Here is a 115,343-nt window from a genome sequence, read left to right as displayed (position 1 = left end):
GACGATAGTAGCAACTCAGTCTCCAACCCCGGCCATGGCCCCTCCCCATTGCGCAAAGCCACGTCAATGCCGTCTGGACCAAGCGTCACCACCTCAGGGGTAGGGTCAATCATCAGGTCGATTTCAGGGTGTGCGTGACGAAACCCAGCAAGACGCGGCATCAACCAACTTGCCGCAAAGGTCGGCGTAACGGACACATGCAAAGGTCTGGCATCGCGGGCACCGGTCAGTTCAGCAACCGCATCAGCCACCCCGCCAAAACCAGTTTTTAGCGCCCGCGCCAACACTTCCCCCTCTGGAGTTATGCGCAGGGCTCGCCCGCTGCGATCCAAAAGTGGCACGCCCATATGCCCCTCAAGCGCGCGCAATTGCTGGCTGATCGCGGCATGGCTCACCCCCAAAGCATCTCCTGCAGCTATGACGCTTCCGTTTTCCGCAAATGCTGCAAAGCTGCGCAATGCAGACAGTGGCGGCAGTTCCTTCCAATCCATATGTTACCCCAGCTTACACATTGAATTTATCAATGACTCGCAAATTTTTCAAAGTTGATCAAGTATAAGTGCAAGAATAGGAGAGAAACCATGATGAACATATACGCAAAAACTTTCATGACTGCCACGCGTACAGATTTGATGCAGCTGCAAGAAGTCCCATCAGTAGCCGACCAAAAACGTCGCCGCTGGTTCCCACGCCGCAAGACGCGTTACGTGGATCTAAAAAAGCTGTGACGATAACATCTGGGGCTGGTTCGTGGCCTGCAGCCTTGGTCACACCGCTAAAACGCCTCCAGCAGAAGCCCTAGCGCAGAGGGCTTCTGTAATCTCACGTGGCAGCTTGAAGCAGCGTCCGTGTATAGTCAGATTGAGGGTTTTCATAAAGGGTGTCGGCAGGACCATATTCCACGACATCACCGCGCTTCATGACCATAACTTTGTGAGACATCGCGCGGATGACCTTCAAATCGTGGCTGATAAACAAATAGGCCAGCCCATACTTAACTTGTAAATTCCGCAACAGATCCACGATCTGGACTTGCACTGTCATATCAAGCGCAGACGTCGGTTCGTCCAACACCAACAGGCGCGGACGCAGGACCATCGCACGCGCAATGGCGATACGTTGGCGTTGCCCACCCGAGAATTCATGCGGATAACGGTCCATAGTCTCAGGATCGAGGCCCACTTCGACCATCACTTCTTGGACCAATTCCCGTACATCGCGGCCTTCATCCACTTTGTGGATGGCGAGGCCCTCGGATATGATCTGCATGCAGGTCATCCGTGGACTTAAGCTTCCGAAAGGATCCTGAAACACGATTTGCATGTCTTTGCGCAGACGCCGCAGCTCGCGCGTGGATTGCGCGTGGATATCACGGCCAAGCACCACCACGCGCCCCTCTGACGCGATCAAGCGCATGATCGCCAGCGCCAGTGTCGTCTTGCCCGACCCACTTTCACCAACGATGCCGACGGTTTCGCCAGCATGCACGGTCAGGCTCGCATCATTGACAGCTTTTACGTGGCCAACGGTACGGCGCAAAAGCCCCGCTTGGATCGGGAACCAGACTTTCAGATTCTCCGTTTCCGCAATCAGTTCCGCGCCCTCAGGCACGGGATCAGGGCGGCCAGACGGCTCCGCACTTAGGAGTTTAATCGTATAAGGGTGCTGCGGGTTGGCAAAGAGTTCAGCTGCGGTTCCCTGCTCCACGATCTCGCCGTTTTGCATAACGCAAACCCGGTCGGCGATGCGGCGCACGATGCCCAAGTCATGGGTGATGAACAAAAGGCCCATGCCTTCGCTGTCCTTGAGGTCTTTCAGCAGATCAAGGATTTGCGCTTGAATGGTCACGTCCAGCGCGGTCGTGGGCTCATCTGCGATCAAAATGCCCGGCTTGTTGGCCAAGGCCATGGCGATCATGACACGCTGGCGTTGCCCTCCCGACAGCTGGTGCGGGTACGCACCCAAACGGCTTTCGGCGTCGTTGATCCCGACCTTTTCCAACAGTTCCAGAATACGCGTGCGCGCCGCGTCCCCTGTTAGCCCTTGATGAAGCGCTAGCGATTCCGCCAGCTGTTTGTCGATTGTGTGCAGCGGGTTCAGCGAGGTCATCGGCTCTTGGAAAATGAAGCTGATGTCATTGCCGCGCACTTTGCGCAGCAGCTCAGGTGAGGCACCGATCATTTCCTGGCCGTCAAAGGTGACCGATCCTGAAACCTCGGCACTATCGCCCAACAACGACACAGTGCTCAACGCCGAAACCGATTTACCCGATCCACTTTCGCCCACAATCGCGACTGTCTCCCCACGTTCAACCGCAAAGCTGACGCCCTTCACCGCATGGCTAAGCGCGCCATCTTGGCGGAAGGACACGTACAGATCCTTGACTTCAAGCAAGCTCACGAAAAGGTCTTTCTGGGGTCAAAGGCATCGCGAACCCCCTCAAAGATGAACACCAAAAGCGACAGCATAATCGCGAATGTAAAGAACGCGGTGAAGGCCAACCACGGGGCTTCAAGGTTTTGTTTTGCCTGCAAGGTCAGCTCGCCCAACGAGGGTGCAGAAGACGGCAGGCCAAAGCCAAGATAATCAAGCACGGCCAGCGACGAAATTGTGCCGGTGATGATGAACGGCAGCATCGTCAGGGTCGCGACCATCGCATTGGGCAGCATGTGGCGGAACATAATCGTCACGTTGCCCACCCCCAGCGCTCGCGCGGCGCGCACGTATTCAAGGTTGCGAGCACGCAGGAATTCAGCGCGCACCACACCCACCAGCGCCGTCCATGAGAACAACACCAGCAGAAACACCAACAGCCAGAAACTTCGCCCTAAAATGGCGAACATAATGATAATCACATAGAGCGACGGCGTAGACGACCATATCTCGATGATCCGTTGGAAAATCAGATCGACCCAGCCGCCGAAAAACCCTTGAACCGCTCCCGCCACAATGCCGATGACCGTCGCGGCCCCAGTCACCAGAATGGTAAACACAATCGACAACCGAAAACCGTGGATCACCCGCGCCATCACGTCGCGTTTGGGATAGTCCGTTCCTAGAAGGTTGTGACCACGCTGGTCAGGCGGCAGCAGACCAAAGCGGCTTTCGCCTTGGTCGTCAGTATAAAATCCAATGACGTCAGGCGGCAGAGGCGAAGCACCCGCACGGTCGACGGCAGTGTTGAAAGAATAGGGGATCGGCGGCCAGATCGCCCACCCTTTTTCGATTGCCTCGCCGTCGACCTCGCCGTCTTTGGCATCTTCCAGATAGGCATCTGGATCATCAAAACATTGCTCAAGCCCACCGGTAGCGATCAGGCATTTGACCTCAGGATCGCGGTAGACGGCTTCGGTTTGAAAATCTCCGCCAAAGGCCGTTTCAGGGTAAAAGCTGAAAATCGGCATGTAGTATTCGCCACGGTAGTTCACGAGGATCGGTTTGTCGTTGGCCAGAAACTCTGCAAGCAGCGACAAAACAAACAGCACCAAGAAAATCCAGAGCGACCAATAGGCCCGGCGATTGCGGGTGAAGTTACGCCAGCGGCGGCTGTTGAGGGGTGACAGAGCCATTAGCCTTCCCTCTTTTCAAAATCGATGCGCGGATCGACCAGCACGTACATCAGGTCCGAAATAATCCCGACCACCAGACCAATGAGGCCAAAAATGAACAGCGTGCCAAACACGATTGGATAATCACGCGCAACGGCTGCCTCGAATCCCAAACGGCCCAACCCATCAAGCGAAAAGATCGTCTCAATAATTAGGGACGCACCAAAGAACACGCCGATGAACACGGCCGGAAATCCCGCGATCACGATCAGCATCGCGTTGCGAAAAACATGGCCATATAGAACCTGCTTTTCTGACAGGCCCTTGGCGCGGGCGGTGATCACATAGTGCTTCTTGATCTCGTCAAGAAAACTGTTCTTGGTCAGCAGCGTCAGCGTTGCAAAAGCCGAAATGGTTGAGGCCAGCACCGGCAACGTGATGTGCCAGAAATAATCCGTGATCTTGCCAAAGACACTAAGGCTTTCCCAATTGTCACTGGTCAGACCGCGAAGCGGGAATACCTGCCAATAGGACCCCCCCGCAAAGAGGACAAGCAACAGGATCGCAAACAAGAAACCGGGGATCGCATAGGCCGCAATGATCGCCCCAGACGTCCAAGTGTCAAACCGCGTTCCGTCACGCACCGCCTTGGCAATGCCCAGCGGTATCGACACGATATAAGCGATCAGCGTCGACCAAAGCCCCAACGTAATCGACACGGGCAGCTTTTCTTTGATCAGATCAATCACACTGACTGAGCGAAAGAAACTCTCGCCGAAATCGAACTGCATGTAGTTCCAAAGCATGGTGAAAAACCGCTGCACAACCGGTTTATCCAGCCCATATTCCTCTCTGAGCTCTTCGATGAATTCCGGCGGGAGACCTCGAGCACCGACATAGTTATCCGTCGATGTCGTCACCTCGTTACCCGCGTCCGTGCCTGATCCGGTGAACCCACCAAAAACGTCACCGCCACCTTGAATACGGGCAATCGCCTGCTCAACAGGGCCGCCCGGTACAAATTGCACCAGCGCGAAGTTGACCAGCATGATACCGAACAAGGTCGGAATGATCAGCAAAAGCCTTCTGAGGATATACGAACCCATTTGAGGCGCTTACCGCAACGCACCGGCAGCGATTAGCTTGGCGGCCTTCTCTTCGTTGAACCACCACCAATCAAGGTAGCCAAGACCGTAGGCAGGCTGCTCCTCAGGGTGCTCGTATTGATCATAGTAAGCCGTCCAATAGACATCGTTGTACCAGACGGGGATCATAATGAACTCATAGCGCAGCGCCCGGTCCAGCGCGGTCATCGCTGTGGTTTCCTCTTCAACGGTCTGTGCCTGCAAGGAAGCTTGAACAATCGCATCAACCATCGGACTGGCCAATCCAGCAGGGTTAAAGAGAGAATAGCTTGCCGCCTCAGAGCCGTAAAACTGCATCAGCCCAGTACCGGTTCCTAAGAAGGCAGCATATTGGTCATACACCAGATCGTAGTCACGGTCCCGTTCGCGCTCCGTATACTGAGAGCTGTCGACTTTCTCCAAGACTGCTTCAATGCCCATGGCATCAAGGTTGGAAATGAAGTTCTCGACCACCGCAGACAACGTCGCCGACGTTGAGCTGTTCAATAGGAACGTCAAGCGCAGCGGCTCATCATCCGCATTGCGACGTTTACCGTCTGTCCCCACAGCCCAACCTGCGTCATCCAACAACTTCATCGCCTTGCGCGCATTGCGTCGATCCAGAAGACGCGCAGCACCCGAGGTATGTGGCAATCGAACCTCTTGGGTCAAAACCTCAGGCACGACCACATCCCCAAGACTTTCCAAGAACGCTAGCTCGGCGCCTGTTGGCAAGCCAGTCGCCATGACCGGTGTACCTTCGCTGAAAGAGGTGCGCTGTTTAAACAGACCATATTGCAGCGACTCGTTGGTCCATTCAAAGTTGAATGCCAAAGAGACAGCTTCGCGCACGCGCTTGTCCTTCATAACCTCGCGACCAAGGTTAAAGACGATGCCAGACGGCGTGGGCGGCGATCCGTCCGCGATCTCGTCTTTCACCACATAGCCATCCTGCACCTTTGGAAATTCATAGGCCGTCGCCCAGTTTTTCGAATTTCCTTCATTCCGGAACGTGTATTCCCCGGCCTTAAAGGCTTCAAATGCAGCGTTCTCATCGCCAAAATATTCGATGCGTATGCGGTCAAAATTATTGCGGCCTTGATTAACGGCCAGGTCATTTCCCCAATAGTCAGGGTTGCGTTGATAGACGATCCGGCGGTTCACTTTGACGTCCTCAACCATGTAAGGACCGGATCCGGGCGACGTCTCAAGACGGCTCTCATCAAGGCGCGCGCCGGTTTCCTCGTACCACTTCTTGGACCATGCAGGCACATTTCCGACCTGACTGATCAGACTGCGGCGCGAAATACCTGGCGTGAAGTGAAATTTAATCGTGTAGTCGTCGATCACCTCGACCTTGGGGATCCGTTGACGCACCGCGTCTGCATAAGATTTCAAACCCTGATCCAGCAACAAGTTGTGCGAGAATTCGATATCATGGGCGGTCACCGGATCGCCGGTTGAAAACCGTGCCCCGGGGCGCATGTGGAAAATCACCCAATCCTGCGTATCAGGATATTCGATGCTCTTGCACAGCAGACAGTAATATTCACCATATGCATCCGCCGGCGCGCTCTCGGAATTCACACCCTCCACGAATAGGCTCTCGTACATAACCGTGCTCAGCCCGCCACCACGACCTTTACGGCTGTAGGGGTTCATTGAATCGAACGTGCCCAGCGCCGAGATGGCAATCTCGCCGCCCTTGGGTGCCTCGGGGTTCACGTAGTCGAAATGTGCAAAATCAGCAGGGTATTTAAGGTCGCCATAAAATGAATAGCCATGGCTTTCGATGATCGGCCCCTCTTGCGCGCGTGCCATCCCGGCCACGAGAACACCCAAAGTCAAAAAAACGAATGCGGACCATCCCAAAAGGGGGTTCAATTGCCGGGTGGCGATACGGGCTTGGGACTTGGGCATATAGGGCTCCTCGTTCAGATCACGGCAAGTAGGTCGACTGCTTAACTTAGGCTAATGGCCCCGTATACCAAGTTACAAGTTGCAACTGTGTGATCTGGCTGAAATCTGGGATCAGACAAGAAAAAGGCCGCTGAAAAGCGGCCCAACTCAATCATTCTAGCGCAATTTAATTAGCAATGCTTTGAAGATAAGCGATCACATTAGCACGGTCTTCGACCTTCTTGAGGCCTTTAAAGCCCATTGATGTGCCCGGCGCGAAGCCTTTGGGGTTGGTCAGGAAGCTATTCAGGTTCTCTGGAGACCATACATCGGCGACCTTTTCGAGTGCGCCAGAGTATTTGAAACCTTCGGCGGCATCAACGTTGCGGCCAACCACGGCATAAAGATACGGGCCAGTTGCATTGGCACCTTGCTCAACTTTGTGGCACGAGGAGCATTTCTTAAATACTTTTGCACCAGAAGCTGCATCAGCCGAAGCCAACACTTCTTCGAAAGGCACTGCGTCTTCAACTTCAGCGCCGCCCGCGTCGGCAACTTCAATTACGTAAGAAGCTTCGCCGTGAAGGCCAGAGTGGTAGATCTCTTCAGCAGCGAATTTTCCCATCAATAATATCAGCCATGCCCCAAACAGGCCTGCAGCAACTTTTGTAAGGGTCATTGTGTCCATGGTTCAGGTCCATCATCTTGATCTTGGGGATACATCTTTGCACGCGTATCTATTGCTTTCCCTCCGGCGGGGCAAGGTGTAGTTACCGCGACCATTCGACCACCCCCACGCGCGCCCACCGATCGGCCAGCATCCAAGGCCAGCACCAAAGGAAGATCCCAATGACCACCAAATCTTCGCGACGCATCGCATTTCAAGGCGCTTTAGGGGCCTATAGCCACGAAGCCTGCCTGCAGGCACGTCCGGACGCCACGCCAATTCCGTGCGAGACGTTTGAAGATGTTTTACGTGCGGTTCGCGAAGACCGTGCTGATTTAGCGATGTTGCCGGTCGAAAACACTATTTACGGCCGGGTTGCAGACATTCACCGCCTGTTACCCGAAAGCGGAATGCATATTATCGCCGAAGCTTTTGTGCGGGTGCGCATTTGCCTGATGGCTCGCCCCGGTGTGACGCTGGATGACGTAAAACATGTGCGTGCGCATTTGGTGCTGCTACCGCAGGCGCGCCGATTCCTTGAACAAAATGGTATCACCTCAGAACCTGCGGCCGACAGTGCCGGTGCCGCGGCCGAGCTTGCCAAAGACGGGCCCCGCCACGAAGGTGTGCTTGCCAGCAGCGTTGCCGCCGAGATCCACGGGCTCGAAGTTCTCGCCGAGGGGATCGAGGACTTAGACCACAACACCACCCGCTTTTTGCTAATGGCCCCAGACATCGATCTATCTCGTCGGTCAGAACGGATGCTGACAACCTTCGTATTCGAAGTCCGCAACATTCCTGCCGCGCTGTACAAAGCAATGGGCGGCTTCGCCACGAATGGCGTTAACATGACCAAGCTTGAGAGTTATATGGTTGGCGGATCTTTCACGGCGACACAGTTTTATGCTGACATCGAAGGTCACCCGGAGGACGCACACGTCAAACGCGCCCTCGATGAGTTGGGATACTTCACAAATATGCTTGAGGTCTTAGGCGTCTATCCTGCCCATCCGGACAGACCAAGCGGCAGTTAAGCCGTCTTCTGATACCGCTCTTCCATGGTTTTTACAAACTCCGCTACACGGAGTTTGTATTTCTTGGTCAGCGATTTCTTGGCCAGCTTCAGTGATTGCACCAGCAATCTTGCCGATAGGTTTAACGGCTTGAGATCTAGCGCGACAAGGATACGCGTGCGGTTACGTGACAGGGCCATCAGTTCCATCGACATGGTACCCAACAACCCTTGCGAGCGGCTTTCCAACACCATCTCAGTTGGACGATCAAAGGTAACCATTTCTAACTGTAGCTCTCTTCGCTTACCGCGCAGATCAAACTTTGCATCCCAAGTCATACCAACGGAAGGCTTTGAGAGATTGTCTACCCGCCCGACTTCGGCGCCACGTCGCATGGCAGACCGTTCAAAAGTTTCGAAATCGCACAGCATCTCGAAAACCACATCAATCGGGGCTTCAATATCCTCTTTGGTCGAAAATTTCATCGCGTTTGGGACCTGTAGCTAGCAACACTGGACTGGCCTTATCCTCGCGTTAATCCAAGGTATCCGCAAGCCAGTTTTCTAGTAAAAAGTGTGCGATCGAACCCTTCCGGGCGGGCATAATCTTTGGATGCGACCCAGCAAATGCTGTCATCAACTCTTCGCGGTTGACCCAAAGCGCGTCTTCAATTTCCACTGGGTCGATGGTGATGTCGCGCGTGGTGGCAACGCCTCGGCACCCGAACATCAAAGACGCCGGGAATGGCCAAGGCTGGCTGGATAAATAATCAACCGGACCGACATGCACACCAGATTCCTCAAACACTTCGCGGCGCACTGCAGCCTCGAGGGTTTCGCCCGGCTCGACAAAGCCGGCTAGCAATGAATACATCCCGTCGGGCCAACCGGGTGATCGCCCCAAAAGAACCGAATTGCCGTGCGTAATCAGCATGATGACCACTGGATCAGTGCGCGGAAAATGCGAGGCTGCACAAGACATACAGCTGCGCTGCCACCCCGCCTCCGCAATCTCGGTTGGTTCACCACACCGCGCGCAAAACCCATGCGCTTCGTGCCAAACAAGAATTGCCTTGCCTGTGGCCGCCAGCTCTGCGTCGCGCGGGTTGAGCCAGTTCATCACTTGGCGCAACTCAGCAAAGACTGTGGTTTGTTCAAAAGCCGGGTGATGCTGTTTCGAATTATCCAAGAACGCGCCCAAGGAGCTTTCATCAAGATCGTCCGGGACCCAATCGCGTATATCATAGGCAAAAACTGCGGCGCCGTCTTCGCGTCCAAGCAAGATCGGTGCTTCCGTCACGTCACGCAGCGCACTGTGGTCGAGCGGGACCCGTACCAGCGCCGCTGGACGTTCAGTTGCAATCAAGGGCTTACCGCGCCAAAACAACACGGCCCGCGAGGCTGGGTCGGCCATGGCGGCGGCCAGTCCTTCGGCATCACCGCGCAGTTCCCCTGCCCGGTCGAGGGCCGATCCACCAAATGTCACCTGCTCTGCGCGTTTCATGTAGGGCCCCTTGCTTGCTCAGACTTGTCTATTCCTGTTGCAAAGCAAATTCGCAACCCCTCTGCCCCCTTGCAAAGCACTGCAGCATCTGGTCGTATCAAATCAATCTAAAGTTGATTGAGTAACCCCATATACGGGAAAGTAATGTGCCGCTTTCTATGCTGACTGACGTTTTGACCACCCCCCACATCAGTTTACGTCTGTTGGCGACGACAGACATTCACGCTCACCTGCTGCCCCACGACTATGTCAAAGACTGCCCAGCGCCTGGCATCGGGCTGGCGGGCATTGCTACCTTGATCGACATCGCGCGGGCAGAGGCTGCCCGGGAAGGCATATCTACGCTCCTGCTCGACAACGGCGATTTGTTGCAAGGTACGCCATTGGCCGACTATCTGGCACAGGTCCCGGTCAATGCCGATCACCCGATCGTGGCCAGCCTCAATCACCTTGATTACGACGCGGTAGGTTTGGGCAACCACGACTTTGATCACGGCGTCAAATATCTTAACCAAGTCGCTGATGCGCTAAAGATGCCGGTGGTCTGCACCAACCTTTCCGGCGACGACGTCTGTGCAATCCTTCCGTCGACCGTGATACCTTGCAAACTACCATCTGGTGAGGTTTTGCAGGTTGGTATTTTGTCAGTCGTGCCACCACTCACGGCCGTTTGGAACCGGCAAAATCTTGGCCCTAAGAATCGTATCGCGTCAGTACAAAAAACACTTGAAACGGCAATCCCAAAACTGCGCCAGCAAGGTGCGGATATCATTGTCGTATTGGCTCATATGGGCGTGGGTCAGCCAGACGACCTTGAAGCAAGCGCCGTTGGGTTGGCGCAAATCCCCGGCGTTGATGCGCTGATAACCGGCCACACCCATCGCCGACTGCCCGGCCCCGAATACATCGGGCGCACCGGAGTGGATGCACAAACGGGATTGTTGGAGAGTGTCCCTGCTATCATGGCTGGGCATTCTGGTTCTGATCTCGCGGTGATGGATCTGGAACTTGCACCTACACCCGCTGGGGGCTGGACTGTTCTCAGCCATACCAGCGCATTGCGCCCCAACCTACAGCAAACCCCTCAGGATTCCACCATTGGCCAGATCGTACGACCTGCACATAACCGGGTGCGGCGGCAACTGGCCCAAAAAGTCGGAACTCTCGAGCGTGCCATGCACAGTTGTTTCGCATTGGTGACGCCTGCGCCGACCTCAGGCCTGATCGCCGCAGCAAAGATGCGCCTGATGCAGCGCGAATTGGCGGGGACAGAGTATTCGGATTTGCCCTTGTTGTGCTCTGCAGCCGCCCATGCGTCCGGCGGGCGTGGGGGGCCCGAACACTTTTTGCATCTACCTGCCGGCCCCGTGTTGCGCAGGCATATTGCCGGGCTCAGCCCTTTCGCAAACCAATTAGTTGCCGTTCGTGCCAACGGTGCCAAACTGCGAGCGTGGCTGGAACACAGCGCCCGCATTTTCGCCCAATTGTCGCCAAATGCGCCGAACCAAGCCCTGATAGATGCGGCCGTTCCCGGCTTTCATTTTGATACAATTTTTGGCTTGGAATACCTCATTGACCCTACCGCCCGCCTTGGCCACCGCATCCGCGACCTAAGCCATAATGGACGGCCCCTCCGCGACGATCAGCACTTTGCACTGGTCACCAACCAATTTCGCGCTGCAGGCGGTGGATCATATGCGCCCACACCCGATCACGATGTCCTTGCCCGCAGCACAATACCCCTCCCCGAAGCACTCATCGCGCGGCTCATGGACCGCGACATCAAAATTCTACCCGAACAGCCGCCGTGGCAATTTGCGCCACTTGGGGGTGCTCAGGCCGTATTTTACACAAGCCACTTGGCGACTGAACATCTCGATGACATCGCCCATCTTTCACCCCAGGTCATCGGCCATACCGACACTGGATTCGTTGAGCTGCGCGTTACGCTATGACTTGCGCGCCGAACGTGCCTTGCCTATATGGGAATCGAGAGGTTGGTGCGGGCGAGCACCTCGCCAACCCGGTCAGATCCGGAAGGAAGCAGCCGTAACGGGCCCCGCTTGGGTCGTTATCAGCCTCTCACCTTTACATCTTTTTACATTTCGAATAGCGAGCCGGCATCCAGGCTGCGCTACAAGAGCGTGCGATTTCAAACGCCTACCGGATCCTAAAGGGTATCTCTGCGCCAATGGTTTGCACAGATACGCAGGCCATATCGCCTGCCGCCAGAGACAAAAAACCACCCTACACGTCTCAAAAAACAACGCAACGAAGCCCGCGCGAGCCAAAAGAGCTGTGGCATGCAGTGTATTCAAGTGCCCACAAGCTCCATCATCGCAGCGCCAACTTCCCTTTATTTCTGCTCAGCCGCCTCGCTCTAAAGTTGGGCAGCTGCAAAGGTATCGCACTGACCGACCTGACCCGTTTCATACCCACGTGCGAACCAGCGTGAGCGCTGCTCAGAAGTGCCATGGGTAAAGGTATGCGGTTGCGGCACTTGGCCTGCCTGACTTTGCAGGTAGTCATCACCAATTTTACGTGCCGCATTCAGCGCCTCTTGCAGATCGCCTTTTTCCATCAAACCTTGAACGTTGCTCGCCCAAACGCCTGACAAACAATCTGCCATCAGTTCCAGTTTCACGGTAAGGACATTCGCCTCTACCTTGCCAGCAGTACGCCGCGCTGCATCGACTTTGGGCAGGATGCCCAGCTGATTCTGCACATGGTGTGCCACCTCATGAGCAATCACATAAGCAGCCGCAAAGTCGCCCGCTGCGCCCATTTGCTGGCTCAACATGGTGAAGAAACTGGTGTCGAGATACGCTTGGCCGTCCGCAGGGCAATAAAACGGCCCCGTCGCGCCATTTGCGCCTCCACAGGGGCTTTGTGTCACGCCAGAAAAAACCACCAAACGGGGCGGCTCATACGTTCTTCCCAATTGATCGCGGAACACTTTTGTCCAGACATCTTCGGTGGTGGCGAGCACCTGCGCGCTAAATTGCGTGGCGCGATCATCAGCATCAGATACCGCAGCACCTTGGGTCTGCTGTTGGGGCACACCGCCGCTTTGCACCAAAGATGAGACATCGATCCCCGTAAAATACCCGATCGCTAGAACGATCAGCAACCCGATGACACCCATACCACCCGCGCGGCCACCCCGGCGGCCACCGCTACGCACTTCTACATTTTTACTTCGACGAATTCCGCGCAACCGCATTTCAGACACCCCTTATCGGTCAACCTCACCCTGTAATCATAACACAGCCATGCCCGGGTAGTTCAATATCTATCACAACGAAATAGCCACGGTCATGCCAATGCGTCGTTTGTAGTGGCGACGGCCTGCGAGCTAAACGCCGCGGTCCCCGTGACGCCCATCGTTCGTTCTGAAAAATACCTGCATACCCATCTCCCAATCTGTAAAGAATTTGATTAGGGTGCACTTGGCAGTGCGGGTGGATAAAAGCGGACCGTATTTTCGCCCCGAAACAGACAGTCCCGCATCATTTGGTCGTCTTGGCCGATACAGCTGCGATAAACGGAACGAATTGGTGATTTTCCAGTGACAGATACCCCCGCCTACCGCGTGCTCGCCCGCAAGTATCGCCCAGAAACCTTTGCTGATCTGGTCGGCCAAGAGGCGATGGTGCGCACGCTGAAAAACGCGTTTGAAGCCGACCGTATCGCGCAGGCCTTCATCATGACCGGCATTCGCGGCACTGGTAAAACCACCACCGCGCGCATCATCGCTAAGGGCATGAATTGCATCGGTGCCGATGGCACCAGCGGGCCGACAACAGACCCCTGCGGCGTATGCGAACACTGTACAGCGATCATGGAAGGCCGCCATGTCGATGTGATGGAGATGGACGCCGCATCTAATACCGGCGTCGCTAACATCCGCGAAATTATTGATTCCGTTCACTACCGTGCGGCGTCAGCCCGCTACAAAGTATACATCATCGATGAAGTGCACATGCTCTCGACCGGCGCGTTCAATGCGCTGCTGAAAACGCTCGAAGAGCCGCCGGAGCATGTAAAATTCATCTTTGCGACCACAGAAATCCGTAAGGTTCCTGTGACTGTTCTCTCACGGTGCCAGCGTTTTGATCTGCGCCGCATTGAGCCTGAAGTAATGATTGCCCTCTTGCAAAAAATTGCGACCGCTGAGGCGGCTGAGATCGCTGAGGATGCGCTAGCCCTTATCACGCGCGCGGCAGAAGGATCCGCACGCGATGCGACTTCGCTTTTGGATCAAGCGATCAGTCATGGTGCCGGGGAAACCTCGGCCACCCAGGTCCGTGCCATGTTGGGGCTCGCTGATCGCGCCCGCGTGTTGGACCTGCTGGACATGATTCTACGCGGGGATGCGGCTGGCGCGTTGACTGAACTGAGCGCGCAATATTCTGAGGGTGCCGACCCGATGGCCGTCATGCGCGATCTGGCCGAAATCACCCATTGGGTTTCCGTGGTCAAGATCACGCCCGATGCCGCCGAAGATCCGACCATATCGCCCGAAGAACGCGACCGGGGCCGCATGATGGCAGATGCCTTGCCAATTCGTGTACTGACCCGCCTTTGGCAGATGTTGCTCAAGGCGCTCGACGAAGTCGCGAGTGCCCCCAATGCCATGATGGCCGCTGAAATGGCAATAATCCGACTGACCCACGTGGCAGATTTGCCGTCACCCGAAGAACTCGTGCGTCGCCTTGAAGGCACGCAACCGCTACCTGCTGTGACGCCCTCTGCCCCGTCAGGCGGGCAAACGACTGCGACCCCAACAGCGTATCGCGGATCCACTGACGCAAGATCGCCGTCTGGTGGTGCTCAGGCTGCTGTTGCCACGGACCCAAATGCTGCCCTCGCCCGATTTCCGACGTTCGAACATGTGATTGACCTGATCCGCGCCAACCGCGACGTCAAACTGTTAGTCGAGGTCGAAACCTCACTCCAGCTCGCTGCGTACCAACCCGGGCGTATCGAATTCGTCCCAACGGATGCAGCGCCACGCGATCTTGCTCAACGTCTTGGTGCCAAGCTACAACTTTGGACAGGTAACCGTTGGGCCGTCACGTTGGTGAACGACGGCGGCGCTCCCACAATTGCATCGATCCGTGATGCCGCCGATCTGGAGCGGAAGGCCAAGGCCGAAGATCATCCTCTGATGCAGGCTGTTCTGGCGCAGTTTCCAAAGGCAAAAATCACCGCCATCCGCACGCCCGAAGATATCGCGGCCACGGCCATCCAAGATGCCTTGCCCGAAGTCGAAGACGAATGGGACCCTTTCGAGGACAACTGATGCTAAGGCTCCTCGCCCAAAGCTGCTTCGCCCCCCGCACTTGTTCATCGCGCCCCGCGCTGCAATATGTATACCAACATTCATTCTGGCCCTGCGCCCACGCAGCAAGGCACAAACCAAAGGATAGACGACAATGTTCAAAGGACTAGGCAACCTAGGCGATATGGCCGGCATGATGAAAAAAGCCCAGGAAATGCAGGGCAAAATGACTGAGATGCAAGAAGAGATGCACAACATCATGGTCACCGGTGAAGCAGGTGCAGGCCTCGTCAAAGCCACCTGCACGGCCAAGGGCGAGCTTAAGACCCTCGATATTGATCCTTCGATCTTTAATGGCGATGACAAAGAAGTTGTCGAAGACCTGATCCTTGCCGCCATCAAAGACGCCCAAGGAAAAGCATCTGACCGCGCCCAAGAAGAAATGTCAAAACTGACCGATGGGCTAGGCCTTCCTGAAGGCATGAAACTGCCCTTCTAACCCCGGCTTCAGCGCTCCACCAACACCCCGCCGGGGGCTTCAAATCCCAGCAAAAGGCATTTTCGTTTGAGCAGTACCCGCGACATCGACGCCCTGATCGAGCAGATGGCCAAGCTTCCCGGCCTCGGGCCTCGTTCTGCGCGCCGTGCAGTGCTTCACCTCATCCGCAAACGTGCTCTTTTGCTGACGCCCCTTGCCGACATGATGCAAACTGTGGCCGCCACCGCGCGCGAGTGCCTCAACTGCGGCAACGTTGGGACGGCGGATATCTGCGATATTTGTGACAGCAACAAACGCGCCAACGGTGAGCTTTGTGTGGTTGAAGATGTCGCCGATCTTTGGGCAATGGAACGCGCGGGCGTCTTTAAAGGGCGATATCATGTCCTTGGTGGGACCCTCTCGGCGCTTGACGCTGTTGGGCCACAGGAGCTGCGCATCCCCCGCCTGATCGACCGTATTTCCGCCGAAGATGTGAAAGAAGTCATCCTCGCCCTTAATGCGACAATCGACGGCCAAACCACCGCCCACTATATTGCCGACCAACTTGAAGGGCAGGTCCAGTTGACCTCGCTGGCGCAAGGCGTCCCCATCGGCGGGGAGCTAGACTATCTCGATGATGGCACAATCGCTGCGGCGATGCGCGCCCGCAAACCGATATAGCGGAACACCTACTCAAATTAGCCTACGGCTGCCTTTGCAGGGTGACACATGCAAAAGGGGACGCCCGCGTTGGACATCCCCCTAAACTTAACAACCAAAGCCCAAAATCGTCCCGGCGAATAAGCCGCGACGTGGGTTTCTAGCCCTTCTTATTTTCTTCATCAGCTTTGGACTCGTCGTCTTTGGCCTCTTCGTCATCCTCAGCAACAGGCGTCTTGAAAAAGCTCTCCGCATCCGAGAAATCGCCTTGTGGCTCATCATCGTCATCAGCTGGATTGCCTGACAACGTGAAGGTCTCAAGTCCTTCGATCGCTGTGGGCATTTTTGGCTCATCGTCCATGCCAAGACTCTGCTCGGTGCTTACAAGCTTGCGGCGCTCGTCATCATTCATGACCTCGCCCGCAGCAGCCTTCTTGGCTGCAGCTTTTTGAACTGCGGCATCCAATTCGGACTGTTTGCACAGGCCCAAGGCGACAGGGTCAATCGGCTGAATGTTGGAAATGTTCCAATGCGTCCGCTCACGAATCGCCTGAATTGTAGGCTTGGTTGTGCCAACAAGCTTGCTCACCTGACCATCGGTCAGCTCGGGGTGGAACTTTACAAGCCACAAGATAGACGCCGGGCGATCCTGACGTTTGGACAGGGGCGTATAGCGCGGACCACGGCGTTTTTCTTCGCCTTGAGCAGCTGCGTTATACTTCAGCTGGATTTTGTGGGTCGGGCTGGCCTGCGCCGCATCGATCTCTTCTTGCGTAAGCTGGTTGTTTGCAATGGGATCAAATCCCTTCACGCCTGCAGCCACATCGCCGTCCGCAATGCCCTGCACTTCCAACTCATGCATGCCGACGAAATCCGCGATCTGCTTGAAATTGATGGTTGTGTTGTCCACCAGCCAGACTGCAGTGGCTTTTGCCATGATCGGTAGTGCCATTTTCTTCTCCTTTAAACGCACCTTTCCCGTCGCCTGAAAGGGCTGTCCCGGGGGCCGGAACGGTTTCCATTGTGGGGGAACTTGTGGATTGTATACTGGCCTCAAAGACAGAAGGAAAGTCCCTATGCGTTGGTTCATGCTCTGGCTGCTTACAGCCCTGCCCGCCCACTCTAAGGGCGAGGTTGCCGGGGAATTCGACTACTACGTGCTCTCCCTCAGCTGGTCGGCGAACTGGTGTGCGCTGGAGGGTGACGCGCGCAATTCGCCGCAATGCGACGAAAGCAAAAATCACGGCTGGATCATGCACGGGTTGTGGCCGCAATTTCACCGTGGATACCCCTCCTATTGCCGTACATCAAACCAACCTCCCTCGCGCGGCATGACGAACGATATGGCCGATATCATGGGCACCTCTGGATTGGCGTGGCATCAGTGGAAAAAGCACGGCAGTTGCACTGGATTGTCCGCTACAAAATACTTTGAACTGTCGCGTGAAGCCTACGAAAAGGCACAACGCCCCGAGGTTTTTCGCAAACTTCCAAATGCGGTCAAACTACCGGCATCCGTGGTCGAAGAAGCGTTCCTGAAAGCAAATCCAACCATGGAACCTGACGGCATCACAGTCACCTGCAATCAAGGCTACATCCAAGAGGTTCGCATCTGTTTCTCGCAAGATTTATCACCCGTCCCATGCGGTCAAGACGCCGTGCGGGACTGCCGCCTTAAGGACGCTCTGTTCGAACCGATGCGGTAGCCAAAGTACTCTCCGGAAAGCGCGAAAGCGTGCCTGCCGGATCAACCACCAACCTTGAGCACGATCTTCCCAATATGTCCGCTGGTCTCCATTCGCGCATGGGCCTCGCTCACATTCTCGAGGTCATAGGAGCTATCCATCACCGGGGCCACGCGACCAGCTTCCAAAAGCGGCCAGACATTTTCACGAAGCGCCTCAGCGATCCGCGCCTTGGCGAGATTGGACTGAGGCCGCAGCGTCGATCCCGTGATCGTCAGCCGACGCGTCATCACCTGCACAAAGTTAAGCTCGACCTTTGGCCCTTGCAAAAATGCGATCTGAACCAACCGTCCGTCTGTCGCCAATGCCTTGAGGTTGCGCGGAATATACTCGCCCCCCACCATATCAAGGATCAGATCAGCACCGCCTTCGGATGTCATCACTTCAACAAAATCATCCTCGCGGTAATTGATCGCAACCTCTGCGCCCAGCTTTAGACACGCGCTACATTTCGCGTCCGACCCTGCGGTCGTGAACACCCTTGCTCCGAATGCGTGGGCCAACTGAATTGCCGTCGTTCCGATCCCGGATGATCCGCCATGAACCAAAAACCGTTCCCCGGCCTGCAGGCCACCGCGCATGAAAACGTTGGACCAGACGGTGAAAAACGTCTCAGGCAGACACGCCGCTTCCTTAAGCCCCATGCCCTTTGGAACGGGCAGGCAATGGGCCGCAGGGGTTGCGACGTATTCTGCATAACCGCCACCGGGCAACAGCGCACAAACTTGGTCACCCATAGCGATCCCAGCAACTCCTGATCCAAGGGCCACGACCTCGCCAGAGGCCTCAAGACCAGGCAAATCGCTCGCAGTCGGTGGCGGCGCATAGGCACCAGCACGCTGCAGCGCATCGGGCCGGTTGACCCCAGCCCAAGCCACCTTGATCACAACCTCACCCGGTCCCGGCTGCGGCACCTCACGTGTGCACAGCTGCAATACCTCCGGGCCGCCCGGCTTGGTAATCTCGATCGCGCGCATTGTCTCTGCCATGGGATAAAAGCTCCTGTGATCCGTTATCCCGCCACTTTAGCCAAGCTGCCGAGGAGGCGCGACCGTATTTTGCACCGATGGTCATGCGCCGCGTGGTTTGATATGTCGCGAACAAAGAACGAGGGCCGCGCGCATGCAGACATCAACGTTTCATTGGCATCCAGTCGCGCGCGCCTATGTCGGGCCGCAGCAAGTGGCGCGTCGGACCCGACCGAGCAATATTAGCGGTCTCCAGATCATCTCCCCCGACCCAGCAGAACTAGCTCTCAGCCACCTCAGCGAGATCTTGGGAACGGGCAACGCTTTCTGTATCGGAACCGCCCCAGCGACAATGCCCCCCAAGAACAGCTTCGTAACGAGCACTGGTGGAAGCACCGGCAGCCCAAAGCTTATTCAACGCAGTCATGCCTCTTGGATCGCGAGTTTTGAAACCAACGCTGCGCTTTTTGGCTACACCGCCAGCGACCAGATCGCCGTACTTGGCCCGATTAGTCATTCATTGTCCCTCTACGGCATCCTTGAGGCACTTCATCTGGGAATGGACGCACATGTCCTCGCGGAATTGCGCCCCAGCAAACAATCAAAGGCCCTAAACAGCGCAAAAATCAGCATTCTTTACGCAACACCCACACAGCTGCGCCTGCTTTGCAAAGGTAACAATATACCGCAACTTCGGTTGATCCTCTGCGGTGGCGGTGCGCTTGATGCCGCAACACGACGTCAAATTGAAGCCGCCTGCCCCAACGCAGATCTACGAGTGTTCTATGGCTCAGCGGAGACCAGTTTTGTGAGCATAGCAGATGCATCAACCCCAAACGGATCTGTCGGGCGCGCCTATCCACAGGTGGAGGTACAAGTACGCGATGCCAATTCCGATGGCACCGGTACAATCTGGGTTAAGGGGCCCTATTTGTTCGACGGATATGCCAGTGACCAAAGCCCACATACGCAATCGGACGCCGAATGGTTGACCGTTGGAGAGCACGGTTGGATCGACGAAAAGGGCAACCTTTATATCGTTGGCCGTGCAGGCCGGATGGTGACAATCGCGGATCAGAACGTGTTTCTTGATGACCTTGAAGCCATGTTGGCTGCGCAACCTGACATGCCACAAGTGGCTGTTGTGGCCCTTCCAAACCGCACCAGAGGGAGTAGCTTGATCGCTGTTCTTGAAGGTCAGGACAATCAACCGGTTGCCGAGCATGTCCGCCAAATTTGCCGCGACAACTATGGTGCTCTGGCCACACCGCGCACTGTGATCTTTGCCGATCCCTTTCCCCGCCTGCCCTCGGGCAAGCCCGATCTAGTCGCCCTAACCGCTCTTGCTGGAGGCACAACATGAGTGTTCAAATTATCTCAGCGTGCCGTTCTGCGGTGGTCCCCCGAGGCGGTGCATTTGCCGCACTTTCGCTGCATGATCTCGGGGCCCCCGTGCTGCAGGCCGCGATGGCGCAGGCTGGGCTTGTCGCGGCGCAGGTGGACGAGGTCATCGTGTCAAACGCCCTGGGTGGTGGTGGCAATCCTGCCCGGCTTGTTGCATTGGCGGCGGGCCTGCCACAGCGGATTGCCGGGCTCAGCATTGACCGCCAATGCGCAGGTGGATTGGACAGCCTGCTTCTTGCGCGCCAGATGATTCTGAGTGGTGCGGCCGATGTAGTCATTGCCGGTGGGGTTGAAAGCTACTCCCGCAGGCCACTTCGCTTGGTGACTTTTGCCGATGGACGCCAGCCAGAAGCCTATGATCACCCCCCCTTCTCCCCTTGGCCAGATCGCGATCCAGACATGGCGCAGGCCGCCGATCAATTGGCCCAATCCGAGGGCACTACCCGCGAAATGCAGGACAGCTGGGCCATCGATAGTCACCAAAAAGCCCGCAACGCGGCATTCGGGAACGGTGAGATAATCCCGCTGGGTGATGTCCAAACCGACAGCTTCACTCGCAACCTAACGCCAGCGCTTTGTGCCCGTGCGGCAGCTATTTCAGGAAGTGTCACGGCCGCCAACACGTCCGTCGCCGCTGATGCCGCTGCGTTTTGCGTTGTCGTATCAGACCGCATGGCGACCCAACTTGGCCGCAGCGGACCTACAATCTTGGGCGGAGCCACTTGTGGAAGCGCGCCCGAGAGCCCCGGCATCGCGCCTATCGCGGCGATAAAGGCCGCGCTGAAACAGACCAACCTAGCCCCCAACGATATCGACATCGCGGAGGTGATGGAGGCCTACGCCGTTCAGGCCATCGCTTGTGTCCAAGGCGCAGGGCTTAAGCCCGACCGTGTGAACCTAGGCGGTGGATCATTGGCGCGAGGTCATCCGATTGGAGTTTCTGGGACGATCAATGGGGTTCGGTTGTATCACGAACTGGAACGGCGCGGCTGTGGCACGGGCATGGCCACCATTGCCGCAGCAGGCGGTATCGCCACGGCGCTCGTGTTACGCGCGTGACAGCACGCTGCGTGGCCGCGCCCGGTACAGGGCCCCTGTAATCAGACCAGCCAACACGGCCTTGATCATATCGCCGGGAATAAATGCAATCACCAGCATTGTGGCCTCGGTCATCGTTTTACCAAGCACTAAGGACAAGCCCGTGACCCCAAACGCATAGAGCACGACAACGCCACCAACCAAGGCCCCAGTCCACGCGGCGAAAGACGTGGAAGTTCCCCGCAGCCGTTCAGTGATTAGACCTGTTACAAAGGCCGCAAACGGGAAGCCCACCACAAATCCGACCGTTGGCGATTGAAAGACACCAAAGCCCCCACGTCCACCGGACAGCAGCGGCAACCCAAGAGCGACAAGCCCGACAAATAAAAGCGCCGCAAGCCCACCGCGCCATGACCCCAACACGGTGCCGCAGAGCATGATTCCAAGGCTTTGCGCCGTGATAGGCACGCCAAACCCCAACATCAGCGCGGGCACCAAGCCCAAAGCAGCGACAAGGGCGGTAAAGAGTGCGATCAGCGTGAGGTCTCGTTCCATGGGTCTTCCTTTAGTCAATATTTAGAGCCCACCACGGGCCCTTAACGCATCCGAAACATGTTCAGCGTCGTCCAAGGCAAGCACGAGAAATGGCAAGATCACCCGCCACCCCGGTTTACGCCGTGACCGCGCACGCCATGCCTGCACAAGCGCCTGAGCCTTTTGCGACAGGACTGGCGTAAAGCGGATGACCATTGCCACCGCAAGTTCAATCGGTCGACTGTTGAGCCCGAGGGGCCGAAGCGGGGTCAACATTTTGTGTAAGACGCCCATCATGTCGCTCAACTTTGTGGTCATGGTCACCAAATTGGCGAGGCCAACAGCTGCGATCATTCGGCACGCGATCACCGCCCCTGTTTGTGGATCGCCAATCGCCAAATGCCATAACCCGATCAACACCACAAACGGCCACAGCGGCCATAACCGGCGCATACCGCTACGCAAAAACACCGCGCCACCAGCGGCATAAAGGACAGCCACCCCCAAAAGCGCCACGCCTTGCGCCACGACACCCTGCAGCGCGAACAGGCCTACCGTGGCAAGGCAAAGCCCCAGCAGTTTTGGCCCGGCAGGCCAGCGATGGGCCCAGGTTTCAACCGGGGAGGTCAGCGAGATCATCGATCCCTCCAATCTGGCGCATCCGGTTGGTATATTTTGTGGCAACTTCTGCTGCCGACCCGTCTTGTTGAATGCGGCCGCCTTCGATCCAGATCGCGCGGTCGTAATTTTCGACTGTTGCGGGATCATGGGTGATCTGCAAAAGCGATGCATCCACGTCATCCAGCACCCGGCTTAAATGCATGGCGGTCGGAATATCGAGCCCGGCAAACGGCTCATCTAGAATGATTAATCGCGGCCCCATCGCCAACACGGCCATCAGGCACACCAATTGGCGTTGCCCCTGCGACATCTCGTGGATTGCCACCTCGCGCCAATGCGCTTTCTCAAAACGAGCGAGGATGGCATCGACACCTGCCGCAGCCTCCCCTTTGGTTTGGCCCATCTGCGTTAGGCCAAAGGCCAACTCTTCGGCAACCGTGGGAAAAATAATCTGGTGATCCGGGTTTTGAAACAAAATGCCGACAAGCCCCAAGGCCGCCCTCCTGTCGCGTGCCACATCCACCCCTGCAATGCGCACCTGACCGCGTGTTGGTGGCATCAACCCAGCGATCACCCGCGCCAACGTCGTCTTGCCAGAGCCATTGCGCCCCAGCACGGCGACCCGCCGTGCATCACACTCAAAATTGATCCCGCTTAACAAATCACGCCCGTCGATCTGCAACAGCACATCATTCAGGTCGATCAATGAGGGAGAGGAAACAGGCGGCACCAGGTCATGGCCTTTTGTCTAAAGCATTCGCCAGCGGAGGTATCAGCCCGGCCCGTGCAGGGAAAGATCAAAGGCACCTTAAGCCACGACGGCAATCGCCCCCAATCATAGCCCTAAGAACAGACAGGCCCGCAAATCCGCTAGCACCTAGTCTTGGCGGGGCCGTGTCCAGCTGCCAGGTAAATCCATCCTTGGGATACGCGATGGGGCCTTGATATGGCTCATCACCCAGTTCGGCCCCGTCATCAAACGGCTCAGCAGCGGGGAGCCGTTGACCTGCGCCTTGAGTTTTTCGATCTGCATGACGTTTTCGATGCGCCGATCCAAAAATTCCCAAGTAGCCGTGTGATCGTCGCTGGTATCGCCCAACCAATACAGCACAGTGGCCGAATAAACCGCGCTGAGCGTCGCGCGTTTGGTGTACCAATTCACATCCTCGGACGTATCCCCCAGCGCATCCCAGATCGCATCTGTCGTTCCCCAAACCGCCTTGGCCCCATCTGCGGCGTACTGCGGCAACGCAAAAAGTGTCGTGCCACGGCGCACCGCTTCTTTGTCACTGACCACCTCCAGCCGGAACCGCACCGCAGCAGCGATCTTGTCGCGAAATTTCAAACCGCTCAGGTCTGCTGACGTCAACCGCTCAAGCATGAGCGCATCGCCGCGTGCGTGATAGTGCATGGCCAGATCAACCGCGCCACGCGGACACAGGCTCTTTGCGACGGTTGCATCAATCCCCGTCTCTTGAACCGCCAATTCGAACGTCATTGGCGACCATCCATCGAATGGCACATTCAACAGTGCTGCATCCAGCAAACGATCTTTGGGCGGCAGGGCGGCTTCAGACATGGCAAGACTCCATTATTTGAACGAACAGTAGACAATTTAGCACGCCGTTGCTATATGCCCACTTCCTGCAAATCCTTGCAAATTCAAACTAGAAAGGTGGTGAAAACCACATGCAGGTTAGTGTTCGCGACAACAACGTCGACCAAGCGCTGCGCGCTCTGAAGAAAAAACTTCAGCGCGAAGGTGTGTTTCGTGAAATGAAGCTCAAGCAACATTTCGAGAAGCCCTCCGAGAAAAAGGCCCGGCAGAAAGCTGAAGCAATCCGCCGTGCCCGTAAGCTGGCACGTAAGAAATTGGAACGCGAAGGGTGATCTAAGTCATCCCGAACGTCACTTTTCGAATTGGAAAACCCCCGTAGCTCGATGGCTGCGGGGGTTTTTCGTTTGGGCATGTGGGTTTTCGGCGGTTGTCTTTCGGTCGTCCGCAGCTCAGGCAATTGCGCGCTGCCATTCGACAAAAGCGGTGACTGTTTGCCCTTGAAAACTAGCGCCAGCAGCACTCAATCGCAGCCTTTGATCTAGGAACTCTACTTGGCGCACTTGCTCCGTTCCAATCCAATTTGGACATGATGCTTGTGTCACCTGATGCCTCACCTGATCGCCGTAATATTCATATGGCCCAGCGTAAGTTATCTGCGTCTTAAAGGCGGCGGAGTCCTCTTCAATCGTGCCTCCAAAGGGATCGTGCACACTAAATAGCGCTCGATTTTGAGACATCATATGCACAAAAACAAAACCGTCTTGGGTGTAGCTGATGTAGCCGGTCGCGTTTGACCCTAAAGGGTAGATACGCTCGCCAGCCTCCGTTTCATTGTACCATTCAAGTAGTGACCATGTTCCAATCAGGGGTGTTTTTTTCTGCATCAAATATCCATATTCATTGGCGCTTATACTTCCTCATCGACTATAATATTAGTCTTTGATGGGGTATCGGTTGGCTTCTTCAAATACGTCGATCACCCGCGTACCAGCCTTGATCGACGCTCCGTGTTCGACCCCTGCCGGAATTGAATAGCTATCACCGGGTCTGTAAATCTTAGTTTCCCCACCGATGGTAAACTCGATTTCCCCTTCGATAATCGTACCCCACTGAGCGCCGTGTGCATGCGGGGGAAGTTCCATCGCCTTGTGAAACGTAAAGAATGCGACCAATCCGGCATCTGATTTTACAACTGCGGTTGTCACTACATCTTCTGGAAATGGCACATCGATACTAGGAAAAGACTCTATGAAATTAGGATAAGGCATTGCGGTGTCCTTTAATGAGGTTGCCCGAGACAGGTGGTGAGACCGTCATCCTGCCAGCGCACCGAATTGTTTGCAATCGGGTTGGCGGTCTGCGTTCAAAGCCGAAACTACCGCCAAATCTCACACAGGCAACGCCGTTGTCTTGCAGACCGTCCTCAATGCAAAGCTTGATTGCATCTGCCCGACACCGGGCAGGCGTGCCAAATATTGCCGGTGGATGCGGGCGAAATCTTCGGTATCTTCGGCCACGACCTTAAGCAAGTAATCCGCGGTCCCGGCCATCAGGTGGCACTCCAACACGTCGGGAATGCGCCCGACTGCGCGCTCAAAGGCGTCCAACACTTCGTCCGCCTGACCCTGCAACGTGATTTCGACAAAAACGGTCGTCGCCACACCCAATTTGCGCGCGTCCAACAAAGCTACATAATCGCGGATATACCCGTCCTGCTCCAGTCGCTGCACCCTGCGGTGGCAAGCTGATGGGGAAAGGTTCACCTTCTCTGACAACTCTGAATTTGACATCCGGCCCTTGCGTTGGAGTGCTTTCAAGATGCTGCGATCAATTGCGTCTAATGCCATATGCGCCAAATCCTTGCGTCAAATCCAATATTATCCGCAGACTATTCGAAACATCCCCCCCTTGGCGAGGCAAAATAGACGCCACCTTGCGCGCGTTCAGGCGCACAGTCCGCCTCAGGAAAAACATCCTCTCGCACATAGGACAAACACGATGAAAATAGGTTGCCCCAAAGAAATCAAGCCGCAGGAATTCCGCGTCGGTGTCACACCCAATGCGGCAAACGAAGCAGTTGCGCATGGCCACGAGGTCGTCATTGAAGCCGGCGCAGGCATCGGTGCCGGTTTTCCCGACGAAGATTACATTGCCGTCGGAGCCGTCATCTTAGAAACCGCGCAAGAAATCTTTGCGCAGGCCGATATGATCGTAAAGGTCAAAGAGCCACAGCCCGGCGAACGCAAGATGCTGCGCGAAGGCCAGCTGTTGTTCACCTACCTGCACTTGGCCCCCGACCCCGAGCAAACCAAAGACCTGATCGCATCCGGTGCAACCTGCATCGCCTATGAGACCGTGACCGACCGCAACGGCGGCCTGCCGCTCCTTGCGCCTATGTCCGAAGTTGCGGGCCGACTTGCTCCTCAGGTTGGCGCTTGGACACTGCAAAAGGCCAATGGCGGGCGTGGTGTGTTGATGGGCGGCGTGCCCGGCGTGGGCCCGGCCCGTGTTGTGGTGATCGGCGGCGGCGTCGTCGGGACGCACGCGGCACGCATCGCTGCCGGTATGGGCGCAGATGTGACCGTGCTGGACCGTTCTTTGCCGCGCATGCGCTATCTTGATGATATCTATGGCGGCACGTTCAAGACGTCTTATGCCAGCGCCGGCAACACGATCGAACTGGCGCGCGCCGCGGATATGATCATTGGGGCCGTTTTGATCCCAGGTGCCGCAGCGCCCAAACTGATCAGCCGTGCGCAGCTGTCAGAGCTCAAGCCAGGTGCCGCCATTGTAGACGTTGCTATCGATCAAGGTGGCTGTTTCGAGACATCGCGCGCCACCACGCACCACGATCCAATCTATGACGTCGACGGGATCATGCATTACTGCGTGGCCAACATGCCCGGCGCTGTTGCGCGGACCTCAACCATCGCGCTGGGGAACGCCACCATGCCCTTCATGTTAGCGCTGGCTGACAAAGGTTGGAAAAAGGCCTGCGAAGACGATGAGCACCTGCTCGCAGGGTTGAACGTGCACGCGGGCCAATTGACTTATTACGCCGTCGGCAAGGCACTTGGGATCGACGTGATCTCGCCGCAACTTGCGCTCAAGAGCTGAAACTAGAAATGCCCGCCAATGTGGCGGGCATTTCGTTACCACTGTGAGGTGGCTTACTTTTTCTTAAGTGCCGCCAGAATATCGGCCAACAATTCTTCTTGTGTTGGGCCGGCTGGAGCTTCTGGTGCTGCTTCAGGTTCTGCCTTTTTGGCGTTGTTAAGTGTTCTCACCAACATAAAGACGACAAATGCGATGATCAAAAAGTTGATGATCGCCATGATGAAGTTCCCGTATGTAAAGGTCGCTTCGCCGACGGAAGCAGACAAGCCACCGAAATCAACACCGCCCATAAATAGGCCGATCAGCGGAGTAACAATATCCGCAACAAGCGAGCCCACGATCGCTGTAAACGCCGCGCCGATGATGATACCAACGGCCATGTCCATGACATTGCCCTTAGCGATGAAGTCTTTGAATTCGTTAATCATTGTTCTGTCCCTTGAATTTTACCCACGGTTCTCCGGGCCCCTGCCCTGCGCCGCCGCACATCTGCTAGCATAATTGCGCACAGGATTCAGCCTGTTATTAGGGGGAAAAGCGCCTAACTTAACCCCTAACAACCTCAAGGAGACCTAAATGTCAGAGCTTTCAGCTTTTGCCATCGCGCAAAAATGGCCTGCACAAAATCCGAATGTCATTCAGCTCTATTCGTTCCCGACTCCCAATGGGGTCAAGGCTTCCATCGCGCTTGAAGAGATGGGTTTGGAGTATGAACCGCATCTGGTGACGCTGAACGATGCCGATGTGAAAAGCCCGGAGTTTCTGTCGCTCAACCCCAACAACAAGATCCCCGCGATTATTGACCCCAACGGGCCAGATGGCACACCAATTGGTCTGTTTGAGAGCGGCGCGATCCTGATCTATCTGGCCGAGAAGTCTGGCAAACTAATTGGTGACACAGCAACTGAGCGCGCCCAGACGATACAATGGTTGATGTTTCAGATGGGCGGATTGGGTCCGATGCTGGGGCAACTTGGGTTCTTCTCTAAATTTGCGGGTTCTGAGTGGGAGGACAAACGTCCCCAAGAACGCTACATCAACGAGGCAAAACGCTTGCTCAACGTGCTCAACCTTGAGCTGGCAGGCAAGGATTGGATTACCGGTCCCAACTATTCCATCGCCGATATCGCCATTGCGCCGTGGCTGAGGGCATTGGATTACTATGGCACTAAAGACGTGGTGGGCTGGGATGATCACACCAACTTGGTTGACTACCTTGCACGCTTTGAAGACCGGCCAGCGGTCCAAAAAGGCCTAGTCACACCTGCGCGCGATTGATTGCTTGGGCGGGAGCAATCCCGCCCAATGCTTATTTGGGCAACGTGCCTTCCAGCACATAGCGCAGTATCTCGACCACCTGCGCAGGCTCTTGTGCAACCGCCAAAGCCGCCGCATCAACTTCCTTAAGCGGGTGGGCGTGATCCGGCCCATGCAACACAATCAACGACGTTCCCAAAGCAGCGGCGTAGCCCGCATCAAACGCTGCATTCCACTGTTTGTACTGATCCCCGAACCGCACAACGACAACGTCAGCTTGCTCAATCCCGCGACGCGTGCGGATTGCGTTTAGTTGCGCACCTTTACGGTCATGCCAGAATTTATCGTCTTCGGCTCCAAGGATCGCCACACCGCAATCATCACTCGCAGCGTGATCGGTGACTGGACCACTAAACGTCACGTCCAGCCCCTCGGCACCAGCGATGATCTGTTCGCGCCAGTCGGTGTGAATTTCCCCCGAAAGATAAACGTTCAATGTCATGGTGTTTCTCCTATCAATCGGCGGCATTAACCGCGCAAAACGCCACCAGTGGCCTTGGTTACTTTTTCAACGACCTTCGCACCAACGGCTTCGATTTCCGCATCCTTCAGCGTTGCATCTTTGGGCTGTAGCCGCACTGTGATGGCAAGTGATTTTTTGCCTTCGCCGAGAGAGCCGCCGATGAATTCATCGAACACCCGCACATCTGCGATCAGCGCCTTATCGGCCCCCATCGCAGCGTTCACGATGCTCAATGCCTCAACTTCCGCATCCACAACAAAGGCAAAGTCACGCTCGACCGCCTGCAGATCACTGATTTTCAAGGCAGGGCGTGTCGACCCAGCTTTACGCGGCAAAGGCACTTCGGCAGGCCACAGGGTAAAGCCCACGGCGGGCCCCTTCACATCCATCGCAGCCAGCACCTTGGGATGAATTTCACCGTAGATGCCAAGTACCTTTTTCGGTCCCAGACAGATCATCCCATGCCGACCCGGATGCCACCATTTTGACGCGCCGCGCATGATCTGCACCCGCGTAGGCGCGCCGATGGCGGCCAGAACCGCTTCGGCGTCCGCCTTGGCGTCATAGACATCAACGCTGCGCGCAGCGCCGTGCACATCACGTGGGCTGGTACGCCCAATCAGCAGTCCGCTGACCAGCATATGTTGTTGTCCCGGCTCTCCACCATGAAACGCGGGGCCAACCTCAAACAGCGCCATATCGGCAAAACCACGCGCCTGATTGCGCGCTGCTGCTTGCAACAAACCGGGCAGCAATGCGGGGCGCATATGGCTCATATCCGCACTTATCGGGTTTTCGAGACGTGTCTCTTCGGTGCCGCCGCCAAACAAGGCTGCAACTGATTGCTCAATAAAGCTGTAGGTCACGCATTCATTATAGCCCAATGCGGCACAGGTCCGCCGTGCAGACACTTCGCGCCGTTGCGCAGCTGACAGAATTGGACGCGGCACACCAGCAGACAACCGAGGCAATGGACGCCCTTCAAGTTTGGTCAACGAGGCAATCCGCGCGACCTCTTCAACGAGATCAGCCTCGCCTTGCACATCGGGGCGCCAGCTGGGCACATGGGCCATGTTGCCCTCAAGCACAAACCCAAGTGAGGTCAGCGTTTGCCGCTGATCAGCTTCAGGGATGGTCATACCGACAAGCGACTGCACCCGCGCAGCATCCAGTTTATAGGCGCGCGATGTGTCAGGGATCTTGCCCGCGACAACAACCTCGGAGGCCTCACCACCTGCGTGGCCCAGAATCATCTGGGTGGCGTGTTCAATCCCGTATGGGGTCCATTCCGGGTCCACGCCGCGTTCAAACCGATACCGCGCATCCGAATTGATCTTAAGCGCGCGCCCCGCATAGGCGATCTGAACCCGGTCCCAATATGCGCTCTCAATGAACACATTTGTCGTCTGCTCCGTCACACCCGTGTCGGCACCACCCATAATGCCTGCAATGCTTTCGGGGCCATTGTCGTCTGAGATCACCATCTGACCGGCCTGCAACGCATAGGTTTTGTCATCCAGCGCCATGATGCTTTCGCCGCCCTTGGCACGGTGCACCCGCAGATTGCCTGCAACTTTATCTGCATCAAACACATGCAGTGGGCGGTTGCGATCATAGGTAAAGAAATTCGTCACATCCACGAGAAAGGAAATCGGCCGCAAACCAATCGCACGCAGGCGGTCCTGCAACCAAACAGGTGATGCGCCATTCGTGACGCCGCGGATCACGCGGCCAAAGAAAACCGGACAGCCGTCCAGCGTATCTTCATCAATGTTGACCGTGATCGGGCAGGCAAACGCCCCCTCAACGGCAGCGACCTCACCCAGTTTCAACTTGCCCAAGCCGCGCGCTGCCAGATCGCGGGCAATGCCACGGACCCCCAATGCATCGGGACGGTTGGGCGTGATCGCAATCTCGATCACCGGGTCGACTTTGGCTGGGTCGTTTTTCTCCAGCCAGCTGACAAAACTCTCTCCGACCTCGCCCGAGGCCAACTCAATGATACCGTCATGCTCTTCGGACAGTTCCAGCTCGCGCTCAGAGGCCATCATGCCAAAGCTCTCGACGCCGCGGATTTTACCAACACCGATGGTCGTATCAATTCCCGGCACATAAACGCCCGGCTTGGCCACAACAACTGTGATCCCTTGCCGTGCATTGGGCGCGCCGCAAATGATCTGTTGCAGCCCTTCGTCGGTCTCAACCTGACAAACCTGTAAGCGGTCCGCATCAGGATGCTTTTCCGCCGATTTCACATACCCAAGCGTAAAGTCACGCAACCGCGCACCGCGGTCTTCAACCCCTTCAACTTCAAGGCCAAGATCAGTCAACGCATAGGTGATCTCATCCACCGAAGCGGTGGTATCGAGATGTTCCTTGAGCCAGGACAGGGTGAATTTCATGCGGTCAATCCTCGTGCGAATGCTTGGCGCTTTCGGTATCCGCAATCGAGGATGGATTCAATGCACTCAAGGGCTTTGGGTACTCAAGAGCGTTCGGCAATCAGGGATATTGCGGTGCGCGCCCCATCAACTGGTCCAACTGCCAACCAATCCAGCCATGCGGGATAAAATGCCCGCCGGAGTGAATATCAAGCGTAACACTATGGCCATCCGCGCAGTTATCCCACTGTGTGCGCTGAAACGTCAGGAACTCCCGCGCATTCCAATCGGGCAGTTTCGCTCCTGTGCCGCAGTCAAACTGACGCCGCCAAAGGGCAACCGGATTGGTCGTATCGCCTCCCGGTCCCATCGGAAATCCCATCACCGTATCGTCCAGCCCGTGCACATGGCGAATTGTGCGCGGCCCCTCCGCGCATTCCTCGGATTGTTGCAGCGTGCCAGAAATCGCGAGCAGCGCGGCCACCTCGTCGCCATTGTCGCACGCATAGCGCCACGCCATTGCCGCCCCATAAGAATAGCCTGAGATATAGATGCGGCTGCGATCAATCGGATAGCGCTTGGCCGCATCTTCGATCACAGCGGCGGCAAAATCGACATCCTGGCTGCCTGCTTGCCAAAAATCCCAAGTCCGCCCGTTTCCATTCGGGGCCAGCAAAAGCACGCCTCTGCGCCGCGTATGACCTGCGATCCGTCCATGGTTCACAATCAAATTACCTTGCCGCCCCCAGCCATGGAAATGCAGCATGACTGGCATCGGGGTGGCCTCGTCCCACTCATCAGGCGCACGGACATGATAAGAGCGATCGCCAAGCTCGCAGGCCGTCGCGCCCTCACAAGCGGCTTTCCACGGGCCCATTGCAGGGAGGATGAGAAGGGCGAAGAGAGAGAGAAAGTATTTCATAAAGCGACGTTAGCCAAGCACGCGGGAGTGTCACGTCACGAATGCGTAGGGTGGTGAAGCAGATGCGTAACGCAAGACGAAACCAAGGCTCAGCCGCAGAGCCTGGCGTGCCTTATCGCTAGCGTTTTTTGCCCAGTTTAATGAGTTTCTTAACCTGAATGGCGCGCGAACCATCCGTCTTAATGTTCAAATACGCTTGGTCTCTAGTATCTTTCCAGGTCTTGAAACTCACAAATGTTGCAAAAACCCATGGGGCCAGAACCACCAGAAACAGGGCCTGAAAACTGCGCCTCAAAAGTTCAGACACAATCACATTGTCAAAATAAATATCTACGAGAGCGAACACAAAAACGGAACAGAACATCGAAAAGCTGAGACCAAAAAACCATAAAATCGGATTTTTCTCGGTCTTTCGCAGCCACCAATTAAAATAGGCAGTCAGATAAATAACGATGAAATACAACTAACTAGTCAAACCCCGCGCCCATCCAGATCTTCGACCAGTTCGAAATGCTCAAACACCAACATCATCTCAGAATCAAATCCGCCATTCCGCTCGAAATAGCTTTGGTGGTTGGTTTTCCACTCCGCAATAGTGTCGTCTTCGCTTTCGACCATCGCCATGGCCCAAGTGACGTCACAAAACCGGACTTGCTCCACCTTAACGGTGCGGATCACAAGGGCCGGCGTGCCATCCCAATTGGCGGCAATGTCACAGCGTCCCACGACGGGCATTGCTTCAGGTGCATCGTCAAAATCCGATAACGCGCAGCAGGTTGCAGATTTCTTGCCAGCGCGAACCGAGGCAATCATGATCTGACTAACCTCTGCACTGTCGCCAAACATAAAGGTGCCTGCACCTGGATAAGTGTCTTGCAGGTCCTCAAAATCATCTCGATTTGAGGTCACCTGCTCAGACCACCATGCAGGTTCGGTTGATCCAAGCTCGCAAACCCATAATGTCGCAGCCAGCGCAAATCGCTGTCAAAGAACGCCCGCAAATCAGGGATACCGTATTTCAGCATCGCAATTCGGTCGATGCCCATGCCGAACGCAAAACCCTGCCAGACATCCGGATCGATCCCGCCCGCCTGCAGCACTTTGGGATGCACCATGCCGGAGCCCAAAACCTCAAGCCAGCCATCGCCTTCGCCGATCCGCAATTGGCCATCGACCCACGAGCACTGAATATCCACCTCAGCAGAGGGCTCCGTGAACGGGAAATGCGACGCGCGGAACCGCGTCTTGATGCCGTCGATCTCAAAGAACGCGGCAAAGAACTCCTCAAGCACCCATTTGAGGTTCGCCATTGAGGTATCTTTGTCGATCGCCAAGCCTTCGACCTGATGAAACATCGGTGTGTGGGTCTGGTCGTAATCCGCGCGGTACACACCACCGGGGCAAATGATGCGCAAGGGCGCGCCTTCGGCCTCCATCGTGCGGATCTGTACGGGGCTGGTATGCGTGCGCAGCACATGCGGCGGGCGGTCGTCGCCTTCAGCACGCGCCATATAGAACGTGTCCATTTCCGCACGCGCAGGGTGGTGGCCGGGAATATTCAGCGCATCAAAGTTATACCAATCAGTATCGATGCGCGGACCTTCAGCAACGGAAAAGCCCATTTCAGCAAAAATCGCCGTGAGCTCTTCGGTCACCTGAGACACCGGATGGATCGTACCGGCGGGTCGTGAACGCGAGGGCAGCGTTACGTCCAACCATTCTCCGCGCAAACGCTCATCCAACGCCGCATCGCCAAGTGCGGCCTTCTTTGCTGCCAACGCACTGTTGATCTCATCCTTGAGTGCGTTGAGCGCGGGGCCAGCGACCTGCCGCTCTTCCGGGGTCATCTTACCCAGTTCCCGCATCTTGAGCGCGACTTCGCCCTTTTTGCCTACTGCCGTGATCCGGATATCTTCAAGCCCAGCCTCATCGGCTGCATTCGCAATCTGGCTCAGGTACTTTTGCTTGAGATCATCCATGATGTTGGGTCCTTTGGGTGCTGGCGAACCTGCTACCAGAACCGCGCGCAAACGCAACCCAAAGGGGCCTGCACACGATGTACCCCGCCGCCCCCAAAATGCAAAAAGCCCCGCCGTTTCAGGCAGGGCTTTTCAACATTATCTATAAACTGGCTTAGGCGGCCAGCGACGCCTGTGCTTGCTTTACGATCGCAGTAAATGCTTCTGGCTCGTTAACGGCCAGATCGGCCAGAACCTTACGGTCTACTTCGATGCCGGCCAAGTTCAGGCCGTTGATGAAGCGGCTGTATGTCAGCGCTTCGTCATGCATGCGAACAGCAGCGTTGATCCGCTGGATCCACAAAGCGCGGAAGTTGCGCTTGCGATTCTTGCGGTCACGTGTTGCGTATTGGTTGGCCTTATCGACGGCCTGGCGCGCGACCTTAAAAGTACTCTTGCGGCGGCCATAATAACCTTTGGCTGCCTTGACGACCTTACGGTGACGGGCGTGGGTGACTGTACCACCTTTTGTACGGGACATATCGGCTCTCCTTTATCAGCGGTCGTAGGGCATAAAGCCCTTGATGATCTTTGCGTCGGCGGCACACAATGCTGTTGTACCCCGTGCGTTGCGCAGAAACTTGTTGCTCCGCTTGATCATGCCGTGCTGTTTACCAGCCTGACTGCCGATGACCTTACCGGTCGCCGAGATCTTAAAGCGCTTCTTAGCACTCGACTTCGTCTTCATCTTGGGCATTTCCGTCTCCCAATCATGAGTTCGGTAGATGCGCTACTCGGCATGCCACGTGGGCCGGAAGCGCGGAACGAAATTGGCGTATAGGCGGGGTACATCTATTTGGCAAGAGCTGTTTGCGCACCGTTTTCGGACCGTAGCGACCTAGGCTCACAGCCTTCAAGCCACCATCAAAATGGAAACGCACTGTTTCCAAAAAATATACAAAACAGTTTGTTTACAATAAGTTACCTACTTTTTAGTTGTTAACACAATAAGGCATCTTTATGACCAACGCCTTAAGAAAGGCACATTTGCCCTTCCTATCGGCCAACTTTGGCCACAATACATTGGAGACAAAGATGAGCATTTTTAAAATGGCAGCTGTTGCTGCAATTGTTTCGACAGCCGGCGGAGCTGCGTCAGCTGCAACTTTCCAGATCTATACAGATCGCACAGCCTATGAAGCGGCCTTGTTAGGCCCCATTGCAATTTATGACTTCACCGGAGGTGCGCCTGCATCCGGCGTAACGATCACAGGCAGCGACGTGTCCTATACCCCCGGCGGCCGCCTACGGGATATCATCAACCAAGGTGCGGCGGCGGACACCTTGTTTGCGTTCGACGCTCCGGTCCTTGCGTTCGGCGGTGATTGGAATCTGGAAGGGCCGGGCGGTCCAGGTACAGGTATCGAGATCCAAACGATGAATGGTGCCACCTATACTGTTTCAAGTGAAGTTCCCAACACCCTTCGAAACGATTTCTGGGGCTTTATTTCAGACATGGAGTTCTCATCCCTGTCTTTCGTCGAGGGTTCTCAAGCAATCGGTGTCGAGACATACACGCTCGACAACCTGACCACTGGCGGCGTTGCACCTGTGCCACTGCCTGCGGGTCTGCCACTTTTGCTGGCGGGTCTTGGCGGCTTGGCAACTCTGCGTCGCAAGCGCAAAGCAGCCTGAGCTAACATAAACTCGAACGAAGCCGCCGGGATGCATGTTCCGGCGGCTTTTTCATGTCTGATGACAGGAACGGAGATGCCGCGAAAGCACGTTCTGCTGCTGCCGCTTAAGGTAAATACTTCCCGATTACGCCGACAACAACACCCGGCAAGTCCGAAAGCTGATACCCGCCCGGATGATTCTGTATGCCATAAAGGATCAATCCACCCCCAATCAGGATCATAATCGCTGAAGCGCGGGGTGCACGACCATCGGTCACTGCCGATAGAATCGACGGCACAGACAATGCACCGATGACGACACCAAGAACAAGCGACAGATCGGGGTCCATAGTGATCTCCTGCAATTATGCTTGGATCACGCTACTCCGGATCAGATGAGAAAATCAAACGCTCGTCGCACGGTGCCACCCGCAGGATGTTTGTGCTGCCTGGCACGTTAAAAGGCACACCTGCGGTCACAACGATCAGATCGTCAGGGCCAGCAAAACCTTGCGAGCGCGCGGCTTGCGCAGCGCCGACCACAGCCATCTTAAAGCGGTCCATGCTCCCGGTGATCACGCAATTGCACCCCCAGCTCAGTGCAAGCCGCCGTGCGGTTCCTACCAACGGCGTCAGTGCGATAATCGGCGTGCGGGGCCGTTCGCGGGCTGTGAGCAGCGCAGTTGTGCCACTTTGCGTATAGCAACAGATCGCTTTAATATCGGTCGTTTCCGCAATTTCACGGGCCGCGGCAACGATACCGTCCGCAACAGTCATCCGGTCTGCTTTGCGGCTGGATTCGATGATTTGCGTATATGTCGGGTCCTGCTCAACTTCGGTAGCAACCTTGTCCATCGTTGTGACCGCTTCGATCGGGAAATCGCCCGCCGCCGATTCCGCCGACAACATGACCGCATCTGCACCTTCATAGATTGCCGTCGCAACGTCGGATACTTCGGCACGGGTCGGCATCGGGCTCTCGATCATCGATTCCAGCATCTGTGTGGCCACGATCACCGGCTTGGCCGCCGCGCGGCACTTCCGCACCAGACGTTTTTGAATAGGCGGCACGTTTTGTACCGGCAATTCGACCCCCAGATCACCGCGAGCGACCATAATCCCGTCGCTGACCGCCAAAATATCATCAAACCGTACCACAGCAGACGGCTTTTCGATCTTGCTTAGGATCGCCGCGCGGTCGCCCGCAAGCGCGCGCGCCTCCAAGACATCCTCAGGGCGCTGAACAAAGCTCAGCGCCAGCCAATCAACGCCCAGTTCACAAACGAACTCAAGATCGGCACGGTCCTTGTCGCTAAGGGCGGCAAGCGGCAGCACAACGTCGGGGACATTCACACCCTTACGGTTGGAGATAACGCCCCCAATCACGACTTCGCAATTTGCGAAATCAGGACCGCAATCGCGCACTTTCAGCCGAATTTTACCATCATTGACCAACAGGCTCGACCCCGGCTCAAGGGCAGCAAAAATCTCAGGGTGCGGCAAACAAACGCGGCTCGCATCCCCCTCCGCCTCATTCAGATCCAAGCGAAACGGCGCGCCAACATCCAACTGCTCGCTGTCGCCGGCAAAGACACCTACGCGCAGCTTTGGTCCCTGCAAATCAGCCAGAATACCGATTGTAGAGCCCATGTCCGCTTCTAGCTGGCGAATGATCCGGTGCTTTTCACGTATTTCTTCGTGGCTCCCGTGGCTCATATTCAGCCGAAAGACATCTGCGCCCGCTTTATGCAGCGCGCCGATCATTTCCATGTCGTCCGAGGCAGGCCCCAGCGTTGCTACGATCTTTACATTCCGCAGGCGTCTCATTGATGGTGTTCCTTTTATTCGCTGGTCTTGGATGCGCGCAGGCAAACTGCTTTTCAGGGTTATAACAACCCAAAACCCAAAATGTTAGCGGTATCATTAATTCACATCCGGGGATAACTGGCCTATTTCTACATGTCAAAGGTTTCAGGCAAATGACATACAATCCCTATCAGATCGACGGTGCCGACCGTCCCGAGCGCTGGCTGGTCACCTGTGATCATGCCACCAACACCTTTCCGGATGCCGTAGGGGGAGGTGATCTGGGCTTGCCTGCCAGAGATATGGGCCGCCATATCGCGTGGGACATCGGTGCAGCTGACGTGACCCGCACATTGGCCCAGCGGCTTGACAGTCCTGCACTCCTTAGCAATTTCTCGCGGCTGGTGATTGACCCCAACCGACGCAACCTTGCTTATTGAGCTGCGCAACGACTTGATCGCTGATCCTGCGAGACAACAAGAATGGTCCGACCACCTCGCCCCCATCCTTGAAACCGCGCTTACTCAGACCCAGCTATAACCCAAAGGAGCCGCCAAAAAATGTCCAGCCCTACTCAAACCGAAATAGAACTTCAGGCCGCCGCGTTCCGGCGTCTGCAAAAACACCTCATGCAAGACCGAACCGATGTGCATAACATCGATATGATGAACCTCGCGGGTTTTTGCCGCAATTGCTTGAGCCGCTGGTATCAAGAAGCGAGCGCCGAACGCGGCATCGAGATGACCAAAGATGAAGCGCGCGAGCTTTATTACGGCATGACAATGGATGCATGGAAAGCTGATTATCAGACTCCAGCGGACGATACGCAAAAAGAGGCGTTCGACACTGCATTCAAGGAAAACGTGACTAAGGGGTAAATTCAACAGGTGGGCATGCGGCCCACCTCCCATCAGAACGCGTAGAGTATCATCCAAACTGCCGTCAACGCGGGTCGCTCAACGCCTTCGATCTCAACCACCGCGTCGAATGTCGTCATCAGCTTGTCGCCCCCCGCCCGCATCTCGGCTTTGCGCAGCACATACCGCCCCCGAATGCGTGCACCGTTATGCACTGGTGTGACAAAGCGAACCTTGTCGAACCCGTAATTGATGCTGGCGCTTTGCCCTTCAATATCAGGAAGGGTGCCTTCCGCCAAACCTGACATCATCGACAGCGTCAGCAATCCATGCGCCACTGTCCCTCCAAAGACGGTATGCGCCGCACGTTCCGGATCGATATGAATGAATTGCCGATCTTCGGTCACCTCGGCAAACGCATCAATCCGCGCCTGTTCAACGGCGAACCATTCCGAGCACCCAAGCTCGGTCCCGACCGCCTCAAGCAAATGCGCACGCGTGATAACCAGCACCGCCCTCAGACCGCCGCTTTGCGCATCTCTTCGAGGTAAATCTCGCGCAATCGCGGGGCCACGCGGCCTGGAACACCGCCGCCCAGCGTCACGCCATCGATCTCAACGACTGGCATAACAAAGGCGCTGGCCGACGTGGTAAACGCCTCATCCGCCTCTTTCGCCTCATCGATGGTAAAGTTGCGCTCTTCTACGTCCATTTGCGCTTCGCGGGCAAAACGCAGAACCGCCGCACGGGTAATACCATGCAAAATGTCGGTACTCAGCGCGCGCGTGATGATCTTGTTGCCCTTCACGATATAGGCGTTGTTAGAGGTGCCTTCGGTGACGAACCCATCCTCAACCAACCATGCATCATCACAGCCCGCTTTTTTGGCCATCATTTTGCCCATCGACGGATACAGCAACTGTACCGTTTTGATGTCGCGCCGACCCCAGCGAATATCCTCAATGCTGATGATCTTTGCGCCCTTCTTGGCCGCAGGGTTATCCGCCAATCCCGGCTTGTTTTGTGTAAACAGCACAATCGTCGACGGCGTCTCTGGATCAGGAAAAGCGAAATCCCGGTCGCCATCAGACCCGCGCGTGACCTGCAAATAAATCAAACCTTCCTCAATTTCATTCACCCGCACCAATTCGCGGTGCACTTCCAACAAATCAGCCTTGGAAATTGGGTTCGCCATGTCGAGCTCATTAAGCGACCGGCTTAGGCGTTTGGCGTGACCTTCGAAGTCAATTAGTTTGCCGTCCAACACCGACGTCACTTCATAAACGCCGTCTGCCATCAAGAAACCCCGATCAAAAATCGAGACTTTGGCTTCTGTTTCAGCGAGGTATTCCCCGTTCACATACACTGTCCGCATCATCTATCCCCAAAGTTCTGCGCGGGGTGGGTGCACGCCGGCGCTGTCAAATGTCAAAGGCACGTTTCGGTCTTCGGCCAACAGCAATGGCCCGTCAAGGTCCACCACAGCCGCCCCTTGTGCCACCAAAGTCGCAGGAGCCATCGCAAGACTTGAGCCAACCATGCAGCCCACCATCACGCCATAACCCTCAGCCAGCGCCGCGTCTCTAAGTGCCAGCGCCTCTGTGAGGCCTCCCGTTTTGTCGAGCTTGATGTTTACAACATCATATTTGCCCTTCAATCCCGCAAGGCTCTCTCGATCATGACAACTCTCATCGGCACAAACAGGAACAGGCCGTGCCATCCCGCGCAATGCTTCATCCTCGCCAGCCGGCAGCGGTTGCTCAACCAAAGCCACGCCAAGTCGAACCAAATGGGGCGCTAAATCGGCGTAAACATCTGCTGACCATCCCTCGTTGGCATCCACGATGATCTTTGCATCAGGTGCCCCAGCCCGCACCGCCTCAAGTCGCGGCATGTCGTCAGGCGTGCCCAGTTTGATCTTCAGCAGTGGACGAAACGCGTGTTTAGCAGCCTGCGCGCGCATGGCGTCAGGCGTATCCAAAGACAGAGTGTAAGCGGTCACTTCTGGTCGCGGCTCCACAAGCCCTGCAAGCTCCCAAACCCGTTTACCAGTCTGCTTGGCCTCAAGGTCCCACAGCGCACAATCCACGGCGTTGCGCGCAGCACCTGCGGGCAACAAACCGTAAAGGTCAGCGCGCGTTATTGATCCAGATAGCGCGTCGATTTGCGCCGTCACACTATCAAGCGTCTCGCCATACCGGGCATATGGCACACATTCGCCAAAGCCGGTTGCTCCCTTGTCAGTCACACGCACCGTCAGCACCTGCGCCTCGGTCCGCGAACCACGGCTGATGGTAAACACCCGCGCCAGTTTGAATACATCCCGGCTTACGTCAAAGCGCATCACGACCCCTACATTTATCCATTCAACACCCTGCAAAGCACCCAAGCCCTGCAGGTTCGCCATTCTTCAGAGGTTTTCCAGAGCTTCCGCCAACCGCGCAGCCCCGTGGCGGAACGGGTCGACCGACGGCAAGCCCGTCCGCGCCTCAACCTCCGACAGATAGGCCGTCGCTTCTTCATCAGACATATGCTGCGTATTCACAGCTACACCTACGACCTTGCAGTCAGCATTTGCCACCTGCGCCAGCGTCAATGCCATGTCACGTACCGCCTCGATGCTGGGCGGCGTATACTCTGGCAAGCCGCGCATATGTTTGCGTGTAGGCTCATGGCAAATGATCAATGCGTCAGGCTGGCCACCGTGGATAAGCGCCAGCGTCACACCAGAATAGCTTACGTGAAACAGGCTCCCCTGCCCCTCAATAATATCCCAGTGATCAGGCTCATTGTCGGGTGTCAGATACTCGACCGCGCCTGCCATGAAATCTGCGATCACCGCATCCAGCGGCACGCCAGACCCTGTGATCAAAATGCCTGTCTGGCCCGTTGCACGAAACGTGCTATTCATGCCGCGCTCACGCATCGCTGTGTCCAACGCCAAAGCCGTATACATTTTTCCAACCGAACAATCGGTACCCACGGCCAGCACACGCTTGCCTGTCCGTTTCTTGCCGTTCGCGATAGGATACTGAACATTCGGCACCCGAACATCATGCAATGTTGTTCCAGCCACCTGTGACGCCGCGACAAGGTCGCCCTCGCCAGCAAGCAGATTGTGCAACCCAGATGCCAGGTCGAAACCCATGCTCAGGGCTTCGATCAGAACGTCTTTCCAGGCCTGCGAGATCAAGCCGCCCCGATTGGCAACACCAATGACCAGCGTTTTGGCCCCAGCTTCTTTTGCCTCAGCCAAAGTCATATCTTTCAAGCCCACATCCGCAGCACAGCCCGGCATGCGAAACTGTCCAACGGCATTCTCAGGGCGCCAGTCTTTGATGCCCTGCGCGACCTTTGCGGACAATTGGTCGGGCGCATCGCCCAAGAACAAGAGATATGGTGTTTCGATCATGGCAGCGATTCCCCTTAAAGACGCATTTTGCAAAGCATGCCGGATATAGATCGCAATTCAATCGCATAACAGACGGCTATCGCAAAAATTGCACAAGATTTTCGCGTGAATTTCCCGTTTGGCGCAAGATCCTCCAGACACTCGGTTTGAAATGCTGCGCTTGCAAATTGCACTTGCAGCGTGGCGCGCAATTTAATACCCCAGAAGCACGCCCACTCGCAACTTTATTACCTCGAGGATTACGATCATGAGCTTTCGTCTTCAGCCCACCGCCCCGGCCCGCCCGAACCGCTGTCAGTTGTTTGGCCCCGGTTCTCGTCCGGCATTGTTCGAGAAAATGGCAGCAAGTGCGGCGGACGTAATCAACCTTGATCTAGAAGACAGCGTCGCGCCAAGCGACAAAGACAGTGCGCGCGCAAACATCATCGCGGCAATCTCGGACGTGGATTGGGGCAGTAAACTGCTGTCGGTGCGGATCAACGGGCTTGATACACCGTATTGGTACCGCGATGTCGTCGACCTGATGGAACAGGCCGGTGATCGCCTTGATCAAATCATGATCCCAAAAGTTGGCTGTGCTGCCGATGTCTATGCAGTCGACGCACTGGTCACAGCGATCGAGACCGCAAAGGGCCGCACTAAAAAGATCAGTTTTGAGGTCATTATCGAAAGTGCAGCGGGCATTGCCCATGTCGAAGAAATCGCCGCGTCCAGCCCGCGCTTGCAAGCGATGAGCCTGGGTGCCGCGGATTTTGCTGCCTCCATGGGGATGCAAACAACAGGCATCGGCGGCACGCAGGAAAATTACTATATGATCCATGAAGGGGCCAAACATTGGTCTGACCCTTGGCATTGGGCACAGGCTGCGATTGTTGCTGCATGCCGGACGCACGGGGTGTTGCCCGTTGATGGACCCTTTGGGGATTTCTCGGATGATGACGGGTTTCGCGCACAGGCCATGCGGTCTGCGACGTTGGGCATGGTTGGCAAATGGGCCATCCACCCCAAGCAAATCGCCATCGCCAACGATGTGTTTACCCCTTCAGAACAAGCCGTGACAGAAGCCCGCGAAATCCTTGCCGCGATGCAAGAAGCAAAGGCCAACGGGGAAGGTGCCACTGTCTACAAAGGTCGATTGGTTGATATCGCCAGCATCAAACAGGCCGAAGTCATCGTACGCCAATCCGAACTATTCTCTGAGTAAGCGCCTGAGGGGCGCTCATTTTCGAGACGCCCCTCAGCAATTGCCAAACCGCCGCCTCCGTGAGAAACGAGGCAGTCGGATCAGGCTTATGCACAACACCCTGACGACTTGATCTAAGGGAGTTACAGCAGATGAATACCGAAGTGCTGCCCGCCCTCGCCCTATTTGTTTTTGTAAGCTCTGCCACTCCGGGGCCCAACAACCTTATGTTGATGGCATCGGGCGCGAATTTCGGGTTCCTGCGAACCCTGCCGCACATGTTGGGCATCAGCCTTGGCTTTATGGTGATGTTGATCTTGCTTGGCAGCGGTGTCGTTCAGGTTTTTGACGGCTTTCCGGTGATCTACACCGTGCTCAAAGTGGCCAGTGTCATCTACATGCTTTGGCTTGCTTGGAAGATCGCGCATGCCGCTCCCGTTGAAAAACGCGACGCGGCCGGCAAACCGCTCACATTCTTGCAATCTGCCACTTTTCAGTGGGTCAATCCAAAAACTTGGGCGATGGCCATAACCGCAATCACGGTTTACATCGGTGACGCAGGACTGTTCTTTTTGGGTATCGCCGCCTGCATTTTCGGGATTGTGAACATCCCCTCGATGCTGCTTTGGACCACGCTCGGCCAGCAAATGGCGCGCATCTTGAAAAACCCCAAGCGTTTGAAGGTGTTCAACTGGACAATGGCTGCGCTGCTTGTTGCTTCGCTTTATCCGGTCCTGCAAATGGGGTAGCGGCAAAGAGCCGTGTTTTGGCAGGCCAAGACACATCAACAAAATCGCAAAATGCTTTGTCCAACAGGCCCCTTCGGGCGATCAGAGCAAATCCACATGGCCAGCGCGTTGCAAACCAACCAATTGCCCGCCATATATCCTATGACACAAGGGGTTGAGCACAACATGACGCAATACATGGATTTCGAAAAGCCGCTGGCCGAACTCGAGGGAAAGGCCGAAGAGCTACGTGCCCTTGCCCGTGCTGAGGGCGGCATGGACACTAGCGATGAAGCTAAAGCGCTTGATAAAAAAGCGGCGGCTATGCTGGACGATCTTTATAAATCGCTGACCCCATGGCGTAAATGTCAGATCGCCCGCCATCCCGAACGGCCGCATTGCAAAGACTACATCGAAGCGCTCTTTAGTGATTATGTGCCCCTCGCCGGGGACCGGAACTTTGCCGACGATCACTCTGTCATGGGTGGTCTTGCGCGTCTGAATGACCGTCCTGTCGTGGTGATTGGCCATGAAAAGGGCCACGATACCAAATCCCGGATTGAGCGTAATTTCGGCATGGCCCGCCCCGAAGGTTACCGCAAGGCTGTACGTTTGATGGACCTTGCAGGCCGTTTTGGGCTGCCGGTTATCACACTTGTCGATACCCCCGGTGCCTACCCCGGCAAAGGTGCCGAAGAGCGGGGCCAATCTGAGGCGATCGCGCGCGCCACAGAAAAGTGCCTGCAGATTGGCGTGCCTCTTGTCAGTGTTATTATCGGCGAAGGTGGATCAGGCGGGGCAGTCGCATTTGCCACGGCAAACCGGGTCGCGATGCTAGAACATTCGGTTTATTCGGTGATCAGCCCTGAAGGCTGCGCGTCGATCCTGTGGAAAGACGCCGAAAAGATGCGCGAAGCGGCTGAAGCCCTACGTCTGACCGCGCAAGATCTCAAACAATTGGGTGTAAACGACCGGATCATCCCCGAACCAAGGGGCGGCGCGCACCGTGACCCAGCCGCTGCCATAAAATCTGTGGGTGAAACGATCGAAGAAATGTTGCACTCATTGGATGGCAAATCCCCCAAGGCGCTCGTCAAAGATCGCCGCGAGAAATACCTCGATATGGGTGATCGGGGATTAGCAGCCTGAGCACCCACTTATACCCCATCCTATCGGCCACGGCGGGCGCGCTTTACATCATGCGCCGCCCAACAGCTGGTGCCGTCCGTCAGGATTTGACGGCCGTGCAAGAGCAGGGGGTCGATACAGTCCTCTCCCTGTTGGAGCCCTCTGAGGCGGTTCTAGTGGGCCTTGTGCATCAAGCTGGCATCTGTGCTGAACTGGGCATGACATTTCTGACCCATCCCGTACCTGACATGCAGCTCCCTCTGTTTGAGCCGTTTGAAGCGCTGCTGAGCAACTTAAGCGCTCGGCTTGATGAAGGTGCTCATATTGCGGTGCATTGCCACGCCAGTATTGGCCGCTCGGGAATTCTTGCGTGTTGTCTATTGGGCCGCCAACAGGGCATCTCGGCCCGCGACGCCATTGCACGGGTCAGCATCGCGCGAGGCGTTCCCGTGCCAGACACCGACGAGCAAGTGGACTTCATCCGCCGGATTCTAGAGCAACCTAGCTCAGCTTGATCCGAAACCGCGGTCCGGGCGGCGGCAAAGCATCAAAACCTGCATTCAAATAGACCCTTGGTGCCACATCATTTTCAGGATGCGTTCCGACGGTCAAATAACGACACTGCTGCGCTGCCGCCTCTGCAATCGACGCCTCAATCAAAAGTCTGCCAATGCCCTTGGCACGCTGCGCTCGCGCCACGAACAGATGATGGATATCCATCCCGCGCACTCCAAATTGAACCTGTGCCAAGCGGCAAAGAGCTGCATAGCCGACGATTCCATCCGCCTCGGCCACGATCACGGTCACCCATGGGGCTGGTCCAAGGCAATCGCGGCGCAAGCTCTCAAGCGTGGCCATCGGGGTATCCCCGTGATGCGCAGCAAGTGCCTGCACCAGTTTCAAGACATCCGGCAAATCCTCTGCGACGCTGCGGCGGGTGATCACTTGGGGGGTCATATCATGCTCCGTTTCAATCCGTTCGGGCATAAAAAAACCGCCCTCAATGCGGTTGGTTTTCATTAGAATCGATAAACCTTCCGCGCGTTACCGGCGGAACGGATAGCGTGCTGCAAGGGCCTTAAGCGGTATCATCGTTGAACTTTCGCCAAATCCGATGCTTCGTCAACCCGCCAGCATCCGCAAACCCTGTGTGACATCAGACCGCACGGCCAGACGCAGACCCGGTTCATCACCTGCGCGCAGGGCAGCGATAATCAACCGGTGAAACTGCGGCGGCTCCTTTTGGCGTAGGCGACCGTATAGCGCCCGCATCGTCGGACCCATCTGGAGCCAGACCGTCTCGGCCATGGCAAGCATCGCAGGGGCCTGGGCACGCAGATACAGCGTCCGGTGAAATTCGAGGTTCGTTCGGATGTAGCTGACAGCATCTCGGTGCGCGACGGCCTCGGAGACCTTGGCATTAATAGCCTGTAACCGCTCGATCAGGGCCATGTGAGCGCGCGGCATCGCACGGCTCGCTAATTCAACTTCGATCAACGCCCTGAGTGCAGCAAGCTCCTCAATACGCTCATTGCTTAGCGCCGGGGTCGAAATACGCCCTGAAACAGACATAGAAAGTGCGCCCTCAGCTACCAATCGCCGCACAGATTCGCGTGCGGGGGTCATCGATACCTCGTATTCGCGGCCTATTCCGCGCAACGTAAGGGCATGTCCCGGCGGCAGATCGCCATGCATGATGCGCGTGCGCAAATGGCGGTAGACCCGATCATGGGCCAAAGGTTTTGCATCGATTGCGCGTTGGGTCAGGTTCATGTGCCGTTTGTGATCACAAACTTACGCCTCGTCAAGCGTCAGAACCGGTAGCGGTGCAATGTGCTGCCATGTGTCCGCAGCCAGCGACGGGGTGGCGCGTAATCCCCGTAGATCTTTGTCACAAGGTCCCAGAAAGCCTGCGAGTGATTCATCTCTGCCAGATGCGCGACCTCATGGGCGGCGACATAATCAAGAACTTCGGGCGGCGTCATGATCAACCGCCACGAAAACATCAGCCCGCCGTCCGCTGTGCAAGACCCCCAGCGCGACCGCGTATCGCGCAGGCTCAGCCGATTGTAGGACCGCCCCAATATGGCAGCATAATCATCGCACGCTCCTGCCAAACGATCACGCGCCACTTCGCGCAAATGCGCCTGTAGCCGCGTTGGCACCCGTGACGCTGGCCCCGGCACAAACACGCCCTCTTCGCTGATCACCACACGCCGGCCTGGTGCCTCCTGCACCTTCAACATGCGCCCACCCAACGGCAATTCAGCACCCAGCCCGATAACAACATCTTCACCACGCGCATCCAGATGCTTGCGAATCCATGCCTCTTTGCTGCGCGCGAAGTCCAATGCTTCACGCTCAGCAAGCCGTTTTGGCAACGTTAATGTCACCCGCCCATCAAGCTGTGAAATGCGCAAAGAGATGCGCCGCGCCTGCGCAGAACGGCGCAGGATCAGGGGGATCGGGGGATCTCCTTGCAGGATATGCTCGCTCATCTTCGGGCTCATGTGCTTGGGGCTTGGGCATTAGTCTTTGACAGCGTTGTCTTCATATGGCACTTGCCCTGAATCATCTAGAACCAACATCCAATTTACGAAAGGGATTCTATGCCCAATGAAGAATGGGGAACCAAGCGCCTGTGCCCCACCACGGGCAAGCGTTTCTATGACCTGAACAAGAGCCCAATCATCAGCCCCTACTCGGGCGAAGTGGTTGAGGTCGACACCAGCAAGTCACGCATGATCGCCGCAGATGCCGAAGACGCCGTAACGGCCAAGGCAAAAGCGACAAAAGCGGACGAAGAAGAAACAGCTGTAGTCGACGAAGAAGATGTCGAAGTAGATCTGGACGATGATCTGCTGGACGATGACGAAGACGATGATGACACCATCCCGCTCGAAGAGATCGCGGATGTTGCAGCACCTGACGACGATACCTGAACGAGTTTCGGCGGGCCCGGGATTTTCTGCTTGATCCCGCCGAACCATACGCCTATTCAGCGGCCCATTGGGTTTCGATCCAATCCCGCAGGGTCCGTGACCCACAATGGGGCCTTAGCTCAGCTGGGAGAGCGCCTGCATGGCATGCAGGAGGTCAGCGGTTCGATCCCGCTAGGCTCCACCACCACCCTACCACCTGATAATAGAGTGACCTTAAACCCCGATCGGCGCTTTCGGGCGGCCTATCACCACGCCTTTGGGTTTTTGGCGCTTAAATAACGCTTAGGGTCTGGACCCATAAAAATCTAAATTACTGAATGCCCGGTGGCCTCAACTGATCGACGCAACACTTTAATCTTTAGGAAGAGATGGAGTGTTTTGAATGAAGTATCGTCGCAGGATCTATTATTCAGCCGAACAGCGTGCCGATATCTGGGATCGATGGCAGCGTGGCGAGTCGATGAGGTCGATTGGGCGCGTTTTTGATCGCCACTCATCGTCGGTATTTTCCGTGATTTCACCAACGGGCGGAATACGTCCACCTGATCGCAGACGCGGTCGTTCTGCATTGAGCCTTGCTGAGCGTGAAGAGATATCTCGTGGGCTCAGCACCAAGCAATCTCTCCGGGCAATTGCGCGTCAGTTGCGACGTGCGCCTTCAACGATCAGCCGCGAGGTACGACGCAATGGGGGCAAGTTGGGCTATCGCGCAACGGCATCAGACCAAGCTGCATGGGATCGGGCTTTGCGCCCCAAGATGTGCAAGTTGGCTTGTCACCCGATGTTGGCCCACGCAGTATCCGCAAAGTTACGGCGCAAGTGGTCGCCAGAACAAGTTGCTGGTTGGCTCAAACGCGCATCCCCTGGAGAGGCGCACAAACAGGTGTCACACGAAACGATTTACAGAAGCCTTTATATACAGGCCCGCGGTGTCCTGAAGAAGGAACTTCTGGAGCACTTGCGGGCTAAACGCACTGTCCGGCGCTCACAGCATGCCAGCCAGAAGCGAAAGGGAAATGGCCAGATCAAGGACGCTGTATCTATCAGCGAAAGGCCTGCGTCCGTCGAAGATCGTGCTGTTCGGAGCCACTGGGAGGGCGACTTAATCGGTGGATCAAAGAACAGTTATATCGCGACACTCGTGGAACGGCATTCTCGGTACGTGATGCGGGTCAAAGTCGCGAACAAAGACACACAGAGTGTCATCACGGCGCTGATCAAATCGGCTCAGAAACTGCCGCGCGAGCTCTACAAGTCGCTGACGTGGGATCGTGGCAAAGAGCTGGCAGATCATCCGCGATTCACGTTGGCAACCGACGTTGATGTCTACTTCTGCGACCCACAATCACCGTGGCAGCGCGGGTCAAACGAGAACACCAACCGGCTTTTGAGGCAGCACTTGCCTCGCGGAACGGACCTATCCGTTCATTCCCAAGCAAAACTCAGTGCAATTGCAAGGCAACTCAACGAACGACCTCGCAAGACCAAACGCCAGCAGAGATGTCCGCAGAGTGCGTTGCATCGACCGGTTGAGATCGCCGCGGATTGCGGACATTGGCGCAGGTGCAGCTAACAGCAGGATTGTTCCGCATAGCAGTAGTTGGCACCTACTGCTGCGAATGGCCGCTTGAGTCAGTTCCTAGGCCCTGCACCTAAGCAGCATCATAGCTCAACCTCCGCACCTGACCAAAACTAAGGCGCGCGTTGAACCGCTTAATCTTAGCTGTCGGTGTGTATCCACGCTGCGGCCATGTATCTCGCGCCTAACAATGTCACTCTGAGGCTGTGGAAGTCGGCCAACGGGAACGCTATCCCGGGCAAATCCACACACTTTGCGCCCTACTCAAGTGCCTCGGAGACGGCATCTGCGTGTTTTTTGCAGGGCTTGCTTTACGCTATGAGTGGCGTTTTTTTGGTCACGCCAAAAATTGTCCCATCAAATCTTGCGCTTATTGGAATCTGCGTTGCTGGCCTCACGACTGTTTTTCCCTAAGAGAAGTACTTCATTAAGAGTTAAGCAGCCGTGAGATTGCACTTCGCCAGATCGCCGAGCGCGTCCAATCCTGACGGCCACTGTACAGAAGTGTCTAGACAAAATTCACAAACCACGCTTTGCTGTCTTTAGGTATTCCATAAGGGGCAGTCATGAAATCGCATTACCGTGTTGTCGTCATCGGCGGAGGCGTCGTCGGGACCTCCATTCTGTACCACCTTGCCAAGCTTGGCTGGACGGATGTGTGCCTCATTGAACGCTCAATCCTCACTGCTGGATCCAGTTGGCATGCCGCTGGTGGCATCCACGCGCTGAATGCGGACCCCAATATTGCGCAGCTACAGGCCTATACCATCGACCTGCTGTCCAAGATCGAAGAGGAATCAGGTCAAAACATCGGGCTGCACATGACCGGCGGGTTGACCATGGCGGGCACGCCCGACCGCTGGGAATGGCTGCAATCAGCCTACCGCACGTTCCAATCTATCGGCATTGATGATTGCCGCCTCGTCAGCGTCGAGGAAGCTGTAGAGCTCAACCCCATCATGTCTGGTGAAGGCCTGTTGGGCGGCATGTGGGCCGACCGCGAAGGTTACGTCGATACCACGGGTGTCGTGCATGCCTACGCTGGGGCCGCCAAGAAGCGCGGGGCCACGGTGGTCGAGCACAACCGCGTGCTGGAATTGAACCAAACGCTAGAGGGCTGGGAAGTCGTGACCGAAAAGGGCACCATCACCTGCGAGCATGTCGTCAACGCCGCTGGTCTTTGGGCAAAGCAGGTCGGCCGCATGGCAGGCGTTGAATTGCCCGTCTCGCCGCTCAACCACCATTACCTGATTTCTGATACGATCCCCGCGCTGGAAGCGCTCGATTTCGAGGTCCCAATGACCGTCGATCTCGAAGGGTTTACTTACCTGCGCCAAGATCAGAAAAGTGTTCTGCTGGGGATTTACGAAGTCGATCACCAGCACTGGATGATGGACGGCGCACCTTGGGAGTACGGGTTCGAACTGCAACAAGAAGACCCAGATCGGATCGAGAAAGAGCTTATCATGGGCTTCGAACGGTATCCTGCGCTGCAAGATGTCGGCGTGAAAACATGGGTGAACGGGGCCTTCACCTTTTCTCCCGATGGCAATCCACTGGTCGGGCCGGTGCCGGGCAAGCGCGGCTATTGGTCCGCCTGCGCTGTCATGGCAGGCTTCCTTCAGGGGGGTGGCGTTGGCAAATCGCTCGCTGAATGGATGATCCACGGCGAACCCGAAGCAGATGTCTATGGGATGGACGTCGCGCGCTACGGCATCTGGGCTGAGAACAAACAATATATCAAAGAAACCACCGGACAATTCTATTCACGTCGTTTCGTGATGACCTACCCCAATGAACAACTCCCCGCGGGCCGCGCTCTGAAAACAGCACCCGCCTATGCGGACATGACCGCTGCCGGCTGCCAATGGGGCCAAAGCTGGGATCTCGAAGTTCCGCTCTATTTCGCTGAACCCGGCTTTGCAGAAACTCCGTCCCTCAAACGCTCAAACGCCCATGACATCGTCGCCGCCGAATGCCACGCAGTCCGCGAAAACGTTGGGCTTCTCGACATCACTGGCTTTTCTCGCTTCGAGGTTTCGGGCGACGGCGCAGAGGAATGGTTGAACACGATCTTCGCCACAAAGCTCCCCAAACCGGGCCGCGCCCGCCTTGCCGTCATGTTAGGCGAGGATGGACGCCTCAAGGGGGACCTCACCCTGTTCAACTGGGGCGACGGCACATGGTGGATCATGGGCAGTTACTATTTGCGGGCCTGGCACATGCGCTGGTTCAATGGCCACATGGGCGCAGATGTCACACTGCGCGATCTGGGCGAAGAAATGGCAGGCTTCTCCCTGTCAGGTCCAAATTCCCGCGAGGTCGTCGCGCGGCTTTCGGAAAACGCCGCCGCCCTACCGTTCATGGGCTGCGGCAGCTTCGACGTCGGCCTTTTGCGCTGCAAGGTCGGCCGCATGTCCGTCACTGGAGAGTTGGGATTTGAAATTCACTGCCGCATGGGAGACCACGCGACCTTGCGCCACGCGCTCCTCAAAGCCGGGGCAGGCAGCGAAATTAGAGAGGTCGGCTTTAACGCGCTCCTCAGCCTAAGACTGGAAAAGAGCTTTGGCATCTGGTCCGCTGAGTTCACCCAAGGCTACACGCCCGGAATGACCGCGATGGACCGCTGGATCGACTGGGACAAAGGCGACTTCACAGGCCGCGTCGCGGCGATTAATGAACGGGATGGCAATGGCCCTGCCCAGCGCCAAGTCACCCTTGAGATCGACGCCGACGGGGCTGACGCCAGCGGTTACGAGCCAATATGGCAAGGCGACAAACGGGTCGGCTTTGTCACGTCCGGTGGCTATGGCCACACGACTGGCAAGTCCCTCGCTATGGCGTTGATCGACGCAGATCAGGCGCACATCGGCACCGAATTAACCGTCCATATCGTTGGGGTCGAGCGCGCGACTAAGGTTATTGCGCCCTCACCCTATGACCCGGACGGCAAAGCGATGCGGTCGTGAGGCGCGGACGCGGCAGCGCTCCCACGCAAACCCGGCAAACCGACTATTCGAACCTGCGCAATCCCTTCCCGCCGATGAAGGCCTTTAGCGATGATCACATCGCCACCATGCATAACGCGGCCCTCGATGTCCTAGAAACCCACGGCATCAAGGTGCTGCTGCCCCAAGCTCGCGAAATATTTGCCAAGGCCGGAGCGCGGGTGGGCGGTGAAATGGTTTATATCGGGCGCGACGTTATTACGGCCACCCTTGCCATGGCCCCACGCCAAATCACCGCCAAGGGGGCGATCCCAAAGCGAGATCTGAACGTGGAACTGGGCAGCCTCATGTTCCAGCCCGGCGCAGGCTGCCCACATGCCACAGACCGCATCCGTGGTCGCCGCCCCGGCACGCTGGCTGATTTCGATGACCTTGTGCGTCTGACCCAGCATTTCGATGTGCTGCACATGACCCCGCCGCTGGTTGAGCCACAAGACATCCCCATCCACCTGCGCCATTATGCCATGCTCGAGACCCAGATGCGCTGCTCTGATAAAATCCCTTTTGCATACTCACGTGGCACAGCACAGGCGATGGACAATTTTGAGCTGCTGCGCGATTTTCGCGGGCTGACCGATGATGCCTTCGCTCTAGACCCCCATTGCTACACGATCATCAACACCAACTCGCCGCGGACCCTCGATATTCCGATGGCCCAAGGGTTGATCGATTTTGCGCGCCACGGCCAACTGAGCATCGTCACTCCCTTCACCCTCATGGGTGCCATGGCACCGATCACTGTCGCCGGAGCCGTTACCCTCAGTCACACAGAAGCGCTCGCCGCCATTGCGTTAACTCAGCTGACCCGCCCCGGCGCGCCAGTGTGCTACGGCACGTTTACCTCCAACGTGGATATGAAGTCCGGCGCGCCCGTCTTTGGTACGCCAGAGCATTTTCGCGCGTCCCTAGCCGCCGGGCAGCTTGCACGCTTCATCGAGTTGCCGTGGCGCAGTGCGTCGGGATCAGCAGCCAATCTTAGCGATGTGCAGGCCGCCAACGAGACGCAGTTCGGCACGTGGGGCTGCCTCATGGCCGGGGCCACCGTTGTGATCCACGCCGCAGGATGGCTCGAAGGGGGGCTCAGCATTTCATACGAAAAGCTGGTGACAGATGTCGAAGTGCTGCAAATGGTCGCTGAACTTTGTATGGCGGGCCAAGACGCCGGTGCTGATCTTGGCCTTGATGCCATCGGTGAGGTGCAACCCGGCGGACATTTCTTTGGTACGCCGCACACGATGGCGCGCTACAAAACCGAATTCTACGACCCCTTGGTGGCCGATTACAGCAACTTCGGTACATGGCGCGAAAAGGGGGAACAAGACGCGACGACACGCGCCACTGGAATCTGGCAAGATATCCTTGCCACTCCCCCTGACATCACATTGAACGAAGACCGCTTGTCCGCGCTCCAAACCGACATCGCACAGCGCAGCGCCACCGGTGGCGCGGCCCCGGTCAGCTGATGGACACCACAACCAGCAATGTGAAAGCCACCCGCGATGACTGGCTCAATGCAGCGCTTGATACGTTGATCGCAGGCGGCATTGAGCAGGTCAAAATCCTGACGCTGGCTGAACGGTTGAACGTCTCGCGTTCTAGTTTCTACTGGTATTTCAAATCGCGCGATGCCTTGCTGGACGCGCTTTTGGATCATTGGCTAAGCACCAACACAAAGGCCATCGTTGATCATGCCGCTTTACCTGCCGCCACGATCACCAAAGCAGTTTGTAACGTCTTTGTGGGTTTTTTGGACCCCGCGCTTTTTAACAACCGCCTCGATTTTGCGATCCGCGATTGGTCACGCCGCGCACCCGCCGTGCGCGAGGTTCTGCACCGCTCAGACGCTCAGCGCATCGCGGCCCTGACGGAGATGTTTCAACGCTTTTCCTACCCGGCAGCAGACGCAATCACGCGCGCGCGAGTCCTCTATTACATGCAGATCGGCTATTTCGACGCCGAACTCGATGAGCCGATCCATGAGCGCATGCCCTTCACGCCTCACTACCTGCTGGCTTTCACAGGGGTCCGCGCTCCGGAGACCGAAGTCACAGCGCTCGACGCCAAGCTCGCACGGATCTATCGTTTGAACGATCCGGCTTAGGGTAATTCGCCCACCAAGATTGCGCGTAGATCATTCACATTTGTCCCTGTAGGCCCCGGCACAAACAGGCTGTCTGCCGCGTCAAATGCACCCCATGCATCATTGCGCCGCAACGCATCATCCGGCGCGACACCGGCTGCGCGCATCGCGGCTGCTGTTTGACCATCGGCAAAGGCACCTGCGTTATCTTCCGACCCATCGATCCCATCAGTATCTGCCGCCAGCGCCGTAATGCCCGCCACTCCGTCGATTTCATTGGCAAAGGACAACAGGAATTCGCTGTTACGACCACCGCGGCCACCGGCACCGTTCAGCGTGACGGTTGTCTCGCCCCCCGACAGGATCACCACGGGTGGCGTAAAGGGATGCCCTTGGGTGGCAACCTCGCGCGCGATGGCTGCGTGCATCTGCCCGATCACCCGCGCCTCGCCCTCAATGGCATCCGACAAGATCACCGCGCCGATACCCTGTGCCTGCGCCGCGCGCGCTGCCGCTTCTAGCGACAATCGAGCCGAGGCGATCACATGCACTTCGTTGCCCGTAAAAACAGCGTCAGTGGGGGATGGCGCAGTGCCTGTATCACCCGCAAGATGCGCCATGATCTGTGTTGGCAGTACGATCCCACGCGCTTCAATCATCGCGCGCGCATCCGATAGGGACACATGATCCGGTACCGTGGGCCCTGACGCGACTTGCGCCGGATCATCACCGGGCACGTCCGACACAACGAGGCTGACCACCCGTGCCGGATGCGCTGCTGCCGCCAACCGTCCGCCCTTGATGGCGCTACAATGTTTGCGGATCGCGTTCATCACCCCAATTGGTGCGCCTGACGCGAGCAGCGCCTGGTTCAACGCCTGCTCATCCTCCAATGTCAGCCCCTCCAGCGGAGCCGGCAGCAAAGCCGAACCACCACCGCAGATCAGCGCCACCACCAGATCGTCCGGACCCAGTTCCGCCACAGCCCCAAACAAAGCTGCCGTTGCTTTTGCGCCGGCGGCATCCGGTACTGGGTGCGACGCCTCCATGACGCGGATATGCTTGCACGGCGCGCCGTAGCCGTACCTCGTCACAACCACCCCTGTCAGGGGCCCGTCCCACAGCCGTTCAAACGCAGCGGCCAGTTGCGCAGCACCCTTACCGGCACCAACCACCACAACACGGCCTTTGGGACGGTCGGGCAAATGTGCGCGCAATGCCGCTTCGGCATCTGCGGCTGTGACGGCTGCATCAAATAGCCCATGTAGAAATGCCTGCTTTGCCGGATCCATCGTGCTTCCTCAGAGATGTTTGGCAGACTTTAGCGGCATTCGATGTCAGTGGAAATCCCGCGACTTGGGGATCACGCGCACGTCACGCGGATGTTTGCGTGGGCTGACCTGCCCCGGAACGGGAGGCTTTGGGTGATCTCTGTCCCCACCCGACGGCACAGGACTGTCGCCCAAACAATCCAACCGGTCTGTTCGGTTCTCCAGCCGGTCCGCAACCACGTGAATGACCTGCCCATCCGTCTGCACCCGCCCATGCACGACCAGCAGCCGCGCAGACATAATGATGGCACGAAAATGATCAAAGAGCTTTGGCCAGATTACCAGATTGGCCACGCCGACCTCATCCTCCAGCGTGATGAAACACACGCCCTTGGCGCTACCCGGCTTCTGGCGCACCAACACCAATCCGGCCAGTGACACCCGCTGGCCATGTCCCATGTGGATCAGGTTTTCTGTCGCCGAAAACCCTTGTTTGGCAAGACTTGTGCGAAAGAATTGCAGTGGATGCGCCTTTAAGGACAGGCGCAGCGTCTGGTAATCAGCCACCACATGTTCGGCTTGCGCCATGGCCGGGAGCGCCACCACAGGCTCCGCCCCTTCGCCCGCGGCCTCAACGTGGTCAAAAATCGGCAAGGCAGGTGCGTCACGCAAGCCCTGCATCTGCCACAACGCTTGACGCCGGTCGATGCCCACCGACCGAAACGCATCCGCTGCGGCCAACTTGCCCGTGATCCCCCGATCCAGTCTAGCCCGCGCCTTGAGATCCGCGACGTCCACAAACGGTTCTTCGCGCGCGGCCATGATCCGACGCCCCGCATCCTCGCGCATCCCGTCCACCTGCCGCAGGCCCAGCCGCAGCGCAAACCCCTTCGCACAGGGCTCTAGCGTACAGTTCCAATCGGAGTAATTCACATCCACTCCGCGCACTTCCACCCCGTGATCGCGCGCATCTCGCACGATTTGGGCAGGTGCATAAAACCCCATCGGTTGGGAATTCAGCAGCGCACAGGCGAACGCCGCCGGGTAATGGCACTTCATCCAACTCGACACATAAACCAGCTTGGCAAAGCTCGCCGCGTGGCTTTCGGGAAATCCATAATCCCCGAACCCCTTAATCTGGTTGAAACATCGCTCAGCAAATTCGGGATCGTACCCTCGCTCTGTCATCCTTCCGACCATCTTGTTTTGCAATGTCTCAATCGTGCCTCGCGATCGGAACGTGGCCATCGCCTTGCGCAACTCATTGGCTTCTTTCGGCGAAAATCTGGCCGCATCAATTGCAATCTTCATCGCCTGTTCCTGAAAGATCGGCACTCCCAACGTTCGCCCCAATATCTTGAGCAATTCGTCCTGCGGATGATCCGGCCCAGGCGCTGGATAACTCACCCCTTCGATGCCCTGCCGCCTACGTAGATAGGGATGCACCATGTCGCCCTGAATAGGTCCGGGCCGCACAATCGCCACCTCAATCACCAGATCATAAAACCGCCGGGGCCGCAGCTTGGGCAGCATCGCCATCTGCGCCCGACTCTCGACCTGAAAGACACCCAGACTGTCGCCTGCGCACAACATATCATACGTCTCTGGATCATCAGACGGCACACTGGCCAGATCGTGATCCACGACATAATGCGCGCGCAGAAGATCAAAGCATTTAGCGATGCACGTCAGCATTCCCAGCGCCAAGATATCCACCTTAAAGATACCCAAGGCGTCGATGTCATCTTTGTCCCATTCGATGAAACTGCGCTCAGGCATGGCACCATTCCCGATGGGAACCATCTCCGTCAGGGGGCGCTCGGTCAGGATAAATCCGCCCACATGCTGGCTCAGATGCCGCGGCATCCCTGTCATTTGTCGCGCCAGCGCGATCACCCGGCGCAGGTAGGGATCCGACAGATCCATGCCCGCCTCCTTGACGCGCGCATCTTGGACATCCGCCTCAAAGCTGCCCCAGACCGTGCTGGCCAGTTTGCTGGTCACGTCCTCAGACAGCCCCATCGCGCGACCAACCTCGCGAATGGCCGACCGTGGGCGGTAATGGATCACCGTTGCACAGAGCCCGGCCCGATCCCGTCCGTATTTTTCATACATATACTGGATCACCTCCTCACGCCGCTCGTGTTCAAAATCAACATCGATGTCAGGCGGCTCATCGCGTTCTTCGCTCAGAAACCGCTCGAACAGAACATCATGCTCCTCGGGGTCCACTGCCGTGACCCCCAGACAGAAACACACCGCCGAATTGGCCGCTGATCCGCGCCCCTGACACAGGATCGGCGGGCTAGCATCCTCGCGAGCAAACCGCACAATATCGTTGATGGTCAGGAAATACCGCGCGATCTTTTTGCTCCGGATCAGCGCGAACTCCTTCTCGATAATTGCCCTGATCCGTTCCGAAACACCATCCGGGTAGCGACCCTGCGCGCCCTCCCAGGTCAACCGCTCCAGTTCTTCCTGCGCGCTACGCCCCTCAGGTACGATCTCATGCGGGTATTCATACTTCAGATCGTCCAGCGAAAATTGACAGGCGTCTGCCACCTTGCGCGTAGCTGCAATCGCATGAGGCCAGCGCGTGAACAGCCGGCACATCTCACTGGGCGGCTTAAGATAGCGCTCTGCATTCGCCTCCAGCGCAAATCCCGCACGATCAACCGTCGTCCCAATCCGAATACAGGTCATCACATCCTGAAGCGGGCGTTTTTGGGGTGCATGATAAAGCACATCATTCGTCGCCAATATTCTCAAGCCTTGCGCGCGCGCGATCCGGTCCAGACGGTTGATCCGCGCAACATCATCACCGCGATACAGGTACGCCGCGCCCACATGACCCAGCCCCGGCAGCGCGCGTACCAAGCGAGGCAACCCAGCCTCAAACACATCCAGCGCCTCGGGCGGCATAACGATCAACTGCACGGCACGGCCCAGCGTACCCAACATGTCCAGTGTCAGATGCGTCTCGCCCTTTTGCTGCCACCCGCCTTCTACATCAGCCATCTTGCCCTTGCTCAACAGCACCGACAGCGCGGCATAACCCGCACGGTCGCGTGGATAAGCCAACAACTCGGTTCCACACAAAAGCACCAACCGCGTGCCAATCAGCGGACGCAGTTTGGCCTTCTTGGCCTCCACATGCACCCGCACCACACCCGCCAGCGTGTTGTGATCCGCCACCCCCATTGCGTCATAACCTTGCAAGTTTGCCGTCGCTGTCAGGTCCACAGCATCCGACGCCGCACGTAGAAACGAAAAGCAACTCGCCACGCCCAACTCGACATAAGGCGCAGGATCGTTCCAGTGAAACGGATCATCCACCTCTAGCGTGCGCCGCTTATATCCGTCCTGCTGAGGCATGGCCCTGTCCCCCCGCGACATAGGCGGCGGGATGGCGGACAGGGCGTCGTCTCAGGCGCGCGCCGTTTTCCATCACGCAAAAAACCCATGCAAGAACCAGCGCGGATCACTGCCCCTATGATCCCCCAATACGCCCTCACGGTACATCCAGAACCGCCGTCCATCCTGCACCTCGACCTTGTAATAATCCCGTAACCGCGTGCCCGGGCGATCACGCCACCACTCAGGCGCGATTCGCTCAGGCCCCTCATGGCGCGCAGTCAGAAACGCCACCCGCCGCCAGCGAAACCGCGCGGGCGGACCTTCGGGTACCGCATAAAGCACCGCAATCTCCTCTGCCGGCTCCATCAATCGCAACGGACGATCCCGCGACAACACTGGTGGCGCGGCACCCGCTCCCGTCAGCGCCGGCACCTGCCGAGCCACCCGTTCGGGTAGGTGGCTCTCAACCCAGACATCCCACGTGATCTTTTCCGGCCCCAGCTTGGCCGTCAGCCGGTCGAGCAATGCTGCCACATCTCGCTGCGCATCACGCGCCCCATCCAGACGGTCTTGATGCAAGGACAGCGGTTCGGCCCGCAACGCCTCCAATGTGATCAGATCAAAACCAAAGCCGGGATCGACCCCCTCCAACTTGCCCGCTACCAACCGCACGAAATGCGCTGGCTCCCGGCTTGCCTGCGCGGTCGCTACATCCCGGCTGCGCCATTCGCCGTCCACGCGGTAAATCGTCAGCCGCAGCCGCCGCGCGCCCTGTTCTGTGCTCGCAAGTTGGGCGCATAAATCTTCTGCCAGCGCGTCCAGATGTGGCACGGGGTCCATCACCGGTTCCGCCAGCTTACTACGCGCGATCCAAACCTGTGCATCGGGTGGCGCGCTTAAGGGATCCGCCATGCGCCCAAGCGCACGATCCAGCAAAATCAACGGGTTGTCCGCCTCCTCCCTGCCCGCAAAACGCCGCATCAGCGCGACCCGTGGCACAGCGTCCAGCGCCCCAATAGTCTTGAGCCCCAATCGGTCCAAAAGTCGCACCATATCCGCAGACAGTCGCAACGCCGCAACAGGCAAAGGGCCCAGCATCACTGCCACAGTATCAACGTCACAAATCGCCCCCTGCGCACCATAGCGCGCTAACATCTGCGCCGCCCCACGCGTGGGGGCCATCGCAAGTCGCGCCACCAACCCCTGCATGGCAAACCGCGTGGCCATATCGCGCAACAGCGCGTCTTCACCGCCAAAAAGATGCGCCACACCGCTGACATCCAGCACGATCCCATCACCGTCAGACACCGTCCAAGGCGACCAACGTCGCGCCCACATCGCCAATCGCTTGAGCAACGCAGTATCCCCCTCAGGGTCCGCCTGCTCCACATGTAAATCAGGATGAATCGCCTGCGCGTCCACCACCCGGTCACCAACCGCAACACCACGCGCGCGCGCCGCAGCACTGGTGGCATGGATCACCGGGCCGTGCGTCCCTTCACGCGACAGCACCGTCGCCACGTCATCATCCGGCAACGTCCGCTGCTGCGCCGTGATCCGTCGCCACCGGTCCATCGCCAAATCGGGAAAGAAAACGGAGGCGATCCGCCCTGTCTCGGGCCCGCGGGTCATGCGCCGCTATCCATGTACCGGGACTGCGGCTGCGCGCCCGAAAAAGCTCCGCCTCCCATAAGGGTGCGCCGGGGGCTTGTGCGTCGAATCTGTTGTCCACGGACCGAACCGATCCCACCCGCCAGCGTTCGCGCGCCGCACTCAACGTGCCCGGATCGCCTGACCGGATCAACCAAACCGGCACGCCTGCCGCCTCTGACCGAAGCGCCAACCGTTTGGTCGCGGTGAAATCCAGCACGGGCGGCGCGCCATGTATTTCGCCCACGACAGCGGCCAGCCCGGCACAGGCCGCACCTTCTTCCATCGCCCACAATACATCGCGCGGATGGCTCACCTCGACTCGCAACACGCGACCAACAAAGCCCATGGCCGGCAACCCCGCCCCATAAAGTCGTCCATTTTCGCGGCGCGACATCCGATCTTGCACCCACAAAACCGGCGCGGTGCTGTACGGCAAACACGCCAACACAAACCCCGTCGCCGCCCCATCGAAAGGTTGCGCCAGTACAGCATCGCGCAACACCGCAGGCCCCGCACCGGGGTCTGGAGGCGCGTCCGGCACCTCCAGCAGCGGGTGCTTGGCAGACAGGGAAATCACCTGCCCCAAAGAAGAATCGTTGTGCATGCATTCCTCCATAAGTTCATGTTTTGTTCTATTTGAAAAGAGAGCTCATGACGAGCCTTTTTCAGCCTCCCACGCCCAGATAACCTAAAAACCCCCACATGCAGCGTGCAAATGCCCGGTGTACAAACCGCGCGCGACCGACTAGGGCGACATATCCCGCCTCCCCCCATAGGACGACACTCCCGTGATCCAAACTATCGCAGATGCACTCGCCGCCCAAGGCTATGACGCCCTGACCCCCGTACAAACCGCCGTCACTGACGACGCTTTGATCAATGCTGACCTTCTGGTCTCGGCCCAAACCGGGTCTGGCAAGACGGTCGCTTTTGGCATTGCCATCGCGCCCACGCTCCTCGGGGACGCAGTCAAATTTGGCCGCGCGGCCGCGCCGCTGGCACTGGTAATCGCGCCGACGCGCGAACTTGCAATGCAGGTCAGCCGCGAGCTGACATGGCTTTATGGCAAAGCCGGAGCCATCGTGACCACCTGTGTTGGTGGCATGGACCAACGCACGGAACGCCGCGCGCTAGACCGTGGTGCCCATGTGGTTGTCGCCACACCCGGACGTCTGTGCGATCACATCAAACGTGGCAACATTGACCTTGGCTCTTTGCGCGCCGTTGTCATGGACGAAGCTGACGAAATGCTCGACCTTGGATTTCGCGAAGAACTTGAGTTCATCCTCAGCGAATCCCCATCGGAACGACGCACACTCATGTTCTCGGCAACCGTACCGGCCGCCATCGCCAAGCTGGCCAAAAGCTACCAGCGCGACGCACAGCGCATTAACGTGGCGTCAGATACCAAACAACACGCCGACATCGAATACCGCGCGCTTAATACCCAACAGCGCGACATCGAAAACGCGATTCTGAACATCTTGCGGTTCTACGAGGCGAAAAACGCTATCGTTTTCTGCAACACCCGCGCTGCTGTCGCACGTCTGACCACACGCCTGACGAACCGCAATTTCTCGGTTGTGGCACTGTCGGGTGAGCTGTCGCAGTCGGAACGCACCAACGCGCTACAATCTCTGCGCGACGGGCGCGCCCGCGTCTGTGTAGCGACCGATGTCGCCGCACGCGGTATCGACCTGCCCAATCTTGAGCTGGTGATCCACGCAGATTTGCCCTCCAATTCGGACACGCTGCTGCACCGTTCTGGCCGCACAGGTCGCGCGGGCCGCAAAGGTGTCTCGGCCCTGATCGTGCCGCCAAAACTGCGCAGCAAGGCCAACCGTCTTATCGGTGGGGCCAAGCTCAAAGTCGAATGGGCAGATCCTCCCTCGGCCGCGCAGGTTAATGCCGCAGATGAAGCACGCCTGCTGTCTGATGACGCATGGACAACGCCGGCACCCGAAGACGCCGCCGAATTCGTCACAACACTGGCTGAAAAATTCAGCACCCAACAGCTCGCAACTGCGTTCGTGAACCTCTACCGTGCGCGCGCCTCTGCCCCTGAAGAACTGGCAGAACCCGGTGCCGCAGGCGAAGAAAAACCACGTCCTGCATTCGGAGCCTCCGTCTGGTTCACCGTCAGCACAGGCCGCAACGATGGTGCAGAACCACGGACCTTGCTGCCCATGGTCTGCCGCGTCGGTGATATGACCCGCGATGATATCGGTGCGATTCGCGTCCAACCGCGCCACTCCTATATCGAAGTGCTTGAGACATCCGCACAACGCTTCATCAACGCGCTTGGCCCAAACATGGAAGCCGAAGATGGCGTGAAGATCACCAAAATGGACGGCGTACCCGACTTTGGTCCTAAATCGCGCGGCCCCCGTCCCGATCGCCCTGATCGTGGTCCCAAGCCAGATCGTGGCCCCAAGCGGGATAAACCGGCCTATAATCCGGACGCCCCAACCACGCCGCGCAAACCCTACGCAGCCGCCGAAGAGGCCCCGCAGGCGCACTCCAAACCGCGCTATGAACCGGCCAAAGCCCCAAAAGGCGCACGTCCACCAAAGTCCCACAAGACGGACCGCAGCCCGATGAAACCCGGTGCAGCGCCCAAGCCCAAATCAGAGGGCAAGCCTAAGTGGAAAGACAGCACACCGCGCCCGGATGCACGCCCGGAGAATGCCGAAGGCAAACCCCGCGCCAAGGCAAAGCGCGTTTGGGATAAAAATGCGGCCCCCGCTCCACGCGAGGAAAAGCCAGCAGAGAACACATACAAGCGTGCTTCTGATCCGTCCAAACGCTTCACGCCGCCGAACAAGATCGGCAAGCAGGGTGCCAAACCTAACGCGCGCCCAAAACCAGCGGGCAAACCCAGCGGGCCACCCCGTGGTGGTGAAGCGACGCCAAAGCGCGGAAAATCAAGCTTCCGCCCTAAGTAACCCCGAACAACAAAAAAACGCCGCGCATCTCAGCGCGGCGTTTTTCGTTTTGCCGTAACCAATTGCTGTGGCCCAGCCCGCAGGCTGGGCGAATGGCTCGGTTACCCTTTGCCCTTCCAAGGCACCAAGATCCGCTCGGCCCAGCGCATCAACATGTCGATGCCAAAGCCGATGATGCCGATCAAGATAATGCCCAACAGTACGATATCGGTGTTCTGGAACTTCGACGCGACCATGATCATCATGCCTGCGCCCTTCTCAGCTGCGACAAGTTCAGCCGCAACAACAGTGCCCCAACACACGCCCATCGCCACACGCGCGCCGGTAAATATCTCCGGTAGCGAGTTGGGGATGATGACGTATCGCATGATCTGCCACTTGCTGGCACCCAAACTATAAGCCGCATGCACCTTGGAAATATTGACCCCAGACACACCAGAGCGTGCCGCGATCGCCATAATCCACAAGGCCGCAAGGAACAGCAGGATGATCTTGCCTCCCTCACCAATCCCGGCCCAGATGATCACCAATGGAATCAACGCCAAGGGTGGTACAGGGCGCATGAATTCCACAATTGGATCAAACCATCCACGGAACCAATTGCTCAAACCCATCGCATATCCCAACGGAATACCCACGATAGCCCCACAGATGAAACCGGCGATAACGCGGTACAAAGACCAACCCAGGTGTCCCAAAAGCGATGTGCCTCGGAACCCTTCGGTAGCGACTTTGATCGTGCGTTCAAACACCGCCTCGGGAGACGGCAAGTACAATGGTTCCATCTGCCAGCCGCGCGTCGGCTCGAAGTTGGGCGTGCCTTTGTCCGAAATTGTGACCGTCCCGCCCGTGACTGCAACCTCGTCTCCAGGAACAACCGACTGACCGTCGATGGCGGCAATCTGAGCGCCATCTTTCTTACTGATCTCATCGTTCTTGTCGAACTGCACCAGCACGTTGCGCCACTGAGCAACCATGACGGAATCGTTCTTGGCAATGCCGTCACCCGGATCGACCACTGGTGTCTCTGGACTTTCGCCGCGCGGATGCACCAAAATATCGACGGTGGCGGTGTCAGTCTGATCGCCCGCTTTGAGCGTGTACTCAAACGACGCATCACCCTTGAACGGGCCCGGCGCATGCAGGAACGACGGGATCAACGATGATCCGGTAAACATCGCCCACAACAAAAATATCGTCAGAACCGAAATAACACCCGCCGCCCGGTTGGGCCGCACAGCGCTTTCATCACCAAACGTAACTGTCTTCAGCGAGGTATAGTCCCCACTGGCCTTGCCCTGCGCAATCTTTGTTACAACGAAAAACGCAGCCGCAAAGATCGCTATATACATTAGCAGAATAATCATGCCCCTGCCTCCGTGCGACCCATAATTTCTTCTTCCATATCCCAGATCATACTCAGGATCTCCTCGCGTTTGACCGCGAAATCAGGGTGCTTTTTCACTTCGCGCAGATCCGCAGCAACGCCCATCTCAGCAAAGGGCAGACGGTATTCTTTGTGAATGCGCCCCGGCCTTGGGGCCATCACGATCAGACGTTCGCCTAACAGCAGCGCCTCTTCAACAGAGTGGGTGATCAAAATGATCGTCTTGCCCGTCTCTTTCCAGAGCTTCAGAACCAGCGACTGCATTTTTTCACGCGTCAGCGCGTCCAACGCACCGAGAGGTTCGTCCATCAAAATTACATCCGGGTCATTTGCCAAACAGCGGGCCAAAGCCACACGCTGCTGCATCCCACCAGACAGCTCATAAACCGCCTTTTCTTTGAAATCCTGCAAACCAACCACATCCAGCAGATGGTCTACGATCTCTTTCTTCTCCGCGCCGGGCATCCCTTTCATTGAGGGACCAAAGCCGACGTTTTCGCGCACGGACATCCACTCGAACAGCGCGCCTTGCTGGAACACCATGCCTCGGTCGGCACTTGGACCGTGGATCATATCACCGTTCAGCGTCATGGTGCCGCCCGTGGGAGCCAGAAATCCTGCCACGATATTAAGTAATGTCGTCTTGCCGCAGCCCGATGGCCCCAGCACACTCAGCAGTTCGCCCGCCTTAAGGTCGATGTTTACACCTTCCAACGCTTGTACCGATCCGCCATTTGGCAGCTCGAACCGCATCGAAAGATCATCGATTAGCAATCCTGTCATGTCCCCACCTTCCCCGTCATTTACCGTTTTTTTCGGCGCAGGCAGTTAATATCCTGCCGTCTTATTAAGACAAAGGCCCGGCCTCCTGTATACAGGAAACCGGGCCTCCGAGATGCGTTTACATGCCGTTGGCTGATTCAAGCGGGCCTGTGTTTACAGTGCCTGCATAGCTGTCGAGCGCGCCATCGATGCTGCCGGCTTGCACGAACACCTGAGCAACGCCGCCCATGAATTCTTGGCTACCGCCACCGAGCCACTTGTCGCCCAGCTGATCTTCTAAGGATGGGAATACAAAGCCGTCCAGCGTCTCTTTGGTGGCTGCTTCGTCCATGCCGGCATCCTTGGCGATGACTGGCAGCATCTCTGCTGTGTTCTCACCGGAATTCCACATCGCGTTGGCATCTGCCGTCACTTTGAGGAATTTCGCCAGATCGTCGCTGTTCTCGGAGACATAGGAAGCAGGGGCGGATGTCACATCAAACACCAGAATGCCAAGCTCTTCTTTCTCGGCACCAGTCAGCAGCACGTTGCCGCTTTCTTTCATGCGGCGCAGCGCGCCACCCCAACCACAGGCCATATCAACGGCACCTTGGCTCAGCGCAGCTGCACCTTCGGCAGGGGCCATATCAACAACAGACATGGATCCAACATCTACGCCAAAGTGGCCCATCTGCTTGAGGAAACCGTAGTGAGCAGCGGTCCCAAGTGGCACAGCAACTTTTTTGCCTGCCAACTCGCCCGCGGAGCTCTTGTCGATCTCCAAGCTAGAGTTCACGACGCAGTTGTCATTTTCGGAGTAGGATACAGCAACATCAACGATCTGCAGATCCTGACCACCGGATGTTGCAACAACGAACGGTGGCACACCTTGGCTGACGGCAATTTGCACATCACCCGATGCCATCGCGGCAGACATTGCAGTTCCCGAATCAAAGCTGACCCAGTTGATTTTTTTGCCCATTGCTTCTTCATAAGCGCCGTTCACTTTGGCAAACTGAAATGGCATTGGCCATTCGAGGAAATAAGCAACGGTGATTTCTTCATGCCCATCGGCCAAAACCGCCTGCGCGCCGCTCAGCAGCGTAAGGCCAGCAACAGCGCCCATAAGTTTGGATGTAAGTGTCATATCGTAACTCCCTTGTGGTGACCGCCTTAGGGCGGACTTGATTAGGTTGATCTCGGACGCTGCGCGTCTCTTTTGGATCCGGGGTGCATAAGGCCATAAGACCATACGCTACGCAATGAGTGCCACTTTCCCTTCACAGATCAAGGATTTCTTGCGCATCTCCCTGAACCCTTTGGGTCCCTCAATCTACTGGCCACCCCATTCAGATACCTTTCCAACTTATAAACAGCGCCTTACGTCGAAAACGTCCCGGCTTGCCTGCCATTTCAACATGCTCTGGCCCTATATCTACCCTTGATCTGGCCCTACTGAATAGCTTAAAAAAGGAGCGTTGTGGACTCCAATGCGGGCGCAATCTGCGCGCCCTACCCCAACAAACATTCAATTTCGAAAGGGCTCGATCATGGACGGCACATTCAATGAGAACGACATCTCCCGTGTGGTCGAAACCGACCGCGCACATATCTGGCACCACCTGAGCCAACACAAACAATACGAAACCACAGATCCTCGCATCATTGTCGAAGGCAAAGGCATGCGCGTCTGGGACCAAAAAGGTAAAGAGCACCTTGATGCGGTCTCCGGTGGTGTCTGGACCGTCAACGTAGGCTACGGCCGTGAAAGCATCGCCAACGCTGTGCGCGACCAACTGATCAAGCTCAACTATTTCGCAGGCTCCGCAGGCTCGATCCCCGGCTCCCGATTCGCCGAGATGTTGATCGACAAAATGCCAGGCATGTCCCGCGTTTACTATTGCAACTCCGGCTCAGAGGCGAACGAGAAGGGCTTTAAGATGGTCCGCCAGATCGCCCACAAGCGCTACGGTGGCAAAAAGCACAAGGTTCTCTACCGAGATCGCGACTATCACGGCACCACGATTACGGCTCTGTCTGCGGGCGGCCAAGACGAGCGCAACGCGCAATACGGCCCCTTCACCGAAGGCTTCATCCGCGTTCCGCACTGCCTAGAATACCGCAACCACGAACAAGACGGCGCGCCACATGACAACTACGGCGTTTGGGCCGCGGATCAGATCGAAAAAGTCATCCTTGCCGAGGGTCCCGATACTGTGGGTGCCATCTGCCTTGAGCCTGTGACCGCTGGCGGCGGCGTTATTCTGCCACCCGATGGGTATTGGGAGCGCGTGCAAGAAATCTGCCGCAAATACGATATCTTGATCCACATCGATGAAGTTGTTTGTGGCGTTGGTCGCACCGGCACTTGGTTTGGCTATCAGCACTACGGCATCAAACCTGATATGGTGACGATGGCCAAAGGTGTTGCATCTGGCTACGCCGCCATCGCCTGCCTTGTGACCACCGAAGAGGTGTTCAACATGTTCAAGGACGATGCCGCTGACCCGATGAGCTACTTCCGTGACATCTCGACTTTTGGCGGCTGCACAGCAGGCCCAACAGCCGGCGTCGAAAACATGAAGATCATCGAACGCGAAGGCCTTTTGGACAACACAGTCGCGATGGGCGACTACATGCTTGAGGCTCTCGAAGAGCTATCGGACAAGCACCCCGCCATCGGTCAAGTCCGCGGTAAAGGTCTGTTCCTAGGCGCCGAACTGGTCGAAGACCGCGCCACAAAAGAACCCGTGCCAGAGAAACTGGTCCAAGCCGTTGTCGGCGATTGCATGGCTCAGGGCGTGATCATCGGCGCGACCAACCGCTCGGTGCCGGGCAAGAACAACACGCTGTGCTTCTCCCCTGCGCTGATCGCGAAAAAGGACGATATCGATCAGATCGTCGCAGCGTTGGACGGAGCCATGGGCCGGGTGTTTCCCAAGGCATAAGGCGCCAAGCAGAACGCTTTAGTCGAAAAGAAACATAGTTTGATCTAAAAAAACCGCGTCCCTGAGGGCGCGGTTTTTTCATAGTCTGTGGTGCAATGTCGCTCTTCAAAACAACCGACAATGCACGCTTTCCGCACGACCTTGGCAGCCGTTCACATCAGACCGCCATAACAAAACACGGGCAGCAAATGTTCGGCCTGAAGATCAGGGAATGGTAGGCGAGATCAGATACATTGCTTCCAGCGCGGCACCCGGCTCTGCCCCCGGCAGTTCCTTTTTAAAGACCTTTGCCATAGACCCATTTGCGAACAGAGTAGAAAGCCCACGATCAACCGCCAGCCTGAAATCTGCATCGCCCCGTGCCAAGGCAAGTCCGTGCTTTTCGATCGTCAGAATGCCTTCATTAATCTTGAACTTGGCTTGGTTTTCGCTTTTTTGCAGCATGTACATAAGAATGGACTGATCGGCAAAGTACCCTTGAATTTCGGCCTTTTCGAGTGCTGCCATCCCATCGGAATGGTTGGCGAATGATACAATCTTGGCGTCAATATTATCTGATTCCAACGTATTGGTAAGCGCTTCAAGCGTTGTTGTGCCGCTGCGAACGCCAACGCTCTGGCCAGACATGTCGGCCAAGTCGTCAGGCGCATCATTGAGCATCGCCACTGCTGTGCCATCCACATAGGTCGGATTTGAAAAGTCCACAATTTCCCGCCGAGCCAGCGTGATCGTAGATGCACCGCACAGCAGATCAATCTCGCCATTTGCGACTTTTTCAAACCTGTTTTTGGTATCAACCGGTGTGAATACGACTTCGATATCGGTCATGCCCAATTGCTCGCCGATCAGCGGCGCAAGAGCATAACAAACGACAGGCGAGTACCCCCGAGGCTTCCCGTCCATCTCATAGGACAATGGTGCCGCGTCCGTGCGGTAACCAAGCCTGATCTCGCCGGTTTCTTTGATCCGCTCAAGGGTTTGTGCATGAAGTGCTGCCGGCAAAATGAGCATTGCCGCTAGAAAGGTGGAGGTCAGTAACCGCATTTTAAGGCATTCCGTTCTGTTGTTCAGTGGGGCTATTGGCCGAACCTAACAGATATCAGGCGGAGCGCATCACTTTTGCAGGCTTCACCCTGCAACACTAACGGATTGCACTGGTTAGCATTAGGAATTTCAACTGGTTCTTCCCTCAACAAAGCGGCGCAAACCCTAGCAAACCAGACGCCGTCATGTGGCCGGCGCTAAACCGTGGCGCAGCCTCGCAGATAGAGCATGTCCAGACCTGCAGTGACGGCTCTCGATCGCTCTCTTCCCATTCTGCGCAAAACACTGTAAGGCCCGACCATCTGAAAGCCGGCGCCCGGACTCCAGCGCCCAAGTGGTAAGATTTCAAGGAAGATATCGGAGTCAGGGGGAATATGCCCCCTACGCAAAGGGCCCAAACCCGGGCCAATCTGAGGAACTTAGATGTTTAACGTAACGACAAAATCAATCCAGTGGGGCGAAGAAACGCTGACACTGGAAACTGGCAAAGTGGCCCGGCAAGCTGACGGATCGGTCATCGCGACGCTGGGTGAAACCTCCGTCATGGCCAACGTGACTTATGCGCGGACCCAAAAGCCCGGACAGGACTTTTTCCCGCTGACCGTTCACTATAACGAAAAATACTATGCTGCCGGTAAAATCCCTGGCGGCTTTTTCAAGCGCGAGGCGCGCCCGTCGGAAAAAGAGACGCTAACAAGCCGTCTGATTGACCGTCCAATTCGCCCGCTGTTTGTCCCTGGCTTCAAGAACGAAGTTCTGGTCATGTGTACCGTACTTTCCCACGATCTGGTCAATGACCCCGACATGGTTGCGATGATCGCAGCTTCCGCGGCGCTGACAATTTCCGGGGCACCATTCATGGGCCCAATCGCGGCATGCCGCGTGGGCTTTGAGGGTGGCGATTACATCCTAAACCCTGAAATCGACGACATGCAGAACCTGCGCCTGAACCCTGATCAGCGCCTTGATCTAGTTGTTGCTGGCACAAAAGACGCCGTGATGATGGTCGAATCCGAAGCTTACGAACTGACCGAAGAAGAAATGCTCGGTGCGGTGAAATTTGCTCACGAACAAATCCAGCCTGTCATCGACCTGATCATTGATCTGGCCGAAGATGCAGCGAAAGAGCCGTTCGACTTCCAACCAGTAGATTATTCAGCTTTGTACAAAGCCGTTCAAAAAGCTGGCGAAAAAGAGATGCGCAAAGCTTTCGCAATTGCCGACAAGCAAGAGCGTACGACTGCTGTTTCTGCGGCCCGTGACACCATCAAGGGCAAGCTGAAAGAAGACCAGCTGGAGGATGCTAACCTTGGCTCCGCCATGAAAAAGCTCGAAGCGTCCATCCTGCGCGGTGACGTGGTCAAAACTGGCAAGCGTATCGACGGTCGTAAGACCGACGAGATCCGCGATATCGTGTCCCAAACGGGCATCTTGCCCCGGACCCACGGTTCCGCGCTGTTCACCCGTGGTGAAACGCAGGGTCTGGTCGTGACCACGCTGGGTACCGGCGATGATGAGCAATTCATCGACGCGCTGCACGGTAACTTCAAGTCGAACTTCCTGCTGCACTATAACTTCCCACCCTATTCGGTTGGTGAAGTTGGTCGTGTGGGCCCTCCCGGTCGTCGTGAAATCGGCCACGGCAAACTAGCATGGCGCGCACTTCAGGCCGTCCTGCCAGCAAGCACCGATTTCCCATACACCATTCGCGTTGTGTCCGAGATCACTGAATCAAACGGCTCCTCTTCGATGGCGTCCGTTTGTGGTGGCTCCTTGTCGATGATGGATGCGGGCGTTCCGTTGAAATCTGCCGTAGCCGGTGTGGCCATGGGTCTGATCCTAGAAGAAGACGGATCTTACGCGATCTTGTCCGACATTCTGGGCGACGAAGACCACCTTGGCGATATGGACTTCAAAGTGGCGGGGACCGAAAACGGGATCACATCACTGCAGATGGACATCAAGATCGCGGGCATCACACCTGAGATTATGGAAAAAGCCTTGGCACAAGCCAAAGAAGGCCGCATCCATATTCTGGGCGAGATGAACAAAGCGTTGTCTGGTGCTGGTGAGTTCTCCGAGCACGCGCCTCGCATCGAGACGATGCAGGTACCAACGGATAAAATCCGTGAAGTCATCGGTTCTGGCGGCAAAGTCATCCGCGAGATCGTCGAAGTCTCAGGTGCCAAAGTCGACATCAACGACGAAGGCATCATCAAGATCGCAAGCCCGAACGGCGAAGCCATCAAGAAGGCCTATGACATGATCTGGTCGATCGTGGCAGAGCCTGAAGAAGGCGCGATCTATACCGGTACCGTCGTGAAAATCGTCGATTTCGGTGCTTTCGTGAACTTCTTTGGCAAGCGCGATGGCCTGGTACACGTGTCTCAGATCGAGAATCGTCGCCTGAACCATCCTTCAGACGTTCTGAAGGAAGGCCAGGAAGTGAAGGTCAAGCTTTTGGGCTTTGATGAACGTGGCAAGGTTCGCCTGTCGATGAAAATCGTTGATCAAGAGACTGGCGAAGAGATCAAGAAAGAGGAAGGCGCGGAGGAATAAGCCCTCCCGTCTGACCAAAGCAGAGCCCCGGTGGAAACGCCGGGGCTTTTTTCGTTTATGCCCGACGTAACGTCACCCTCTAACAGGCCCGTTAGCGTCTGGGTGTTAACCAAGTCCTAGGGTAGCTTTTTCGCTATTGGAACATCTCTGGGAGGGGAAATATGAAACACTATATTGGAGCAGCGCTCTTTGCTGCGTCGATCGCAGGCGCGAGTGTCGCCGGCACAATAACCGATACTTACACAAGCTATTACGCCTTCGGCGACAGTCTGACCGACGATGGCAAGTTTGGGCTTCTTTCCAACCCAAGCGTTGGTGGCAGCTTCAGCAACGATCTGGTCTATGCCGAACGGATCGCGGCACAGTTCGATGGTGCCGGACTGGATACCGGAAACTTAGCGCTTGGTGGTGCCACGGCAGGCAATGTAAACTTGAACCCAGCCGGACCGCTTTCCACATTCGCAGGTCAAGTCGGTGTGTTTGCCAATTCACTATTGAACAACGTTGGCCTGCCGACTGGTGTATTGCCCGTGCCAACGGCATCGGCAACGCCGCCTACACCCGGGACCAATCCACTTGTGTCCGTTCTTTTTGGCGCAAATGACATCTTTCAGGGGTTCAACCCGATTGATGCAGCAAATTCTGTCGGGGACGGCATTCGCGCAATTGCGGCCCTTGGCGCAGAGTTTGATGATTTCTTGGTGCTGACCCTTCCCGACTTGGGCCTGACACCAGCCTATGCGGGTGCAAATTCTGCCGGTGGAACGTTTGTCTCAAACCTCTTCAACACACAGCTTATGGCCAATATCCTTGATCTTCGCGACGATGGACTCAACATTGATATCTTCGACACGGGTGCCGCGTTCCAAGACCTGCTGGATGATGTAGCCAATGGTGGGCAGACCTATGGCATTCTGGATGCGACAAACCCGTGTACTGCCAGGCTTGAGATTGCTTTGCAGCCCAACTTTGTCCAGCCGCCAAGCTGTCTCGATTTTGGAATTGATCCCAACACGTTGCTATTTGCAGACGGGGTGCACCCCAACGGCGTCGTTCACAGCGTCATCGCAGACCGCATTCAAGAACAGTTGGCACCTGTCCCACTCCCTGCGTCCCTGCCGCTGATGGTGATGGGCCTTTTTGGCGTGCGTTTTATTACGCGCCGTCGCCGTCACGCTGCCTAAATCTGATAAACTAAGATCTGGGGCTGCGCAGTAAATGGCGCGGCCTTTTTCGTGGGACAAGACCGCTCCTCTACTATCAGAGTTTGATGCAAGCTCATGGGATCAAGTAAGTGGGCCAGCCTGAACGCCGTATCATTACTTAGGGTCGTTAATTTGCCAGACCGCGTAACTGTGTACAGCTCATTTCGACCGATCTGGAGCTTTTTGGCCAATACGCGTATATCTCTGTAAACCCAACACGACTTGCTCAAGCAACTGGACGGGCAACAGCTTTTAACCTTCAACGCGCGGGCATACCCCTAATGCACTCTTTGATCATCCACATGCCAAGCGCGACGGCCCGCGCCGAAAACGCTGCTAAGCTGTTGCAGGGTTTGCCGAACGCGTCTTTGGTTGAAGCGGTCAATGGCCGCGACCCCGCACAGATCGCTGCAGTAGCAACGGCCCCCGGCACGCTTTACCGCCCGCACTACCCCTTTGCGCTGATCCCGGCCGAAATCGGTGTGTTCCAAAGTCACCGCCGTTGCTGGCAGCGCATCATCGACGAAGGCTGGGACATGGCCGTGATTGTCGAAGATGACCTTGAAATCGATCCCCCTCAATTTGCCCGCGCCCTGCAACTGGTCGCCGATCATGCCACGCCTGAGATGTACATCCGGTTACCCGTCAAACAACGTGAGACCCCTGCCCACACCCTAGCGGAAGATGGCGATATGGCGCTGATCTTGCCGAAACTCATAGCGCTACAATGCTGTTGTCAGGTCGTGGGGAGAGACGCCGCCGCGCGATTACTCGCAGCCTCCGTTCAGATCGACCGGCCAGTAGATACTTGGCTCCAGATGCATTGGGCCACTGGTCAACCGGTGCACACGCTGCTGCCCAACGGAAATGCAGAGATCGCAGGCCAAATCGGCGGCTCAACCATCCAACAAAAAACCCGCACCAGCGGCAAGCTGATGCGGGAAATAAAACGCGCTGTTTATCGCGCGCGGTTGCATTTCAAGCCACAGGGTTAAGCCGAAGCTATTTAGGTGCTTTGGTCGTGCGCAGGTACGGCAGCACCGTGGTGAATTCACCAAACTTTGCTTTGGCATCCGCGTCAGACACGGTCGGCGGGATGATCACGTCATCGCCGACATTCCAGTTCGCTGGCGTTGCCACACCTTTGCCCATGCTGGTTTGCAGGCCATCCAAAGCGCGCAGCACCTCGGCAAAGTTGCGGCCTACTGTCATTGGATAGGTCATCGACAGTTTAAGCTGCTTGTCGGGCGCGATGATGAACACCGACCGCACCGTGGCGCTGTCTGCTGGCGTGCGCCCGTCAGGCATATACGCCTCTGCCGGCAACATGTCGAAGGCCTTTGAGACCTGCAGATCTGCATCGGCAATGATAGGGAAGGTTGCCGGGCTACCTGCGACTTTCTCAATGTCGGCTTTCCATTTCTTGTGATCTTCTACGCCGTCAACGGAGACGCCGATCACTTTTGTTCCGCGTTTTGCCCATTCATCCGCCAGTTGTGCCACGGCGCCGAATTCAGTCGTGCAAACAGGTGTAAAATCTTTGGGGTGCGAAAAAAGAATCGCCCACTGATCACCGATCCAGTCGTGAAGTGTGATTGTTCCATGATCCGTTTCAACGGTCAGATTCGGAATGGTGTCGTTAATGCGCAAGCCCATGGGTTCCTCCAAGTTTATAATGTCTGATATCAATCTAGGGGTTTAGCACGCCTCTTGCATCCCCCTACTTGCGAGACCATCTGGAGGATGACACTGTAGTGTGGAATTTGGCCCGTTTGGGCGTTCGAAATCAAGGAAAAGACATGCTGGAAAAACGCAACTTTTATATCAATGGTGCTTGGGTCGCTCCCGCAACTGCCAATGATTTCCCGGTAATCGACCCATCAACCGAAGAGCAGTGCGCTGTGATCTCTTTGGGTGGTCAGGCCGATACTGACGCCGCCGCAAACGCTGCCCGTGCAGCATTTGACGGCTGGTCGCAAACCTCCAAGGAGGAACGCACAGCGTTGATCCGCAAGCTGCTGGAGATCTACAAAGCCCGTGCCGAGGAAATGGCGCAGGCGATGTCCCTCGAAATGGGTGCCCCGATTGAGCTTAGCCGCAATCAGCAGGTTGGCGCGGGCAGCTGGCACATGGAAGGCTTCCTCAAGGCTTTTGAAAACTTCTCCTTCGACCGGGATTTCACCGCGACAGAGAAAACGCTGTTGGAACCGATTGGCGTTTGCGCGTTGATCACGCCTTGGAACTGGCCAATGAACCAGATCATCCTCAAGGCAATACCCGCGATGGCAACTGGCTGCACCATGGTGCTTAAGCCGTCTGAAATTGCACCACTTTCCGGTTTGCTCTTTGCTGAATTCGTTCACGAAGCAGGTTTCCCGGCTGGTGTGTTCAACATGGTGAACGGCGACGGCCCCGGCGTCGGTAGCCAACTGTCAGCACATCCTGAAGTCGATATGGTCAGCTTTACCGGATCGACCCGCGCGGGCATCGCGATCTCAAAAGCGGCGGCTGATACGCTCAAGCGCGTATCGCTTGAGCTGGGTGGCAAGGGCGCGAACATCATCTTTGAAGACGCGCACCCAAAGGCCGCCAAACAGGGCGCAATTCGCTGCTTCCGCAATTCAGGCCAGTCGTGCAACGCGCCTACACGTATGCTGGTGCACAAGTCGCGCTATGACGAAGCCGTCGAAATGGCTGCAGATGTCGCCAACACCACCCACGTCGGTCCGGCATCCGATGAGGGCAACCATATCGGCCCAGTGGTTTCTGAGGCGCAGTTTAACAAGATTCAGGGCCTGATCGAAGTCGGCATGTCCGAAGCCCGCCTTGTCGCCGGTGGTCTAGGCCGGCCCGATGGGTTGAACCGTGGATACTACGTAAAGCCCACTGTTTTTGCTGATGTGAACAACCAGATGACCATTGCGCGCGAAGAGGTCTTTGGCCCGGTTCTGACGATTATTCCCTTTGAGAGCGAAGAAGAAGCGATCGCCATCACAAACGACACGCCGTACGGCCTGACCAACTACATCCAGACCGCAGATGACAACAAACGCCGCCGCGTTGCACGGCGTGTCCGCTCTGGCATGGTTGAGACAAACAGCCAAGGCTTTGCCCAAGGGTCGCCCTTTGGCGGTTACAAGCAATCCGGAAACGGACGTGAAGGTGGACACTTCGGACTGGAGGAATTCCTCGAAGTCAAAGCGGTTTCAGGCTGGGCCGCAGAATAATTTTTGCGTCAATTCGTGAATGAAGTAATCGGAGGAGCCTCTAACAGGGCTCCTCTTTTTCGTTCTCCCACGGCGATATTTCGCGGGATTGGGACGCTAGATAGTGATGCCTGCGAGGCCTTTCAAAAAGGCGCTTTCGCACGGATCTTGGTCGAGTGCCCGCCGTCAGGGTGGTTAAAGCGCAATTCTTCGGAATGAAGCATCAGTCTTGGATACTCCAGTGCCTTGCCCGTGGCGTAGAATGGATCGCCCAAAATCGGGTGGCCCAGGCTAAGCATATGTACGCGCAATTGGTGACTGCGCCCGGTCCGGGGTGACAGGCGCACACGCGCGGTTTCACCATCATCCTTCAAAACGCGCCAATCGGTTTGCGCGGATTTTCCGGTTTCATGGCAAACCATCTGACGGGGCCTGTTGGGCCAGTCTACGATCAACGGGAGGTCAATCTGCCCGGTCTTTTCAGCCGGAACGCCCCATACCCGCGCGACGTAAGTTTTCTTGGTCATGCGTTTTTCAAATTGCAACCCAAGATGGCGCTGCGCATGGGGGGTAAGCGCAAAGATCATCACGCCTGACGTGTCGCGGTCCAGTCGGTGAACCAGAAGTGCATCAGGAAAGGCGGCCTGCACCCGCACGAGAAGGCAATCTGCCAACTCCGGGCCTTTGCCAGGCACAGAAAGCAACCCCGCCGGCTTATCAACCAACAGAACTTGCGCATCTTCGTGCAAGATGACCAGCGGGCCTTGCGGCGGTTCATACTCAGTGTACATCATCTTAGGCAGGCGGTCTCTTGGCTAGGCAGTGCCGTCTTGTCCTAGCGAGCCAAGAAGCAGACCACCAGCCTCAAAGTTTGACGCGCTCTGACTTCGGATCATACATCGGTTTCAATGACGCCTCTGCTTTCACCCGTGTGCCAGCCACGTCGATCTCGAATGAGGACGCAAGCAGGTCCGCCGCAGTTTCTCCTTTGCACGGCACATAGCCCAACCCCATCGCACCGCCCAAGTGATGGCCGTACGCACCCGATGAGAGATAGCCCACAAGCTCGCCGTCTCGCAAAATGGGCTCGTTGTGATAGAGCAGCGGTTCTGGGTCCGTCAGGCGGAATTGTAGCAGACGGTTTTCTAGTCCGGTCTCCTTTTTACGCAACACGGCATCACGGCCAATAAAGTCCGGTTTGTCGGTTTTGACGGCAAAGCCTAACCCCGCTTCCAACACATGATCCTCTGACGTGATGTCATGCCCAAAGTGCCGGAACCCCTTTTCCATCCGCGCGCAATCCATCATGTGCATCCCGCAAAGCTTGAGCCCCATGTCTTGGCCCGCGGCATGCAGCGTCTCAAACGCGTGAGCCGCCATATCGGTAGACACATAGATCTCCCAGCCCAGTTCTCCGACATACGTGACCCGGTGCACCCGCGCGAGGCCCATCCCAAGCTCGATATCTTGGGCGGTACCGAATGGATTGGTCTCGTTGGCGAAATCCGCTGGCGATACGCGCTGCAGCAGTTTGCGGGCGTTTGGTCCCATCACCGCCAGTACGGCTTCGCCTGATGTGACGTCCGTAATCACCACATTGAATTCCCCGACATGTCGGCGCATCCAGGTTTGATCAGCAAGGCATGTCGCAGCCGGAGTGACGACGAGGTAAGCGGTCTCTGACACTCGCGTGACAGTCACATCCGCCTCAATCCCGCCGCTTGTGTTGAGGAACTGAGTATAGACGATTTTGCCCACGGGCACATCATATTGCCCGCCGCCAATGTAGTTCATAAAGGCAGTCGCATCGTGCCCTTCGACCCGTATTTTGCCAAACGAAGACATGTCATACATGCCAACGTTGGTCCGGACAGCGGCAACTTCTTCGGCGGTGTTTTCAAAGAAATTCTGTCGCTTCCAGCTGTATTCATACGCCCGTTCCTGCCCTTCACGGGCAAACCAGTTGGCACGTTCCCAACCGGCAAGCTCTCCCATCACCGCGCCCTGATCTAGCAGTTGCTGGTGGAAGGGCGTACGGCGGATACCGCGCGCGGTTTCTTTTTGGCGGAAGGGGAAGTGATCAGCATAAAGCAATCCAAGCGTCTCTTTGGAGCGCTCATAGAGATAGGTTTTATTGCCTTGGAACGGCTGCATACGACTGATGTCGACATCGCCCAAATCAAACGGTTTGGCGCCGTCCTGCATCCACTGGGCAAGCGCCATGCCGGCACCACCCGCCGATTGGATACCGATCGAATTGAAACCCGCCGCGACCCAGACATTGTCCATCTCCGGGGCCAAGCCAAGGTGATATGCATCATCCGGCGTAAAGGATTCGGGACCGTTAAAGAACGTATGAATCCCTGCTTCGGCGAGCATCGGCATCCGTTCAACCGCGTTTTCGAGGATCGGCTCAAAATGATCAAAATCCTCGGGCAGTTGGTCAAATTCGAAGTCTGCTGGGATACCGTTCATTGCCCATGGCTTGGCATTCGGCTCAAAGGCCCCCAGCAACATCTTACCGGCGTCCTCTTTATAATACGCGCACTCATCAGGCACACGCAGGACCGGCAGTTGGGTCAGCCCGGGGATTGCCTCGGTCACGATATAGAAATGCTCGCACGCGTGCAGAGGGACGTTCACCCCTGCCATACGGCCCACTTCATGGCCCCACATGCCCGCACAATTCACAATCATATCGCAAGCGATGTGGCCTTTTTCTGTGCCCTGCTCCCAATCGACGCCTGTGACTTTGCGCCCGTCTTTGGTGACAGCACTGACGCGGGTGCGCTCAATTACTTTTGCGCCGCCTTGCCGCGCGCCTTTGGCCAGCGCTAGTGCGATGTTGCCGGGATCGCCTTGGCCGTCCTTTTCCAGAAACACCGCCCCCGTCACGCCGTCGATATTGAGGTGTTCATATTTGGCTTTGACCTCTTTTGGGCTGATCTCCTCGACAGCAACCCCAAAGGCGCGGGCCATGGCCGCCTGACGGTAGATTTCTTCGCGGCGCTCTTCTGTCAAAGCCACGGTGATTGAACCACAACGCTTAAAGCCAGTTGCAACGCCAGTTTCAGCTTCAAGATTGCCGTAGAGCTCTTGGCTATATTTCGCGAGCTTTGTCATATTCGCAGTGGCCCGCAATTGCGCAATCAGGCCTGCGGCATGCCATGTTGTGCCAGATGTCAGTTGCTTGCGTTCCAGCAAAACAACATCCTTCCAGCCGAGCTTTGTCAGATGATAGGCAACTGAACAGCCAATGATACCACCGCCAATGATGACGACGCGCGCATGTGAGGGAACATCGGCCATGTAAAGCTCCTTAGACGATTGTGTGGCCCGCAGCGCGGAGGCTACGGGTGATTTCTGCGATATGAGCGGGGCCAACTTCACAGCAGCCCCCAACGATTGTTGCGCCTTGTTCAACCCAACCAAGAACATGGGCGGCGTAGGCTTCGGGCGTCAGATCTCGGCGTGTTTTCAAAGCATCGACCGTTGGTTTCTCTTTCAAGAAATCATCCGTAATTTGCTCAAAAGCATTGGCATAAGCACCGTAAGGAACATTGCATTTCGCCAGAACTTCTAACGCGGCCGGGATTGCCTCGGGTGCCGAGCAATTCACCAAAACCGCAGCCGCTTTGCCTTCGACATGTGGAACCACATCAGCCAAGAGTTCACCTGACCGCAAACGGGTACCATCCCTGTCATCGACACTAAGCGAGAGCCAGATCGGCTTACCTCCTTCAGCGGCCCCAGCCAAAACCGTTTGGGCATGCAGGATCGACACAACGGTCTCGCAGATCAGCACATCACTCGCGGGGCCTAACAGCTTCGCAATTTCGGCGTAAAGTGGAACAGCAATGGCGGCATCGGGGTGCAAGTCCGGCCGGTAGGATGCGATGAGTGGACCGATGGCACCTGCCACCCGCTCTGCACCGCTTGCCCGCACTTCACTTAGCGCACGCGCCATCAGATCTTCGAAAGCGCCGTCAAATTCGGTGCCCACCAACCGGTCGCGGTGGATGGCATAGGTGTTGGATGTGGCCACAGTGGCCCCAGCCGAAGCAAAGTCACGGTGCACTTGCGCGACCATGCCGGGGTGATCCACCATAACTTGCGTCGACCAAAGCGGCGTGGGTTCATTACCAGCGCGGTGCACCAATTCTTGCCCCATACCGCCATCCAAAAGCGTAATCTTACTCATGCACGTATCCGATCATTCTCAGCGTCCCAAAGCGGCTGATCCAGCTGCACGGTGGCCTTGCACATCTTACCAAAGATATTGATCTCAAGCTCTGTGCCAGGCGTGGCCAGTTCCGCGCGGATCGTGCCTAATGCCACGGATTTACCGATGCGGTGCCCCCAGTCTCCACTGGTTGTCTCGCCCACTACTTCACCTTTGTGCCAGACTGTCGACATATAGGGTGCATCCTGATCGCCGGCCTCGACGATCATCGTGACAAAACGTTTCTTAATGCCCGCTTCCTTTTCTGCCCGCAGGGCCTCTTTGCCGGGGAAGTCCTGTGGCTTGTCGAACTTGATCCACCGGTCAAGGCCCGCTTCCAGCATGGAATAGTCGGTGGATAAATCACCCTTCCACGTGCGGTACCCTTTTTCGATCCGCATGGAGTTTAGCGCGTACATGCCAAACGGCGTAGCGCCAGCGGTCTTGATCGCCTCATATGCATTGGGGCTGTCAGCGAAGGATGTGTGGACCTCCCAGCCCAGCTCACCGGCAAAGGACACGCGGAATAGCTTTGCTGGTTTCCCTGCTACTGTGGCGTCTTGGATGGCCATCCATGTGGCATCCAAATCAGCACCTTCAGATATGCCCGCAAGCAGATCGCGCGATGCGGGGCCGGTGACGATAAGTGTGGACCAATCGTTGGTGATATCCGTCAACGTTAGCGATCCATCTGCGGGCAACCGGCCTTGGAGCAATTCAAAATCGTGCCACAAAGCGACTGCAGCCGTCATCAGCCAAAAATCGTCTTCGCCCCAGCGGATGACTGTCATCTCGGTCAGGATACGCCCACGGGTGTCGGTGAAATACGCAAGGTTCATACGCCCCACCTTGGGTAAGGCTCCCGCAACTTGGCCGCGCAGCCATTCGGCGGCTCCTACACCACTCAACGTGTAGCGCGAGAAGCCCGGCATATCGAGAACACCGACATGGTCGCGCACCGCTTCGACCTCTTCTTTGATGCGCTGCATCCATGGGCCGTTGCGATCCCAAGTCTGCGTGCTTTCCTCGGATGTGTCGTCGCCGTCCTTGGCAAACCAAGTGGCGCGTTCCCACCCGTTGAAGGCGTTCAATTGTGCGCCCGCATTCAGCAGGGACTGGTGGTTGGGTGACAACTTCTTGTCTCGTCCCGCTGGCCATGCGTGAAAAGGAAAGTGCATTGCGTACTCGTGGCCGTAAGTTTCCAGCGCTTTGTTCAAGCAGAAATCATGGTCGGCGTGATTTGTATAACGGCGGGGATCGACGGCCCACATATCCAGCTCTGTTTCGCCGTGCATGATCCATTCAGCCAACACTTTGCCGGCGCCGCCGCCTTGCGCGATACCAAAGGTGAAGGAGTGGCCTTCAAACGCGTTTTTGACGCCGGGCATGGGCCCAATCATGGGCAAGCCATCGGGCGCATAAGGGATCGGGCCGTTGATGTTACGGCCAACGCCTGCGGTGCCAAGGGCGGGCACACGCTCCATTGCGTCTTCGATATAGAATTCCAGGCGCTCCAGATCATCAGGGTAGAGTTGGAATGAGAAATCCTCAGGCATCGGATCGTCAGGCTTGACCCACGCGGCCTGACAGTTCCGCTCATAGGGTCCAAGGTTCAGTCCGTACTTATCCTGCCGCAGGTAATATGAAATATCGACGTCCCGGATCATTGGCATTTTCCGGCCCTGTTCCTTGGTCCATGCCTCAAGCTCTGCGATTGGTTCCGTCAGGAAATACTGGTGAGACATGGTAACCATCGGCACGGTGCGCCCGCCGAAAGGCTTGAACATCTCACCTACGCGCTGTGCATAGTAGCCCGCACAATTTGCGACGAATTCACAGCGGATATCACCCTTGTCGGTCTTTACGATCCACTCGTCGCCATCACGTTCGATGCCTTTGACCGGGCAGAACCGCTCGATTCTGCCACCAGCTTCGCGAGCGCCTTTGGCGAGAGCTTGGGTCAGCTGTGCGGGATCGATATCACCGTCAAGTGGATCCCAAAGACCACCCGCAAGCGCGTGAGTTTCCATGAAGGGGTTGTGTTCCTTCAGTTCCGCAGGCGTGCAGATATCCATCTCCAAGCCCTGATATCGGCCCATGGAGGCAACCTTTTCAAATTCCTGCATCCGCTCCTTTGTGTGAGCCAGACGGAGCGCTCCCGTGACGTGGTAATTCATCGGATAATCTACATCGTCGGCCAATGTACGATACATCTCCAGCGAGTAGCGCTGCATGTTCATGACGGCCCAAGAGCTAGAGAAGTTCGGGCAATTGCCGGCTGCATGCCATGTCGAGCCGGCGGTTAGTTCGTTCTTTTCGAGCAAGACACAGTCTTTCCAACCCGCCCGGGCGAGATGAAAGAGTGTTGACGTGCCGACCACACCGCCACCGATGATGACCACGCGGGCCGTTGTTGGGAATTCACTCATCTTCTTTTTCCTCCTGAGAGACGTTGTCGGTAATTTCGTAGTAATCGCCTTTATCGGCGGTGAATATATGACGCTCAAGCCGGAGTCCCGTGGGCCCGTCCAGCGCGCCTAGGGCAACGCCCGTATCCGGATCGCCTTTGCCCTTCCAGAACAAGAATGAACCGCATTTCGGGCAAAAGCCGCGCTTTGCGCTTTCGCTCGACGCGTACCATGTTGGAGCGCCAGCAATGGCGAGCGTGTCGTCCATGACCTGTACCGATGCCCAGTGGTGGCCCGATTGCTTGCGGCACTGACTGCAATGGCAGGCGGCAGGATCGCGCGCAGGGCCCATGGCTGAAAATGTGATCGCGCCGCAGAGGCAGCTTCCTTGCAACATATCAAACCCTTCCCGGTGTTGTTGTCGCACCCAAAAGCACGCCGTAGATGATAAAACAAACCGCCATGACACGCCGAACCCAAACGTTAAAGACAGCCCCAAGTGCAGCGCGTCCAATGCCTGCGCCCAGCGCGGTAAACCCAGTGTAGTTGAGCGCCGTCAACGTGAGCGCTGTGGGCACGATGACAATCATCTGCGTCCAGATTGGGACATCCGGCTGCACAAATTGTGAGAACGCTGCGAGGTAGCCAGCGACGGATTTGGGGTTAATCGTGGCGATGGCAAATGCGCGAAAGTAAACGGAGGACGCTGGACGGCTATCGATGACGACAGGTGTTTTGGCCTTAAACCAGCCGCGCACACCGAGATAGACGAGGAAACCAGCACCGATCAATTTGGCGACCGTGAACGCGACTGGAGAGGCCGCGATCAAGGCGGTTACGCCAAGCGCTGAGAGCGCAAGAAAGAGAGTCGCCTGAGTTAAGATCGCCAATACACCCACCATGGCGCGACGAAAACCCAGGGTCATTCCATTGGTGATGCAGTTCACGGCATTCGGCCCCGGCGTGGTGACAAAAATCAGCCAAAAAAGCGCGAAAATGATCCAGGCGTCAAAACTCATCGTCGCCCCTCAATAAACGGGAGGGGCGATCACCCAGATCGCCACAGCTGGTTGATCCGAAGGATTGGCCCAAAGAAACGCCTCACCTCTTACACGAAAACTGTCGCCGGGGTTCAGGTGATGCGTTTTGCCAGCAATCTCGATGTCGAGCGTGCCTGAGACTACATAACCGACCTCTTGCGTGGGGCGCGACACTGGCACCTTTATCCGGCTGTGAGGCAAGAAAGTGGAGTGCACCATCTCAAAGTCATCCGTCAGATCAGGCGAAAGCAGTTCTTCGACCAGACCCGCGGTGGAGGATCCTATCGGACGACGGGCATCTTTGCGGACCACATATCCAGCCTCTTCGGCGGGCGCTGCCGAGTGGCGGAATAGCATCGAGACTGAAATATCAAGCAGAGCCGCGATTTGGCGGAGGGTGGTGATGGACGGTTCCGACTTGTCCCGCTCCACTTGGCTAAGCCAGCCGACCGAGCAATCTAGAGCCTGAGCCATCGTGCTCAATGTCAAACCACGCGCCTTGCGCAGCGCGCGCAGATCCGCCCCAAGGGTGTGCGGTTTTTCTGGCTGGTCGTGGTGCATGGCGGGTCCGTGAAATTTCAGCGTGTAATTTCACGGTGCAACAAGCTGGTGAAAAAATCCAGCGTTATTTCACAGCAGCAAAACTAACTTTGAGAATATCTTCCAACGCACCCGCATCCTCTTGGGAAAAAGCATTGGGCTGATTGCTGTCGATGTCAAATACGCCAAGCAAAATACCCGCGCCATTATAGACGGGCAACACAAGCTCGGACCGAGTGGAGGTGGCGCAGGCGATGTGGCCTTCAAATAGGTCGACATCCGACACCAGCTGGGTTTGGCCGGTACGCGCTGCAGCCCCGCAAACACCGCGAGAGAAGGGGATCACCAAACAGCCATGACCACCTTGGTAAGGCCCAATTTTAAGCAGCTCAGGTCCGGTCACGCGGTAAAATCCAGTCCAATCAAAGCGGTCATCAAAATGATGAACCTCGCAGGCGATTGTAGCCATAAGAGCAATCGGATCTGTCTCATCTGCGGTCAGTGCAGCAACGGTTTTAGCGAGCGTTAAGTAATCTACGGTCATGTTTGTCTGTGCCTGTGCCAGCGGGAGGGTGGAGTTGTCATCGCCCCCACGAGTGTACGGTCAAAAGAAATCAGATGCGTTCAATCGCAATCGCAGTTCCTTCGCCGCCGCCGATGCAAATCGCGGCGATCCCCTTTTTGAAGCCACGCTTTTCCAAAGCATTCAGCAGGGTAACCATGATTCGCGCGCCAGATGCCCCAATTGGATGACCAAGCGCACAGGCACCGCCGTTTACGTTAACAATGTCGTGGCTGAGGCCCATCTCGTGCATGAAGGCCAGCGGGACCACGGCAAAGGCCTCGTTAACCTCCCAAAGATCAACGTCTTCTTTACGCCAACCAATGTTCTGTAGCAGTTTTTGCGCCGCAGGAACTGGGGCCGTAGTGAAGAGACCTGGTGCCTGCGCGTGGCTCGCGTGGCCGATGATATGCGCCCGAATCTTAAGGCCCTGGGCCTGCGCTGCATCTTCTGAGGCAAGTACCAGCGCTGCTGCGCCATCTGATATGGACGAGGAGTTGGCCGCCGTAACAGTGCCCCCCTCGCGGAACGCAGGTTTGAGCTGTGGAATTTTGTCGGGGCGTGCAGATGCGGGCTGTTCGTCAGTGCTAATGGTCGCGGTGCCCTTACGAGAGATAACTTCGACGGGGGCAACTTCGCCGTCGAACGCACCGCTCTTTTGAGCCTCCAACGCGCGGCTGAGCGACGCCAATGCATAGTCATCCTGCGTGGCGCGGGTGAATTGATAGGTCTCGGCGCAATCTTCGGCAAAAGTCCCCATTAAGCGACCCTTGTCATAGGCATCTTCTAACCCATCAAGAAACATATGATCGATAACCTGACTATGACCCAAACGCGCACCACCGCGCATCTTGGGGAGCACGTAAGGCGCGTTTGTCATGCTTTCCATACCGCCCGCAATCATCACATCCGTTTGGCCAAGTGCAATTTGGTCAAAGCCAATCATCGCAGCCTTCATGCCAGAACCACACATCTTGTTTAACGTCGTTGCAGGCACATCTTCGCCAAGACCCGCCTTAAATCCGGCTTGCCGTGCGGGTGCCTGGCCTTGGCCTGCTGGCAAAACACAGCCCATCAGAACCTCTTGCGCGGTTGACGTGCCTGCGTCCGCAAGTGCTGCGCGAATAGCAGCACCGCCGAGGTCCGCTGCAGTCATATCTGCAAATGCACCTTGGAACCCGCCCATAGGGGTTCTTGCCGCTCCTGCAATTACTACCTTTTTCATGCCTATTCCCCCGCTAACAGATGCTCATCACTTGGTAAGGATTTTAGCATATCACTACGCCATCCCAACGCGAGATTGCCTATCATGGAACTTACTAGTTCAAAAGAACCCGGCCTGCAGATTGTAACAGTGCAGGAACAGCGCATTGATGCTGCGGTTGCGCTTGATTTCAAAGACAAAATGCGCGCGATCACGGAAGGTGAGGATGAAACAGTTGTGCTGGACCTCAACCATGTGTCCTTTATCGATTCGAGCGGGCTTGGTGCGATAGTCGCCTCGATGAAACATTTGGCTCCGGCGCGAAAGCTGGTGCTGGCTGGGCTAACTCCCACAGTAGACAAAGTATTCAAGCTGACTCGGATGGATTCAGTGTTCAGCCTATTTCCGACCATCGAAAAAGCCCTGATCGCGCTGCGATGATTGAATGTGCCGTGCCGAGGAGAGGGACCTCTTGATTCGTTAACGAGTCCTTAACCACTACAGAAGCCACTGATGCTATTCACAAAATCATCGATGCTAGAACAATGGCCCTCAAGCTTAGGGAGCACGATGTGATACAAAATGTGATACAGACTATCAGGTGTTCCGATGAAACATATTTTACTACGTGGCAACGTCTACTGGTTCAGAATGAGGTGTCCAAAGCGATACCGCGAAACTTGGGGCAAGGACTATATCTGTCGTTCATTAGAAACGGATAGTAAGGCCCAAGCTGAGACAAGAGCAGCTCTGGTGAAGCATCAAGTTTTGGATGAACTGGAAGCTGAAAGGCGGCTCTGTCGCAAAGTATTCGGGTCTTTTTTCTGAGATGGAAATGTAGCACTGGTTTTCCCTCGGACGAAGCAAAGGAAACGGGCGAAACGATGGTTGATTTTAAAGGCGCGCATTATCCAAAAGCTGTGATCGTCCACGCAGTGTTTTTCTACGTCCGGTATGCCGTGTCATATCGCGATCTGGAAGAGATTTTAGCGGAGCGTGGTGTGGCCGTTGATCACGCGACCCTGAACCGCTGGGTCGTGAAATATTCGCCGCTGATCGCCACAAACGCCCAGGCCAAGAAGCGACCGACAGCCGTTTCCTGGCGGATGGACGAGACTTACATCAAGGTGAAAGGCAAGTGGACGTATTATTACCGAGCCATCGACAAGTTCGGCAAAACCCTTGATTTCATGCTATCGGAGCATCGTGATGAAGCAGCCGCAACCGCATTCTTCACGCGCGCAATCGGAAACAACGGTTTCCCTGACAGAGTGGTCATCGACAAAAGCGGGGCGAATCTCGCCGGGCTACAGAACATGAACTGCCTGCTGATTTTGAACGGGTGGTACTGGCTGATTGAATTCCTTCAGGTCAAATATCTCAACAACATCATTGAACAGGACCACAGGTTCATCAAGAAGCTGACACGACAAATGAAGGGCTTCAAGTCCTTCAGATCAGCTTCTGCAACTCTGGAAGGCCTCGAAGTTGCGCACATGATCCGCAAACGGCAATTCGACCTCTCTGGCCAATCTGCATTCCAACAATTCGAGGCACTCGCTGGATAACTATGTCCGGCAATACGAGTGATCCGTTCCCAATCCAAATTTGCGACAGAACCGGGCCGAGCGCCTGCGCTATGCCCGCGATCAGGTATCCGAGATAATGCACCGCGTTTGGCTCTATGTTTTGATTGGTGTGGGAATTGGCGCGGCGATCCACAACTGGGTTCCAGAGGCCATCATTAGTACGCTATTGGGGCAAGATAAGTGGTGGTCCGTACCCGTCGCAACACTGATTGGTGTGCCCATGTATGCGGACATCTTTGGAACGCTGCCAATTGCCGAAGCTTTGATCGGCAAGGGCGTCGGATTGGGCACTGTATTGGCATTCATGATGGCCGTGACCGCACTGTCACTGCCGTCAATCATCATGCTCAAACGCGTGGTGAAACTGCCACTTTTGTTACTTTTCCTGACAGTCGTAACCGGTGGAATTCTCGGGATCGGCTTTCTCTTCAACGCAATTACAGATTGGTTCATCTGAAAGGGAAACGAAATGATTATCAAAATTCTTGGTTCGGGCTGCAAGAAATGCGTGGCACTTGGCAACAATGCAAAAGCTGCGGCTGAGGCGGTGGGAAATGAATTCGAAATCGTCAAAGTTACGGATTTCGCTGAGATAGCGGGCTATGGTGTGATGTCCACACCGGGTCTAATCATCGACGAAAAGCTTGTCTCGGCAGGCAAGGTGTTAACTGTCGAAGAAATCGGTGCATTGTTTTGATCTTGGTCCATTCACTGGTTGTGCGGAATACTGATCTTCTGTGGTTGCGGTCATTCGCTGTAGTGCAGAGATTTGGTGAAATGGGCTAACTGCCGCCGTTAGCTGCGTTTGCACATCGAAAAAACCGGGTTGCAGCCCCGAGCGTCCGCTTTCTCCAAGTCGCCCAATTTAGTTTGCGGGCGCAGCGAATGGCGGCTCTCCGCCCTTGTTGCCAACATGTGCATGGTGCAGAAATCGGGCAAATTCACTTGCCCATATGCTTGCGAGCGAAATGTCGGCCCAAGGTTCATGCCGCTTTTTGAGGATGACTATGATCTGATCGCACAAGACTTCCAACAGCGAGGCGGCCTGAGGCGCTCACAGGAGATGATCAGAACTCTCGCAAATTTACGGCAATTGCAGTTGCCGAAAGCTTAGATCAAGATGCAAACTGGGGGCGCTAGGAAGGTCAGTCTGGTCACTCAAGTTCAAAATTTTGCACAACAACACTCAACAGATGCTCTTGATTACCTTCCATGGCTTTCGTCATGAAGTTACGAATATCCGCTTCGCTCGCGCCAGCCTCTCGCGCTGCTTTTTGACAGGTTCCTAAAATCTCAAAAGAGTCTAGACCCTAGTGAATGTCAAAAACCCCTTAGAACAGCATGCGAATTTTTTTACCTAACTTCAGAATTTTCTTTCTTTTGGATGACGTAATGGTGGGAAACACTAATTTTTCGTTTTTGACTGAACCGATCCAACACCCAAATAAACTATGGAAACCTTGCCGGTCAGCCAGACACCGTCTGTCAGCACGGTAAAACAGGAAACCCAACACTAGGATTCACAAATTTATTAACATCAGATTAACCAGCGTCTGGAAAGAGTTATTGTCAAATCTGGTGTTTAAGGGTTTCTGGTCATGCGGCGATCTGGCTGTTTTCAGTGGCTTCAATTCCGTCTTTGAATGCGACGCCGGTGATGACTTTGGCGAGGTAGTCAAAGCCGCGTAGTTTCCTCCAGTTTTGCTCGGCGCATTGCCCCAGCTTGAACATCATGTGCAGCATGCCGTCGCGTGAGAGGCAGCCCTTTGATCGTTTGGTGCGATGACGGATCGTGGCAAAGGCGGATTCAATTGGATTACTGGTGCGGATGCTTTGCCAGTGTTGTGCTGGAAAGTCGAAGAATGCCATGAGTTCCTCGCGGTCCTTTTGCAGGCACAGCGTCGCCTTGGGGTATTTGGGTTCGTAGGTTTTGATGAACAAATCTAAGGCCTTGCCCGCATCATCTTTGGTCTCAGCCTGCCAGATGTTGTGGATCGCAGCTTTGGCCTTTGGCTGAGACAGCTTGGGCAAACAGTTGAGCACATTCATAGTTTTGTGTTGCCAACAGCGTTGATGACGGGTCTCAGGATAGACTTCATCTATGGCGGCCCAGAACCCCATGGCACCATCTCCAATAGCAAGTTTCGGGGCGTTCATTCCCCGGCTTTTGAGGCTGAGGAGAGCCTCGCGCCAGCTCTGCGTGGACTCGCGCACCCCGTCCTCAATAGCCAAGAACCGCTTCTTGCCACGGGCTGTTACCCCCACAATCACAAGGGCGCAGAGCTTGTCATCCTCGCCCCGAAGGCCGCTGTGGACACCGTCAGCCCAGATGTAGACCAAGGGCTCATCGTCCAACGCTGCCTTTCTCCACTCGCCGTATTCGTTGGCCCAATCGCGCTTGAGCCGTGAGACCGTATTTGCCGACAATCCCGCCGCATCAGGGCCCAGAAGAACCTTGAGAGCCGAGCCCATTTCACCGCTGGAGATGCCCTTCAGATACAGCCATGGCAAGGCCGCTTCCAACGTTTTGGTTCTGCGCACGTACGGTGGCACCAGGGCCGAATGGAATGTCACGGGCTGGCCGTTTTTTGAGCGAACCTTGGGAATGCGCACGTTCACGGGGCCGATGCCCGTTTGGAACGGGCGCTCGGGATGATGCCCATTGCGCACAACAGTCGCATGACCGGCCTCAGTGCGCGCGGTGGTAAACTGAGACAGATAGCTTTCAAGCTCAGCTTCAACGGCTGTTGCGATCAATTGCTGCGCTCCTGTTCTCAATAAATCCGTCAGCGCGTCCGTGATCCCGTCTCGACGCGAAAAATCAACAATGTTAGTCGTTTCCATGGTGGTGTATCTCCTTCGGTTGGGCTGCTGTCTCGCAACAACAAATCAACCAGATACGCCGCCAACCTTCAAATCCCCCAAACACCAGATTCAGTCATAGCTCCTGGAAAAACGAAAGGACATAAAAACAGGTAAGATATTCAATGGGAATAACCATTGAGCAGCTTGAAAAAAATATGGAATACTTGGCATTCGCCATCAGTACTCGTCCGGATGGGACAGTCTATCTTCCGATCTACAAACGTTTAGAAAAAGAAATTTCGGAACGAAATAGCCAAATGGACACCATGGCTCAAATCATGATGAAGGCAGCAAGCTACTCTGGAACAGGTGCCACCTAACGCGACGAGCATCGCTGCACCTTACACCAGCGACTGCTATTCGCGCGCCATAGCGGTTTCCTGCACAAACTTGGACGACAACTGGGCTTGGGTCGGGAAAACTTGATTGTAACCACATAACAAAAAGCGCCTACGACCAAAGAAAGCACACCGGGCGCGTGATGGTTCAGCCAATAAAAACGTCGAACAGAACAGCACCAGCTGCTATGAAGCATAGGAAGGCCAGCAGTAGTGCAAATGCCATCAATGCTCCTTCCAAAAATGAAAAGGATGGTTTTTTTGGATTTGGGTCAATGCTCATATAGATCAAATTAGCGGTACATTTTAGCAGCTTCAATAAGCGGATTTTGGCTTGGCAAAATGCCGCCCAAGCGGGTGGCGCAGCATGACATACGCCGCGCCATTGACCCTACCTGAAACTCACGACGACACAGCTAAGCAATGTTGGTTTCGCCACTAACGCCGTCCAAGCGGCGGCCTGATCTGCTCTTAGGATGAGTAGTGCATGCGCATAGCGCGTTTGATATCTTTGACGATCTTCTCGGCTGGCATTGCCACACAGCCAATGTGTGATGAAGGCCACTAGTTCTATTGTGCGGACAATAGCGTGTGGTTAACTGACAGCGATCCAGCCAAATATTTGGGCTTCACACCGACACCAGTCGAAACCTAAAACTCAGGGGCTACCACCATTACCTCATCCAAAAGAAAACAATTTCTTGGGTTTGGTAACCAATTTCCAAACCCCCTATTTTAGGTGTCAGTTTCCTCATTTTCTGGTGCCCAGTTTGCGAAGCTTGGCCGGCCCATCCAGCGCTGCAACACAGCTTTGCCAGGCCAGTCATTCGCGCATCGTGCAGCATTTTGTTGGCTCAATCGTCGGTCAGCGGACTTAGCGGATCTCCAGCACATCGGAGAAACTCTCCGGACATCCGTTGTTACAGTTCCACAATCATTCGACGGGTTCTTATGTTCAGAATATGTTTCCCTTCATCACGTCTCTCACTAGCGTGGCCTCGATGTCAAAAGAGCATACTCAGCGTAAGCTAATGACAATTATGGTCGTTGACTCTTCCTTCACAGAAGAACTCATCGATTTTCACGATTTCCTATTTGGCCTGCTAGCCAGCCAATCCTAAGTAACCTCTGAAATATTTAGAGTCCGTAAGGAGGACAAGCTTGCGGGATTCGTTCCATAAAACGGCCGTTCGGGGCATTTCTAGAACCTACTTTTCGCTTGCCATGTGAGGCTTGAGCAACACTTCTAAAACCCAAAATGTGCTACAAATTGTGTTACAATTTCTCAGCATTACCAGCTCAAGAAATAATTAAATATATCAAAATAAGTTACTTGATAGAAATATTAGGGAGAAATTTTGTGCCGAGGAGAGAAACGATGTTTGCAAAACGAGCCCTTGAGCCGTTTGCCGTGCGCGTACACAGCAGCGAAATCGCCATACGCGAAGCACTAAGAAAAGTATTGGACGGACTTGGTCCTTTGGATTTGGACATCGAAGAGGCCGGCACAGTAGAATTGGTCCTCGCTGAAGCGCTCAACAATATTGTCGAACATGCCTATGCGCCACAACAAGGCGTCGGGCCGGTTCTGATACGATGTTTGCACAAAAAGAACGGATTGCATTTTCGGATCGAAGATCGTGGCGTTGCCATGCCTGAGGGGCATGCGCCCCTAGGTGTGGCTGCTGATTTGACGGGTGATTTCATGGACCTTCCTGAAGGTGGGTTTGGATGGTTCATCATTCAAGACCTTGCAAAAGACGTGAAATACCAACGTGTTGGAAATGCCAACCTGCTCAATCTCAGGCTGGCCGTCGGCATTCATTAACTTCAGCACTCCACTCGATTTTCATTCCCAAAAAACCTCAAGCTCGGGGTCGTTTCACATGAAAGCGGTGACGGAATTGTCCTGAAAATAACCGGGAATTTCCTTTGAACCGCCCAATCCAGATCACATTCTTGCCACTCTTCGAGGGCATTGTGGGATCTGTAGCTGCATATAGCTTCCCTCGGCGTCATGTTTTATAGCCCCCACCCAGTACGTGGCGCCGAGGCACTTATTTTCCGCACATTGTGACCCCCGATCAATCGGTCTACGTTCCCGTTCAACATTTGTTTGAACTGGGTTTTTTGACATGCGTGACTTTCACCAAACTGGCCGATCAGCCGTATTTTCCACCAACGGCATGTGCGCCACATCGCATCCATTGGCGGCCAAAACTGCGGTCGATATTCTCGAAAAAGGCGGTAACGCCATGGATGCAGCTATAGCGGGCGCTGTGCTGTTGGGGATATGTGAACCACAGATGACAGGAATCGGTGGGGACTGTTTTGTCCTTTGGTCCAAAGCAGACGGCCCAGTGCACGCGTTGAACGGATCTGGACGTGCCCCCGCACAGCAAAACGCGCAGCAATTGCGTGCTGCTGGTGAAACCGAGGTTCCCGCGTTCAGCGCCCATGCAGTGACAATTCCGGGCTCGATGGATGCGTTTTGTCATTTGGCAGATAGCGTCGGTAAACTAGGTCTCGACGTTTTGCTCGCACCTGCGATTCACTACGCTGATGCTGGCGTGCCGGTCGCGCCACGGGTTGCATTCGATTGGACCTCTGACCTCGAAAATCTACAAGGCAAAGCAATCGAGTACTATTCGAACGGCGGCAAAGCATTGACGACCGGGGCTATTTTCCGCGCGCCCGGTCAAGCCGAAGTACTGCGCCGCGTCGCAAAGCACGGCCGCGATGCGTTCTATAGCGGTGAGGTGGCCGATGATATGATTGCCACGCTTGCGCAGCTAGGCGGCACTCACACGGCCCAAGATTTTGCGGATACGGCCTGTACTGCTGCCGATCCGATCAGTGCGAGCTACAAAGATATTGATGTCGTCGAGCATCCGCCCAACGGTCAGGGTGCCACTGCGTTGCTGATGTTGAATATTCTGGCGCAGTTCGATTGCGCAGCGATGGACCCTCTGGGCAGTGAACGTGTGCACATTGAGGCGGAGGCGTCGAAACTAGCCTATGACGCCCGCAACCGGTTCGTTACAGATGCAGATTATATGACCCGTACCGAGCATATGCTGAGTATGGACACCGCGCGCGCACTTGCCGGTCTTATCGATCCAAAGCGCGCGATGGATGCGCCAGCCGCACTCTCAGAGACGGTGCACAAAGACACGATTTATATCACCGTCGTAGATCGCGACGGTATGTCTGTGTCGTTGATCTATTCGATTTATAAGGGTTTTGGGTCTGGGATCGCCTCAAACAAATTTGGAATCTTGCTCCAAAACCGCGGTGCTGGGTTTACGCTTGAAGAAGGCCACCCCAACGAGCTTAAGGGCGGCAAGCGTCCAATGCATACAATCATTCCCGGCATGGTGCGCCAGAATGGCAAAGTGATCATGCCATTTGGCGTTATGGGAGGGGCCTATCAGCCCTGTGGACACGCGCGCTTTGCGTCAAATCTTGTTGATTTCGGGATGGACCCACAGACGGCAATTGATGCGCCTCGGGCCTTTTCCGACGAGGGTGTCCTGAAGGTAGAGCGCGGCTATAGCGACGCGGTCCGTCAACAACTGTCTGACATCGGTCACGACGTGCAAGTGCCTGCCTCACCCATTGGTGGCGCGCAGGCGATCAAGATTCATGACAGCGGTGTGCTTGAAGGCGCGAGCGATCCGCGAAAAGACGGGTGCGCCCTTGGCTACTAAGCGCGCGTCAATTCAGCTGGAAATGCAGCGGATAGGACCCGTCAGTAAAGGGGCCAAAAAGATCGGGGATATCAGGATGATCCACCGGTTCTCCGGAGTAATCCGCGATCAAATTTTGCTCAGACACATAGGCCACGTAGTAGCTTTGATCGTTTTCAGCCAACAAATGGTAAAACGGCTGACCTTTGATGGGGCGGCTTTCCTCGGGAATCGATTCATACCATTCTTCGGTATTCGCGAATTCGGGGTCGACGTCAAAAATCACCCCTCTGAAAGGGTGCTTTTTATGCCGGACCACTTGGCCCAGATGATATTTTGCTCGTGTTCTCAACATCATTCCGCAGCCCCTACCCCTCGTTCTTAGCCGAAACAAGGGGATTTTGTCCATCGATAGACAGCAACCCAAAGGAAACAGTCTGTGAACTTGACACTGCTGGTCTTAGAAATAGTGGCCCCGGTCTTTTTATTGGCAGGTATTGGTTTTTGCTGGGTAAAATTTGGCTTCGAATACCGCATCGAGTTCGTGACCAAACTGGCCATGACCCTATCGGTGCCCTGCTTGATTTTTGTTTCATTAATGCAAACGCAGATCACCCCCGACGCTTTGGCCGCTCTTTCGCTGGCAAGTTTGGCCGCTTATGGCGCAGTATCAGTGCTCGCTGCCGTGCTCGTTTTTTGCGTGGGGCTGGACCGGCGAACGTATTTAGCCCCGCTCATCTTCGGCAACACTGGCAACCTTGGATTGCCACTGGCGCTCTTTGCCTTTGGCGAAGTTGGCCTAAGCTATGCCGTCGTCGTTTTCGCGGTCATGGTGATCTGGAGTTTTACCTTCGGTATTTGGCTGGTCGCCGGAACTGGGAGTTTTGGCAAAGCCCTGCGTGAACCACTGATCTGGGCCACCCTTCTGGGCGGATTGTTTATGTGGCAGGGCTGGCAGACACCGGTGTTTGCGACCAACACACTCAAGCTTTTGGGGCAAATGGCGATCCCCATGATGCTAATCACGCTGGGAGTCGCTTTGGCGCGATTGTCCTCGGGCGGCATTGGGCGCGCGTTGCTTTTGTCAGCCGTCAAGTTAGTGCTTTGTGTCACAGTTGGGTGGGGTGCCGCCCATTTGTTTGACCTAGACAGAATTGGATTTGGCGTTCTCGTTTTGCAACTGGCCACGCCCGTCGCGGTTACCTCCTATCTGCTTGCAGAAAAATACGGCGCGGATGCGCAGGCCGTAGCAGGTTTGGTGGTTGTATCGACGGTGCTGTCCGTCGGCGCATTGCCGCTGCTTCTTGCAGCAGTTTTGTGAAAATTGTGATGTGACCTCGCGCAAGTTATGCGCTATTATCGGTCAAAATATAAAAAACTACTATTGAGGCGATAGGCAGATGAACAAGTCCCTTCGCGCTATGATTATCGTTCTGCTCGTCGCATCTTGCGGCGGCGGACAAGGCTCGGCTCCTCGGGAGCTTGATAACGCCTGTTCGATTCTCAAACAGCGCCCTGATTATTACAAAGCATTCCGTGCAACGGAAAAGAAATGGGGCGTGCCAGTGCATGTCCAGATGGCGACGATCCATCAAGAGAGCAAATTCGTTGCGGATGCACGCACGCCATTTAAATACGTACTTGGCGTAATCCCCATGGGTCGGCAATCAAGTGCGTTTGGTTACGGTCAAGCGTTGGATGCAACGTGGGATGAATACCGCAAATCGGAAAACCGCAACAGGGCCAAACGTGACCGTATCCGCGATGCCAGCGATTTTATGGGTTGGTATATGAACATCAGCCAACAGCGAAACGGCATCGCGTTAACGGACGCACGCAATCAGTACCTTGCCTACCACGAAGGGCACACAGGCTATGCTCGCAAAAGTTATAACTCCAAGAGCTGGCTTTTGAGCGTTGCAAACAAGGTCGATCAGCGATCCGATCTCTATCAAAGTCAGCTATCAAGCTGTCGCCGTTTGCGCCGCTAAACTTTAGCGGTCGCTGCGCCGGCCTACCTTGTTCGTGTCAAAGAGCGCGTTTGACAGGTTTCCGCCCGTTTCCAGGTCACCTAGAACAACGGTGGTCTGTGATCCGTTGCCATCATTGATGATCCACTGACGCAGCTCAACCGGGCTGCCGGTGAACTTCATCTGGATACTGCCATACTCGGGATGATCGGGATCTTGGGCTGTGACCGTTGTGGCAGTCCCGTCAAAATTATGCCCTGTAACCATACGCGCCTGTCCAAGGTTGACGTTGTTGGCCAAGATAATCGAAAGCGGCGTGCGGTTCAGCGGGTAGGTTTCAGCTGGTTGATTGGACTTCTTATCAGCGATCACAACCGTGTTGTTCGCCGCCACCACCAATCCAGATTCCGGGGCGTTGTATTCAAACCGCACCTTGCCGGGGCGTTTTATGTAAATGGTGCCCGTGCTGATCGAGCCATCGTCGTTGATCTGTGTAAAATCACCCTGCGCCGTCTTCATTGCGTTCAGGTAAGTCGAAATATCGCTCAACGGCAATTTTTGCGCCAAAGCTGGCAAAGCAGCCAACGCAAGGGCTGCGGTCAGGGTCATAGTCTTCAAAAGGCGCATGAAATTGGTCCTGTGATTATTCATCTGCTTGACCAAGACATAAGGCGTGATGCTTTGATATGCGATATCACGGCGCAGAAAAACGCTCAGTAGGCGAAAAAATGGCCCCGCGTTGGAGGCCATTTTTAGATCGATTTAGTGAGGTTGCTGCTGCTCAGGGACCAAAATCTCGCGCTTGCCAACGTGGTTTGCCGCAGACACAAGCCCTTGGTCTTCCATTTGTTCCACCAAACGCGCGGCCTTGTTGTATCCGATCGCAAGCTTGCGTTGGATATACGAGGTCGAGCATTTACGATCCTTGATGACCACTTGAACGGCCGTATCATAGAGCGCGTCTTCACCGTCAGTATTGCCACCCAATCCAAGCACCGCATCGATGCTGGCTTCATTGTCCTCGGAGGGGCCTTCAACCACGCCGCCGATGTAATCCGGCTCACCGTAGGCCTTAAGGTGGTTCACGATTTCTTCGACTTCTTCATCGGACACAAACGGGCCATGGCAGCGGGTAATCTTGGCCCCACCAGCCATATAAAGCATGTCACCCATACCCAGAAGCTGTTCGGCACCCATCTCACCCAAGATGGTGCGGCTGTCGATTTTGGACGTTACCTGAAACGAAATCCGCGTCGGGAAGTTCGCCTTGATCGTGCCGGTGATAACATCAACAGACGGGCGCTGCGTCGCCATAATCAAGTGAATGCCTGAGGCACGCGCCATCTGGGCCAAGCGCTGGATGCAAGCTTCGATCTCTTTGCCAGCAACCATCATTAGGTCGGCCATCTCGTCAACGATGACGACGATATAGGGCAGCGCAACGGGTGTATCTTCTTCGCTCTCGAAAATTGGCTCGCCGGTATCATCGTCGAAACCAGTTTGGACCGTACGGCTGAACATCTCGCCTTTGGACAGCGCTTCACGGACGCGGCCGTTATAGCCCTCAATGTTACGCACGCCCATTTTGGACATCTTGCGGTACCGCTCTTCCATCTCGCCTACCGTCCACTTCAGCGCAACAACGGCCTTTTTGGGGTCGGTCACAACCGGTGACAGAAGATGCGGAATGCCGTCATAAACGCTGAGTTCCAGCATCTTGGGATCGATCATGATCATGCGGCATTCTTCGGGGGTCAGCTTGTAGAGAAGGCTGAGGATCATGGTGTTGATTGCCACCGATTTACCTGAACCCGTCGTCCCGGCAATCAACAGATGCGGCATCTTGGCAAGGTTGGCCACGACAGGATCGCCACCGATGTCTTTGCCCAAGGCAAGCGGCAAACGCATGTTGCTGTCGCCAAAATCGCGCGCGGCTAGAATTTCGCGCAGGACGACTTTTTCGCGCACCTCGTTGGGCAGTTCGATGCCGATCACCGACCGACCTGGCACCGTGGAAACACGAGCCGAAAGCGCGGCCATAGAGCGTGCAATATCATCCGCTAGACCAATCACGCGGCTGGCTTTGAGGCCGGGTGCCGGCTCAAGCTCGTACATCGTTACGACCGGACCTGGACGCACCGCCACGATCTCACCCTTAACGCCATAATCGTCCAGCACGGTTTCCAACATCCGTGCGTTTTCTTCCAATGCCTCATCACTCAGGTGCTGGCGTGGAATCTCGATTGAATTTTCCAGCAAGTTGAGCGGCGGAAGTTCAAAACCGGGATGTGTGTCTTCAAAGGTCAGCGTCGGTTGGGCTTCAGCTTGGGCTTTGCGGCTTTGTGGCACCGGCTTGCGGATCGGTTGCTGCACTACCTTACGAGGTTCGGCCATGGGGATCAGCGGCAGCTCGACTACCTCTGCAGCCTCTTCATAAGAAACCTGTTCAGCATGATCCTCAAACGAAGCGTGCTGATCATCATACGCTGCCATTTCAGGCGCAGACATCAATGGTGGTTCTGGCGGCAAAGTCGCTGGTGTCGCGGTCAAAGGAGGCTCTGCGCGCAGATACGCTTGGGGCGCAGTGTTGAGCAGCAACGGATCAGGGCCGCGCCCACGCCCTTTAGTCAGCGGAGCCGTCGAGGACGTATGCACAGCTGTGGTGCTACGCACGCGGCTTTTGATAACATCGGCAATCTTGCTTTTGATACGGTCATCACTGGGAGCTTCATCGACATAAGCAATGCTCTCAGCTTCAACCAACTCAGGTTCTGGCAAAGCGTCAGGGCGTTTCACAAGCCCCGGCATACGGGCCAGTAACCCGGTTTTTGGCTCAGAAACCGGTTGGAGCATCGAGGGCAGAGGTCCATCCGCCTGAGGGATAACATCTTGGTTTTGCTCATAATATTCGATCTCTGCTGCAGCTTTCTTTTCAGCACGACGCTCTGATTGACGCGCTTGCAGGTTTTGGGCGGCGTGCACGGCACCCGAAGCACCACGCCCCAACACGGACATCAAACCCGCGTAGGCCATGATCAATCCAACCAACAAGAAGCGCCCGATGCGAGACAACTCAACACGGGTAAACCCAAGAACAAAACTGCCGAGTGCCAAAATCCCGATGCCCATCAGAAAGGACATCAGCTTGACAGTGAACGTAGACCCAATCGGCAGAACTGTGAGGATAACACCCATCACTGTGTCACCAAAAAGACCGCCCAGACCAAAGCTGTGCGTTTGCAGCCATTCCGGACCCGGCGTCAGCGTTGCAGCGTAAATAGAACCCAAAGCAACCGCGATCGGCGCAAAAATCAGACGCCCAACAGCACGGTCTTGGCCTTTGTGCACCGTAAAACGGAGACCCCATGCCAACAGCACAGCCGCAATACCCCAAGCACCCCAGCCAACAATCATAAACAGCGGTGCGGCCATTGAGGCCCCCAAACGTCCCAACCAGTTCTGCACCGGTGCGTCTGTTGACAACATCCAGTTGGGATCGTCCGGCGTGTAGCTGCCGATCATCATTGCGGCCATAACACCAAGTACGATCAGCCCAATTCCCAGCAATTCCTTGCCGCGTTTTTCAATGGCCTCGGCCATGGTGCTGTCGATCAATGGATCACGTCCGCGCGTCTGGTATGCCATAGCTTTGTTCCCTCGCCTCAATCCGGATAAAGACAGTCACGAATGGCCTGAAGGCCACGTGCTGTCTCGTCTTTTGGGGCCACCATGGCGACCCTAATGTATGTGTTACCGGGGTTTTCCCCGTCTACGTCTTCCGCGAGATAACCGCCGGGCAGGACCCGAACACCTGTCTCACGCCAAAGCTTCAGCGCGGCTGCCTCACCGTCTTCAACAGGCAGCCACAGAAAAAATCCGGCCTGCGGGCTGTTATAGCCCGGCACATTGCCAAAAATGCGATCTGCGATCTCGTACTTCTCGACATAAAGAGCACGGTTCTCTTGGACATGCAGCTCGTCGTTCCATACAGCCGCCGAAGCCGCTTGAAGGGGCAGTGGCAGAGGCGCGCCAGCGTAGTTGCGCAGTTGCTTGATCTCGCGGATCGTCTCAGGTCCGCTCGCCACAAAGCCAGAACGCAGCCCCGGCAAGTTCGAGCGTTTGCTGAGCGAATGAAATGCAACAATACGATTGCGGTCCGTGCCGATTTCGTCGGCCACCTGCATTACACCAACAGGGGCCGCATCGCGGTAAATCTCAGAATAACATTCATCTGCGAAGATAAAGAAATCATATTTCTCGGCCAATACGATCAGACGCGCCCAATAGTCCCGGCTGGCGACCGCCCCTTGCGGGTTCGCCGGTGAGCAGATGTAGGCCGCAACTGTGCGCTCCAGGACGTCTTCGGGCACGTTGGCGAAATCAGGCAAATGGCCTGTCGCTTCGGTCGCGGGCACCATAACCGGCTCTGCCGCACCCGAAATCGCAGCGATCATATAGACGGGGTAGAACGGGTTGGGCATCAAAATAGCTGGCTGGGCACCATTCTTTGTTTCCGGGCAAAGCGCGACAACCGCATTATACAGCCCTTCGCGGGTGCCGTTAAGCGCCATCACTTCGCTACCCGGGTCCATCTCGACGTCATAGCGGCGCTTGATCCATGCCGTGATCGCCTGTCGCAGCTCAGAGGAGCCATCATTGGGCGGGTAGCTGTTAAAACCGGAAGCGTTCTGGGAAATAACATCCGTCACCCACGCAGGAAACGCGTGCTTCGGCTCTCCGATGGTCATGTGAATAGGCGTACCTCCACCGTCATGGGCATCTAACAACCCACGTAGACGCGGCCACACATGTGCCGGAAGGTTCGAAAACCGCTCAGGATACAACATCACTACTGCCTCGGATCGGGATCATAGGCGCCCCGTTTCGTCCAAGGTATCCAAGGGCCGTGCATTCGTCCAGAAAAACTGACCGGTTCGCAGGGACTTGTGGCTTTTAAGTCAGGGTCTCCCGAGTGCTTCTTCGGCAGCAACCCCAAGCCGAAGAAGCTGCGCCTCTTGGTTTGGCGAGCACATCATCATCAAGCCACAGCTGTCGATTCCCGTCGGCAAGCTCAATGCGCACAGACCCATTAGGTTGCCGATGCGCGTATTTCGCAAAGCCAGCAGGTTTTCAGTGACGTAATAGTCATGGTCTTCGTTGAGACGCTTGAGGTTTGGCGGCAAGATCGGAGCGGTTGGTATCAAAACCGCATCATAGCCAGCTACAGCATGAGCATAGGCCTCCCGCGTTTTTTCCAGTGCATTCCAAGCCGCGACGTAGTCAGGGCCAGAGAATTGTTTACCCAGAAAAAACCTATCGCGGATTTCAGCGAACATCGCGTCCGGCTTTGCCTCAATTGTATCGCGCCAAAAACCCAACGCCTCAACCGTATAAAGACAAGTGCTGAGCGGCATCGCTTCGGCAACGGCCGGCACATCAATCCAGTCAATATGCGCACCTGCACTTTGCAACCGATCCACCGCGCTTTCAAAAGCAGCTTTGGGTGTGTCGCGCAAATCGTCCATGGCGACAGTTTTTAGGACAGCAAAATGGCGACCCTCCAACGTGCTATGGCCGAGATCAGCGGGTTTACTGCCCTCAAGAGCGGCGAGCAATAAAGCCGCGTCTTCGACCGATCGGCATAGAGGTCCAACAGTATCAAACTTCGCCGCCAGCGGAACAACACCCTTGAGCGACACCCGGCCAGACGTTGTTTTTAGACCCACCAGATTGTTCCACGCGGACGGAATGCGCACCGATCCGCCAGTGTCCGAGCCGATGCTAGCAGCTGCAAGGCCATATGCGACTGACGCGGCCGAACCTGACGATGACCCCCCCGGGACTGCCTCTTCGTCGTTCACGCAAGGCGGCGTGGCCGTTGATGGGTTATAACCCAAGCCTGAAAAAGCAAGCTCGCTCATGTGAACTTTGCCAAGGCAAACCAGTCCCAAAGCAGTGGCCGTGGCAAGCACTTCGGCATCCTCCTGTGGGACGCGCCCCGTTAGCAATTTTGACCCAGCCTCCGTAGCAACGTTTGCGCTGTCATACAGGTCCTTCCAACTGATCGGGACGCCGTCCAGTGGGGACAGCCGATGCCCTGACTGTGCACGACTAGCGGCAGCTTTGGCTTCGGCCAGCGCGCGATCTGCTGTGACAACTGTATAGATGCGATCGCGCAATGGATGAGCGTCGATGGCATCCAAATAAGTTTGGCAAAGAGCAACTGCATCGATCCGGCCATCTGCAATACCTCGGCCCAATGCCGCTGCCGTCATTTTCAGCCATTCCTGCATGTAATTCTCCTGCGGTTTCATTGTGACGGTAGCGACGCCTGACCGCATGGACAATCCCCCTGCCCCGCCCCTATTGAAGATCATGGGTTATGATACAGATATTGCAATTGTTGGGGGCGGGCTGAACGGTCCCGCATTGGCTTTGGCGCTCGCGCAGACGGGCATGCGGGTCACGCTGATCGACAGCCTCAAAGCGCAAACGCGAAAAAATGCCGGATTTGATGGGCGGTCTTACGCGCTTGCTTTGACCTCAGTGCGCATGTTGCAAGGGCTGGGTATCTGGGAGCCTATCGAGGCCAATGCCCAACCGATGCTTGAGATCAAAGTCACGGATGGGCGTGCAGGTGCCGGACCGTCGCCATTTTTCATGCATTTCGACCACGCCGAGATCGAAGAAGGTCCGATGGGTCATATGATCGAGGATCGCCACCTACGCCTTGCGCTGATGGAAGCGGTCGCTAACGTCGCTGAAATTACGGTGATGAACGGGAAAACTGTTCTATCTCAAGATGTTGATACCGGCGGCGTTACATTACACTTAGACACCGGCAAAACGATCCGAGCACTGCTTTGTGTTGGGGCGGACGGGCGAAATTCTGGTACCGGCATTCGCGCAGGGATCAAACGGACAGGCTGGGATTATGCCCAAACAGCGTTGGTTTGTGCCGTGGGGCATGAGCGGCCACATAACGGGATCGCGCATCAGTTTTTCATGCCGCCGGGTCCTTTGGCGATCTTACCGCTGACGCAAAATCGCAGCTCAATTGTGTGGAGCGAGAGCGCCGCAAATGCCGCGCGCATTCATGCCCTGCCGGATGCTGATTACATTGACGTGCTCCGCCCTCGATTTGGCGATTTTCTGGGTGAGATCCACCTTGCTGGCGCGCGATATACCTATCCGCTCAGCCTGTCGTTGGCGCATGATATGGTTGCAGATCGGGTCGCGCTGGTTGGCGATGCCGCACATGGGGTTCACCCCATCGCAGGCCAAGGTTTGAACGCTGGATTTCGCGATATTGCAGCACTGGCAGAGGTTCTGGCAGACGCTCTGCAGCGCGGAGAAGACATTGGTAGCCAGCTGGCCCTTGCGCGTTACCAAGAATGGCGCCGCTTTGACAACACTGCACTCGCCCTTGCCACGGACAGCTTTAACAGGTTGTTTTCAAACGATAGTGCGTTTCTTCGAATGGCCCGAGATATTGGCATGGGGGTCATAAATGCCCTTCCCGGGCTGCGCCGTGGATTTATCCGCGAGGCGGCAGGGCTGAACGGTGACTTGCCGCGCTTGATGCGTGGATTGCCGCTTTAGTCGAGCACGCGCGCTTCGTCGATCAGCATCACGGGAATGCCATTACGGATCGGATACGCGAGCCCGGCCGCCTTTGAGATCAACTCTTGTTTGTCGGCGTCATATCGTAAAATGGTCTGGGTGCGCGGGCAAATCAGCGCCTCCAGCATCCGTCGGTCGAATTCCACACTGTTGTCTGTCATTGCATCAAGTCTCCGTCTCCGCCCCGCATGGCATATTCGATCAACGTCAATAATGTCTCGCGCCGCGTGCTCAGCGACGGGGCCTCTAGCAACGCCTGCTTATCCTCTTGGTCAAAATCGAGCATCATCGACAAAGAATTGATCAACAACTCGTCATCGGCCTCTTTCAACGTGTCCCAGTCCGCCGACAACCCGCGCGCATCAAAATATCGGCCCAGGGTTTTGAGGAACCAAGCGCGATCAAACTGCGCGTCGCCTTCTTCTTCGCCTAAATCTCGCTCAAACCCATCCCAGCTGATTTTACAACGGCGGTAAGGCGAAAAGCCCTCGACCTCTTCTAGAACCCGAAAGCGCGAAACACCGCCCAGAGTGATCATGTAACGGCCATCCTCGGTCTCAGAGAATTGGGTAATCCGCCCCGCACAGCCAATCGTCTGCAGGCCCGGCCCTTCGCGGCCCGGCACCACATTCGGTTGCACCATGCCAATGATGCGGCCGGAGGTTTTCAAAGCGTCTTCAATCATTTGAAGATACCTCGGCTCAAAGATGTGCAGAGGCAACCGCGAGCGCGGCAGCAAAAGAGCGCCCCCCAGCGGGAAGATCGGGATCGTGTCAGGTAATTCGGAAAGTTTAATCATTCCAAGCAACCTAGCGCGGATTTCGCCTCAGGCAAATATCATTGAGCTAAGCTTGCGCCGCCCGTCCAAGGCCACCTTTTCAGTTGGGCCAAGTGCATCAAAAATCGTGAACAGCTGGGTCTTGGCAGCGGCTTCGTTCCATTCCCGGTCGCGCCGAAATAGATCAAGCAAATGCGTGACAGCCGCTTCAGTCTCACCCTCAGCATACAAGGCCTGCGCCAAGTCATAGCGCGCCTGATGATCGTTCTCATCCGCCTCAACTGCAGCAGTCAACTCGGCTACGGGGCCTGCATTTTCAGCCTGACGAGCAAGGCTCAGTTGCGCATGAGCGGCTTCAAGCTCCAGCGACGTTGAGATCTCGATTGGCGCTCCGTTCAGCAAACCCTCGGCTTGGTCCAGATCACCGGTCGCGATATGCGCGCGCACCATGCCGCCATAGGCCGCAGCGTGGAGCGGTTCTTCACCCAGTATCGCGGCAAATGTCTGAGCTGCATCAGCTGCAGATCCTTCGGCCAACATCTCTTCGGCCGCCTCAACCGCATCATTGAGCGTATCAGCGGGAGCTTCACCACCAGCGGTTTTCACAACGCGTTCCACGAATTCTTTGATTTCGGACTGCGGGACGGCTCCTTGGAACCCATCAACCGGCTGACCTTTGTGAAAAGCATAAACCGTTGGGATCGATTGGATCTGTAGTTGTCCAGCAATACCCTGTGCTTCGTCGACGTTGATCTTGACCATTTTGACTGCGCCCTTGGCGGCGCGCACAGCCTCTTCCAACTGCGGGCCCAAAGTTTTGCAAGGCCCACACCAAGGTGCCCAGAAATCAACGATGATCGGCGTAGTTTGCGATGCTTCGACCACATCGGCCATGAACGACGCCTCGGTCGTATCTTTAATCAGATCATCATCCGCCGGTGCGGGGGAAAGGTTCAGGTCCATGATATTCATCCTAATACGTGCGGTTTCGTCTCTATATGAGGGCCGCAGGGGTTAATTCAAAGGTCAAAGCTCGCAAAAACTGGCGCGTGGTCGCTTGGTTTTTCCCAACCACGCACGTCGCGCAAGATGCGACTGGAATGCGCAGCGCTCGAGATGTCGGAAGTTGCCCAAATATGATCAAGCCTGCGGCCTTTGTCTGCCGTATCCCAATCACGGGCACGGTAGCTCCACCAGCTGTACAAATTGCCTTCGGGAATGTCCTGCCGGGTGATGTCGACCCAACCGCCGGCCTCTTGGGTTTCGCCCAAGGCTGCGACTTCGACGGGGGTGTGGCTTACAACCTTCAACAGTTGTTTGTGACCCCAAACATCATCCTCGCGAGGGGCGATGTTTAGATCACCCACAAGGATCGATTTTTGCGGTGCTTCTTTGCGCGCCCAATCCCGCATATCAGCCAAGTAATCCATTTTTTGCCCGAATTTCTCGTTCACTTCACGGTCAGCCACATCACCACCCGCGGGGACATAGAAATTATGGATCGTAGTGCCGTTTTCTAACCGGGCGGCCACATGACGTGCGTGACCCAATTCAGCAAAGTCGAAGCCACCTGCGTCTTCCAGCGGAAGTTTCGACAAGATTGCCACCCCATTATAGCCCTTTTGCCCGCGCGCAACCATGTGGGCATACCCCGCCTCCGCGAACACCTCAGCCGGGATTTTATCTACGGGACTTTTGCACTCCTGCAGGCACAAAACATCGGGCCCATTCTCTGCCAGCATCTGCAGCACAAGTGGTGCGCGAAGGCGAACCGAGTTGATGTTCCAGGTTGCAAGGGTAAAGGCCATGAGTGCTGCTCCGTTTTCTGGGTCGGGCGCACCGTAGCTCTTCGTGCCCAGCACCGCCATGGGGGATTCGTGGATAAAAAAAGCCGGGCACTTAGGCCCGGCAAAGTCCAACAGGGAGGTGAGTGTCATAGACCGGACACTCAGTCGGTTTGTCAAAGCGAGGTACAGCCAGTGATGGCTCTGGTCGCTTTGGGTCGTAAAACTGCAGGTACCCTTAGGCTCCCCGCATTTAACCCATCAATCGATATCCACCTGATTCTGTAACCAAGAGGCGTGCGTTTGATGGATCAGGTTCGATCTTTTGACGCAGGCGATAAATATGAGTCTCCAGTGTATGGGTGGTGACGCCAGCATTATATCCCCAAACCTCATGCAAAAGCACATCGCGCGGAACGACACCATCTGTGGAGCGGTAGAGGAACTTCAGAATGTTGGTTTCTTTTTCCGTCAGGCGGATTTTCTTGTCATCTTCGGTGATCAACATCTTCATGGACGGCTTGAAGGTATAGGGCCCAAGTTGAAAAATCGCGTCCTCAGATTGTTCGTGCTGACGAAGCTGCGCGCGGATGCGAGCCAGTAGTACAGGAAATTTGAAAGGTTTAGAGACATAGTCGTTGGCCCCCGCATCGAGGCCCAGGATTGTATCAGCGTCGCCATCATGGCCGGTCAGCATCATAATAGGGCTTTTCACGCCCTGCTTGCGCATCAGACGACACAGCTCGCGGCCGTCGGTATCGGGCAGGCCTACATCAAGGATGACCAAGTCATACAGCATTTCCTTGGCACGCGTCATCGCCTCGGCACCGTTGGCGGCCTCGAAGACGTCAAAATCCTCAGTCATGATCAACTGCTCACTCAGCGCTTCGCGCAGATCATCGTCATCATCAACCAACAGAACTTTTTTAAGCTGTGCCATGCGCTATCCTTCGCGTTTGTTGATATACAGATACGCATGATGAAGTTTACAACAAGGGCAGGCGCGCAAGCTTCACGCCCGCGTGTGCCTTGACCGGCGAAATGTTTCATTTTGCGCAGTCTTCGCCTAGATAACTTCCAAACGTCTCAAAAAGCTGTAACACAATTCTATGAGCCTTTCCCCCGACATAATCGAAACCCTTGCCCGCGCACGTGCTGATCTGCGTATGGGTGTCCCGGTTGTGATATTGGGTGAGACACCTGCCCTTGTCCTTGCCGCTGAGACGTTGAGTGAGGCGCGGCTCACTGATTTGTTTGCACTTGGCGGGGAGCCGGTGATCGCGATCACGTCACGCCGGGCGCAAACGTTAAAGGCGCGAGCCTATGACGGAAATGTTGCACGGATTGCACTCCCGACGGGTGCTTCTCTTTCTTGGGTACAAGGCGTCGCCGACCCAGCAGATGATTTGCGCGTGCCGATGAAAGGCCCGCTTGTTGCACAACGCGAGGGCGATGCCGCTCCCCATCGAGCAGCTCTCAGCCTCATAAAATCAGCACGGCTTTTGCCCGCAGCGCTTGTGCTTGAGTTGTCTGGCGCTGCTGAGTTCGCCGCACGTCACGGATTAACGGCTTTTAATCTTGATGCTGCTACGCCGCATTTGACATCCCGCAGCCCGCTCCATCCAGTGGTCCAAGCGCGGCTTCCATTGGAAGTATCGGAAGCCGGACGGCTGCATGTTTTCCGGCCCCAAGACGGCGGCGAAGAGCATTACGCAATTGAGATTGGCCGCCCAGATCGGAGCGCGCCTGTCTTGTGTCGGCTTCATTCCGCCTGCTTTACGGGCGATCTGATGGGCAGTTTGAAATGCGACTGTGGTCCACAACTTCGCGCGGCCTTGGCCCAAATGGGTACAGAAGGCCACGGTGTGCTTTTGTACCTCAACCAAGAAGGGCGCGGTATTGGGCTCGCCAATAAGATGCGGGCCTATTCCCTTCAAGATCAAGGGTTTGACACGGTAGAGGCCAATCACCGTTTGGGATTTGAGGATGATGAGCGCGATTTTCGCACAGGCTCAGATATCCTAAAATCAATGGGCTTTTCGGCAACGCGCCTGCTGACCAACAACCCCCGCAAGGTAGACATGATGCGCTCAAGTGGTATCGAGGTGTCCGAACGGGTGCCACTTATCGTCGGTGAAAACCGGCACAATACTGACTATCTCGCGACCAAGGCTGCCAAATCGGGGCACCTGCTTTGACACGCGACGATATGGTGCTGACCCCATTGGGGCTGCGTTTTCAGGGCAATACTTACCCCTGCACAATCGGACGAGGCGGCGTAACGGGGCGCAAGCGCGAAGGCGACGGGGCCACACCGCGCGGTGTTCACTGCATCGTTGGCATGCTCTACCGGCCCGACCGAATAAAACGCCCGACCGATTGGGCCTTACCAATCAGGCCTACTGATCTGTGGTCTGACGACCCAAAAGCCAATGATTACAATACCATGGTCAGCGCACCCTATCAATTTAGCCACGAGGTGCTGCGCCGCGCGGATCCGCTTTATGATCTGGTGATTTTGACAGACTGGAACTGGCCCTACGCGGTTCCGGGCCGTGGTTCGGCGATTTTTATCCACCAATACCGCCGGCCTGGGTATCCCACAGAAGGCTGCATTGCACTTTCGCGGATCGATCTGCTCCGTGTCGCGCGCGGCATCAAGCACCACACCCGGCTGGTCGTTGTTTAACTCGGAACGCGCGCCCCAAAAATTGCGGAGCCGACGCGGATATGTGTGGCCCCCAAGGCAATGGCGCGTTCAAAATCATCACTCATCCCCATGGAAAGGCCGTCCAACCCGTTGCGTTTGGCAATCTTGGCCAACAGGGCGAAATGTAGCGCTGGTTCCTCTTCTGAGGGTGGGATGCACATCAAGCCACGTAAGGGCAGGTCAAGCGCCCGACATTCAGCAATGAAACCATCCGCTTCGTTTGGCAAAACTCCAGCTTTCTGTGGCTCTTCTCCGGTGTTGACCTGAATGAACAGATCAGGGCATCGGCCTTCTTCTTGTGCAAGACGCGCAAGTGCCTGCGCCAGCTTTAGGCGGTCGACAGAATGAATGGCATCGCACAGTTGAACCGCTTGCCGTGCTTTGTTGGTTTGCAGAGGCCCGATGAGATGCAATTCAACCCCGTCAAAGCGGGCTTTGAAATCAGGCCACTTTCCAGCAGCCTCCTGAACCCGATTTTCGCCGTAAACGCGGTGGCCTTCGTTCAAGACGGCCTCAACGCGTTCGTTTGGCTGCACCTTGCTTACTGCGATCAGCGTTACTGATCCCGGCTCGCGGCCGGCATCCACTTCGGCCTTCGCAATTCTGTCTGTGATATCGCGCAATGTCATGTCAGCACCTCAAGCCCATTTGGCTTTGTTCAAACATGAAACCTACGCAAAAGAAAAGGGGCGGCGCTTCGCAGCACCGCCCCAAATCAATTAAGTGGTTTCAACTTAGAAGTTGAATACTACACCCAAGTCACCAGTTGTACGACCGGCGTTTTCACCGATACCACCGCGGAGCGAAACGCCGCCGCCGAGGTCATGCTTGAAACCGATACCGTATGTGTCATCGAGATCGCCGATGCCGGTGTCAGAGTAAACAGCAACCAACTGAGTTGCGGCAGAGATGTCATACGTACCGGAGATGCCCCAGCTTGTGCTGTTTTCGATCGGACCGATATCGTCGATGTCAGCAATAACAACGTCTACGCCGAACGCGCCGCCGTCATAACCGAAACCAAGAGCCCAATAGTCAAGCTTTGTGTCGATGTTGTTGTCTGTTCTACCGAACACAACACCAGCATTCCAGTTACCAAACACGTAACCAGCACCAAGCATGTACTCTTCGGCTTTTGTGCCGCTTGAGTCGTCAGTTACAGATGCAGAAACTGTAAGGTCACCAGTCTGCCAGCGCAGCTTGATTGTAGGAGATACAGTGCTGTCATCGCTTGACGTGCCGAAGCCAGAAGCTGGCAGGCCAAAGTTGCTGTTCATTTCGATGGAGGACGTGAGGCCAACACCGGAACCGTAGTAGCTGAATACGTCGCCAGAATCCAGAACGTCAGACACGTTACCAACGTCCAAACGCAGGCCACCGTATGATGCGGCGAAACCAGCTGCGGAACGGTTAGCAATGCCACCATCGCCAACTGCATTTTCGTCTGTCTGGAAACGAATACGACCTTCGAACTTAACGCCCGAGTCAGATTCCGTAACGCCAGTGATTGTCAGACGGAAACGCTGCTCGATGCGTGTTTCGTCAATCGCGTCGATATCACTTTCTTGGTAGAAGATACCGAAGCGGCCGTAACCATCCATGGTTACTTCTGCAGCTGCTACGCCGGCTGTCGCGACCAATGCTGTAGAAGCGATAAGAAGATTTTTCATCGTTTTTCCCTCAGTTTGTAAATTTCAGCCCGAACCGGGGAATCCGGTAAGGAGATAATGCTGTTTCATCCATTTGCCGTTTCAGCTCAAGCACGGCCACGCGCCGTTGCTTCATTTCGCGAATGCTGGTGCAGCTTTGCCACAGTCCGTTTTCAGCCATTATCGCAAACGGTTGAAGTCTTACTCTATAATATACCCTTCGCTGCATCTTGAATCGAGAGCCCAAGTTGGATAGCAGTTTGGCAAGATGTGTTAGGGTGGATGATCAAAATGAATATCACGCGACTTAGACAGTTCGCTGCAATAAGCGTTGCAGCTGTACTTCTGTCGGCATGCAATGCCCCGCCGGTTGAAACACCTCCCTATGACAAATTTGATGGCGTTAGCGAAAAAGAACGCACAGAACGCGAGGGGCTCTCGTCCGTTTTTGATGTTTTCAGCAGAGACAACAAAGACACCACTGTCCTTGTGAACCGGTATATTTGGTCCGCAACGCTTCAAGTTCTAGACTTCCTGCCTGTGCAATCCGTTGATCCGTTCACCGGTGTGATTGTAACGGGGTACGGCACCCCTCCGGGTGGTTCACGTTCCTATCGCGCGACAGTTTTGGTGAATGACCCTGCTTTGGATGCGCGTTCGCTGAATGTGGCTTTGCAGACCAGCAATGGCCGTGCCGTCGATGCCGCGACGACCCGCGCGGTTGAGGATGCCATTCTGTCACGTGCACGCCAACTGCGGATCGACGACAGCAAGCGTTAACAGCCCGACCTTTTCGACTTTTTTCAACGCCGGGCCTTCGTGATTTACACGCGCTCGGCGTTTTCCGTATCAAAGGCTAAGTCCAGACATGACACGTTATACCCCATCCGAAATTGAAGCCCGCTGGCAAGCTGCTTGGGAAAAGAACGAGGTCTTTAAGGCCGTGCGTTCAGCCGACAAGCCCAAATACTATGTGCTTGAGATGTTCCCGTACCCCTCAGGCCGCATACATATGGGCCATGTGCGCAACTACACGATGGGCGACGTGATCGCGCGCTACAAGATCGCCAAAGGTTTTAACGTGCTGCACCCGATGGGCTGGGATTCATTTGGCCTCGCCGCTGAAAACGCCGCGATGCAAAAAGGCATTCATCCCGGCACATGGACCTATCAGAACATCGAAGACATGAAGGCCCAGCTAAAGCCGCTGGGCTTTTCGCTGGACTGGTCGCGTGAAATTGCGACCTGTCACCCTGATTACTATCGTCACCAGCAAGCCATGTTCATTGATATGATCGATGCCGGGCTGATCTACCGCAAGAACGCCGTCGTGAACTGGGATCCAGTCGATATGACTGTTCTGGCGAACGAGCAGGTTGAGCAGGGGCGTGGCTGGCGTTCTGGCGCATTGGTAGAACGGCGCGAACTGACCCAGTGGTTCTTTAAGATCTCGGATTATTCCGAAGAACTGCTCGAAGCGCTCGATCAGCTTGAAAACTGGCCAGCCAAAGTTCGTCTGATGCAAGAAAACTGGATTGGCCGGTCGCGCGGCCTGCAATTTGCGTTCTCGACCATTGATGGGCCCGAAGGCCATGACCGCATCGACGTCTATACCACCCGGCCCGATACGCTGATGGGCGCGTCCTTTGTTGGTATCTCTCCTGATCACCCACTTGCCAAACTACTGGAGCGCGACAACCCCGAAGTCGCAGCCTTTACAGCCGAGTGCCGCAAGGGCGGCACGACTGAAGAGGCGATCGAGACGGCACCAAAGCTTGGCTATGACACCGGCATCCGCGTGCGCCATCCTTTCGATACCGCACATGAACTCCCCGTCTATATCGCGAACTTCATTTTGATGGACTACGGCACCGGTGCGATTTTTGGCTGTCCAGCGCATGATCTGCGCGATTTTGAATTTGCTACCAAATATGACCTACCGATCATCGCCACCTATCTGCCTGCGGAAGACGCCGATGATACGCTGACTGAGGCTTACGTGCCGCCCAAGACCGAAAAAGTATTCTACAACCGTGGTTTTGCGGGCGAAGCTTGGCAAACCGGGCTTGAGGGCATCGATAGCGCAATCGCATTCTGCGAATCCAATGGTGTCGGCCAAGGCGTGACCAAATTCCGCCTGCGCGATTGGGGCCTGAGCCGCCAACGCTATTGGGGTTGCCCGATCCCGGTTGTGCATTGCGATGATTGTGGCGTTGTACCTGAAAAGAAAGAGAACCTGCCGATCAAGCTGCCTGAGGATGTAACGTTCGATATCCCCGGCAACCCATTGGACCGCCATCCAACCTGGCGTCACACGCCCTGCCCGACCTGTGGCAAAGACGCCCTGCGCGAAACCGATACGATGGACACCTTCGTCGATTCGTCTTGGTACTATGCCCGCTTCACCTCGCCGCATGCCGACACCCCCACAGTCATGGAAGACGCCGAATACTGGATGAACGTCGATCAATATATTGGCGGGGTCGAGCATGCGATTTTGCACCTGCTTTATTCACGCTTCTTTGCCCGAGCGATGCAGATCACCGGGCATTTGCCAAAATCAGCGATTGAGCCGTTTGACGCACTGTTCACCCAAGGGATGGTGACCCACGCGATTTACCAGACCAGCCCCTCAAGCGACGCGCGCCCGGTCTATCACTTCCCCGAAGAAGTTGAGTTGAAGGGCGATAAGGCCTTTCTGACCGAAGGTGGTGCGGAGGTTGAAATTATTCCTTCTGCCAAAATGTCGAAGTCCAAGAACAACGTGGTTGATCCGCTCAACATCATCTCGTCCTTTGGCGCAGACACGGCACGATGGTTTGTTCTAAGCGACTCGCCACCCGAACGGGACGTGGAATGGACCGCAAGTGGCGCAGAGGCAGCCTACAAGCACCTTGGCCGCGTTTGGAACATCTCCGACCGGATCGTTGGGATGGATGCCGGCGCAACCGGCACAGGTGATGACGATCTGCTGCGCGCTATGCACAAGACAATCCATGATGTGACAATGGGTGTCGAAACCTTCGGCTTTAACGCTGCAATCGCCAAGCTCTATGGATTTACCGCCACATTGCAGAAATCAAAGGCGTCTCATGCCGCTCAGCGTGAAGCGATCATGACGCTGGCACAATTGATGTCCCCGATGACGCCACACTTGGCCGAAGACATTTGGGCGGCGCAGGGCGGCGAAGGTTTGATCGCAACAACGCCCTGGCCCCTAGCAGATGACGCGATGATGGTTGATGATACGGTGACCTTGCCCATTCAGATCAACGGCAAAAGGCGCGCAGAGATCCAAGTGCCCGCTGACATGCCGAAAGGTGAGGTTGAAAAAATCGCGCTCAACCACGAAGCTGTTATTCGAACCCTTGATGGTGCCACCCCGAAAAAGGTCATCGTCGTGCCCGGACGGATTGTGAATGTTGTTGTATAGT

The 115,343-nt window shown here is 56.0% G+C and carries 110 protein-coding genes, 1 tRNA gene, 1 other RNA gene and 2 pseudogenes (2 of these 114 running past the window's edge); 48 read left to right on the top strand and 66 right to left on the bottom strand.

What is annotated here, in order from left to right:
* Positions 1-491: the 5' portion of a LysR family transcriptional regulator gene (locus C1J03_RS02470; RefSeq protein WP_114883346.1), read on the bottom strand. It extends 403 nt beyond the left edge of the window; 491 of the gene's 894 nt are visible here — the first part of the coding sequence; its start codon is at positions 489-491; the stop codon falls past the left edge of the window.
* Between the two features lie 90 nt (positions 492-581).
* Here C1J03_RS02470 and C1J03_RS25205 point away from each other — a divergent pair, with 90 nt between their 5' ends.
* Entirely contained in the window at positions 582-728 is a 147-nt protein-coding gene (locus tag C1J03_RS25205; protein WP_162798425.1) for a hypothetical protein, read from the top strand.
* A gap of 94 nt (positions 729-822) precedes the next feature.
* Here the strand turns inward: C1J03_RS25205 and C1J03_RS02465 are convergent, their stop codons facing one another.
* From C1J03_RS02465 to C1J03_RS02445, 5 genes are all read right to left on the bottom strand, one after another.
* On the bottom strand, positions 823-2,400 hold the full coding sequence (locus C1J03_RS02465; protein WP_114883343.1) for an ABC transporter ATP-binding protein: 1,578 nt from the start codon (positions 2,398-2,400) through the stop codon (positions 823-825).
* Entirely contained in the window at positions 2,397-3,569 is a 1,173-nt protein-coding gene (locus tag C1J03_RS02460; RefSeq protein ID WP_114883341.1) for an ABC transporter permease, read from the bottom strand. Before C1J03_RS02460 ends, C1J03_RS02465 begins: the two co-directional genes overlap by 4 nt.
* Positions 3,569-4,654: a microcin C ABC transporter permease YejB gene (locus tag C1J03_RS02455; protein ID WP_114883339.1), complete on the bottom strand. Its 1,086-nt coding sequence runs from the start codon at positions 4,652-4,654 to the stop codon at positions 3,569-3,571. The genes C1J03_RS02460 and C1J03_RS02455 overlap by 1 nt, the downstream gene beginning before the upstream one ends.
* A 9-nt stretch (positions 4,655-4,663) precedes the next feature.
* The gene (locus C1J03_RS02450) at positions 4,664-6,592 is read right to left on the bottom strand and encodes an extracellular solute-binding protein (protein WP_114883337.1); all 1,929 of its coding nucleotides are present in this window, start codon (positions 6,590-6,592) and stop codon (positions 4,664-4,666) included.
* A 166-nt stretch (positions 6,593-6,758) separates the two neighbouring features.
* A complete protein-coding gene (locus C1J03_RS02445; protein ID WP_114883335.1) occupies positions 6,759-7,259 on the bottom strand; it encodes a c-type cytochrome in 501 nt (166 codons plus the stop codon).
* A gap of 161 nt (positions 7,260-7,420) precedes the next feature.
* On the opposite strand from C1J03_RS02445, the gene C1J03_RS02440 reads away from it, so the two are divergent.
* Positions 7,421-8,272, top strand: a complete 852-nt coding sequence (locus tag C1J03_RS02440) for a prephenate dehydratase (protein WP_114883333.1) — start codon at positions 7,421-7,423, stop codon at positions 8,270-8,272.
* Here C1J03_RS02440 and C1J03_RS02435 read toward each other — a convergent pair.
* Entirely contained in the window at positions 8,269-8,736 is a 468-nt protein-coding gene (locus C1J03_RS02435) for an SRPBCC family protein (protein WP_114883331.1), read from the bottom strand. The two genes, C1J03_RS02440 and C1J03_RS02435, sit on opposite strands and share 4 nt — an antisense overlap.
* Before the next feature lie 49 nt (positions 8,737-8,785).
* Positions 8,786-9,754, bottom strand: a complete 969-nt coding sequence (gene nudC, locus C1J03_RS02430) for an NAD(+) diphosphatase (RefSeq protein ID WP_114883329.1) — start codon at positions 9,752-9,754, stop codon at positions 8,786-8,788.
* 146 nt (positions 9,755-9,900) lie between these two features.
* Between nudC and C1J03_RS02425 the strand changes: the two genes are divergently transcribed.
* Both C1J03_RS02425 and ffs read left to right on the top strand, forming a co-directional pair.
* Complete coding sequence (locus C1J03_RS02425) at positions 9,901-11,709, top strand: 5'-nucleotidase C-terminal domain-containing protein (RefSeq protein ID WP_216825889.1); 1,809 nt, start codon at positions 9,901-9,903, stop codon at positions 11,707-11,709.
* Between the two features lie 35 nt (positions 11,710-11,744).
* Positions 11,745-11,842, top strand: an RNA gene (gene ffs, locus C1J03_RS02420) — signal recognition particle sRNA small type.
* 292 nt (positions 11,843-12,134) lie between these two features.
* Here ffs and ypfJ read toward each other — a convergent pair.
* Positions 12,135-12,977: a KPN_02809 family neutral zinc metallopeptidase gene (gene ypfJ, locus C1J03_RS02415; protein WP_114883325.1), complete on the bottom strand. Its 843-nt coding sequence runs from the start codon at positions 12,975-12,977 to the stop codon at positions 12,135-12,137.
* A 345-nt stretch (positions 12,978-13,322) separates the two neighbouring features.
* Between ypfJ and C1J03_RS02410 the strand changes: the two genes are divergently transcribed.
* The 3 genes from C1J03_RS02410 (at position 13,323) to recR (ending at position 16,197) form a co-directional block, all read left to right on the top strand.
* Positions 13,323-15,059, top strand: coding sequence for a DNA polymerase III subunit gamma/tau (locus C1J03_RS02410; RefSeq protein ID WP_114883323.1), 1,737 nt, complete (start codon positions 13,323-13,325; stop codon positions 15,057-15,059).
* Positions 15,060-15,192: 133 nt separating this feature from the next.
* On the top strand, positions 15,193-15,537 hold the full coding sequence (locus C1J03_RS02405) for a YbaB/EbfC family nucleoid-associated protein (protein WP_114883321.1): 345 nt from the start codon (positions 15,193-15,195) through the stop codon (positions 15,535-15,537).
* Positions 15,538-15,603: 66 nt separating this feature from the next.
* A complete protein-coding gene (recR, locus tag C1J03_RS02400) occupies positions 15,604-16,197 on the top strand; it encodes a recombination mediator RecR (protein ID WP_114883319.1) in 594 nt (197 codons plus the stop codon).
* A gap of 139 nt (positions 16,198-16,336) precedes the next feature.
* Here the strand turns inward: recR and C1J03_RS02395 are convergent, their stop codons facing one another.
* Positions 16,337-17,128 (bottom strand): DUF1013 domain-containing protein, encoded by a 792-nt coding sequence (locus tag C1J03_RS02395; RefSeq protein ID WP_114883317.1) that lies wholly within the window; start codon positions 17,126-17,128, stop codon positions 16,337-16,339.
* 124 nt (positions 17,129-17,252) lie between these two features.
* Here C1J03_RS02395 and C1J03_RS02390 point away from each other — a divergent pair, with 124 nt between their 5' ends.
* Positions 17,253-17,882 carry a ribonuclease T2 family protein gene (locus C1J03_RS02390; RefSeq protein WP_114883315.1) on the top strand — a complete coding sequence of 210 codons (630 nt, stop codon included), beginning with the start codon at positions 17,253-17,255 and terminating at the stop codon, positions 17,880-17,882.
* Between the two features lie 41 nt (positions 17,883-17,923).
* On the opposite strand, the gene C1J03_RS02385 is transcribed toward C1J03_RS02390, so the two are convergent.
* On the bottom strand, positions 17,924-18,910 hold the full coding sequence (locus C1J03_RS02385) for an NAD(P)H-quinone oxidoreductase (RefSeq protein WP_114883313.1): 987 nt from the start codon (positions 18,908-18,910) through the stop codon (positions 17,924-17,926).
* A 133-nt stretch (positions 18,911-19,043) separates the two neighbouring features.
* Here C1J03_RS02385 and C1J03_RS02380 point away from each other — a divergent pair, with 133 nt between their 5' ends.
* Together C1J03_RS02380 and C1J03_RS02375 are read left to right on the top strand one after the other, a co-directional pair.
* Positions 19,044-20,252: an AMP-binding protein gene (locus tag C1J03_RS02380; protein WP_114883311.1), complete on the top strand. Its 1,209-nt coding sequence runs from the start codon at positions 19,044-19,046 to the stop codon at positions 20,250-20,252.
* On the top strand, positions 20,249-21,352 hold the full coding sequence (locus C1J03_RS02375) for a thiolase family protein (protein WP_114883309.1): 1,104 nt from the start codon (positions 20,249-20,251) through the stop codon (positions 21,350-21,352). The genes C1J03_RS02380 and C1J03_RS02375 overlap by 4 nt, the downstream gene beginning before the upstream one ends.
* On the opposite strand, the gene C1J03_RS02370 is transcribed toward C1J03_RS02375, so the two are convergent.
* From C1J03_RS02370 to C1J03_RS02355, 4 genes are all read right to left on the bottom strand, one after another.
* Positions 21,341-21,886, bottom strand: a complete 546-nt coding sequence (locus C1J03_RS02370; protein ID WP_114883307.1) for a biotin transporter BioY — start codon at positions 21,884-21,886, stop codon at positions 21,341-21,343. The two genes, C1J03_RS02375 and C1J03_RS02370, sit on opposite strands and share 12 nt — an antisense overlap.
* 21 nt (positions 21,887-21,907) lie before the next feature.
* The gene (locus C1J03_RS02365; RefSeq protein ID WP_114883305.1) at positions 21,908-22,504 is read right to left on the bottom strand and encodes an energy-coupling factor transporter transmembrane component T family protein; all 597 of its coding nucleotides are present in this window, start codon (positions 22,502-22,504) and stop codon (positions 21,908-21,910) included.
* Positions 22,479-23,216: an energy-coupling factor ABC transporter ATP-binding protein gene (locus C1J03_RS02360; protein WP_254694159.1), complete on the bottom strand. Its 738-nt coding sequence runs from the start codon at positions 23,214-23,216 to the stop codon at positions 22,479-22,481. Before C1J03_RS02360 ends, C1J03_RS02365 begins: the two co-directional genes overlap by 26 nt.
* Before the next feature lie 147 nt (positions 23,217-23,363).
* Positions 23,364-24,065, bottom strand: a complete 702-nt coding sequence (locus C1J03_RS02355; RefSeq protein WP_114883303.1) for a COQ9 family protein — start codon at positions 24,063-24,065, stop codon at positions 23,364-23,366.
* Positions 24,066-24,175: 110 nt separating this feature from the next.
* Here C1J03_RS02355 and rpsU point away from each other — a divergent pair, with 110 nt between their 5' ends.
* Entirely contained in the window at positions 24,176-24,376 is a 201-nt protein-coding gene (gene rpsU / locus C1J03_RS02350; protein WP_114883301.1) for a 30S ribosomal protein S21, read from the top strand.
* 117 nt (positions 24,377-24,493) lie between these two features.
* Here the strand turns inward: rpsU and C1J03_RS02345 are convergent, their stop codons facing one another.
* The 3 genes from C1J03_RS02345 to C1J03_RS02335 all read right to left on the bottom strand — a co-directional run bounded on the left by C1J03_RS02345 (position 24,494) and on the right by C1J03_RS02335 (position 25,891).
* Complete coding sequence (locus tag C1J03_RS02345) at positions 24,494-24,928, bottom strand: lipocalin-like domain-containing protein (protein WP_114883298.1); 435 nt, start codon at positions 24,926-24,928, stop codon at positions 24,494-24,496.
* Positions 24,929-24,976: 48 nt separating this feature from the next.
* Positions 24,977-25,312 (bottom strand): cupin domain-containing protein, encoded by a 336-nt coding sequence (locus tag C1J03_RS02340; RefSeq protein WP_114883296.1) that lies wholly within the window; start codon positions 25,310-25,312, stop codon positions 24,977-24,979.
* A 120-nt stretch (positions 25,313-25,432) separates the two neighbouring features.
* Positions 25,433-25,891 carry an Lrp/AsnC family transcriptional regulator gene (locus tag C1J03_RS02335; RefSeq protein WP_114883294.1) on the bottom strand — a complete coding sequence of 153 codons (459 nt, stop codon included), beginning with the start codon at positions 25,889-25,891 and terminating at the stop codon, positions 25,433-25,435.
* A 151-nt stretch (positions 25,892-26,042) separates the two neighbouring features.
* On the opposite strand from C1J03_RS02335, the gene ald reads away from it, so the two are divergent.
* A complete protein-coding gene (ald, locus tag C1J03_RS02330) occupies positions 26,043-27,161 on the top strand; it encodes an alanine dehydrogenase (RefSeq protein ID WP_114883292.1) in 1,119 nt (372 codons plus the stop codon).
* Between the two features lie 53 nt (positions 27,162-27,214).
* On the opposite strand, the gene mscL is transcribed toward ald, so the two are convergent.
* A complete protein-coding gene (gene mscL / locus C1J03_RS02325; protein WP_114883290.1) occupies positions 27,215-27,589 on the bottom strand; it encodes a large conductance mechanosensitive channel protein MscL in 375 nt (124 codons plus the stop codon).
* Positions 27,590-27,737: 148 nt separating this feature from the next.
* On the opposite strand from mscL, the gene C1J03_RS02320 reads away from it, so the two are divergent.
* Positions 27,738-28,439 (top strand): glutathione S-transferase family protein, encoded by a 702-nt coding sequence (locus C1J03_RS02320; RefSeq protein ID WP_114883287.1) that lies wholly within the window; start codon positions 27,738-27,740, stop codon positions 28,437-28,439.
* Between the two features lie 31 nt (positions 28,440-28,470).
* On the opposite strand, the gene C1J03_RS02315 is transcribed toward C1J03_RS02320, so the two are convergent.
* The 7 genes from C1J03_RS02315 to rpmI form a co-directional block, all read right to left on the bottom strand.
* Positions 28,471-28,920, bottom strand: a complete 450-nt coding sequence (locus C1J03_RS02315) for a YtoQ family protein (RefSeq protein ID WP_114883285.1) — start codon at positions 28,918-28,920, stop codon at positions 28,471-28,473.
* A gap of 26 nt (positions 28,921-28,946) precedes the next feature.
* Positions 28,947-31,343, bottom strand: a complete 2,397-nt coding sequence (gene pheT, locus C1J03_RS02310; RefSeq protein ID WP_114883283.1) for a phenylalanine--tRNA ligase subunit beta — start codon at positions 31,341-31,343, stop codon at positions 28,947-28,949.
* Positions 31,344-31,443: 100 nt separating this feature from the next.
* Positions 31,444-32,244: an alpha/beta hydrolase family esterase gene (locus C1J03_RS02305; RefSeq protein ID WP_114883281.1), complete on the bottom strand. Its 801-nt coding sequence runs from the start codon at positions 32,242-32,244 to the stop codon at positions 31,444-31,446.
* A gap of 471 nt (positions 32,245-32,715) precedes the next feature.
* The gene (locus tag C1J03_RS02295; RefSeq protein WP_441351125.1) at positions 32,716-33,153 is read right to left on the bottom strand and encodes an ASCH domain-containing protein; all 438 of its coding nucleotides are present in this window, start codon (positions 33,151-33,153) and stop codon (positions 32,716-32,718) included.
* A complete protein-coding gene (pheS, locus tag C1J03_RS02290; RefSeq protein WP_114883276.1) occupies positions 33,150-34,223 on the bottom strand; it encodes a phenylalanine--tRNA ligase subunit alpha in 1,074 nt (357 codons plus the stop codon). The genes C1J03_RS02295 and pheS overlap by 4 nt, the downstream gene beginning before the upstream one ends.
* 154 nt (positions 34,224-34,377) lie before the next feature.
* A complete protein-coding gene (gene rplT, locus C1J03_RS02285; protein ID WP_114883274.1) occupies positions 34,378-34,743 on the bottom strand; it encodes a 50S ribosomal protein L20 in 366 nt (121 codons plus the stop codon).
* Between the two features lie 15 nt (positions 34,744-34,758).
* Positions 34,759-34,959, bottom strand: coding sequence for a 50S ribosomal protein L35 (rpmI, locus tag C1J03_RS02280; RefSeq protein ID WP_114883272.1), 201 nt, complete (start codon positions 34,957-34,959; stop codon positions 34,759-34,761).
* A gap of 338 nt (positions 34,960-35,297) precedes the next feature.
* Here rpmI and C1J03_RS02275 point away from each other — a divergent pair, with 338 nt between their 5' ends.
* The gene (locus tag C1J03_RS02275; RefSeq protein WP_114888806.1) at positions 35,298-35,897 is read left to right on the top strand and encodes a VPLPA-CTERM sorting domain-containing protein; all 600 of its coding nucleotides are present in this window, start codon (positions 35,298-35,300) and stop codon (positions 35,895-35,897) included.
* A 106-nt stretch (positions 35,898-36,003) separates the two neighbouring features.
* Here the strand turns inward: C1J03_RS02275 and C1J03_RS02270 are convergent, their stop codons facing one another.
* Positions 36,004-36,228: a hypothetical protein gene (locus C1J03_RS02270; protein WP_114883270.1), complete on the bottom strand. Its 225-nt coding sequence runs from the start codon at positions 36,226-36,228 to the stop codon at positions 36,004-36,006.
* Between the two features lie 31 nt (positions 36,229-36,259).
* Complete coding sequence (pyk, locus tag C1J03_RS02265; protein WP_114883268.1) at positions 36,260-37,705, bottom strand: pyruvate kinase; 1,446 nt, start codon at positions 37,703-37,705, stop codon at positions 36,260-36,262.
* Positions 37,706-37,857: 152 nt separating this feature from the next.
* Between pyk and C1J03_RS02260 the strand changes: the two are divergent.
* Both C1J03_RS02260 and C1J03_RS02255 read left to right on the top strand, forming a co-directional pair.
* A pseudogene (locus C1J03_RS02260) lies at positions 37,858-38,106 on the top strand (N-formylglutamate amidohydrolase); the annotation flags it as partial.
* A 138-nt stretch (positions 38,107-38,244) separates the two neighbouring features.
* The gene (locus tag C1J03_RS02255) at positions 38,245-38,562 is read left to right on the top strand and encodes a DUF1244 domain-containing protein (RefSeq protein WP_114883264.1); all 318 of its coding nucleotides are present in this window, start codon (positions 38,245-38,247) and stop codon (positions 38,560-38,562) included.
* Positions 38,563-38,594: 32 nt separating this feature from the next.
* Here the strand turns inward: C1J03_RS02255 and C1J03_RS02250 are convergent, their stop codons facing one another.
* From C1J03_RS02250 to dgcN, 4 genes are all read right to left on the bottom strand, one after another.
* The gene (locus C1J03_RS02250) at positions 38,595-39,053 is read right to left on the bottom strand and encodes a MaoC family dehydratase (RefSeq protein ID WP_114883262.1); all 459 of its coding nucleotides are present in this window, start codon (positions 39,051-39,053) and stop codon (positions 38,595-38,597) included.
* Positions 39,054-39,058: 5 nt separating this feature from the next.
* Positions 39,059-39,919, bottom strand: coding sequence for a D-amino-acid transaminase (locus C1J03_RS02245; RefSeq protein WP_174234431.1), 861 nt, complete (start codon positions 39,917-39,919; stop codon positions 39,059-39,061).
* A complete protein-coding gene (gene dgcA, locus C1J03_RS02240; protein WP_114888805.1) occupies positions 39,920-40,885 on the bottom strand; it encodes an N-acetyl-D-Glu racemase DgcA in 966 nt (321 codons plus the stop codon).
* A gap of 66 nt (positions 40,886-40,951) precedes the next feature.
* Positions 40,952-41,953, bottom strand: a complete 1,002-nt coding sequence (gene dgcN, locus C1J03_RS02235) for an N-acetyltransferase DgcN (protein WP_114883260.1) — start codon at positions 41,951-41,953, stop codon at positions 40,952-40,954.
* A 247-nt stretch (positions 41,954-42,200) separates the two neighbouring features.
* Between dgcN and C1J03_RS02230 the strand changes: the two genes are divergently transcribed.
* The 4 genes from C1J03_RS02230 to C1J03_RS02215 all read left to right on the top strand — a co-directional run bounded on the left by C1J03_RS02230 (position 42,201) and on the right by C1J03_RS02215 (position 45,507).
* The gene (locus C1J03_RS02230; protein WP_114883258.1) at positions 42,201-43,157 is read left to right on the top strand and encodes an L-malyl-CoA/beta-methylmalyl-CoA lyase; all 957 of its coding nucleotides are present in this window, start codon (positions 42,201-42,203) and stop codon (positions 43,155-43,157) included.
* A gap of 131 nt (positions 43,158-43,288) precedes the next feature.
* The gene (locus C1J03_RS02225) at positions 43,289-43,885 is read left to right on the top strand and encodes a LysE family translocator (protein WP_114883256.1); all 597 of its coding nucleotides are present in this window, start codon (positions 43,289-43,291) and stop codon (positions 43,883-43,885) included.
* Between the two features lie 165 nt (positions 43,886-44,050).
* Positions 44,051-45,013 (top strand): acetyl-CoA carboxylase carboxyltransferase subunit alpha, encoded by a 963-nt coding sequence (locus tag C1J03_RS02220; protein ID WP_114888803.1) that lies wholly within the window; start codon positions 44,051-44,053, stop codon positions 45,011-45,013.
* Positions 45,014-45,063: 50 nt separating this feature from the next.
* A complete protein-coding gene (locus C1J03_RS02215) occupies positions 45,064-45,507 on the top strand; it encodes a protein-tyrosine phosphatase family protein (RefSeq protein ID WP_114883254.1) in 444 nt (147 codons plus the stop codon).
* Here the strand turns inward: C1J03_RS02215 and C1J03_RS02210 are convergent.
* The 3 genes from C1J03_RS02210 to C1J03_RS02200 all read right to left on the bottom strand — a co-directional run bounded on the left by C1J03_RS02210 (position 45,494) and on the right by C1J03_RS02200 (position 47,490).
* Positions 45,494-46,012, bottom strand: coding sequence for a GNAT family N-acetyltransferase (locus C1J03_RS02210; RefSeq protein WP_114883252.1), 519 nt, complete (start codon positions 46,010-46,012; stop codon positions 45,494-45,496). The genes C1J03_RS02215 and C1J03_RS02210 overlap by 14 nt on opposite strands.
* Before the next feature lie 102 nt (positions 46,013-46,114).
* Entirely contained in the window at positions 46,115-46,765 is a 651-nt protein-coding gene (locus tag C1J03_RS02205) for a GntR family transcriptional regulator (RefSeq protein ID WP_114883250.1), read from the bottom strand.
* A gap of 38 nt (positions 46,766-46,803) precedes the next feature.
* A complete protein-coding gene (locus C1J03_RS02200; protein ID WP_114883248.1) occupies positions 46,804-47,490 on the bottom strand; it encodes a M48 family metallopeptidase in 687 nt (228 codons plus the stop codon).
* A 111-nt stretch (positions 47,491-47,601) separates the two neighbouring features.
* Between C1J03_RS02200 and C1J03_RS02195 the strand changes: the two genes are divergently transcribed.
* The 6 genes and pseudogenes from C1J03_RS02195 to C1J03_RS02170 all read left to right on the top strand — a co-directional run bounded on the left by C1J03_RS02195 (position 47,602) and on the right by C1J03_RS02170 (position 54,622).
* Positions 47,602-47,934, top strand: coding sequence for a TIGR02300 family protein (locus C1J03_RS02195; RefSeq protein ID WP_114883245.1), 333 nt, complete (start codon positions 47,602-47,604; stop codon positions 47,932-47,934).
* A 108-nt stretch (positions 47,935-48,042) separates the two neighbouring features.
* A tRNA-Ala gene (locus C1J03_RS02190) sits at positions 48,043-48,118 on the top strand.
* A gap of 198 nt (positions 48,119-48,316) precedes the next feature.
* Positions 48,317-49,467, top strand: a pseudogene (locus C1J03_RS02185) (IS30 family transposase).
* Between the two features lie 612 nt (positions 49,468-50,079).
* Positions 50,080-52,482, top strand: a complete 2,403-nt coding sequence (locus C1J03_RS02180) for a GcvT family protein (protein WP_114883243.1) — start codon at positions 50,080-50,082, stop codon at positions 52,480-52,482.
* Complete coding sequence (locus C1J03_RS02175; protein WP_114883241.1) at positions 52,479-53,984, top strand: trimethylamine methyltransferase family protein; 1,506 nt, start codon at positions 52,479-52,481, stop codon at positions 53,982-53,984. Before C1J03_RS02180 ends, C1J03_RS02175 begins: the two co-directional genes overlap by 4 nt.
* Positions 53,984-54,622, top strand: a complete 639-nt coding sequence (locus tag C1J03_RS02170) for a TetR/AcrR family transcriptional regulator (RefSeq protein WP_114883239.1) — start codon at positions 53,984-53,986, stop codon at positions 54,620-54,622. Before C1J03_RS02175 ends, C1J03_RS02170 begins: the two co-directional genes overlap by 1 nt.
* Here C1J03_RS02170 and C1J03_RS02165 read toward each other — a convergent pair.
* From C1J03_RS02165 to C1J03_RS02150, 4 genes are all read right to left on the bottom strand, one after another.
* Complete coding sequence (locus C1J03_RS02165; protein WP_114883236.1) at positions 54,619-55,893, bottom strand: glycerate kinase type-2 family protein; 1,275 nt, start codon at positions 55,891-55,893, stop codon at positions 54,619-54,621. The genes C1J03_RS02170 and C1J03_RS02165 overlap by 4 nt on opposite strands.
* 45 nt (positions 55,894-55,938) lie before the next feature.
* The gene (locus C1J03_RS02160) at positions 55,939-59,247 is read right to left on the bottom strand and encodes an error-prone DNA polymerase (protein ID WP_114883234.1); all 3,309 of its coding nucleotides are present in this window, start codon (positions 59,245-59,247) and stop codon (positions 55,939-55,941) included.
* 72 nt (positions 59,248-59,319) lie between these two features.
* Positions 59,320-60,861, bottom strand: a complete 1,542-nt coding sequence (locus C1J03_RS02155) for a Y-family DNA polymerase (RefSeq protein WP_254694158.1) — start codon at positions 60,859-60,861, stop codon at positions 59,320-59,322.
* Entirely contained in the window at positions 60,755-61,486 is a 732-nt protein-coding gene (locus C1J03_RS02150) for an ImuA family protein (protein WP_114883230.1), read from the bottom strand. The genes C1J03_RS02155 and C1J03_RS02150 overlap by 107 nt, the downstream gene beginning before the upstream one ends.
* 184 nt (positions 61,487-61,670) lie before the next feature.
* Here C1J03_RS02150 and C1J03_RS02145 point away from each other — a divergent pair, with 184 nt between their 5' ends.
* Positions 61,671-63,827, top strand: coding sequence for a DEAD/DEAH box helicase (locus tag C1J03_RS02145; RefSeq protein WP_114883228.1), 2,157 nt, complete (start codon positions 61,671-61,673; stop codon positions 63,825-63,827).
* Positions 63,828-63,928: 101 nt separating this feature from the next.
* Here the strand turns inward: C1J03_RS02145 and C1J03_RS02140 are convergent, their stop codons facing one another.
* The 3 genes from C1J03_RS02140 to C1J03_RS02130 all read right to left on the bottom strand — a co-directional run bounded on the left by C1J03_RS02140 (position 63,929) and on the right by C1J03_RS02130 (position 67,123).
* The gene (locus C1J03_RS02140) at positions 63,929-65,194 is read right to left on the bottom strand and encodes an ABC transporter permease (protein WP_114883226.1); all 1,266 of its coding nucleotides are present in this window, start codon (positions 65,192-65,194) and stop codon (positions 63,929-63,931) included.
* Positions 65,191-65,997, bottom strand: coding sequence for a taurine ABC transporter ATP-binding protein (locus C1J03_RS02135; RefSeq protein ID WP_114883224.1), 807 nt, complete (start codon positions 65,995-65,997; stop codon positions 65,191-65,193). Before C1J03_RS02135 ends, C1J03_RS02140 begins: the two co-directional genes overlap by 4 nt.
* Before the next feature lie 118 nt (positions 65,998-66,115).
* Entirely contained in the window at positions 66,116-67,123 is a 1,008-nt protein-coding gene (locus C1J03_RS02130) for a taurine ABC transporter substrate-binding protein (RefSeq protein ID WP_114883222.1), read from the bottom strand.
* A gap of 403 nt (positions 67,124-67,526) precedes the next feature.
* Here C1J03_RS02130 and C1J03_RS02125 point away from each other — a divergent pair, with 403 nt between their 5' ends.
* Positions 67,527-68,924, top strand: a complete 1,398-nt coding sequence (locus tag C1J03_RS02125; protein ID WP_114888802.1) for an aminotransferase family protein — start codon at positions 67,527-67,529, stop codon at positions 68,922-68,924.
* 204 nt (positions 68,925-69,128) lie between these two features.
* On the opposite strand, the gene C1J03_RS02120 is transcribed toward C1J03_RS02125, so the two are convergent.
* Positions 69,129-69,968, bottom strand: a complete 840-nt coding sequence (locus C1J03_RS02120) for an amino acid ABC transporter substrate-binding protein (protein ID WP_114883220.1) — start codon at positions 69,966-69,968, stop codon at positions 69,129-69,131.
* Positions 69,969-70,391: 423 nt separating this feature from the next.
* On the opposite strand from C1J03_RS02120, the gene pnp reads away from it, so the two are divergent.
* From pnp to C1J03_RS02100, 3 genes are all read left to right on the top strand, one after another.
* A complete protein-coding gene (gene pnp, locus C1J03_RS02115) occupies positions 70,392-72,527 on the top strand; it encodes a polyribonucleotide nucleotidyltransferase (RefSeq protein ID WP_114883218.1) in 2,136 nt (711 codons plus the stop codon).
* Between the two features lie 161 nt (positions 72,528-72,688).
* On the top strand, positions 72,689-73,711 hold the full coding sequence (locus C1J03_RS02110; protein WP_114883216.1) for an SGNH/GDSL hydrolase family protein: 1,023 nt from the start codon (positions 72,689-72,691) through the stop codon (positions 73,709-73,711).
* A gap of 302 nt (positions 73,712-74,013) precedes the next feature.
* Positions 74,014-74,727 (top strand): glycosyltransferase family 25 protein, encoded by a 714-nt coding sequence (locus C1J03_RS02100; RefSeq protein WP_114883212.1) that lies wholly within the window; start codon positions 74,014-74,016, stop codon positions 74,725-74,727.
* A 7-nt stretch (positions 74,728-74,734) separates the two neighbouring features.
* On the opposite strand, the gene C1J03_RS02095 is transcribed toward C1J03_RS02100, so the two are convergent.
* Entirely contained in the window at positions 74,735-75,388 is a 654-nt protein-coding gene (locus tag C1J03_RS02095) for a peroxiredoxin (RefSeq protein ID WP_114883210.1), read from the bottom strand.
* 143 nt (positions 75,389-75,531) lie between these two features.
* On the opposite strand from C1J03_RS02095, the gene C1J03_RS02090 reads away from it, so the two are divergent.
* Complete coding sequence (locus C1J03_RS02090) at positions 75,532-76,959, top strand: aldehyde dehydrogenase family protein (protein ID WP_114883208.1); 1,428 nt, start codon at positions 75,532-75,534, stop codon at positions 76,957-76,959.
* A gap of 122 nt (positions 76,960-77,081) precedes the next feature.
* On the opposite strand, the gene C1J03_RS02085 is transcribed toward C1J03_RS02090, so the two are convergent.
* The 9 genes from C1J03_RS02085 to C1J03_RS02045 all read right to left on the bottom strand — a co-directional run bounded on the left by C1J03_RS02085 (position 77,082) and on the right by C1J03_RS02045 (position 86,935).
* Entirely contained in the window at positions 77,082-77,729 is a 648-nt protein-coding gene (locus tag C1J03_RS02085; protein ID WP_114883206.1) for a pseudouridine synthase, read from the bottom strand.
* A 73-nt stretch (positions 77,730-77,802) separates the two neighbouring features.
* Positions 77,803-80,376, bottom strand: a complete 2,574-nt coding sequence (locus C1J03_RS02080; protein WP_368073918.1) for an FAD-dependent oxidoreductase — start codon at positions 80,374-80,376, stop codon at positions 77,803-77,805.
* Entirely contained in the window at positions 80,258-81,139 is an 882-nt protein-coding gene (locus C1J03_RS02075) for a homocysteine S-methyltransferase family protein (RefSeq protein WP_114883202.1), read from the bottom strand. The genes C1J03_RS02080 and C1J03_RS02075 overlap by 119 nt, the downstream gene beginning before the upstream one ends.
* On the bottom strand, positions 81,136-83,589 hold the full coding sequence (locus C1J03_RS02070; RefSeq protein ID WP_114883200.1) for a GcvT family protein: 2,454 nt from the start codon (positions 83,587-83,589) through the stop codon (positions 81,136-81,138). Before C1J03_RS02070 ends, C1J03_RS02075 begins: the two co-directional genes overlap by 4 nt.
* Positions 83,582-83,965, bottom strand: coding sequence for a GFA family protein (locus C1J03_RS02065; protein WP_114883198.1), 384 nt, complete (start codon positions 83,963-83,965; stop codon positions 83,582-83,584). Before C1J03_RS02065 ends, C1J03_RS02070 begins: the two co-directional genes overlap by 8 nt.
* A gap of 1 nt (position 83,966) precedes the next feature.
* Positions 83,967-84,587, bottom strand: coding sequence for a LysE family translocator (locus tag C1J03_RS02060; RefSeq protein ID WP_114883196.1), 621 nt, complete (start codon positions 84,585-84,587; stop codon positions 83,967-83,969).
* A gap of 9 nt (positions 84,588-84,596) precedes the next feature.
* Positions 84,597-85,169 (bottom strand): helix-turn-helix domain-containing protein, encoded by a 573-nt coding sequence (locus tag C1J03_RS02055; protein WP_114883194.1) that lies wholly within the window; start codon positions 85,167-85,169, stop codon positions 84,597-84,599.
* 64 nt (positions 85,170-85,233) lie between these two features.
* Positions 85,234-85,692 (bottom strand): GAF domain-containing protein, encoded by a 459-nt coding sequence (locus tag C1J03_RS02050; RefSeq protein ID WP_114883193.1) that lies wholly within the window; start codon positions 85,690-85,692, stop codon positions 85,234-85,236.
* 70 nt (positions 85,693-85,762) lie between these two features.
* Positions 85,763-86,935 carry a thiolase family protein gene (locus C1J03_RS02045; RefSeq protein WP_114883191.1) on the bottom strand — a complete coding sequence of 391 codons (1,173 nt, stop codon included), beginning with the start codon at positions 86,933-86,935 and terminating at the stop codon, positions 85,763-85,765.
* A gap of 84 nt (positions 86,936-87,019) precedes the next feature.
* Here C1J03_RS02045 and C1J03_RS02040 point away from each other — a divergent pair, with 84 nt between their 5' ends.
* The 5 genes from C1J03_RS02040 (at position 87,020) to C1J03_RS02025 (ending at position 89,200) form a co-directional block, all read left to right on the top strand.
* Positions 87,020-87,355, top strand: coding sequence for an STAS domain-containing protein (locus C1J03_RS02040; protein ID WP_114883188.1), 336 nt, complete (start codon positions 87,020-87,022; stop codon positions 87,353-87,355).
* Between the two features lie 168 nt (positions 87,356-87,523).
* Entirely contained in the window at positions 87,524-87,742 is a 219-nt protein-coding gene (locus C1J03_RS26025; protein WP_368073917.1) for a DUF6538 domain-containing protein, read from the top strand.
* Between the two features lie 56 nt (positions 87,743-87,798).
* Positions 87,799-88,482, top strand: a complete 684-nt coding sequence (locus C1J03_RS02035) for an IS6 family transposase (protein WP_114883186.1) — start codon at positions 87,799-87,801, stop codon at positions 88,480-88,482.
* Between the two features lie 40 nt (positions 88,483-88,522).
* On the top strand, positions 88,523-88,960 hold the full coding sequence (locus C1J03_RS02030) for a permease (protein WP_302661613.1): 438 nt from the start codon (positions 88,523-88,525) through the stop codon (positions 88,958-88,960).
* Positions 88,961-88,972: 12 nt separating this feature from the next.
* Positions 88,973-89,200, top strand: a complete 228-nt coding sequence (locus tag C1J03_RS02025; RefSeq protein ID WP_114883182.1) for a thioredoxin family protein — start codon at positions 88,973-88,975, stop codon at positions 89,198-89,200.
* Positions 89,201-90,099: 899 nt separating this feature from the next.
* Here the strand turns inward: C1J03_RS02025 and C1J03_RS02015 are convergent.
* Positions 90,100-91,347 (bottom strand): IS256 family transposase, encoded by a 1,248-nt coding sequence (locus C1J03_RS02015; RefSeq protein ID WP_114883178.1) that lies wholly within the window; start codon positions 91,345-91,347, stop codon positions 90,100-90,102.
* Between the two features lie 143 nt (positions 91,348-91,490).
* Between C1J03_RS02015 and C1J03_RS02010 the strand changes: the two genes are divergently transcribed.
* From C1J03_RS02010 to C1J03_RS02000, 3 genes are all read left to right on the top strand, one after another.
* Complete coding sequence (locus tag C1J03_RS02010; RefSeq protein ID WP_114883174.1) at positions 91,491-91,688, top strand: hypothetical protein; 198 nt, start codon at positions 91,491-91,493, stop codon at positions 91,686-91,688.
* 1,396 nt (positions 91,689-93,084) lie between these two features.
* Complete coding sequence (locus tag C1J03_RS02005) at positions 93,085-93,534, top strand: ATP-binding protein (protein ID WP_114883172.1); 450 nt, start codon at positions 93,085-93,087, stop codon at positions 93,532-93,534.
* Positions 93,535-93,841: 307 nt separating this feature from the next.
* On the top strand, positions 93,842-95,416 hold the full coding sequence (locus tag C1J03_RS02000; RefSeq protein WP_114883169.1) for a gamma-glutamyltransferase family protein: 1,575 nt from the start codon (positions 93,842-93,844) through the stop codon (positions 95,414-95,416).
* A gap of 7 nt (positions 95,417-95,423) precedes the next feature.
* Here the strand turns inward: C1J03_RS02000 and hspQ are convergent, their stop codons facing one another.
* Positions 95,424-95,750, bottom strand: a complete 327-nt coding sequence (hspQ, locus tag C1J03_RS01995; protein ID WP_114888801.1) for a heat shock protein HspQ — start codon at positions 95,748-95,750, stop codon at positions 95,424-95,426.
* An 84-nt stretch (positions 95,751-95,834) separates the two neighbouring features.
* Between hspQ and C1J03_RS01990 the strand changes: the two genes are divergently transcribed.
* Complete coding sequence (locus tag C1J03_RS01990) at positions 95,835-96,716, top strand: AEC family transporter (protein ID WP_114883167.1); 882 nt, start codon at positions 95,835-95,837, stop codon at positions 96,714-96,716.
* 79 nt (positions 96,717-96,795) lie between these two features.
* Positions 96,796-97,386: a transglycosylase SLT domain-containing protein gene (locus C1J03_RS01985; protein ID WP_114883165.1), complete on the top strand. Its 591-nt coding sequence runs from the start codon at positions 96,796-96,798 to the stop codon at positions 97,384-97,386.
* A 3-nt stretch (positions 97,387-97,389) separates the two neighbouring features.
* Here C1J03_RS01985 and C1J03_RS01980 read toward each other — a convergent pair whose 3' ends face one another.
* The 4 genes from C1J03_RS01980 to C1J03_RS01965 all read right to left on the bottom strand — a co-directional run bounded on the left by C1J03_RS01980 (position 97,390) and on the right by C1J03_RS01965 (position 103,658).
* Positions 97,390-97,992 carry a LolA family protein gene (locus tag C1J03_RS01980; RefSeq protein ID WP_114888800.1) on the bottom strand — a complete coding sequence of 201 codons (603 nt, stop codon included), beginning with the start codon at positions 97,990-97,992 and terminating at the stop codon, positions 97,390-97,392.
* Between the two features lie 135 nt (positions 97,993-98,127).
* The gene (locus C1J03_RS01975) at positions 98,128-101,010 is read right to left on the bottom strand and encodes a DNA translocase FtsK (protein ID WP_114883163.1); all 2,883 of its coding nucleotides are present in this window, start codon (positions 101,008-101,010) and stop codon (positions 98,128-98,130) included.
* A 17-nt stretch (positions 101,011-101,027) separates the two neighbouring features.
* Positions 101,028-102,212, bottom strand: a complete 1,185-nt coding sequence (locus tag C1J03_RS01970; RefSeq protein WP_114883161.1) for an aminotransferase class I/II-fold pyridoxal phosphate-dependent enzyme — start codon at positions 102,210-102,212, stop codon at positions 101,028-101,030.
* A 111-nt stretch (positions 102,213-102,323) separates the two neighbouring features.
* Positions 102,324-103,658 carry an amidase gene (locus tag C1J03_RS01965; protein WP_114888799.1) on the bottom strand — a complete coding sequence of 445 codons (1,335 nt, stop codon included), beginning with the start codon at positions 103,656-103,658 and terminating at the stop codon, positions 102,324-102,326.
* An 82-nt stretch (positions 103,659-103,740) separates the two neighbouring features.
* Here C1J03_RS01965 and C1J03_RS01960 point away from each other — a divergent pair, with 82 nt between their 5' ends.
* Positions 103,741-104,967 (top strand): FAD-dependent monooxygenase, encoded by a 1,227-nt coding sequence (locus tag C1J03_RS01960; RefSeq protein WP_114883159.1) that lies wholly within the window; start codon positions 103,741-103,743, stop codon positions 104,965-104,967.
* Here the strand turns inward: C1J03_RS01960 and C1J03_RS01955 are convergent.
* The 5 genes from C1J03_RS01955 to C1J03_RS01935 all read right to left on the bottom strand — a co-directional run bounded on the left by C1J03_RS01955 (position 104,964) and on the right by C1J03_RS01935 (position 108,490).
* Complete coding sequence (locus C1J03_RS01955) at positions 104,964-105,149, bottom strand: Trm112 family protein (RefSeq protein ID WP_114883157.1); 186 nt, start codon at positions 105,147-105,149, stop codon at positions 104,964-104,966. The two genes, C1J03_RS01960 and C1J03_RS01955, sit on opposite strands and share 4 nt — an antisense overlap.
* On the bottom strand, positions 105,146-105,787 hold the full coding sequence (locus C1J03_RS01950) for an LON peptidase substrate-binding domain-containing protein (protein WP_114883155.1): 642 nt from the start codon (positions 105,785-105,787) through the stop codon (positions 105,146-105,148). Before C1J03_RS01950 ends, C1J03_RS01955 begins: the two co-directional genes overlap by 4 nt.
* A 27-nt stretch (positions 105,788-105,814) precedes the next feature.
* Positions 105,815-106,732 (bottom strand): thioredoxin, encoded by a 918-nt coding sequence (trxA, locus tag C1J03_RS01945; protein WP_114888798.1) that lies wholly within the window; start codon positions 106,730-106,732, stop codon positions 105,815-105,817.
* A gap of 53 nt (positions 106,733-106,785) precedes the next feature.
* On the bottom strand, positions 106,786-107,574 hold the full coding sequence (xth, locus tag C1J03_RS01940) for an exodeoxyribonuclease III (protein ID WP_114888797.1): 789 nt from the start codon (positions 107,572-107,574) through the stop codon (positions 106,786-106,788).
* A gap of 229 nt (positions 107,575-107,803) precedes the next feature.
* Positions 107,804-108,490, bottom strand: a complete 687-nt coding sequence (locus tag C1J03_RS01935; protein ID WP_114883153.1) for a response regulator transcription factor — start codon at positions 108,488-108,490, stop codon at positions 107,804-107,806.
* Positions 108,491-108,659: 169 nt separating this feature from the next.
* Here C1J03_RS01935 and ribA point away from each other — a divergent pair, with 169 nt between their 5' ends.
* Complete coding sequence (ribA, locus tag C1J03_RS01930; protein WP_114883151.1) at positions 108,660-109,748, top strand: GTP cyclohydrolase II; 1,089 nt, start codon at positions 108,660-108,662, stop codon at positions 109,746-109,748.
* The gene (locus C1J03_RS01925; RefSeq protein WP_114883149.1) at positions 109,745-110,239 is read left to right on the top strand and encodes a L,D-transpeptidase family protein; all 495 of its coding nucleotides are present in this window, start codon (positions 109,745-109,747) and stop codon (positions 110,237-110,239) included. The genes ribA and C1J03_RS01925 overlap by 4 nt, the downstream gene beginning before the upstream one ends.
* Here C1J03_RS01925 and C1J03_RS01920 read toward each other — a convergent pair.
* Positions 110,236-110,889, bottom strand: a complete 654-nt coding sequence (locus C1J03_RS01920) for a YggS family pyridoxal phosphate-dependent enzyme (protein WP_114883147.1) — start codon at positions 110,887-110,889, stop codon at positions 110,236-110,238. The genes C1J03_RS01925 and C1J03_RS01920 overlap by 4 nt on opposite strands.
* A gap of 105 nt (positions 110,890-110,994) precedes the next feature.
* Complete coding sequence (locus C1J03_RS01915) at positions 110,995-111,930, bottom strand: porin (protein WP_114883145.1); 936 nt, start codon at positions 111,928-111,930, stop codon at positions 110,995-110,997.
* 270 nt (positions 111,931-112,200) lie between these two features.
* Between C1J03_RS01915 and C1J03_RS01910 the strand changes: the two genes are divergently transcribed.
* The 3 genes from C1J03_RS01910 to lptE all read left to right on the top strand — a co-directional run.
* Positions 112,201-112,689, top strand: a complete 489-nt coding sequence (locus C1J03_RS01910; protein WP_174234429.1) for a DUF3576 domain-containing protein — start codon at positions 112,201-112,203, stop codon at positions 112,687-112,689.
* A gap of 88 nt (positions 112,690-112,777) precedes the next feature.
* Positions 112,778-115,342, top strand: a complete 2,565-nt coding sequence (leuS, locus tag C1J03_RS01905; RefSeq protein ID WP_114883140.1) for a leucine--tRNA ligase — start codon at positions 112,778-112,780, stop codon at positions 115,340-115,342.
* Positions 115,329-115,343: the 5' portion of an LPS assembly lipoprotein LptE gene (gene lptE / locus C1J03_RS01900; RefSeq protein ID WP_114883138.1), read on the top strand. The gene runs 468 nt beyond the window's last position; the window shows 15 of its 483 coding nt (coding positions 1-15); its start codon is at positions 115,329-115,331; its stop codon lies off the right edge, out of view. Before leuS ends, lptE begins: the two co-directional genes overlap by 14 nt.

This window comes from Sulfitobacter sp. SK012 (assembly GCF_003352085.1).
Lineage (GTDB): Bacteria > Pseudomonadota > Alphaproteobacteria > Rhodobacterales > Rhodobacteraceae > Sulfitobacter.
Note: the sequence above shows the minus strand (reverse complement) of the source record. Positions and strands in the feature narration are given on the sequence as shown.

Coding starts and splice junctions, on each gene's coding strand:
- C1J03_RS02100 (WP_114883212.1), top strand. CDS start 74,014: ATGCACTCTTTGATCATCCACATGCCAAGCGCGACGGCCCGCGCCGAA.
- C1J03_RS02090 (WP_114883208.1), top strand. CDS start 75,532: ATGCTGGAAAAACGCAACTTTTATATCAATGGTGCTTGGGTCGCTCCC.
- C1J03_RS02200 (WP_114883248.1), bottom strand. CDS start 47,490: ATGAGCGAGCATATCCTGCAAGGAGATCCCCCGATCCCCCTGATCCTG.
- C1J03_RS02345 (WP_114883298.1), bottom strand. CDS start 24,928: ATGCAGAAAAAAACACCCCTGATTGGAACATGGTCACTACTTGAATGG.
- C1J03_RS01935 (WP_114883153.1), bottom strand. CDS start 108,490: ATGGCACAGCTTAAAAAAGTTCTGTTGGTTGATGATGACGATGATCTG.
- C1J03_RS02085 (WP_114883206.1), bottom strand. CDS start 77,729: ATGTACACTGAGTATGAACCGCCGCAAGGCCCGCTGGTCATCTTGCAC.
- C1J03_RS02215 (WP_114883254.1), top strand. CDS start 45,064: ATGCGCCGCCCAACAGCTGGTGCCGTCCGTCAGGATTTGACGGCCGTG.
- rpmI (WP_114883272.1), bottom strand. CDS start 34,959: ATGCCCAAGATGAAGACGAAGTCGAGTGCTAAGAAGCGCTTTAAGATC.
- pheT (WP_114883283.1), bottom strand. CDS start 31,343: ATGAAATTCACCCTGTCCTGGCTCAAGGAACATCTCGATACCACCGCT.
- C1J03_RS01970 (WP_114883161.1), bottom strand. CDS start 102,212: ATGTTGTATCCTGAGCGGTTTTCGAACCTTCCGGCACATGTGTGGCCG.
- leuS (WP_114883140.1), top strand. CDS start 112,778: ATGACACGTTATACCCCATCCGAAATTGAAGCCCGCTGGCAAGCTGCT.
- C1J03_RS02080 (WP_368073918.1), bottom strand. CDS start 80,376: ATGTTCTTGGTTGGGTTGAACAAGGCGCAACAATCGTTGGGGGCTGCT.
- C1J03_RS02060 (WP_114883196.1), bottom strand. CDS start 84,587: ATGAGTTTTGACGCCTGGATCATTTTCGCGCTTTTTTGGCTGATTTTT.
- C1J03_RS02165 (WP_114883236.1), bottom strand. CDS start 55,893: ATGGATCCGGCAAAGCAGGCATTTCTACATGGGCTATTTGATGCAGCC.
- C1J03_RS02135 (WP_114883224.1), bottom strand. CDS start 65,997: ATGACAGGATTGCTAATCGATGATCTTTCGATGCGGTTCGAGCTGCCA.
- C1J03_RS02455 (WP_114883339.1), bottom strand. CDS start 4,654: ATGGGTTCGTATATCCTCAGAAGGCTTTTGCTGATCATTCCGACCTTG.
- ald (WP_114883292.1), top strand. CDS start 26,043: ATGAAAATAGGTTGCCCCAAAGAAATCAAGCCGCAGGAATTCCGCGTC.
- C1J03_RS02450 (WP_114883337.1), bottom strand. CDS start 6,592: ATGCCCAAGTCCCAAGCCCGTATCGCCACCCGGCAATTGAACCCCCTT.
- C1J03_RS02275 (WP_114888806.1), top strand. CDS start 35,298: ATGAGCATTTTTAAAATGGCAGCTGTTGCTGCAATTGTTTCGACAGCC.
- C1J03_RS02160 (WP_114883234.1), bottom strand. CDS start 59,247: ATGCCTCAGCAGGACGGATATAAGCGGCGCACGCTAGAGGTGGATGAT.
- C1J03_RS02365 (WP_114883305.1), bottom strand. CDS start 22,504: ATGATCTCGCTGACCTCCCCGGTTGAAACCTGGGCCCATCGCTGGCCT.
- C1J03_RS02015 (WP_114883178.1), bottom strand. CDS start 91,347: ATGGAAACGACTAACATTGTTGATTTTTCGCGTCGAGACGGGATCACG.
- C1J03_RS01960 (WP_114883159.1), top strand. CDS start 103,741: ATGGGTTATGATACAGATATTGCAATTGTTGGGGGCGGGCTGAACGGT.
- C1J03_RS01920 (WP_114883147.1), bottom strand. CDS start 110,889: ATGACATTGCGCGATATCACAGACAGAATTGCGAAGGCCGAAGTGGAT.
- C1J03_RS02130 (WP_114883222.1), bottom strand. CDS start 67,123: ATGACACTTACATCCAAACTTATGGGCGCTGTTGCTGGCCTTACGCTG.
- C1J03_RS02075 (WP_114883202.1), bottom strand. CDS start 81,139: ATGAGTAAGATTACGCTTTTGGATGGCGGTATGGGGCAAGAATTGGTG.
- dgcN (WP_114883260.1), bottom strand. CDS start 41,953: ATGATCGAAACACCATATCTCTTGTTCTTGGGCGATGCGCCCGACCAA.
- C1J03_RS02125 (WP_114888802.1), top strand. CDS start 67,527: ATGGACGGCACATTCAATGAGAACGACATCTCCCGTGTGGTCGAAACC.
- C1J03_RS02435 (WP_114883331.1), bottom strand. CDS start 8,736: ATGAAATTTTCGACCAAAGAGGATATTGAAGCCCCGATTGATGTGGTT.
- C1J03_RS01915 (WP_114883145.1), bottom strand. CDS start 111,930: ATGAAAAATCTTCTTATCGCTTCTACAGCATTGGTCGCGACAGCCGGC.
- pyk (WP_114883268.1), bottom strand. CDS start 37,705: ATGAGACGCCTGCGGAATGTAAAGATCGTAGCAACGCTGGGGCCTGCC.
- C1J03_RS02385 (WP_114883313.1), bottom strand. CDS start 18,910: ATGGCAGAGACAATGCGCGCGATCGAGATTACCAAGCCGGGCGGCCCG.
- C1J03_RS02375 (WP_114883309.1), top strand. CDS start 20,249: ATGAGTGTTCAAATTATCTCAGCGTGCCGTTCTGCGGTGGTCCCCCGA.
- C1J03_RS02460 (WP_114883341.1), bottom strand. CDS start 3,569: ATGGCTCTGTCACCCCTCAACAGCCGCCGCTGGCGTAACTTCACCCGC.
- C1J03_RS02440 (WP_114883333.1), top strand. CDS start 7,421: ATGACCACCAAATCTTCGCGACGCATCGCATTTCAAGGCGCTTTAGGG.
- C1J03_RS02005 (WP_114883172.1), top strand. CDS start 93,085: ATGTTTGCAAAACGAGCCCTTGAGCCGTTTGCCGTGCGCGTACACAGC.
- C1J03_RS02355 (WP_114883303.1), bottom strand. CDS start 24,065: ATGTCTGAAGCCGCCCTGCCGCCCAAAGATCGTTTGCTGGATGCAGCA.
- C1J03_RS02255 (WP_114883264.1), top strand. CDS start 38,245: ATGTCCAGCCCTACTCAAACCGAAATAGAACTTCAGGCCGCCGCGTTC.
- mscL (WP_114883290.1), bottom strand. CDS start 27,589: ATGATTAACGAATTCAAAGACTTCATCGCTAAGGGCAATGTCATGGAC.
- C1J03_RS02380 (WP_114883311.1), top strand. CDS start 19,044: ATGCAGACATCAACGTTTCATTGGCATCCAGTCGCGCGCGCCTATGTC.
- C1J03_RS02110 (WP_114883216.1), top strand. CDS start 72,689: ATGAAACACTATATTGGAGCAGCGCTCTTTGCTGCGTCGATCGCAGGC.
- C1J03_RS02140 (WP_114883226.1), bottom strand. CDS start 65,194: ATGATTATTCTGCTAATGTATATAGCGATCTTTGCGGCTGCGTTTTTC.
- C1J03_RS02320 (WP_114883287.1), top strand. CDS start 27,738: ATGTCAGAGCTTTCAGCTTTTGCCATCGCGCAAAAATGGCCTGCACAA.
- C1J03_RS01975 (WP_114883163.1), bottom strand. CDS start 101,010: ATGGCATACCAGACGCGCGGACGTGATCCATTGATCGACAGCACCATG.
- C1J03_RS02120 (WP_114883220.1), bottom strand. CDS start 69,968: ATGCGGTTACTGACCTCCACCTTTCTAGCGGCAATGCTCATTTTGCCG.
- C1J03_RS01985 (WP_114883165.1), top strand. CDS start 96,796: ATGAACAAGTCCCTTCGCGCTATGATTATCGTTCTGCTCGTCGCATCT.
- C1J03_RS01980 (WP_114888800.1), bottom strand. CDS start 97,992: ATGCGCCTTTTGAAGACTATGACCCTGACCGCAGCCCTTGCGTTGGCT.
- C1J03_RS02390 (WP_114883315.1), top strand. CDS start 17,253: ATGCGTTGGTTCATGCTCTGGCTGCTTACAGCCCTGCCCGCCCACTCT.
- C1J03_RS01910 (WP_174234429.1), top strand. CDS start 112,201: ATGAATATCACGCGACTTAGACAGTTCGCTGCAATAAGCGTTGCAGCT.
- C1J03_RS02205 (WP_114883250.1), bottom strand. CDS start 46,765: ATGAACCTGACCCAACGCGCAATCGATGCAAAACCTTTGGCCCATGAT.
- C1J03_RS26025 (WP_368073917.1), top strand. CDS start 87,524: ATGAAACATATTTTACTACGTGGCAACGTCTACTGGTTCAGAATGAGG.
- pnp (WP_114883218.1), top strand. CDS start 70,392: ATGTTTAACGTAACGACAAAATCAATCCAGTGGGGCGAAGAAACGCTG.
- ribA (WP_114883151.1), top strand. CDS start 108,660: ATGAGCCTTTCCCCCGACATAATCGAAACCCTTGCCCGCGCACGTGCT.
- C1J03_RS25205 (WP_162798425.1), top strand. CDS start 582: ATGATGAACATATACGCAAAAACTTTCATGACTGCCACGCGTACAGAT.
- C1J03_RS02225 (WP_114883256.1), top strand. CDS start 43,289: ATGAATACCGAAGTGCTGCCCGCCCTCGCCCTATTTGTTTTTGTAAGC.
- C1J03_RS02095 (WP_114883210.1), bottom strand. CDS start 75,388: ATGGGCTTGCGCATTAACGACACCATTCCGAATCTGACCGTTGAAACG.
- xth (WP_114888797.1), bottom strand. CDS start 107,574: ATGGCCTTTACCCTTGCAACCTGGAACATCAACTCGGTTCGCCTTCGC.
- C1J03_RS02050 (WP_114883193.1), bottom strand. CDS start 85,692: ATGACCGTAGATTACTTAACGCTCGCTAAAACCGTTGCTGCACTGACC.
- C1J03_RS02210 (WP_114883252.1), bottom strand. CDS start 46,012: ATGAAAACCAACCGCATTGAGGGCGGTTTTTTTATGCCCGAACGGATT.
- C1J03_RS02305 (WP_114883281.1), bottom strand. CDS start 32,244: ATGAAATACTTTCTCTCTCTCTTCGCCCTTCTCATCCTCCCTGCAATG.
- C1J03_RS02025 (WP_114883182.1), top strand. CDS start 88,973: ATGATTATCAAAATTCTTGGTTCGGGCTGCAAGAAATGCGTGGCACTT.
- C1J03_RS02395 (WP_114883317.1), bottom strand. CDS start 17,128: ATGGCACTACCGATCATGGCAAAAGCCACTGCAGTCTGGCTGGTGGAC.
- C1J03_RS02035 (WP_114883186.1), top strand. CDS start 87,799: ATGGTTGATTTTAAAGGCGCGCATTATCCAAAAGCTGTGATCGTCCAC.
- C1J03_RS02230 (WP_114883258.1), top strand. CDS start 42,201: ATGAGCTTTCGTCTTCAGCCCACCGCCCCGGCCCGCCCGAACCGCTGT.
- C1J03_RS02195 (WP_114883245.1), top strand. CDS start 47,602: ATGCCCAATGAAGAATGGGGAACCAAGCGCCTGTGCCCCACCACGGGC.
- C1J03_RS01950 (WP_114883155.1), bottom strand. CDS start 105,787: ATGATTAAACTTTCCGAATTACCTGACACGATCCCGATCTTCCCGCTG.
- C1J03_RS02055 (WP_114883194.1), bottom strand. CDS start 85,169: ATGCACCACGACCAGCCAGAAAAACCGCACACCCTTGGGGCGGATCTG.
- C1J03_RS02245 (WP_174234431.1), bottom strand. CDS start 39,919: ATGATGCGGACAGTGTATGTGAACGGGGAATACCTCGCTGAAACAGAA.
- C1J03_RS02070 (WP_114883200.1), bottom strand. CDS start 83,589: ATGAGTGAATTCCCAACAACGGCCCGCGTGGTCATCATCGGTGGCGGT.
- nudC (WP_114883329.1), bottom strand. CDS start 9,754: ATGAAACGCGCAGAGCAGGTGACATTTGGTGGATCGGCCCTCGACCGG.
- pheS (WP_114883276.1), bottom strand. CDS start 34,223: ATGGATGATCTCAAGCAAAAGTACCTGAGCCAGATTGCGAATGCAGCC.
- C1J03_RS02155 (WP_254694158.1), bottom strand. CDS start 60,861: ATGACCCGCGGGCCCGAGACAGGGCGGATCGCCTCCGTTTTCTTTCCC.
- C1J03_RS02405 (WP_114883321.1), top strand. CDS start 15,193: ATGTTCAAAGGACTAGGCAACCTAGGCGATATGGCCGGCATGATGAAA.
- C1J03_RS02045 (WP_114883191.1), bottom strand. CDS start 86,935: ATGAAAAAGGTAGTAATTGCAGGAGCGGCAAGAACCCCTATGGGCGGG.
- C1J03_RS02000 (WP_114883169.1), top strand. CDS start 93,842: ATGCGTGACTTTCACCAAACTGGCCGATCAGCCGTATTTTCCACCAAC.
- C1J03_RS01955 (WP_114883157.1), bottom strand. CDS start 105,149: ATGACAGACAACAGTGTGGAATTCGACCGACGGATGCTGGAGGCGCTG.
- C1J03_RS02170 (WP_114883239.1), top strand. CDS start 53,984: ATGGACACCACAACCAGCAATGTGAAAGCCACCCGCGATGACTGGCTC.
- C1J03_RS02180 (WP_114883243.1), top strand. CDS start 50,080: ATGAAATCGCATTACCGTGTTGTCGTCATCGGCGGAGGCGTCGTCGGG.
- hspQ (WP_114888801.1), bottom strand. CDS start 95,750: ATGTTGAGAACACGAGCAAAATATCATCTGGGCCAAGTGGTCCGGCAT.
- C1J03_RS02270 (WP_114883270.1), bottom strand. CDS start 36,228: ATGGACCCCGATCTGTCGCTTGTTCTTGGTGTCGTCATCGGTGCATTG.
- C1J03_RS01965 (WP_114888799.1), bottom strand. CDS start 103,658: ATGCAGGAATGGCTGAAAATGACGGCAGCGGCATTGGGCCGAGGTATT.
- ypfJ (WP_114883325.1), bottom strand. CDS start 12,977: ATGCGGTTGCGCGGAATTCGTCGAAGTAAAAATGTAGAAGTGCGTAGC.
- C1J03_RS02150 (WP_114883230.1), bottom strand. CDS start 61,486: ATGCACAACGATTCTTCTTTGGGGCAGGTGATTTCCCTGTCTGCCAAG.
- rplT (WP_114883274.1), bottom strand. CDS start 34,743: ATGTCCCGTACAAAAGGTGGTACAGTCACCCACGCCCGTCACCGTAAG.
- C1J03_RS02445 (WP_114883335.1), bottom strand. CDS start 7,259: ATGGACACAATGACCCTTACAAAAGTTGCTGCAGGCCTGTTTGGGGCA.
- C1J03_RS02335 (WP_114883294.1), bottom strand. CDS start 25,891: ATGGCATTAGACGCAATTGATCGCAGCATCTTGAAAGCACTCCAACGC.
- C1J03_RS02315 (WP_114883285.1), bottom strand. CDS start 28,920: ATGACATTGAACGTTTATCTTTCGGGGGAAATTCACACCGACTGGCGC.
- dgcA (WP_114888805.1), bottom strand. CDS start 40,885: ATGCGCTTTGACGTAAGCCGGGATGTATTCAAACTGGCGCGGGTGTTT.
- C1J03_RS02010 (WP_114883174.1), top strand. CDS start 91,491: ATGGGAATAACCATTGAGCAGCTTGAAAAAAATATGGAATACTTGGCA.
- C1J03_RS02340 (WP_114883296.1), bottom strand. CDS start 25,312: ATGCCTTATCCTAATTTCATAGAGTCTTTTCCTAGTATCGATGTGCCA.
- C1J03_RS02040 (WP_114883188.1), top strand. CDS start 87,020: ATGGAACTTACTAGTTCAAAAGAACCCGGCCTGCAGATTGTAACAGTG.
- C1J03_RS02065 (WP_114883198.1), bottom strand. CDS start 83,965: ATGTTGCAAGGAAGCTGCCTCTGCGGCGCGATCACATTTTCAGCCATG.
- C1J03_RS02370 (WP_114883307.1), bottom strand. CDS start 21,886: ATGGAACGAGACCTCACGCTGATCGCACTCTTTACCGCCCTTGTCGCT.
- C1J03_RS02220 (WP_114888803.1), top strand. CDS start 44,051: ATGACGCAATACATGGATTTCGAAAAGCCGCTGGCCGAACTCGAGGGA.
- rpsU (WP_114883301.1), top strand. CDS start 24,176: ATGCAGGTTAGTGTTCGCGACAACAACGTCGACCAAGCGCTGCGCGCT.